General features: G+C 52.4%; 94 protein-coding genes and 1 pseudogene (1 of these 95 cut by a window edge). 75 read left to right on the top strand and 20 right to left on the bottom strand.

Annotation, left to right across the window (positions count from 1 at the left end):
- The 3 genes and pseudogenes from EPD60_RS17320 to EPD60_RS16290 all read left to right on the top strand — a co-directional run.
- Positions 1-903, top strand: a pseudogene (locus EPD60_RS17320) (ATP-binding cassette domain-containing protein); it begins 5 nt to the left of the window's first position.
- A complete protein-coding gene (locus EPD60_RS16285; RefSeq protein ID WP_131450585.1) occupies positions 900-1670 on the top strand; it encodes an ABC transporter permease in 771 nt (256 codons plus the stop codon). Before EPD60_RS17320 ends, EPD60_RS16285 begins: the two are co-directional and overlap by 4 nt.
- A 313-nt stretch (positions 1671-1983) precedes the next feature.
- The gene (locus EPD60_RS16290; protein ID WP_165871590.1) at positions 1984-5214 is read left to right on the top strand and encodes a PAS domain-containing protein; all 3231 of its coding nucleotides are present in this window, start codon (positions 1984-1986) and stop codon (positions 5212-5214) included.
- A gap of 114 nt (positions 5215-5328) precedes the next feature.
- Here EPD60_RS16290 and EPD60_RS16295 read toward each other — a convergent pair whose 3' ends face one another.
- The 7 genes from EPD60_RS16295 to EPD60_RS16325 all read right to left on the bottom strand — a co-directional run bounded on the left by EPD60_RS16295 (position 5329) and on the right by EPD60_RS16325 (position 12605).
- Entirely contained in the window at positions 5329-5721 is a 393-nt protein-coding gene (locus EPD60_RS16295; RefSeq protein ID WP_165871591.1) for a T9SS type A sorting domain-containing protein, read from the bottom strand.
- A gap of 135 nt (positions 5722-5856) precedes the next feature.
- Positions 5857-6306, bottom strand: a complete 450-nt coding sequence (locus tag EPD60_RS16300; RefSeq protein ID WP_131450588.1) for a YybH family protein — start codon at positions 6304-6306, stop codon at positions 5857-5859.
- A gap of 63 nt (positions 6307-6369) precedes the next feature.
- A complete protein-coding gene (locus EPD60_RS16305) occupies positions 6370-7002 on the bottom strand; it encodes a response regulator transcription factor (protein WP_131450589.1) in 633 nt (210 codons plus the stop codon).
- Positions 7003-7061: 59 nt separating this feature from the next.
- Positions 7062-8297 carry a sensor histidine kinase gene (locus tag EPD60_RS16310; protein ID WP_131450590.1) on the bottom strand — a complete coding sequence of 412 codons (1236 nt, stop codon included), beginning with the start codon at positions 8295-8297 and terminating at the stop codon, positions 7062-7064.
- Positions 8298-9500, bottom strand: a complete 1203-nt coding sequence (locus EPD60_RS16315; RefSeq protein WP_131450591.1) for an FIST signal transduction protein — start codon at positions 9498-9500, stop codon at positions 8298-8300.
- A gap of 116 nt (positions 9501-9616) precedes the next feature.
- Complete coding sequence (locus EPD60_RS16320) at positions 9617-11983, bottom strand: GH25 family lysozyme (RefSeq protein ID WP_131450592.1); 2367 nt, start codon at positions 11981-11983, stop codon at positions 9617-9619.
- A gap of 34 nt (positions 11984-12017) precedes the next feature.
- On the bottom strand, positions 12018-12605 hold the full coding sequence (locus EPD60_RS16325; RefSeq protein ID WP_131450593.1) for a hypothetical protein: 588 nt from the start codon (positions 12603-12605) through the stop codon (positions 12018-12020).
- A 460-nt stretch (positions 12606-13065) separates the two neighbouring features.
- Between EPD60_RS16325 and EPD60_RS16330 the strand changes: the two genes are divergently transcribed.
- Positions 13066-13725 (top strand): phosphatase PAP2 family protein, encoded by a 660-nt coding sequence (locus EPD60_RS16330; protein ID WP_165871592.1) that lies wholly within the window; start codon positions 13066-13068, stop codon positions 13723-13725.
- A gap of 72 nt (positions 13726-13797) precedes the next feature.
- Entirely contained in the window at positions 13798-14340 is a 543-nt protein-coding gene (locus tag EPD60_RS16335) for a hypothetical protein (protein ID WP_131450595.1), read from the top strand.
- A gap of 29 nt (positions 14341-14369) precedes the next feature.
- Here the strand turns inward: EPD60_RS16335 and EPD60_RS16340 are convergent, their stop codons facing one another.
- Positions 14370-15575 (bottom strand): T9SS type A sorting domain-containing protein, encoded by a 1206-nt coding sequence (locus tag EPD60_RS16340; RefSeq protein WP_131450596.1) that lies wholly within the window; start codon positions 15573-15575, stop codon positions 14370-14372.
- 365 nt (positions 15576-15940) lie between these two features.
- On the opposite strand from EPD60_RS16340, the gene nosZ reads away from it, so the two are divergent.
- The 11 genes from nosZ (at position 15941) to EPD60_RS16395 (ending at position 26411) form a co-directional block, all read left to right on the top strand.
- Complete coding sequence (gene nosZ / locus EPD60_RS16345; RefSeq protein WP_131450597.1) at positions 15941-17956, top strand: Sec-dependent nitrous-oxide reductase; 2016 nt, start codon at positions 15941-15943, stop codon at positions 17954-17956.
- A gap of 50 nt (positions 17957-18006) precedes the next feature.
- Entirely contained in the window at positions 18007-18570 is a 564-nt protein-coding gene (locus EPD60_RS16350) for a fasciclin domain-containing protein (protein ID WP_131450598.1), read from the top strand.
- 157 nt (positions 18571-18727) lie between these two features.
- Positions 18728-19753 (top strand): hypothetical protein, encoded by a 1026-nt coding sequence (locus EPD60_RS16355; RefSeq protein ID WP_131450599.1) that lies wholly within the window; start codon positions 18728-18730, stop codon positions 19751-19753.
- A gap of 33 nt (positions 19754-19786) precedes the next feature.
- On the top strand, positions 19787-20998 hold the full coding sequence (gene nosD, locus EPD60_RS16360; RefSeq protein ID WP_207896725.1) for a nitrous oxide reductase family maturation protein NosD: 1212 nt from the start codon (positions 19787-19789) through the stop codon (positions 20996-20998).
- On the top strand, positions 20985-21743 hold the full coding sequence (locus tag EPD60_RS16365) for an ABC transporter ATP-binding protein (RefSeq protein WP_131450600.1): 759 nt from the start codon (positions 20985-20987) through the stop codon (positions 21741-21743). The genes nosD and EPD60_RS16365 overlap by 14 nt, the downstream gene beginning before the upstream one ends.
- Before the next feature lie 2 nt (positions 21744-21745).
- Positions 21746-22513, top strand: coding sequence for an ABC transporter permease subunit (locus EPD60_RS16370; RefSeq protein WP_131450601.1), 768 nt, complete (start codon positions 21746-21748; stop codon positions 22511-22513).
- 40 nt (positions 22514-22553) lie between these two features.
- Complete coding sequence (locus EPD60_RS16375) at positions 22554-22925, top strand: c-type cytochrome (protein WP_131450602.1); 372 nt, start codon at positions 22554-22556, stop codon at positions 22923-22925.
- A complete protein-coding gene (locus EPD60_RS16380; protein ID WP_165871593.1) occupies positions 22906-24336 on the top strand; it encodes a cbb3-type cytochrome c oxidase subunit I in 1431 nt (476 codons plus the stop codon). Before EPD60_RS16375 ends, EPD60_RS16380 begins: the two co-directional genes overlap by 20 nt.
- A 163-nt stretch (positions 24337-24499) precedes the next feature.
- Positions 24500-25390, top strand: coding sequence for a transporter family protein (locus EPD60_RS16385; RefSeq protein ID WP_131450604.1), 891 nt, complete (start codon positions 24500-24502; stop codon positions 25388-25390).
- 21 nt (positions 25391-25411) lie between these two features.
- The gene (locus EPD60_RS16390; protein ID WP_131450605.1) at positions 25412-25813 is read left to right on the top strand and encodes a hypothetical protein; all 402 of its coding nucleotides are present in this window, start codon (positions 25412-25414) and stop codon (positions 25811-25813) included.
- A 91-nt stretch (positions 25814-25904) separates the two neighbouring features.
- A complete protein-coding gene (locus tag EPD60_RS16395; RefSeq protein WP_131450606.1) occupies positions 25905-26411 on the top strand; it encodes a c-type cytochrome in 507 nt (168 codons plus the stop codon).
- A gap of 50 nt (positions 26412-26461) precedes the next feature.
- On the opposite strand, the gene EPD60_RS16400 is transcribed toward EPD60_RS16395, so the two are convergent.
- Entirely contained in the window at positions 26462-27679 is a 1218-nt protein-coding gene (locus tag EPD60_RS16400) for a hypothetical protein (protein WP_131450607.1), read from the bottom strand.
- 258 nt (positions 27680-27937) lie between these two features.
- Between EPD60_RS16400 and EPD60_RS16405 the strand changes: the two genes are divergently transcribed.
- Positions 27938-28234: a metal-sulfur cluster assembly factor gene (locus EPD60_RS16405; protein WP_131450608.1), complete on the top strand. Its 297-nt coding sequence runs from the start codon at positions 27938-27940 to the stop codon at positions 28232-28234.
- Here EPD60_RS16405 and EPD60_RS16410 read toward each other — a convergent pair.
- Genes EPD60_RS16410 through ric form a run of 3 tightly spaced genes read right to left on the bottom strand, consistent with a single transcriptional unit; the run spans position 28220 to position 30544 of the window.
- Positions 28220-29269, bottom strand: a complete 1050-nt coding sequence (locus EPD60_RS16410; protein ID WP_131450609.1) for a hypothetical protein — start codon at positions 29267-29269, stop codon at positions 28220-28222. The two genes, EPD60_RS16405 and EPD60_RS16410, sit on opposite strands and share 15 nt — an antisense overlap.
- A complete protein-coding gene (locus tag EPD60_RS16415) occupies positions 29266-29541 on the bottom strand; it encodes an RrF2 family transcriptional regulator (protein ID WP_131450610.1) in 276 nt (91 codons plus the stop codon). Before EPD60_RS16415 ends, EPD60_RS16410 begins: the two co-directional genes overlap by 4 nt.
- Before the next feature lie 22 nt (positions 29542-29563).
- On the bottom strand, positions 29564-30544 hold the full coding sequence (gene ric / locus EPD60_RS16420; RefSeq protein ID WP_131450611.1) for an iron-sulfur cluster repair di-iron protein: 981 nt from the start codon (positions 30542-30544) through the stop codon (positions 29564-29566).
- 201 nt (positions 30545-30745) lie between these two features.
- Between ric and EPD60_RS16425 the strand changes: the two genes are divergently transcribed.
- The 13 genes from EPD60_RS16425 to EPD60_RS16485 all read left to right on the top strand — a co-directional run bounded on the left by EPD60_RS16425 (position 30746) and on the right by EPD60_RS16485 (position 42036).
- Positions 30746-31570, top strand: a complete 825-nt coding sequence (locus EPD60_RS16425; protein WP_131450612.1) for a universal stress protein — start codon at positions 30746-30748, stop codon at positions 31568-31570.
- Positions 31571-32029: 459 nt separating this feature from the next.
- Positions 32030-32506 (top strand): hypothetical protein, encoded by a 477-nt coding sequence (locus EPD60_RS16430; protein WP_165871594.1) that lies wholly within the window; start codon positions 32030-32032, stop codon positions 32504-32506.
- Positions 32507-32511: 5 nt separating this feature from the next.
- On the top strand, positions 32512-32775 hold the full coding sequence (locus EPD60_RS16435) for a hypothetical protein (RefSeq protein WP_131450614.1): 264 nt from the start codon (positions 32512-32514) through the stop codon (positions 32773-32775).
- A gap of 38 nt (positions 32776-32813) precedes the next feature.
- A complete protein-coding gene (locus EPD60_RS16440; RefSeq protein ID WP_207896727.1) occupies positions 32814-33305 on the top strand; it encodes a DUF305 domain-containing protein in 492 nt (163 codons plus the stop codon).
- A 30-nt stretch (positions 33306-33335) separates the two neighbouring features.
- A complete protein-coding gene (locus EPD60_RS16445; RefSeq protein WP_131450615.1) occupies positions 33336-35417 on the top strand; it encodes a heavy metal translocating P-type ATPase in 2082 nt (693 codons plus the stop codon).
- A 77-nt stretch (positions 35418-35494) separates the two neighbouring features.
- On the top strand, positions 35495-36142 hold the full coding sequence (locus tag EPD60_RS16450; protein ID WP_131450616.1) for a Crp/Fnr family transcriptional regulator: 648 nt from the start codon (positions 35495-35497) through the stop codon (positions 36140-36142).
- Between the two features lie 57 nt (positions 36143-36199).
- Complete coding sequence (locus EPD60_RS16455) at positions 36200-36997, top strand: sulfite exporter TauE/SafE family protein (protein ID WP_131450617.1); 798 nt, start codon at positions 36200-36202, stop codon at positions 36995-36997.
- 77 nt (positions 36998-37074) lie between these two features.
- Complete coding sequence (locus EPD60_RS16460; RefSeq protein WP_131450618.1) at positions 37075-38493, top strand: MBL fold metallo-hydrolase; 1419 nt, start codon at positions 37075-37077, stop codon at positions 38491-38493.
- 27 nt (positions 38494-38520) lie between these two features.
- Positions 38521-38787 (top strand): rhodanese-like domain-containing protein, encoded by a 267-nt coding sequence (locus tag EPD60_RS16465; protein WP_131450619.1) that lies wholly within the window; start codon positions 38521-38523, stop codon positions 38785-38787.
- Positions 38788-39212: 425 nt separating this feature from the next.
- On the top strand, positions 39213-39446 hold the full coding sequence (locus tag EPD60_RS16470; RefSeq protein ID WP_131450620.1) for a hypothetical protein: 234 nt from the start codon (positions 39213-39215) through the stop codon (positions 39444-39446).
- 10 nt (positions 39447-39456) lie between these two features.
- Complete coding sequence (locus EPD60_RS16475) at positions 39457-40812, top strand: MBL fold metallo-hydrolase (RefSeq protein WP_131450621.1); 1356 nt, start codon at positions 39457-39459, stop codon at positions 40810-40812.
- A 119-nt stretch (positions 40813-40931) separates the two neighbouring features.
- A complete protein-coding gene (locus EPD60_RS16480) occupies positions 40932-41495 on the top strand; it encodes a YeeE/YedE family protein (protein ID WP_131450622.1) in 564 nt (187 codons plus the stop codon).
- A gap of 19 nt (positions 41496-41514) precedes the next feature.
- Complete coding sequence (locus EPD60_RS16485) at positions 41515-42036, top strand: DUF6691 family protein (RefSeq protein WP_131450623.1); 522 nt, start codon at positions 41515-41517, stop codon at positions 42034-42036.
- Between the two features lie 14 nt (positions 42037-42050).
- On the opposite strand, the gene EPD60_RS16490 is transcribed toward EPD60_RS16485, so the two are convergent.
- Entirely contained in the window at positions 42051-43271 is a 1221-nt protein-coding gene (locus tag EPD60_RS16490) for an MFS transporter (RefSeq protein ID WP_131450624.1), read from the bottom strand.
- A 460-nt stretch (positions 43272-43731) separates the two neighbouring features.
- On the opposite strand from EPD60_RS16490, the gene EPD60_RS16495 reads away from it, so the two are divergent.
- The 15 genes from EPD60_RS16495 (at position 43732) to EPD60_RS16560 (ending at position 56345) form a co-directional block, all read left to right on the top strand.
- Positions 43732-44214: a flavodoxin family protein gene (locus EPD60_RS16495; protein WP_131450625.1), complete on the top strand. Its 483-nt coding sequence runs from the start codon at positions 43732-43734 to the stop codon at positions 44212-44214.
- A 120-nt stretch (positions 44215-44334) separates the two neighbouring features.
- Complete coding sequence (locus EPD60_RS16500; protein ID WP_131450626.1) at positions 44335-44694, top strand: SnoaL-like domain-containing protein; 360 nt, start codon at positions 44335-44337, stop codon at positions 44692-44694.
- Positions 44695-44700: 6 nt separating this feature from the next.
- Positions 44701-45210: a DoxX family protein gene (locus EPD60_RS16505; RefSeq protein ID WP_131450627.1), complete on the top strand. Its 510-nt coding sequence runs from the start codon at positions 44701-44703 to the stop codon at positions 45208-45210.
- Between the two features lie 135 nt (positions 45211-45345).
- Complete coding sequence (locus EPD60_RS16510; RefSeq protein WP_131450628.1) at positions 45346-45933, top strand: Crp/Fnr family transcriptional regulator; 588 nt, start codon at positions 45346-45348, stop codon at positions 45931-45933.
- A 42-nt stretch (positions 45934-45975) separates the two neighbouring features.
- A complete protein-coding gene (locus tag EPD60_RS16515) occupies positions 45976-46536 on the top strand; it encodes a helix-turn-helix domain-containing protein (RefSeq protein WP_131450629.1) in 561 nt (186 codons plus the stop codon).
- Between the two features lie 87 nt (positions 46537-46623).
- Positions 46624-47202, top strand: coding sequence for an AraC family transcriptional regulator (locus EPD60_RS16520; RefSeq protein ID WP_131450630.1), 579 nt, complete (start codon positions 46624-46626; stop codon positions 47200-47202).
- Positions 47203-47277: 75 nt separating this feature from the next.
- Positions 47278-49539 carry a heavy metal translocating P-type ATPase gene (locus EPD60_RS16525; RefSeq protein WP_207896729.1) on the top strand — a complete coding sequence of 754 codons (2262 nt, stop codon included), beginning with the start codon at positions 47278-47280 and terminating at the stop codon, positions 49537-49539.
- Between the two features lie 259 nt (positions 49540-49798).
- Positions 49799-50011, top strand: coding sequence for a heavy-metal-associated domain-containing protein (locus tag EPD60_RS16530; protein WP_131450631.1), 213 nt, complete (start codon positions 49799-49801; stop codon positions 50009-50011).
- Positions 50012-50208: 197 nt separating this feature from the next.
- Entirely contained in the window at positions 50209-50706 is a 498-nt protein-coding gene (locus tag EPD60_RS16535) for a DUF3347 domain-containing protein (RefSeq protein WP_131450632.1), read from the top strand.
- A 34-nt stretch (positions 50707-50740) separates the two neighbouring features.
- Positions 50741-52948 carry a multicopper oxidase domain-containing protein gene (locus EPD60_RS16540; protein WP_243647860.1) on the top strand — a complete coding sequence of 736 codons (2208 nt, stop codon included), beginning with the start codon at positions 50741-50743 and terminating at the stop codon, positions 52946-52948.
- 191 nt (positions 52949-53139) lie between these two features.
- Positions 53140-53574, top strand: coding sequence for a DUF6010 family protein (locus EPD60_RS16545; RefSeq protein ID WP_131450634.1), 435 nt, complete (start codon positions 53140-53142; stop codon positions 53572-53574).
- 240 nt (positions 53575-53814) lie between these two features.
- The gene (locus EPD60_RS16550) at positions 53815-54246 is read left to right on the top strand and encodes a DUF2147 domain-containing protein (RefSeq protein ID WP_243647861.1); all 432 of its coding nucleotides are present in this window, start codon (positions 53815-53817) and stop codon (positions 54244-54246) included.
- Positions 54247-54684: 438 nt separating this feature from the next.
- Positions 54685-55209, top strand: coding sequence for a GlxA family transcriptional regulator (locus EPD60_RS17275; protein WP_262708852.1), 525 nt, complete (start codon positions 54685-54687; stop codon positions 55207-55209).
- Positions 55210-55227: 18 nt separating this feature from the next.
- Positions 55228-55437, top strand: a complete 210-nt coding sequence (locus EPD60_RS17280) for a helix-turn-helix domain-containing protein (protein WP_262708853.1) — start codon at positions 55228-55230, stop codon at positions 55435-55437.
- Between the two features lie 11 nt (positions 55438-55448).
- Positions 55449-56345: an alpha/beta fold hydrolase gene (locus tag EPD60_RS16560; protein WP_243647864.1), complete on the top strand. Its 897-nt coding sequence runs from the start codon at positions 55449-55451 to the stop codon at positions 56343-56345.
- A gap of 879 nt (positions 56346-57224) precedes the next feature.
- Here EPD60_RS16560 and EPD60_RS16565 read toward each other — a convergent pair.
- Complete coding sequence (locus EPD60_RS16565; RefSeq protein WP_131450635.1) at positions 57225-57407, bottom strand: hypothetical protein; 183 nt, start codon at positions 57405-57407, stop codon at positions 57225-57227.
- A 288-nt stretch (positions 57408-57695) separates the two neighbouring features.
- Positions 57696-58562, bottom strand: a complete 867-nt coding sequence (locus EPD60_RS16570) for a sigma-70 family RNA polymerase sigma factor (protein WP_207896731.1) — start codon at positions 58560-58562, stop codon at positions 57696-57698.
- A gap of 445 nt (positions 58563-59007) precedes the next feature.
- Here EPD60_RS16570 and EPD60_RS16575 point away from each other — a divergent pair, with 445 nt between their 5' ends.
- The 6 genes from EPD60_RS16575 to EPD60_RS16605 all read left to right on the top strand — a co-directional run bounded on the left by EPD60_RS16575 (position 59008) and on the right by EPD60_RS16605 (position 64444).
- Positions 59008-59550 (top strand): hypothetical protein, encoded by a 543-nt coding sequence (locus EPD60_RS16575; protein ID WP_131450636.1) that lies wholly within the window; start codon positions 59008-59010, stop codon positions 59548-59550.
- Positions 59551-59698: 148 nt separating this feature from the next.
- The gene (locus tag EPD60_RS16580; RefSeq protein ID WP_131450637.1) at positions 59699-61306 is read left to right on the top strand and encodes a PAS domain-containing sensor histidine kinase; all 1608 of its coding nucleotides are present in this window, start codon (positions 59699-59701) and stop codon (positions 61304-61306) included.
- Positions 61307-61368: 62 nt separating this feature from the next.
- Entirely contained in the window at positions 61369-61671 is a 303-nt protein-coding gene (locus EPD60_RS16585) for a hypothetical protein (protein WP_131450638.1), read from the top strand.
- 184 nt (positions 61672-61855) lie between these two features.
- A complete protein-coding gene (locus EPD60_RS16590; protein WP_131450639.1) occupies positions 61856-62125 on the top strand; it encodes a hypothetical protein in 270 nt (89 codons plus the stop codon).
- A gap of 397 nt (positions 62126-62522) precedes the next feature.
- Positions 62523-62930, top strand: coding sequence for a hypothetical protein (locus EPD60_RS16595; RefSeq protein ID WP_131450640.1), 408 nt, complete (start codon positions 62523-62525; stop codon positions 62928-62930).
- 446 nt (positions 62931-63376) lie between these two features.
- Complete coding sequence (locus EPD60_RS16605) at positions 63377-64444, top strand: sensor histidine kinase (RefSeq protein WP_131450641.1); 1068 nt, start codon at positions 63377-63379, stop codon at positions 64442-64444.
- Positions 64445-64780: 336 nt separating this feature from the next.
- Here the strand turns inward: EPD60_RS16605 and EPD60_RS16610 are convergent, their stop codons facing one another.
- Entirely contained in the window at positions 64781-64993 is a 213-nt protein-coding gene (locus EPD60_RS16610) for a hypothetical protein (RefSeq protein ID WP_131450642.1), read from the bottom strand.
- A gap of 363 nt (positions 64994-65356) precedes the next feature.
- On the opposite strand from EPD60_RS16610, the gene EPD60_RS16615 reads away from it, so the two are divergent.
- The 13 genes from EPD60_RS16615 to EPD60_RS16670 all read left to right on the top strand — a co-directional run bounded on the left by EPD60_RS16615 (position 65357) and on the right by EPD60_RS16670 (position 80655).
- The gene (locus tag EPD60_RS16615; protein WP_131450643.1) at positions 65357-65974 is read left to right on the top strand and encodes a TMEM175 family protein; all 618 of its coding nucleotides are present in this window, start codon (positions 65357-65359) and stop codon (positions 65972-65974) included.
- A 432-nt stretch (positions 65975-66406) separates the two neighbouring features.
- Positions 66407-67318 (top strand): helix-turn-helix domain-containing protein, encoded by a 912-nt coding sequence (locus EPD60_RS16620; RefSeq protein WP_131450644.1) that lies wholly within the window; start codon positions 66407-66409, stop codon positions 67316-67318.
- A complete protein-coding gene (locus EPD60_RS17180; protein ID WP_207896733.1) occupies positions 67315-67503 on the top strand; it encodes a hypothetical protein in 189 nt (62 codons plus the stop codon). The genes EPD60_RS16620 and EPD60_RS17180 overlap by 4 nt, the downstream gene beginning before the upstream one ends.
- 12 nt (positions 67504-67515) lie before the next feature.
- On the top strand, positions 67516-67668 hold the full coding sequence (locus tag EPD60_RS17405) for a helix-turn-helix domain-containing protein (RefSeq protein ID WP_207896735.1): 153 nt from the start codon (positions 67516-67518) through the stop codon (positions 67666-67668).
- 151 nt (positions 67669-67819) lie between these two features.
- A complete protein-coding gene (locus EPD60_RS16630; RefSeq protein ID WP_262708851.1) occupies positions 67820-68749 on the top strand; it encodes an aldo/keto reductase in 930 nt (309 codons plus the stop codon).
- Positions 68750-68887: 138 nt separating this feature from the next.
- Entirely contained in the window at positions 68888-69547 is a 660-nt protein-coding gene (locus tag EPD60_RS16635; protein WP_131450645.1) for an NADPH-dependent F420 reductase, read from the top strand.
- A 397-nt stretch (positions 69548-69944) separates the two neighbouring features.
- Positions 69945-70628, top strand: coding sequence for a response regulator transcription factor (locus EPD60_RS16640; RefSeq protein ID WP_131450646.1), 684 nt, complete (start codon positions 69945-69947; stop codon positions 70626-70628).
- Position 70629: 1 nt separating this feature from the next.
- Positions 70630-72003: a histidine kinase dimerization/phospho-acceptor domain-containing protein gene (locus tag EPD60_RS16645; protein WP_131450647.1), complete on the top strand. Its 1374-nt coding sequence runs from the start codon at positions 70630-70632 to the stop codon at positions 72001-72003.
- Positions 72004-72114: 111 nt separating this feature from the next.
- Positions 72115-72984 (top strand): OmpA/MotB family protein, encoded by an 870-nt coding sequence (locus tag EPD60_RS16650; protein WP_131450648.1) that lies wholly within the window; start codon positions 72115-72117, stop codon positions 72982-72984.
- Between the two features lie 208 nt (positions 72985-73192).
- Positions 73193-74437: a TolC family protein gene (locus tag EPD60_RS16655; RefSeq protein ID WP_131450649.1), complete on the top strand. Its 1245-nt coding sequence runs from the start codon at positions 73193-73195 to the stop codon at positions 74435-74437.
- 7 nt (positions 74438-74444) lie between these two features.
- Positions 74445-75530 (top strand): efflux RND transporter periplasmic adaptor subunit, encoded by a 1086-nt coding sequence (locus EPD60_RS16660; RefSeq protein ID WP_131450650.1) that lies wholly within the window; start codon positions 74445-74447, stop codon positions 75528-75530.
- A 4-nt stretch (positions 75531-75534) separates the two neighbouring features.
- Positions 75535-78681 carry an efflux RND transporter permease subunit gene (locus tag EPD60_RS16665; protein WP_131450651.1) on the top strand — a complete coding sequence of 1049 codons (3147 nt, stop codon included), beginning with the start codon at positions 75535-75537 and terminating at the stop codon, positions 78679-78681.
- A gap of 564 nt (positions 78682-79245) precedes the next feature.
- On the top strand, positions 79246-80655 hold the full coding sequence (locus EPD60_RS16670) for a hypothetical protein (protein ID WP_131450652.1): 1410 nt from the start codon (positions 79246-79248) through the stop codon (positions 80653-80655).
- Between the two features lie 26 nt (positions 80656-80681).
- Here the strand turns inward: EPD60_RS16670 and EPD60_RS16675 are convergent, their stop codons facing one another.
- Both EPD60_RS16675 and EPD60_RS16680 read right to left on the bottom strand, forming a co-directional pair.
- Positions 80682-81542: an IS3 family transposase gene (locus tag EPD60_RS16675; protein WP_243647754.1), complete on the bottom strand. Its 861-nt coding sequence runs from the start codon at positions 81540-81542 to the stop codon at positions 80682-80684.
- Positions 81543-81559: 17 nt separating this feature from the next.
- Complete coding sequence (locus EPD60_RS16680; protein ID WP_131447122.1) at positions 81560-81850, bottom strand: transposase; 291 nt, start codon at positions 81848-81850, stop codon at positions 81560-81562.
- Positions 81851-83029: 1179 nt separating this feature from the next.
- Here EPD60_RS16680 and EPD60_RS16685 point away from each other — a divergent pair.
- The 3 genes from EPD60_RS16685 (at position 83030) to EPD60_RS16695 (ending at position 84807) form a co-directional block, all read left to right on the top strand.
- Positions 83030-83935 (top strand): STAS domain-containing protein, encoded by a 906-nt coding sequence (locus EPD60_RS16685; protein WP_131450653.1) that lies wholly within the window; start codon positions 83030-83032, stop codon positions 83933-83935.
- On the top strand, positions 83916-84260 hold the full coding sequence (locus tag EPD60_RS16690; protein WP_131450654.1) for an STAS-like domain-containing protein: 345 nt from the start codon (positions 83916-83918) through the stop codon (positions 84258-84260). Before EPD60_RS16685 ends, EPD60_RS16690 begins: the two co-directional genes overlap by 20 nt.
- A 106-nt stretch (positions 84261-84366) precedes the next feature.
- Positions 84367-84807, top strand: coding sequence for a hypothetical protein (locus EPD60_RS16695; protein ID WP_131450655.1), 441 nt, complete (start codon positions 84367-84369; stop codon positions 84805-84807).
- A gap of 702 nt (positions 84808-85509) precedes the next feature.
- Here the strand turns inward: EPD60_RS16695 and EPD60_RS17075 are convergent.
- Positions 85510-85671, bottom strand: coding sequence for a hypothetical protein (locus EPD60_RS17075; protein ID WP_165871596.1), 162 nt, complete (start codon positions 85669-85671; stop codon positions 85510-85512).
- 50 nt (positions 85672-85721) lie between these two features.
- Complete coding sequence (locus tag EPD60_RS16700; protein WP_131450656.1) at positions 85722-86294, bottom strand: DUF6934 family protein; 573 nt, start codon at positions 86292-86294, stop codon at positions 85722-85724.
- A 180-nt stretch (positions 86295-86474) separates the two neighbouring features.
- Here EPD60_RS16700 and EPD60_RS16705 point away from each other — a divergent pair, with 180 nt between their 5' ends.
- The 8 genes from EPD60_RS16705 to EPD60_RS16740 all read left to right on the top strand — a co-directional run bounded on the left by EPD60_RS16705 (position 86475) and on the right by EPD60_RS16740 (position 96421).
- The gene (locus EPD60_RS16705) at positions 86475-86939 is read left to right on the top strand and encodes a glycine-rich domain-containing protein (protein ID WP_165871597.1); all 465 of its coding nucleotides are present in this window, start codon (positions 86475-86477) and stop codon (positions 86937-86939) included.
- A 13-nt stretch (positions 86940-86952) separates the two neighbouring features.
- Entirely contained in the window at positions 86953-87906 is a 954-nt protein-coding gene (locus EPD60_RS16710) for an SDH family Clp fold serine proteinase (protein WP_165871598.1), read from the top strand.
- A 168-nt stretch (positions 87907-88074) separates the two neighbouring features.
- Positions 88075-89349 (top strand): OmpA family protein, encoded by a 1275-nt coding sequence (locus tag EPD60_RS16715; RefSeq protein ID WP_131450659.1) that lies wholly within the window; start codon positions 88075-88077, stop codon positions 89347-89349.
- 91 nt (positions 89350-89440) lie between these two features.
- A complete protein-coding gene (locus tag EPD60_RS16720) occupies positions 89441-91570 on the top strand; it encodes a coiled-coil domain-containing protein (RefSeq protein WP_131450660.1) in 2130 nt (709 codons plus the stop codon).
- Between the two features lie 18 nt (positions 91571-91588).
- Positions 91589-92686, top strand: coding sequence for a hypothetical protein (locus EPD60_RS16725; RefSeq protein ID WP_131450661.1), 1098 nt, complete (start codon positions 91589-91591; stop codon positions 92684-92686).
- A 30-nt stretch (positions 92687-92716) separates the two neighbouring features.
- A complete protein-coding gene (locus EPD60_RS16730; RefSeq protein ID WP_131450662.1) occupies positions 92717-95191 on the top strand; it encodes a PA14 domain-containing protein in 2475 nt (824 codons plus the stop codon).
- Positions 95192-95252: 61 nt separating this feature from the next.
- Positions 95253-95543, top strand: a complete 291-nt coding sequence (locus EPD60_RS16735) for a transposase (protein ID WP_131447122.1) — start codon at positions 95253-95255, stop codon at positions 95541-95543.
- A gap of 17 nt (positions 95544-95560) precedes the next feature.
- Positions 95561-96421 carry an IS3 family transposase gene (locus EPD60_RS16740; protein ID WP_243647754.1) on the top strand — a complete coding sequence of 287 codons (861 nt, stop codon included), beginning with the start codon at positions 95561-95563 and terminating at the stop codon, positions 96419-96421.
- The last annotated feature ends 31 nt before the right edge of the window (positions 96422-96452 follow it).

The raw sequence follows: 96452 nt of genomic DNA on the forward strand, positions 1-96452 counted from the left end.
CCAGCAACCGATCATCCGCACATCCGGGCTTAGCTATCATTACTCCCGCGAGGCGCAGACCCTCTTCGACGTCGACCTCCGTGTGGAGCGCGGCAGCATTTATGGCTTTCTCGGTCCCAACGGCTCCGGCAAGACCACCACTCTTTCCCTCTTGCTCGGGCTTTTTAATAAGCAGAAAGGCGACATCGAGATCTTCGGCCAGCAATTGCACGCGAGGCCATTCTCGGCCGGATCGGATCACTTATCGAAACACCCTCGCTGTACGCGCACCTTACGGCACGTGAAAACCTGGAAGTGTACCGCCGCACCTATGGCGCGTCGAAAGAGCGGATCGACGAGGTGCTGGAGATCGTCGGGCTCGGCGACACCGGTAAAAAAGCAGCAAAGAAATTCTCGCTGGGTATGAAGCAGCGTCTTTCCATCGCGCTGGCCCTGCTGCCCAACCCGGAGCTGCTGATCCTCGACGAGCCTTCCAACGGCCTCGACCCCGCCGGCATCCTCGAGCTCCGCACACTTGTGAAAAAGCTGAACAGGGAGCACGGAATGACCATCCTGATTTCGAGCCACCTGCTGGGTGAGATCGAGAAAATGGTGAGCCATGTGGGCATCATCTACAAAGGGAAGATGCTGTTCCAGGGGACGCTTGGCGAGCTTCACGGTTTGCAGAAACGAAGCGCGCGCCTGCTCATTCAAACGTCAGATGACGAGGCAGCCTGCAGGCTTTTAGGTGCGCACGGACCTGAGCTTGGTGCCGGAGGTCTGAGCGTTGCCTATGAAAATGCGGAGCAGGTGGCCGCCATCAGCCGCCTGCTGGCCGACCACCGGCTCGATGTGTACCTGCTGCGCCCCAAAGAAAATGACCTCGAACAATTATTCATTGAACTTACAACCGTCCAATCATGAAACTGCTTACCGCATTCCGCGCCGAACTGCTCAAGACAAGAAGAACCGCTTCGGTCTACCTGGCACTGATTGGTGCCCTAATCATCCCGGCGATTCTCCTGCTCAATTTACTTACAGACGGCAGCGACATCAATGCCATCCGCAAAGACTCACTGAACGCCATTTTCGAGTTGTGCGCCGAGCGCAGCCACATCGTTTTTCTCCCGGTGTTCGTGATCCTGGTGTGCACCCTGCTGCCGCAGATCGAGTATCGTAATAATACCTGGAAACAGGTGTTGGTGGCGCCGCAGTCGAAGCGCAATGTGTTCCTGGCTAAGTTCGGCAACATCAACCTGCTTCTTTTGCTCTTTCTGCTTGCGGGCCTTGTGTTTACCTCGCTCGCTGTGGTGGTGACGCATTTTCGGTACCCCGGCCTCGATCTGTTTCACCAGCCTTTCGACATGAAAAGGTTGCTGCTGCGCACCGCAAACAGCTACGTGTTAATGCTGGCGGTGTGCACACTGCAGTTCTGGCTCGGCCTGCGCTTCCGCAACTTCGTCGTTCCTACCGCAATCGGCTTCGTGCTTTGGGTAACGGGTATGATGATGGCCATTGAATTCCGGTCGGACCTCGTGTATTATTTCCCCTACAGCTTCCAGGTATTCCCGTTCGCGGCGCAGCTTCAGCCCAGGCTTACGCAGGTCGCCTGGACCTCCACGGGCTATGCAGCCCTGTTCCTGCTGCTGGCTTTTCTCGATTTCAGGAAGCGAAGACTGGCCTCTGCCTAAGCTTGTTGCCCGCTTTACCCGTCAAACTGAAGGAATAATGTTCGAGAGCTTTTCGCTTCCGACATTACCGATACCGGCAAAAGAAAGGCAAGCCGAAAGGATTGCCTTTCTTGATTTTCCGAGCGCGCTGCAGTCCTGCTTTCCAATTTTCGGCCTGGGGTACGGAAGTTCTAACTGGTTTCTAATAGAAGATCTGCAGGAGCAACGTGCTCAGTTCCGGTCGGCGCCCGGACGCCACGGCCTCCGCCGTCGCGGGTTGTGTTAAAAAAGGAAGGTCCGTAGCGTATTAGGCTTACCTTCAATGTCAACCCTTATGACCGACAACCCGCCAGGCGCCACTTTCGGTGCTGAGATTTCATATAGCGCCCTTTTTGAAGCGATGCCCGGCAGCAGCGTTTTGCTGAGGAATGATGCGCCGCGCTTTACCATTGTTGCGGCTACCCCGGCTTACATAGCGCAAACGGGCTATCCGGGTGAATACCTAGTTGGCAAGGGACTCTTCGAGGCTTTCCCCGCCAGTTCCAATCCATCAAATACGGGCGAACGCAGGGTGCATGCTTCGCTTCGGGCAGTACTGGATACAAACGAGCCGCAGTACCTGCCCCTGCAGCGTTATGACTTAATGGATGAAGACGGCAGTTTCAGCGAGAAATACTGGGAAACCAGCAACAAACCCGTTTTTGGTGCCGATGGTGAAGTAGCCTTTATCATCCATTCGGCGACGGATATTACCAGCCAGGTCCTTGCCGGTCAACTGAAAGAACGGATAAAAGGTATAGAGCAGGCGCACCATATTTTTTTACAAGCGCCGGTTGTGATCGGCATTTTACGCGGCCCGGAGCATATCATCGAACTGGTAAACGAAGACGCGTTAAAATTCTGGAATAAGACGGATGCGATCATTGGCAAGCCCTTGCTGGTAGCCATTCCTGAACTGAAGGGCCAGCCGGTGTGTGCAGAAATAGACCGCGTTTTTCAAACAGGTGCGCTCTATCATGCAGCCGCGGTGCCGGTGGCTTCTGTCAAGGATGGAGCGCCCGTCATGCGCTATTTTGATCTCTATTACAAACCTTATTATGACGAGGGGAGCAGTATTGTCAACGGTGTGTTTACGATCTCCAATGAAGTAACCGAAACTGTGCTGGCACGGCGAAAAGCGGAGGAAAGTGAAGACCGCTTCCGGGTGCTTGCCGACCAGGCGCCGATGATGGTCTTTATGGCGGACACGGGAGCCGCTGTAACTTTTTGCAACCGCTACTGGCTTCAATATACCGGGCAAAGTGTTGAGGAGGCCTTGGGCAGAGCCTGGAAGGATGTTGTTCATCCGGACGATTTCGAATCCCTGCTCAATACCTACCTGCAGGCTACGGCGTCACATCAGAGCTATTCCGCGGAAGCACGAATGCGGCGACGGGATGGAGTTTACCGGTGTTTCCTTTTTACGGGTGGCCCCAGGTACAGCAGTGATGGAAGCCTGCTCGGCAATATCGGGACCGGTGTGGATATCGAAGATCGGAAGCAGGCGGCGGAGGCGCTCCGGAAGAGCGAACAGAATCTCAGGAATACGATCCTGCAGGCTCCCGTGGCCATGGCCATCTTGCGGGGAAGCAACCACGTTATTGAAATAGCCAACGACCACATGTATGAATTATGGGGGAGAGGCGAAGAAGAACTCGTTGGAAAATCGGTTTTTGAAGGTCTTCCCGAGGTGCGCAACCAGGGGTATGAAGAACTGCTCAACGGGGTGTTTACCACGGGTGAACGGTTTACAGCTTTCGGTATTCCGGTAATACTGCCCAGGAATAACACCACCGAAACAGTATATATCAACCTGCTGTACGAGGCTTACAGGGAGTTTGATGGCACCATCGCAGGTATCATAGCCGTAGCCACCGAGGTGACCGAGCAGATTGCAGCACAAAAAAAGCTGGAGGAAAACGAAATTCTCCTGCAGCAGCGGGTGGCGGAAAGAACGGCGGATCTGGAAGAACAAAAAGGGCTTATTGCCAATATTCTGGAGGCTTCCCTGGACGGTATCTATGCGCTCAGGGCCGTTCGCGAAGGCGATGGAAGTATTACGGATTTTGAGTACCTGTTTGCCAACAGCAACACAGCGCAATTGCTTCAGAAAAACACAGGGGAGATCATCGGCGCCTCCATGCTCACCGTGCTCCCGGAAAACAGGGATAACGGCTTTTTCGACCTGTTTTGTACGTTGCTCCGAACCGGCGAAACCACGCAGGGCGAGACTCATTTCGTAGCGCAAAATATCAATAGCTGGTACCGGTACGCCATTGTTCCCCTCGATAAAGACACGTTGGTGGTCTCCACCGAAGATATCACGGAGAAAAAACAGGCGGCCCTCCACATCGAAGAACAGCGAAACCTGCTGGACAGCATTTTGAAAAACTCCTCCAATGGTATTTCCGTAAGCCGGGTATACCGGGATGACGGGGGCGAGGTGATTGATGCCCGCACTATTATGGCCAATGATGCCGCGGTCAGATTCATCGGCTTGCCGAAAGAAATATACCTGACCAAAACGGCTACCGAGATAGAGCCGCATATCAAAACGTCGCCTTATTTCCGGCAATGCGTACAGACGCTGGAGACGGGCGAAGCCTTCCTGACGCAATACCTGATGGAATCCACCGATAAATGGTTGGAACTAACGGTTTCCAAACTGGACCAGGACCACCTGATTCATGTTTTTTCGGACGTGACGCCGATCAAGCAGGCGCAGCTACGGCTGGAGCGCTCCCTGGAAGATCTGAAACGGACCAATAAGGACCTGGAACAGTTTGCCTATGCCGCTTCACATGACCTGAAGGAACCCGTCCGAAAGATCCATTTCTTTTCACAACGGTTGAAAGACAGTTTGGGCGACCGGATCCTGGACAGCGAAAGGAAATACTTTGAGCGCATGGAGTCGGCGTCGATCCGGATGAAAACCCTCATTGACGACCTGTTGTCTTATTCCCAGGTGGGCCAGCGGGCTCCGGCAGAGGATACCGTCGACATGAATGAGCTGATGCAGCAGGTGCTGACTGACCTGGACCTCGAAATAGAGCAGAGAGGCGCAACCATCATTATCCCGGAGTTATTCACGATAACGGGGCACCATCGCCAGTTGCAACAGGCGTTCCAAAATATTTTCAGCAATGCGCTTAAGTATTCGCTTCCCGGAAAACATCCGGTCATTACCCTTGAATGCAGCAGGATCAAAGGCCAGAATACCGGCTTACAGCTGACGGAGGAAGAAAAAGCGAGGGATTTTCACCTGCTTGCCGTGACCGACAATGGTATCGGCTTTAACCAGGCCGACGCTGAGCGGATCTTCAACGTATTTACCCGTCTTCACGGGGCCTCCGAATACATAGGCACGGGTGTGGGGCTGTCCATCGTGCGTAGAGTTATCGAGAACCATCATGGATTCATCTGGGCGGAGTCGCAACCGGGCCAGGGAGCGACGTTCAAGGTATTGTTACCAACTGAACAGGTGGAGCATAAGCCCGTCGCTTTCTCTGCTCTTTCTGGCAGGTAGTAAAGACCGGCAATTAAGCACGAAAAAGCCGCTTTCCGACGAAAGCGGCTTTTTCGTTTGGTGAATTCTATACGCTCTTTCACCCGGAAGGTATTTAAGCGTACGCAGGCTTGTTTATTGTTTTGTGAACCGTGCTGCGTAAAACGTGCCGCCGTTTTTGATGACGACCTGGTAGATCCCGCTTCTCAGGTTTTCGATATCAACAGATGTGGCCATGCGGGGACCCGCGGAAACAATGGTTTGTTTCTGGAGCACGCGCCCCATCATATCCTGAATTTCAAGTTGGATCGTTCCGGGTTGTGAGCTGGTTTGCACCTGGAGCAGGCTGGCGGCCGGGTTTGGAAAGAGGGTTATGCTTGCATCTGTGTCGTCGCGCACCGCAATGATCTTGCTGTAGGAAAAAGTTCCGGTCTGGCTGATGATCTTCAGGCGGTAAAAGTTGTTGCCGGGTGCCGGACGTTCGTCTGCAAAATGGTAGGCTTTTAACGACGAGTTTGATGTTGCCACGGCCAGGTTCTGGGTTGAATTTATAGGTGTTTGGAACCAGCATTGTCTTCCATGGCCTCAGCCGGAGGTCATGGTGTGCAACCAGGGCCCGGGAACGGCCTGCTGCCGAAGTCGTTGCAGAGGCGGGCCCCGTTCTTATTCAAGTTCCAGGAAGCGAAGCTTCCAGCTTTTGTCGGCCTGGAGTTCCCATACAAACGTGTAGCCGCCCGAAAGGGTATTGGGTTTGCCTTCGGCCGTCTGGATGTCATGGGTATAGGTGCCGGATTGAACGGCGATGTTGCCGCCCGCGCTTTCGTAGAACTTGCGGGTCTTCAGGTTCAGCATGCTCCTGTAATAGTGGCTGACGAACTGTTTGGCGATCTGCGACCTGCCGTTCATCGTTTTCGCGGAGCTGAGCATGACGGCGTCGTTGGTAAGCTGCGACGTAATGGCTGCCGAGTCCCTGTCGTTCCAACTCTTGTTCCAGGCAGCGATGAGCCGGTCGGTAGATACATTTTTTTCCGGGGCGGAATGCTTCGGCTGCGCAACGGCGTCCTTGGGGCAGGAAATGATGACTGCCAGGAGAGAGGCTAATAAGATTCGCATATCGGTTGTTTTGCAGCGAAACTAACCGTGATGGAATCCCCGGAAAATGTGAAAAAAGTAGTATCAGCGTAGTCCGGCCTTACGGAGGGCTTCCGACCGGTTGCTGGCATGGAGCTTCTCGTAGATATTGCGGATATGGGTACGCACCGTTTCAACGGAGATGAAAAGCTGGGCTGCAATTTCCTTGTAGCTAAAGCCTTTTGAAAGCCAGGCCAGTACTTCTTTCTCGCGCCCGGAAAGAACTTCCTGGGGGCTGGTGTAGGTGACGGTTTTCTGAAATGCGGAGACCACCATGCGGGCAATCCGGCCACTCATTGGTGATCCGCCACGATGCAGATCGTGGAGGCCTTCAATGAGCTTCGCCGCGGGAGTATTTTTCAGGATATAGCCCGACGCGCCGGCGGTCAATGCCTTGAACACATTGTCGGCATCGTCGAAAGCACTGAGTACCATGAACTGGATCTCCGGCCGCAGGGGCTTGAGCCAGGCTATGAAATCGATACCACTGCTGCCGGGAAGCTGAATGTCGCTCAGCACCAGTTCAACATCATTACCCAGGTCGTTTTCAAAGTAATGCATCGCCTCTTCGGAGCTGCCGAAGGTAGCGGCCAGGTTGAACTCGCCCGAGCCTGCCAGGAGCGCACTCAGGTAATTCCGGATCTTTTCATCGTCTTCAATAATTACAAGGGATATCATTAGCTCAAAAATACCCGGGGCGCGGGCTTTTACCGATGTGAAAAAAGTAGTAGTACGGTTCAGGGCAGCGGGAGCAGGAAAGCGACCGTGGTGCCTTTTTCAGACGATTCGATAACGCAGCTGCCACCGATATGATCCATTCTCCTGGCGAAGTTGCGCAGTCCGTTGGAGGAACTTCGTCGCTTCGCGGCATCGATGCCGCAGCCATTGTCGGTCACCCTGAAGCAAAGGCGTCGCGATTCCAGCGCGAGGCTAAGTTCGATCCGGCCGGCGCCGGAATGCTTGAGGGCATTATTCAGGGCTTCTTTTAGGACCAGGTAAAGATTGCGCCGCTGCTGGTTGTTGAGGCGGATGTCCGGAAGTTCATCCGGGAAAGAAATGATATAGTTTACATTGAAAGATTCGAAGTAGGGAAATGTCTGTTCCCGCAGGTAGGTCAGCAGGTCTGTAAGCGTGCCAAACTGGCTATTGAGCGCCCAGATAATCTCGCCGATGCTATCGGTCAGCGACCGGGAGGTGCTGGCAATTTTGGAAATCTCGGCCAGCGTTTCCGGGTCCGCCTGCTGCCTGATCTGAAGCAATTCGCTAAGCAGTGCAATGTGCGTCAGTCCGCTTCCGATGTCGTCGTGCATTTCCTGCGCAATCCGGTTCCGTTCCCGCTCTATGGCGTCGTGTTGCTGCAATTGCTGTGTCAGCGATGCGATCATGCCCGCTATCGCCTCGAATACATCTACGTCGCTGGTAGAAAACGGCAGGAACATAGGCCGCACCTGGTGTTTGCGGCCTGCATACAAAACGCCCCAGCAGTTCCCGTTTATAAACAAAGGCGTCAGGATAAAATACGGTTGACCAAACAAAGCCCGGACGTTTCTTACGGGCTCGCTCATAACCGGGTCAAGGCCGGCATAGAGGGTATGCGGCTCCTGGTAAAACCGGGCGGGCAGCGGATGCGAAAGCAGCATCCGTTCGTCGGGTGCGGGAGTTCCTTTGCCCAGGTAAGGGATCATCGTTTGCCGCACCGGATCATACTTTAATAAGACGATACTGTCCACCGACATGTGCGCGATGACCGCTTCCAACACCTGCTCGTGAAAGACCTCCGGTTTTTTCAGGAAGCTGAAGGAGCGGTGCACCTCGGCAAGGATCTGAAACCCTTTTGTATATTCCTTTATCCCGGTTGTCAGTTTGGATATGACATACTGGTTACGCAGGTGATCGCCGGTAAGCTTATCAAGCTGGCGCTTGTAGTAATCGAGCTCTTTGCTGGCGCTATCTGGTTCGCGGTGCGGATCCATTTATTTTTCCGTTAATAAGCAAAGGACGCCCGTCCAGTCGAGCGGCTGCAGCCGGCCGCCCACTTTGGCAATTTCCACTCCTGAGTAAAATCCCATAAGAGGGACATCGGTGCCGATGACCCGCTGCACCGCTTCCACGTCTTCGAGCTCGGTACCCGCATAGGATTTCATCCGGCCGCCACAGTTGATATAAAAATAGAACAGCGGTGTATTGCCGGCGGCTTTTTCCTTCAGGTTTCTGATGCCGTTTTCCACGTAGTCTAAATTGATGCTACGCGCCATGAGCTGTACCTCGTCACCTGCTTTCAGGTCGGGTTCGAACATCACCATTGCCTTTTGTTGTTCGTCTACGGCAAGGCAAACCCTGTTGGCATATTCTTCTTCTTTGAACGTACCGAACTTTTCGCCGCGGTTCACGCCGAAAGTAATATAGAGTGCGTACTCGCTCCAATTGATACTCCTGTCGCCAAGCAACTCGTCAACAACCTCTACCGCGGGACGGTTTTCAATTTCATAGAGCATCGGTCCCTCGGCCCGGGTGATTTTCTTGTAGCTGCTGGCAGGAGAGCAGCCGTGAATGATGGTATCGTGAAAGGCGCATTCTCCACTGATCAAGATGGCAAGCACGTGTTGGGTCACTACTTTTTCGTTGTAAAACTGGAAGCAGTTGGTCAGGGTTAAATTGGCCATCACCCCGCCGCCAACGATAGGGAGAGACGGGTCGAGGCGCTCCGAGATGGCTTTGCATAAAGGCGTCGCGAAATTGAGCAGGGGCGGCTCCGCGCTTTTTGCCGAATCATAAAGCAGGATCAGTCCTTTTTCCTCACCTGTTTGCTCCGCCTTGATGCTGTCTGCCAGTGCGGCGCCCGCGGTGTATTCGTTTTTGTTCAGCCCTCCCTGTGCAAGGACTTTAAATGAGATGGTATCGGAAGAAAGTACCGCTACATTGCCTTCGTAGCCTTCGTAGCTCAATGCGGTATTGGTAAAGACGCCGAATGCGGCGCCGCCCGCTACCTGTGCGCTGCCGGTTTGAGAACGGACGCCGGCTAAAAATTGCTGCGGATCGTGCTTGTCGCTGCAAAAGCAAAGAACCAGGTGCGGCAGTAGCGGTGCGATTTGTGCCATTGCATTTGCCGCCGCTTCCTTGCCCGAAAGAAAGGAGTCGATTTTGGAGCTGAATCCGGTGCCTGTTTTGGTAGCCATTACATCTGAGTTGAGTTAATATATCGGCAAAGAAGCAGAAAACGTTCCGCCAGAGGAGCATTTCTTACCTGCAAAAGGTTGTTTTTGACACCTGAAGCCCGGGAAGCCTATCAGGTCTAATGAATAATAATTTTCTTTATTATCCTTTCGTTCCGGTTCACCAGCTCGAGGAAATAAATTCCGGGCGGTACATGCAGTGAAAGCTGCTTTGTCAGCTGTGGTGCCCGGTTGCTGATGTTTTCTTCATATACGGTTTGCCCGGTTGCACTGAGTACCCGCAGGCGGGCATTGTTGAGGGGCGTCCGGACATCCAGGACAAAGGTGCCGTGGTTCGGATTGGGATAGACCCGGACGAATCGTTCTGCTTCCGGTGCCCGTACCGCGGTGACGAGCCCGGTGAGTTCGGCTGCACTCCCGCGGTAGACATCCAGGTCGACGGCGCCGGAGACGCCGGCAACCGTTCCGGTGGATGAATACTGGTGAAACAGCCAGGGCCAGCTGCTCCAGGTACAGGAGGTCGTATTGGCGGGGGCCCCGGCGGGGTTACCATAATCTGCGATCCAGAGCTTGCAGGGAATGAGGCCGCTGCTGACGTAGGGTGCAATGTAGGCTGCCTGGCAACGGCTCGTATACACGATCGGCATCACACCAGTCTGCGTATACACCACATCGGCGAAATCGCGCACCCATTGTGCGAGCCCGTTTGCGGTGAAATAGTTGGAAAGCGCTTGCGTATTGGTGATGCAGGTGCCCGCCGGGTCTTCTATGTCGAGAACGGGCGGCAGAAAGCCAGGGCCGATATAGGCACGGGCCACGGTCAGGAAGTAGTTGGCCTCGGTGACGGCGTTATTGTCTTCCGGCAGGGCGAAGTGGTACACACCCGCTTTCAGTCCCGCATTCCGGCTGTTGGTGATATTCGAGTTCAAATAGCCGTCGGTATAGCAGGTGCCTTTCGTGGATTTGATGAACGCAAACGTCTTGCCGGCTGCGGCTACCTGGTTCCAGTTGATCGTGCCCTGTATAGCCGAGACATCGATGCCGTATTGCGTAACTGCGCAAGCCCCGGTGGTGAATGCGCCCGAAGTGGTATAGGGCGAGCTCGTGCCGTCGCAGGAGGTGCGGGCGTAAACCCGCGCATAGTACGCTGTATTGCAGTTAAGGCCGGTAGCCGAAACGCTGGTGGCACTGGTGGAACCTTGCGCCACGCCGCTTCCATAAGCCACCGTGGGCGTTGTTCCGATCACCCAATAATACGTCACCGGTGCCGTGCCGGCGGTGCTGCCCGCCGTCCAATCCAGGTTGACCGTGATCTGTCCCGAAGGAGTGGCCGTGAGCGTAGCCGGTGCCGCCGGCGTGGTGCAATTGGCCGAATTTGCGGTGAACGCGGTCGTCCAGCCGTACTGGTCGGTCAGCACGGAGCTGCCGTTCACGTCGGTATACACCGCAGCGTAATAATAGTGCGTGCCGCCACTCGCCGGGGTAATGTTGAAGCTTGCCGTGCGGGTGCCGCCGGCCGTCGTGGGAGCTGTGGCCGATGTGACCGTATGGTCGAAGGGCGCCGCCTGGTCGCGGTCAACCCAAACCCGTACGAAGGTGGTTTGCGTCACCCCGTTGGGATTTTTCACAGACAGGTCGGTGCTGCTTTGCTGCCCGGTTTGCAGGGTCGAGGGGATGAAGCCCGGCGTGTTGCTGAGATAGGGTAGGTTTCTGCCGAAGGTGACGCTGGCATTGGCGCCTGCAACCGTTGCCGTGCCACTGCCCCAGAATTCTTCATTGGGCACCACGGGGCTGTTGGTTGCTGAAGGTGTGCGGTACACTTCATAATTATAGGCGGCGCTGGCGAGACCCGTGAATACCGCGTCTCCGGATGCGTCGGCGGAGGCCGAGGTAAGCTGGGTATTGGATGCATCCCGCAAAACCACCTTCACGCCCGGGGCCGGATTGCCCGCGGCATCGTTCACATGTATGGTGAGCGTATAAGTGCTCGATGCCACCTGGCGATATACGAGCTTGTTGTAGGGGGCGCCGGAATTGGTCTTGCAGGTGCCGCCGTTGTAGGCGGTGGTCAGCAGCCGCACGGTGCCTGTAAAGGTCGCCACCCAGCTGATATAGGGCGCCAGGTTATTGCTGCCGCAGTTGTCCGTTGAGAAACAAATCGGGGTGGTGAGGTTCGTATTGTTGAAAAGCGTCAGCTGCGCATCCCAGCCCGCGGAGGTGCCGCCGTAATTTTCGCAGTACGACCATTCATACCGGGTGCCGGCCACGACACTAAACAAAGTGTAGTTGCCGGCATTCATCAGTGCGGCATTGCCATTGGTGGGGTTCACCAGTACCTGCCAGCTAGCCGGTGGTGTGTAGGGGGCGCCTGAGCTCGGGTATTGGCTTCCGAAATTAGTGCAGCCGCCGCTGAGGCATTGCTGTGCGTTTACGAATGCGGAGTTCAGCAGGGCGAAGGCCCAAAGCAGTCGGTATAAATTCTTCATCGTGCAGTTAAGGTTAAGGATTGGCCAATGCAGCTCAGTTCGAGACGAACCGGAAAGAAGCCAGCAGCTCCTCAAATTGTTTTACAGATCCGGCGCGGTAGGCAGCCGGGTATTGAAAAGTGATGCGCAGGTTTTTGCCGTTTCGCTGGTCCGGGGCATCTAGGATCCGCAGCTCCAGCTGTTCCGGCAATGGTTCGCCTCTTCCGTTTTTGGTAAGCAGGCACACGGTCTCTACCGAAGGTGCGTTGTCTAAGGTGCGCCGGCGGGCTTTTTGCCTGGCGGCCGACGCCAGCGCGTTTTCGTAGATCAGGCGGCCGGATGGCTGCAAGTAATATTCGAGACGAAATATGGCCCCGGTGACGCTGTCCCGGAAGTCAATCCCGATCGTGGACGGCTCATCATCCAGGTTGCGCTGCTCCGTTTCTGCCGGGTCCTTTTTCCAGGAGCCGGGATAAAGAAAGGAGAGGCCGAGACGCTTGTTTTCATAGAGGGGCGGCGCGGCCGGTGCTGCTTTCGGAAAAGCGGTTTGCTGACGCTGCGGGGCAGCAACAGGCGTCTGTGCTTCCGATTGCTGCACACCGACCACTATTGCGGCCATGCAGAAGAATAGGTGCGGGTTCATTCTACTTTTAGGTTTGTACGGTTTCCCTTCCTGTAAATATCGCTGTTTCAGGGCAATCACGAATTTCAATTTGGGGGAACCGCGGCCGGCAAAGTGTTGCGCAAACAAAAGGCCACCTCATCCTTAGTACCTTTTGCTTCTGTGCCCGGGACCGGATTGCCCCCGTCAACCTGGTACGTCGGCGCGGGGGCCTTCGGGCACCGAACTGGCCGGAGGCCGATTTCCCTGTCAAAAAGCAGCTAAAATGACACACGGGTGCACCATTATATTTTTGGAAACGGAAAGGAATCCGGTTCGAAAACCCATGATAGATGCACGAAAAGTAGCATGCGATGGGAGCGTAACGCAACGTGGTCAAAGATTTGCATACATCAGCTTGGTTTACCTTCTATCGACCATGAAACAGCGGCCCGACAAAGCATCATTCCTACGCAGGTACATCCGCAAGCTGTCGCTTCGGATGATCATCTTCCTGTCCCTTTTTTTCCTGGTAGTCTTCGGTTTTACATTCATTGTTCACGAGGTCCTGTCGGAGCGGGAAGATGTGGTCGACTTCCGGATCTTCCGGTTCCTGGCAGCGCATGTAATCACACCCGATCTTACCTCCGTGATGAAGGCCGTGACCTATTTCGCATCGGCCACATTTTTACAGGTTGCTTACGCGCTCTTGTTCCTGACCTACCTGCTCCTAAAAAATACAAAGCGGGCATTCGAAATTATCGTGGTCGGGGTTGGCGGTTTCATCGTCAACTATTTCATGAAGCTGTCCTTTCACCGGCCCCGGCCGGTCAATCCCCTTGTTGACCCGTTAGCTAATTTCAGCTTCCCCAGCGGTCATGCTACCTCGGGATTCATTTTTTACGGGCTTCTGGCTTATCTCATTTGGAAGACAGAACTGGCCAAGCCGATCAAATACGCCATCGGATGCCTACTGGTCGGCTTTTCCCTGCTTATTGGCTTCAGCCGCATGTACCTGCGTGTCCATTATCCGAGCGATGTCGCAGCAGGAGTTTGTATCGGCTTTGCCTGGCTGCTACTTACCATCTATTTCATGGAAAAACTGAAAAAGAAAGCAGATCGCGAGCAAAAGGAGCTCGTGACGCATCCGAATGCGACGTGACACGATAGGGAAACCGGATTCATAAAAAGTATTTGATCGTATTTGACTTTAAAAACAATCAAAAAATCAGCGATGAAGAAGCTTATCTGGAAATTAACCGCGTTCGCTGCGCTGCTGTTCTTAGTCGCCTGCCAGGAGGGCAAAGGCAAAAAGCACCACAAGAAAGAAAAAGAAGAGCAGGAGGCGAATACCGGGGATAACGCGCAAGCATCCACGGCGCCAGCCGCTCCCTGCGACACGGCCATTTGGCGCTATGTTTACAACCCTGCCCGTTTGCAGGTGATTGAGTATTGCAAAACAGTAACAGGCGTCATTGAGGAAACCAATGCCGATGACGATGGCGACCAGCATATGTTGTTGAAACTGGACAATGGCCAGGAGTCGCTGCTCACCAAGAAAAATATGAAGAAAAAGCAGGGCGACCTGGTCATCGAGGCGGTTTGCGCCAACAAAGTCCTGCTGAAGAAGGTCGGTGCAACCTGTGAGGGCTACCTGAATCATATCCAATTGCCCAAGGTTGGCGATCATGTGCGCGTATCAGGCAGTTTGGTAAACGATACACACAACGGCTGGAACGAAATTCATCCCATCACCCGAATCGAGCCGATAAAATAACCGGTCAACCCGCTTCTACACTTTCCCGATCAAAATACGAAGACCTTAGAAGAGCAGCTGCGACCGCCGGCGGTTGCCTGTAAAATGTAGATGCCGGGTGTCAGATTGTCAAATTTCGCACTGCTTCCACTGCGCGGCCGCTGAGCGAGTAAGCGTCCCTGTAAATCGTAGAGCTGAAGCGCCGGAAGGTTGCCGGATGCAAGAATCCAAACGGATCCTTTACCCGGCCGGATTTGAATGCCGGCGTCGGGGCGCAGGTCTGTAACCGCGGTGGTAATGCCGGGCGTTGCCAGCCAGATGGTTGCATTCATCAGCAATCGCTGGTGGTTGCCGCCGGCGTCGGAGAAATAACCATTGAAAAGGGAACAGGCGGGATTGCCTGTGCCATCGTCCGCAGGTGAGGAGTCGCCAAGGGCAGCCACTTTGCCGTTGCCATAACGGGCATAGGCCAGCATCACACCCGTATTGCCGCTGCTGCCGGTCATATAAACCACGCCTTTCACGCTGGAGTTTGCCGTCGTATTAAGGGTCATGGACGTGCCATTGGACCATTTTACCTGGGTAACATTTCCCATGGAACCGTGGATGATGGAATCGGAAGCGGACGCAATAATGTTGGACGAGGTTTGCGAAAAATTGGCAAGGTCAAAAGAAATTCCAAAAGGGTCGCTCACACTGCCGTTGTTGGTTAGGAAATCGTTCCAGATGGCCGGAGAATCCCAGCCATCGTTGTTGCGGTCGCTTTGCGTATGGTCGGATATCATAAACAACCCGCCTCCGGCCTGCACCCACTGCAGGATCGCCGTCTTTTCAGCCGCCGTGAACCGGATGTTCGGCTCGTCGATGATAAACACTTTGTAATTCGACAGATCCTGCAAATTGCTGCTGTTGCCATAGGAGATCGTGCCGTTATAAGGCAATGTTTCAACCGTATAACCCCGCTTAACGCAATCCACGCCCCAGGCGGAGAGTGCACCATCCCAATATGTTTCGGCAGTTGTAGCCGTAATACCGGATTGCGCCGGTGTCGGAAAACGTTGCGCGTTGCTCCCGGTATGCGAAACGCCAACGACGGCATTCGGCGTCCAACCCAGGTCGCGCAGGTCAGCGTCGATCACCCAATCCGCGTTCCCGGCGGTCTGGGCCTTGGTAGCATCAAAAAGGACCTTTACCTGGGCAAACGAAGGCGTCGTGCCCAATAAGGCAGCACAAAGGAGTACGAAACGGAATTGCATAAATAGTTTTGGCGTGATGGAGGGGTGAAATTAGAAGTTATTTCAATGCTGCAGGTCTTATTGGGAGGCAGTTAATTGCAGCTGTTCACTTTTTCTCCTGTTCCGCTTTTCCGGAAAATTAAGCTTGCTTGCCGGCTCCTGTTCTGTCAGCCAGGGCCGCAAATTAGCACCACGTCTAGCCTTTTCTTCAGGACCTTCTGACTTCAATCATCTTTCGGTTTGATGCCCGTCAACGGTTCTGCATTCCGGTGAGAATAGTTTTGGCCTTTGAAACAAGACCAGTCGCAAGAATTGGTCACATAAAAGAAGGAGCCGGTCGGCTCCCCGACTAACTGAATACATTTCGTTCAACACAAACCAATTTTATGTCTTCCACCGCTTTGATAACCCGCATGAGCGTTGCAGCCGTTGCCGCTGTTTCGCTGTTTAGTTGCAAGCCCAAAGGTGCCGAATCGGCCGTTACGGGCGATGCCGCCAGCAAGGTGTATGTCGCACCCGGCAAATACGATGAGTTTTATAATATCGTATCCGGTGGCTTCAACGGCCAGATGTCGGTGTACGGTATCCCTTCGGGCCGCATGTTCCGTATTATTCCTGTCTTCTCCCAGTTCCCCGAAAACGGTTGGGGCTACAGCGAGGAGACCAAGCCGATGCTCAACACCTCGCACGGCTTTGTTCCCTGGGACGACCTCCACCACATTGCACTCTCTACCACGAAGGGCATACACGACGGCCGCTGGGCCTTCGGCAATGCCAACAACACGCCCCGTATCGCCCGTGTGAGCATGTCCACCTTCCGCACCGAAGAGATCATCGAAATCCCCAACAGCGCCGGTAACCACTCATCGCCCTTTATCACGGAGAACACCGAATACGTGATCGCCGGCACGCGCTTTTCCGTACCGCTCGATAACCAGAACGGAGACGTACCGATCAACACCTACAAGGAAAATTTCAAAGGCACCGTTTCTTTTATCAAAGTCGACACCGCCGGTCACATGAACATCGCTTTCCAGCTGCGCCTTCCGGGCATCGATTTCGACCTGGCGCGCGCCGGCAAAGGCAAGTCGAACGGGTGGTTCTTTTTCTCCTGCTACAACTCGGAGAAAGCCAACACGCTGCTGGAAGTGAATGCCTCCGCCAAGGACAAGGACTTCATCATGGCAGTGAACTGGAAGAAGGCCGAAGAGTACGTACGCAATGGCAAGGCGGTAAAGGAAAATGTACGCTATGCGCACAACGTATATAGCGACAAGACACACAGCGCCACTTCCACGATCGAAAACTCCGTGCTGGTACTCGATCCGAAGGATTGCCCCGACATGGTGTATTTCATTCCCTGCCCCAAGTCGCCGCACGGCTGTGATGTAAGCCCCGATGGTGAGAGCATTGTGGGATCCGGAAAGCTCGCGGCGGTAATCCCCGTATTTTCCTTTGATAAGATTCAGAAAGCCATCGCCGACAAGGCTTTTGATGGCAACTACGATGGCATCCCGGTAATCAAGTACGAAGCTGCGCTCCGTGGTGAGGTGCAGAAGCCGGGACTCGGGCCCCTGCACACTGAGTTCGACGACAAGGGCAATGCTTACACTTCCTTCTTCGTGTCGTCGGAGATCGTAAAGTGGAGCGTAAAAGACCTCAAGGTGCTCGACCGTGTACCTACCTACTATTCGATCGGTCACCTGAGCGTTCCGGGCGGGCCCACCGCGAAGCCCTGGGGCAAGTATGTGATCGCGTACAACAAGATCACCAAGGATCGCTACTTGCCCACTGGCCCGGAGCTTACCCAGAGTGCGCAGCTGTACTCGATCGATGGCGACAAGATGAAGCTGTTGCTCGACTTCCCGACCGTTGGTGAGCCGCACTATGCCGAGGCGATCCCTGCCGAGCTGATCACCAGGCGCACCCAGAAGATCTTCAAGATCGAAGAGAACGCCAGTCCCTATGCCGCAAAGGGCGATATCAACGCCAAGGTGGAACGCAAAGGCAACGAAGTGCACGTGTACATGACCTCGATCCGCTCGCACTTCACTCCGGACAATATCGAGGGCGTCAAGATGGGCGATGTGGTGTATTTCCACGTGACCAACCTGGAGCAGGACTGGGACGTGCCGCACGGCTTTGCGGTGAAGGGGGCCAACAACGCCGAGATCCTTGTCATGCCGGGCGAAACCCAGACCCTGAAGTGGACACCGGAACGCGTAGGCATCTTCCCGATCTATTGCACCGACTTCTGTTCGGCGCTGCACCAGGAAATGCAAGGCTACGTGCGCGTTTCGCCGGCGGGATCGAATGTTCCCATCACGTTCAGCACCGGCAAGACCGCGCCTGACCCGGTTGCAGCTGGAGGCAAAGCTCCCGCAAAACAAACCAAACAATAAACCGGAAAGGGTCGCCGCATCCCGGCGGCCCTTTTTCAAAACACACTGTCATGAAAAAAGTATTCTTTTCCTTCTGCACCGGCCTGCTGCTGCTTTCGATGCCGGCTTGTAACAATGCCGTCCAGCAAGCACCCAAGGTGGCCGATGCGGCCGCAACGGCCAACGCGGGTCAATCGGGTGTGCAGGACGATGAATCGCAGAAAGATGTGGTGAAGGTCGCTGCCGGCTCGAAAGACCACAGCACGCTTGTAGCCGCGGTGAAGGCCGGCGCGTTGGTCGACGCACTGTCCAATGCCGGTCCCTTTACCCTATTCGCACCTACTAATGCCGCTTTTGAAAAGCTTCCGGCCGGAACGGTGGACGAGTTGCTGAAGCCGGAGAATAAGACAAAGCTGCAGGACCTCCTGCAATACCACGTGTATGTGGGCAGCCTCAAGACCGACCTCATGCAGGACGGGCAGACGCTCAACCAGGTGAACGGTGGCAATATCAGCATCAGCAAAAAAGATGGCAAGGTTATCATCAACGGTAATGCTACGATCATCGCCTCCATCCCGGCTTCCAATGGCATCATCCATGTCATCGACGCGGTGCTGCTGCCGCCTGCCAAATAACGGAAACCTGCTTTCGCTCAGGCCGGGCATGGGGAAAGATCAGTCTCCGCGGCCGCCCGGCTCATTCCTTTCGCCCCCCTTTTTCAGTCATTTTGCTTATGGTTCCGAAGCGGCCGGCCGTCGTGCGGGCCGCCCCACGGAATCCAAAACTGAAGTTATGCAACCCCAAATGCGTCCCCTTTCCCGGATCCTGATCGCCCTGGCAGCGCTTTCACTCAGCCTGACCTATATCCTGCCGGTGTGGTTCATTTTTCTGCTGGCGCCGCAGTACCCGGAAGGGCTCACCATGAATATCTGGCTCAGCCGGCTCAGCGGGCAGGTGGAGATCATCAACGGCCTCAATCACTACATCGGCATGAAGCATATCAACGAGGCGATGTTTCCCGAGTTTCAATACCTCGGGTACATCGTGGGGGCCTTCATCGTGCTCGGGCTGCTGGTAGCAGCCACGGGCCGCCGCAAGCACCTCTTCGCTTACCTTATACTGCTGGTTGCGGCAGCTGGCGCGGCGATGTATGATTTTTATTCCTGGGGCTACGACTACGGCCATAACCTCGACCCGAAGGCAGCCATCCAGGTGCCCGGGCTTTTTTACCAGCCGCCGCTGCTGGGCCACAAGAAGCTCCTCAACTTCGACGCCTATTCCTATCCCGACCAGGGTGGCTGGGTGGTGATTGGCGCCGGCCTGCTGTGCATAGCGGTTTGGGGCTGGGAGCGCTTCGGCCGCAAAGGCGCACAGCCGGTTAAGACCGTGCACCTGCCACGAAATGCCGCTGCCGCCGCTTCCCTGCTGCTGTCCGCAGGACTTGCTTCCTGCAAAGCCGGCCCCGAGCCGTTTCAACTGGGGCGCGATGCCTGCGATGATTGCAAGATGACCATCGCCGATGCCCGCTTCGGCGCGGAGCTCATTACGAAGAAAGGCCGCATCTACAAGTTCGACGACCTGCATTGCCTCGCGCATTTCCGTAAAGCCAACCCGGGGATTGCAATGGATGCGCAGCTGCTCTTCTCCGACTTCGCGCAGTCGAAACTGATTCCGGCTGCTGCAAGCTGGAGCCTGTCCGATCCTTCATTCAAAAGCCCGATGAACAGCAACGCGGTTTCGTTTGAAAGTGCCGCTGCCGCCAGGGCTGCCGGTAAAGGCGAGCCTGTTGCGGGTATTGCTATTCTTGATAAACTATAAATGATGCGCGCGCTCCTGCTATACCTTTTCTTGTTGGCGACTGGCTCCGCTTTTGGCCGGACCATCGAGGTGGGGGCCACGAAGGCGGTCTGCTCCCTGCGCCGGGGGATCGCCCTCGCACATAGTGGCGACACTGTGCTGCTGCATGCCGGCACCTACCGCGAAGGCAACATCATCATCAGCAAACCGCTGACCCTGATTGGAATTGGCGGACCCGTGCTCGATGGCCAGGGCCGCTTCGAGCAGCTCACCATCAGCGGCGAGCGCATCAGGGTGCGTGGCCTGCGCTTCACCGGCACGGGTTATTCGAGCATGAATGACAATGCTGCCATCAGCATCATCGATGCGCGCTTTGTTACAATAGAAGGCAATTGCATCGAGCGCGCCTACTTCGCCATCCACGTCGCAAACGCCAGCTACTGCACCATCGCCAACAACCGTATTGCCGGCATTCCTAGAACGGAACAGACTTCCGGAAACGGCATTCACCTCTGGAAGTGCGCACGGATGCTAGTGCAGCACAATGATGTGCAGGGCCACCGCGACGGCATTTATTTCGAATTTGTGACCGCTTCGGAGATCCGCCGGAATTACAGTCACGACAACATCCGCTACGGGCTCCATTTTATGTTCTCCAACAACGATGCCTACGAAGCAAATACGTTTGCTTCGAACGGTGCCGGTGTCGCCGTAATGTATTCGAACCATGTGCGGATGGAGCGCAACTTTTTCCGCCGCAACTGGGGCGCCAATGCCTACGGCCTGCTGTTGAAGGAGATTTCCGACGCGCAGATCCGGGAAAATGTTTTCGAGGCCAACACTGCCGGCATCATGATGGAAAGCACGAACCGGGTGGAGGTGCTCGCCAACGCCTTCCGCAGCAACGGCTGGGCGCTGCGTATCTCTGCGTCGTGCAACGAAAACACCGTGTGCCTTAACAACTTCCAGGGAAACACGTTTGACGTTGCCACCAACGGCGACCTCATGCTGAACCGCTTTTTCAATAATTATTGGGATAAGTACGACGGGTACGATCTAAACCGTGATGGCAAAGGCGATGTGCCCTACCACCCGGTGAGCCTGTATTCGATGGTCATCGAGCGCAACCCGCAGTCGGTGATGCTCCTCCGCAGCTTTATGGTGACGCTGCTCGACAAAGCCGAGAAGGCGATGCCGAGCCTCACGCCCGGGCAGATGGTGGATGCTGCCCCACTCATGAAACCCTACCGCTATGATCGACATTAAGCACATCGGCAAGCGCTTTAAAAAGCTCGCAGCCCTCGACGATATCAATGCTTCTTTTAACGCCGGCCAGGTGGTTGCCCTCATCGGTCCCAACGGCTCGGGGAAGACGACCCTGATCAAGACGATCCTCGGACTCGTGCGCCCCGATGGGGGAAGCATCCTTTTCCAGGGGCGGCCCATCACCGAAGGCGTGGCGTACCGCAGCCAGATCGGTTACATGCCGCAGATCGGGCGCTACCCGGATAACATGACAATCGGGCAGCTGTTCCGGATGATCCGCGACCTGCGCAAAGACGAGACCGACCTCGATGAAGAAATCTATTACCAGTATAAACTAGATACGATCCAGGACAAGCCGATGCGCGCGCTTTCGGGCGGCACGCGCCAGAAGGTGAGCGCGGCCCTGGCTTTCCTGTTCAATCCGCCCGTATTAATACTGGATGAGCCCACGGCCGGCCTCGACCCGCTGTCGAGCGAGGTGCTGAAGAAAAAGATCCAGCGTGAAAAGGCAAACGGAAAGCTGGTCCTCATTACCTCGCACGTGCTCACCGACCTGGAGGAAGTGACCACGGACATTCTCTACCTGCAGGACGGCCGCATCCTGTTCAACGAAAAGCTCGAAGAACTGCAGCGACTCACCGGCGAAGAAAAGCTGGGCAAGGCCATTGCCCACGTCATGCAGAACGGGCTGAAGACGGTGCCGGGATCGGCGCACGAATTCCTTTACCTCAAAATCGCGAACTGATCATGCTCAAAATATCCCGGTACGTATTGTACGACATCATCCGCAACAAGGTGGTGCTCGCTTATACCTTGTTTCTCCTGGTGGTTTCGCTGAGTCTTTTCCAGATGGAGGAAGATACCTCCAAAGCCGTCCTGAGCCTCCTCAACATCATCCTCATCGTGGTGCCCCTGGTAAGCATGGTCTTCGCCACCATCCACTGGTACAACTCCTACGAATTTCTTGAGCTGATGCTGACACAGCCGGTGAGCCGCACCAGGGTATTGCTGTCGGAATGGGCAGGAGTCGGCGGCTCGCTGCTCACCGCCTTTATGATCGGCGTAGGCATCCCGGTATTATTGTACAACGGCAATGCAACGGGGCTGGCACTCCTGCTGGTGGGTGGTTTGCTCACGCTGGCTTTTACCTCGCTGGCATTTCTTGCCTCGGTGCGGAGCCGTGATAAAGCACGCGGTATTGGTGCCGCGCTGCTCCTGTGGTTTTATTTTTCGCTGATCTATGACGGCCTGGTCTTGCTGGTACTCTTTGCTTTCAGCGATTACCCGCTGGAAGGGCCCACCATGATCCTGTCCTGCCTCAATCCGGTCGACCTGGGCCGCATCTTCATCATGCTGCACCTCGACGTGAGCGCGTTGATGGGCTATACGGGCGCGCTGTACAAAGACTTTCTCGGCACTGCCACCGGTACCGGTCTTACTCTGGGCATCCTGCTGCTGTGGGTGCTGTTGCCCCTGCTCTGGGCGCTGCGGATCTTCAAACGGAAAGACCTCTGAGAATAGCGAATAACGAATATCGAATATCGAATTACGAAGAATGACGCGTGTTTTTGTAGTCTTGTTCTTGCTGACGGCCTATGCCGGTTACAGTGCGCTGGTGTATACCCGCGGCACAGAGGCGCCCGCCGCAGCAAAGCTGTGGACCGACGAGGCGGCCGCGGGCAAGGCGCTGTTTCAAAAGCACAACTGCACGGCCTGCCACCAGCTTTATGGTTTGGGTGGCTACCTCGGTCCCGACCTGACACAGGCCTGGAGCGACCCGCGGCGCGGGCCGGCCTTTATGCGGGCCTTGCTGCAGTCGGGTGGCAGCCGGATGCCCGATTTTCATTTTACTCCCGGCGAGGTAGAAAGCCTGCTGGCCTACCTGCGTGCCGTTGATGCTTCAAGCCATGAAACTCCCTCCCACTGATTCCCTGCACCGGTCCGGCGACCGGGTGGCACTGGCCTTTCTCGGCCTCGCACTGTCTTACCTGCTGCTCGGATTGTTATTCGGCACCCTTGGAAGTATGCAGTACGTGCTGCCGCAGTTTTTGCGCGAGGCGCTTTCCTTTCAGAAAACGCGGCCCCTGCATGTTTACCTGGTAACGTCATGGATCTATACAGCAGCGCAGGGAGGCCTGTATTTCTACGTGCCGCGCGTAGCGGGACGGCCCTTGCGCTGGCCCGACGGAGGCTGGATCCACTTCGTATCACAACTGACCACTTCGCTGCTGATTGTCGGCTGCTTTTTTGCGGGCCGCTTCGGCGGACGGGAATACCTCGAGTTTCCGCCGGCGCTCGGCGGACTGATTGCACTCAGTTGGGTGCCGCTGGCCATAAATTTTTTCGCTACGCTGCGTCCGCGCTACCGCAATGCACCCGTATATTATTTCAGCTGGACAGCCGGCATCCTCTTTTTCTTTATTACCCTTTCCGAAAGTTACCTGTGGCTTTTTGATCATTTTTTCGGCAACCCGGTGCGCGATGTTACCGTGCAATGGAAAGCGCTCGGATCGATGGTGGGGAGCTGGAACATGCTGATCTATGGCTGCAGTATGTATGTGATGACGCAACTGAAGGGCGATGATGCGGTGGCGCGCTCAAGGACGGCTTTCTTCTTCTTTTTTCTGGGGTTTACCAACCTGCTGTTCAACTGGGGCCATCATACCTACATCGTGCCGGCGGCCTCGTGGGTACGCAACGTATCCTACATCATCAGTATGACCGAGCTGCTGTTGTTTGCGCAGCTCCTCTTCCAGTTCCGCCGTACGCTGAGCCATGCACGGAAGAAGTTTCACCAGCTTACATATCGCCTGCTATGCCTGGCTGACATATGGGTACTACTCAACCTCGGCCTGGCCATCGCCTTGTCGGTGCCGGCAATCAACCGCTACACGCATGGAACCCATATCACCGTCGCGCATGCCATGGGCGCCACCATCGGGATAAACACGATGCTGGAGCTAGCTTCCATTTCGTATATCCTGAAGCGGGTGCGCCCCGCCGCGCTGGCGCGGCATGCGCGCACAATCCGGCGCGGTGTGCTGCTTACGAACGGCGCCCTGCTGCTCTTCTGGATTGCGTTGCTCGGCACCGGCCTTGTAAAGATCGCGGGCGCCTCGGCGGGCCAGTCTTTTGCCACCATCATGCAGCGCTCCGCGCCCCTGTTCCGCCTCTTCGCCGGCAGCGGTGTTTTCATTGTCGCCGGGCTTGTCCTGGTCATTGTGCCGCTTCTGCGGGTGCTTGGCTCCAAACCGCAGCCGGCAGACACTACCGCAACAAAACCGCGCATCGTTGAAGCCGCTTCGGAGAATGCCTTTTTCCATAGAGGTGCCGGCTGATGAGAGTCACCCGGATGGTTGAGTTGGATTATCTGCCAGCATTCAGGTTATCGGGAATTTTGATTTTCTAACGAAGCCACCATCGCAGCCCCGGCGGATAGCGTAAATGGGTTAACGAAAACGGTTACTGGTGTCTTGCGTTCTGTAACAACAAACTGCTTCTATGAAACGAATTCTGACGACAGTCCTGGCCGGCATCCTGCTGGCGGCCACACCCGCGGCGGCCTGTGACATCTGCGGCTGCGGAGTGAGCTATTACAACCCTTATCTGTTCCCGCATCTGTCGAAAAGCTACATCGGACTGAGCTCCATCCACCGCACCTATACAACCCTGTCGCACGAAGGCGATGCAAGCCGCGAGCGGTATCATACTTTATTGCTTACCGCCCAATACTCGCTTAGCCGGAAGATCCAGCTGGTTGGGATGCTTCCCTGGCAATTCAATACCCTGCAAAGCAGCACCGGCGAGCGTCACCTGTCTGGTGCCGGCGATGTTACGCTGCTGGGGCAATACCGTCCTTGGGAACACAATTCGGATAAGGGCATCCGCCAGGCGGTGCTTGTTGGCGCGGGGGTGAAGCTGGCCACGGGACGCTATGTACCGGCGGCGACCAATAAAGCTGACGACCAGAATTTTCAACTCGGCTCCGGCAGTAACGACCTCCTGCTGAACGGCTCCTACCGCGTCAGCCTGCGCAAGCTCACCTTCAGTGTCAGCGCGTCGTATAAATACAACAACGCAAACAGCGATGATTACCGTTTCGGCGATATAGCCAACGTTGGTATCCAGGCTGCCTGGCGCCAGGAGTGGCGCCGCTGGTCGCTGTCACCTTATGTGCAGGTAAGCGGGGATTGGATGCTGAAAGATGCCGATCAGCATGTGCTGCAGACCGTTTCGGGCGGTTCGGTGTGCTATGCGGGCGGCGGGTTCGATGTAAACAACCGCAGGCTTGCCTTTGGCGCCAGTTACCAGTTTGCAGCCGCGCAGGATCTGGCCGGCGGGCAGATCCGGGTACAACCTCGCCTCTCGCTACGCACATCCGTTACATTCTAAAATCACAAGCGGCAAAATATTATGAAACACATTTTGTTTTTTTCCTTTGCACTCATCCTGTTCGCCGCCTGCAGCAAGCATGCCGGCGATACCGATCCGGGTTCCGTTGAGGCTGATAAGGCGCAGCTAAGGGTTGCCCGGCCCACAGCAAATTCGATCTATCGCATCGGCGACACCGTACGGATCAAGGCCGAGGCCATCGCGCCGGCTACCATCCATGGCTATGAGCTTTCCATTCAGCGGCCCGGTGACACTTCCCGGATTTATTACGCGCATATTCATGATCACAACGACACACTGCAGATTGACAGGTACTGGGTCAACGACCGCGCCGAGGCCCAGGGCCTGGAGCTTCGGATCAGCCTGACGCTTGATCATGAGGGCAACCAATATGTGCGTACCATACCCTTCATCGTGCAATAACTGATGTTGCTAATCCGGCTTTAATCTGGCCGGCACTGGCATGAGTCTTTACGCGGGATAGTCCCGAATTATTCACATTAAACCCTTCTTTATGAGAAAGACAATCTGGTCGGCGACGGTTGCATTATGTAGCCTTTTTGCCGTTTCGTGCGGCTCTGGGTCCGACAACAATAGCGGATCCGGAAGCGCGACCACCACGACCACCGGCACCGATGCGGGCAGCTCCACCGGCACAACCGAAGCTACCGCCGGTACGAATCCCAAGGGCGTCGGCCCTATCAGCGAGGTGAAGCTCAATAACCCGCTTGACCAAAAGCTGGCAGCTTCCGGCAAGAGTGTGTACGAAGTGAAATGCGCCTCTTGCCACAAACTCTCGGGCGAAAAGCTGGTAGGTCCGGGCTGGAAGGGCGTAACCACACGTCGCACCCCGGAGTGGATCATGAACTTCGTGATGAACACCGAAGAGATGCTGAACAAAGACGCCGAAGCGCAGAAGATGCTGGAGGTGTGCATGGTGCGCATGCCTAACCAAAGCCTCACCGAAACCGATGCCCGGTCGGTGCTCGAATTCATGTTCAGCAACGACGGAAAGAAATAGCATCCGTTCGGAATTCTTTATCATTAAACCGCCGCGACCCGGCGGTTTTTTTATTGTATACGTCTGCGCCAGGCCGATACCGCCATGAGCACGGCACCTGAAAACAGCAACAGCGCCGCGCCAAGCAGGCCCCAGTTGAACAGGTAGCTGTTGGTTTGCAGCAACACACCCAGCCCCTGGCACATCAGCAGTATCTCGTTGGCAAAGACCCCGCCACCGAACACATAAACAGGTAAAGCCCGCATCCGCCGCGCGCGCGTGAAGTATCCTTCTTCCACAAGTGTCGCCAGCAGGTAAAAGCTCACAAAGCCGAGGAACACAAGGTGCAGGAAACCGATGATTACCGGGCGGTCGCCATATACGGCGTTGCCCAGGGCCGGGATCAGTGTACCGGCCTGTAAAAGCAGCTTCAATGCAAAGGAAAGCAGGGAAAGCCGCAGCAGGCGCCGCCCGAGCTTTGTGCGGAATCGCTGAGCCGGTCCGCCGGGAAGCCAGAGCCGGATAAAATAAAAAAGTGCAGCGAAAAGCAACAGTACGCCGATTGCGCCGATAACATAAAAGAGCGTCTTGTTGTGCCAGAGTAACGACAGGAAAAGGGTTGGCAGCACCGAGGCACACAGGCAGAACGCAAAGCGACGCGCTGCTAACGGCGGCGTGCCCGCATTAAAATAAAGGACACGGAAAAGATGCGCGAAAATGCCCAATGTGAAAAAGCCATTGTATTGAAAATGCAGGAACCAATAGATCGCTGTCCGGTACAGGTTGGCATCCTTTGATTTACCGGCAGCAATGTAGCCGAGCATCATCGGACCGGCTGCTGAAAAAAGCAAGGCCAGAATCGCGCAGAGGCTGAAGAGGTGGATGCTTTTGTCTACGTTGTTTCTTAGCAATGGCAGAAAGCGGGCTGCAAACACAAAGGTGACGATGATGAACAGTGTTGAAAAGAGCAGCGCAACCGGACCATAGCCCTGGAAAGGAAAACTCGCGAGCATGCCATAAGCGCATACGTTAACGGCGATGAGCATCCAGGAGAACCTGCGTTGCAGTTCCGCCCCCGGCAAAAGCCCGTATACTAACAGGACGAGTAGCGTAAAGCTTACCCAGCCCGTAAAGGCAAAATGCGAATGCCCGGTAAGCAGGTTGTGGTAGTCGATAAAAGGAAGTTCAAATAGAATCTTGAGGCGAAGCGAGAGTCCGAGTAGCGCAACGATAGCCAGGTTGAGGAGGGCGAGGCGGAAATAAAAATGCTTGTTGTGCATGGTTTCCATGATAGGTCGTGTTCGGCCGCGGCTGGTAAATTGAAACATCAAGCCACGTTCTGAATCGATAATAGGTTATGAAGCAATTCCTGTTTACTCGTCCGTTTGTTTTTGTAGTAGTTCGAAAGTATACCGACAACAACATGATCAGCCTTTTGCGAAAGCTTTGAAGCGCCAGGCGAAGCTGAGCAAAGTCAGCGTGCCGCGGGCCGCCACTCAGCGTGTCGCATCGGCCACCGGCGGAACTTCGCCGCAAACCGCAACCTCATGAGCATCCCGGAAGTGATCAACCAGCTCAAAACGATTTACGATCCCGAGATCCCGGTAAATATCTATGACCTGGGTCTTATTTATAATATCCGGGTCATCGGCTCGGAAGCCTATATCGTGATGACGCTCACGACCGCCGCCTGCCCGGCCGCGGCTTTCATGCCGGAAGCGGTGCGGGCTGCGGTGACACAGGTACCCGGCATTGAAGCAGTGCACGTGGACGTAACCTTCGAGCCCCGCTGGACCAATGCGCGGATGAGCGCCGAAGCCCGTGCGCAGCTAGGCTTTTCCTGAGCGCAGGCCGCTGGACACCCGCACGGCCACCGTTACAAAGAACAGCAGTATCGGCAAACCGTTACCGAGCAGGGCTCCGCGGCGCCACGAAGCGTCACCGGCAATATCGGCCCCGATCCGTACCAGCAGCGATACCTGCAGCCATCCGAACCAGGCATACAGCAGTGGATGGTAAACCGTCAATCGTTTTTTCAGCACGGCCGGGAGAATAACCGGCGCATGTGCGAAGATCATCGAAAACACAAAGCCCAGGAAGAAACTATGCAGTACGGCATCGTAGCCAAGCGGGATCCGGTGCTGCAATAGTATAAGCACGGATGCCACCGGCAGCCAGCAGTAGCCGGCCAGCAACAGGCGCCCCGAGTACCGGTGCGCGCCGGGAAGCCGTACGGAAATACGCGCCATGTCATAGCGCAGCAACCAGCAACCGGTGCCGCCGAGAGCGGCTGCCAGAAGCCACTTACCAGTGGTCATAGGGAGCAATAATCCGGGCAGAATTAGTGCCAGGCAAGCGAGCAAGGCATTGCGCTGTGCGGGACTACGGGGCAGGAACTTACTCAGCTCAAGGCGTTCGGCAACGATCGTCAGCAGGAGGAAGGCGACCCACCAGCCGGTAGCGGCAGGGTAGGAGCCGCTCTGGAGCAGCACGCTATTGGCGACCACGAGGCTGAGTGCACCGGTAAGAAAAACGAGATAGTATAGTTCGCGGTGCCGGTACAGCAGCCAGCCACAAAGCACGGCAAAGCCTACGCTTCCGGCCAACTGCATGCCCAGGGCAGCCTGAGGTGCGCCGGCAAGTAGCGGCAGCAGCGCCAGCGCATTCAGCAGCGGCAGCAGGCGTACCCACCATTGCCGGAAGGTGACCGCGCGCTCCAGCAAGATCAGCGTAGCGAGGAAACAGTTGACCATCAGGTTGCCATGCTGCCCGGCCGCCTGTGGCAGCGGCAGCTCCCAGCCGCCACGTATCCAACCCGTCCAGATGGCGGCCAGCAGCGACAGCAGGATCAGCGGCAGAGCCGCGGGAATGGGTTTCATCGGGAACGTTTGAGAAAGGCGATGCCACTTTCAAAATCATCGATCAGGTAGATCGTTTTCGCGTCGGCGGGAATAAAGAAGCCGCCGTTCGGTCCCTTTGCCGAAGCAATCACACCTTCGCGTGCGAGTTGCTGCAGGATTTTGGCAGTGCTGTGCCCATTTGCTTCGATACCGGCCGCCACCTCGCGGATGCCTGCGCGGGCACCCTGTGGCGAGCGGGCCGCCAGGTAAACGGCTGCCCGCAGGGCGTATTTACAGGATTGGGAGCGCATAAGCAAAAATGGCCCGAAACTGTCAGTTGCGGAGCTTCCGCTCCAGCTTCAGTGCTTTGGGGAAGAGTACGTTGTTTTCAAGGTGAATATGTGTATGCAGGTCAGCCTCCAGGTTTTTCAGCTTTGAATACAGCAGCGCAAAGCTGTTGCAAGTGCCTTCGGGCAGATTATAATTATTAGTGATGCGGCGGATCGACTCCAGCAGTTCGCCGGCAGCTTCGTGGTCGGCCTCCATCATCTGCACCGGCTCGCGCAGCGAAAACTGCTGTTGCAACACACGCGTGTCGCCGCTGGCTTCTGCCTGCGCTAAAGCTTTGATGAAGGGAAACAGCACTTTTTCTTCCTTGGCGAAGTGTCCGCCCAATTCAGCAAACAACACATCACAGGCCTGTTTCAGTTCTGCCAGCTGGGGATGCGTAGCGCCATGATGCCCGGACACCCGGTTCAACAGGTCGGCGATTATGGGTGCTTCGTCATAGTAGTAGCGGTGGTGCTTGTTATAGATGTAGTCGGCAAGAAAGGCCGGGTCCCAGCCCTCATAATTTTCGGTTGGAGCACCCGACTGGCCTGCCTGGTCGAGCTCGGCTTCGACGGCTGCAAGGTCAAGGCCTTTTTCCGCGCAGGTTTGTTGGAGCGATTTCTTACCGCCGCAGCAGAAATCAATGCCGTACTTGCGAAAAACTTCAGCCTTGCGCAGGTCTTTCGCGGCAATCTCACCGACTGTTTCGCCCGAAGATTCTTCGATCTTCCGTATTTCTACAAGCCACCATTCCGGTCCTTTTTCGAGGTAGGTCCACCCGAATACATTGCCGCGCTCGGCTATGAGCTGGTAATACAATGGCTTCGGGTCGTGATCGTTGCGGATACGGAAAGCCGTGCCCGGTGCGAGTTCATCAAAATGCCGGAAGATCGTGGGGTGTTTGAACCGGGGCTCGATGGTCGTTACCTCCAGGGTGAAAATACCGGCATTTGCCGGTGCGGAAACAATATCGGGAGTTTGCATACTGGTTGATTTGCGGGTAAAAGTATTCTGGTGCTTTTATTCGATCTGCTGACTTTCATCAGCTTTGATCCCCACATTCGTCTTGTTTCCGTTTGCCTGTTTAAAGCACCGCGGTATATGATAAGAATCAGGGCACGGTGACGGTAGCGTCAGCTCCCCGCAGTGCACGACGGCGGTCCTTTGTAATACAAAAAGCAGATTATGAAACGCATACTGGTCCCCACTGATTTCTCTCCGAACGCTGACAAGGCATTTGACTACGCGGTGCAGATCGCCGGTAAGACAGGCGCAGAGCTCCTTGTACTGCATGCGTGCGCCTTCCCGCTACCGGAGTATGCGGAGCAGCCGGAAGACCTGCGGCAATACAACCGCGTCCGCGCCCTCGGGTTGCAGGAGCGTCTCGATGACTACCTGCTCGCTGCACCCGGACAGGTGAAGACCCTGCTGGTTGACGGCAGAACTGTTGACGCCATTTTGGAAAAGTCGCGCCGGTACGAGGTGGACCTGATTGTTATGGGCACCCGTGGCGCCGGCAGCCTGAAGACTCTGTTGTTTGGCACCCGCACCGAGGCGGTGATCGCCGCCAGCCGCATCCCGGTGATTGCCGTACCCGAAAGCTATACCGGCGGCGCGCCGAAAAACATACTCCTGGCTGTTCAGGAAGAAGAATCGGAAACGGTTCTGGCTCCCGCCTTCCATTTACGCGAGTTGTTTGGCGCTTCGTTGAAGACGGTCGTATTCTCCGACACGAACGAGCCGGTGGGTACCTATATCGATCATGAGCATGGTGTAGCCCAGGCTACCGGCCGGTGGAAAGCGTCATTTTCGCTTCCCGAACTAAAGAGCGAGCATCTTGTGGGTTCGGGATTTTGTGAAACGATAGAGAACTATGCAGAAGATCAGGATATGAACCTGCTGGTGATGATCACCCGCGCCAATGCCAGTGTGCCGCACCTGTTCAGTTCCAGCATGACCCGCGAGATGGCCCTTCGGACGGAGATCCCGCTTTTGACGTTGCATGCCTGATGAGCGGCTCGGCTGATCGTCAACGACCTCTGTAAATGCAATAACGTTGGATCAGGGCTTTAAAAATCTACTTAATCATCAAAAGCCTGTCTACAAAAAGTGCACAGAAACGGCAGGTGGTCGTACCATTTGGCTGAGCATCTAAGGCGTGTTGTCGAATACTGGACGGTGAGGTCAGGACCGGATTCGTTAGTCGTTAAGCCTCAATTTCTTAAAGTCACTTGTGTTCTTTTGTGACATAAATCAAATAGGTTAATGGGTAGCGTGACGGTTGAGTTTTATTCGCTTTTTCACTGTCAAACCAAAGATAGAATGACACACGAGCCGCCTGATAAAACGGAACGGAAAAGAATCTGGTTCGAGCACAAGCGGCTTATTCGTAATAATTCGAATTTATCGGTTAGGTAATTTCCCCTGACATTCAGCTGATGCCGACATGGCAAGATGAAGGATATGAGTATGGCTATGAGCCTGCAGCGGATGGACATGAATATGGTGATGTATCCTGAAATAACGGGTGGGGTGGGGGACCAGGAGGGCGCTGGAGCCATTCCAAAGCAGGCGAGCCCCGACGGCGACCACATTCTGGCTGGAATGCAGCACGGAAATATGGATGTGCCTGCCTTAAGAAAGGAACCTGCTTGGCAGATCAGTAATAAAAGCAACCGTAGTACCATAACCGGTGGCGTTCAATACATCACCCCCTTTCTCTTTCTGCCGGCTGCGCGGATCGGCAGAAACGGTAAACTGCGCTTTCAGTTAAGCCGGGAAGACATTCGCATTACTTCCCGGCTCCGTTTGCAATCATGGGAAATTCGGATAAGGAGTATATGGCCGGTTTCCGGTACATTGTATCCAGGTGATTCGCACTTTCGACTCATTGCGACAGCGATATCGGATCAGGGGGCGGAATTGCATTTACCTGTTAATAAATAAGTCATATGAGCGTTCCTGTCCATTACGATCGCAGCCTTTTGCTCAGCGAAAAAATTTTATATGTGCTTTCCGTCCTGAAAAAGGAAAGTATCAGTGAGCTGAGCGCGGAGATTGTTGAATTAGACGGCATTGCGGCGGAAGAAGAAGTTGCTGAAATGACCAGAGATATCGAGCAGGAAATTAAGAAGATGTGCGCCGAAAAGATAGTGGAGAAGTTGAAAGAACACCGGCAAAAGGTTCGGTATGTCATTGTTGAACCGGAAGAGTAGCGGTTATTGATTTCCCAACATTAAAAAATTGTTTGAAGATGGCAATGATGCAAATGAAAAAGATGCAACCAATGAAAGGAATGAGTTACAAAAAGTTTTGGCTTACAATGTTCATTTCCTTCATTATTATGTACACCGTCATGTTCCTGAACATTGATAATGCCAGCCATTATCACACCAGCTTAACACGTATTTACATGGCGCTGCTGATGGTTGCACCAATGGCGGTTGTAATGATGGCAATGATGGGCACTATGTATCCAAACAAAAACACGAACATGGCCATTATTTTCGGCGGAATAGTCGTGTTCTTCCTTTCACTGATCGCTTTGCGTACGCAAACGCCGATTGGCGACATTCAGTATATGAAAGCGATGATCCCGCACCACTCTTCAGCCATTATGGTTAGTAAACACGCAAAAATCACGGATCCTGAGGTGAAAAGACTATCGGAACAGATAATAGCCGCACAGGAGCGCGAGATTGCAGAAATGGATGCAATGATTACTCGCCTGAAAAACAGTCAGTAGGGGGTATGCGTAGATTAAAATATTCCTGCTATGGAACAGACACCTCACCAGCACCACGGTCAAAAGGGTTCTTCACACGTCGCTCATAATACTGCTTCTGATCCCGTTTCTCCCGAAGTTCATGGCGGACACGACAAGCACGCCGGCCATCATACCCAGGATTTCCTGACCCGGTTTTGGGTATGCCTGGTGGTAACTGTGCCGGTGCTTTTGCTGTCTCCTATGATCCAGTCCTGGCTCGGCTACTCGTTGCGCTTTCCGGGCGACATATATGTCCTGTTGGCATTAGGCGCCTTTATCTATTTCTATGGCGGGCTTCCGTTTTTAAAAGGAATGATCAGCGAAATCCGCGATCGTGCGATCGGCATGATGACCCTGGTGGCCCTCGCGATCTCGGTAGCCTTTTTCTACAGCGTGGCCGTGGTCTTTGGGCTTCGCGGCATGGACTTTTTCTGGGAGCTGGCCACGCTTATCGACATCATGCTGCTAGGGCACTGGCTGGAAATGCGGTCCCAAACGGCCGCATCAAATGCCTTGCAGTCGCTGGTGGCGCTTTTGCCTTCCCAGGTGCACCTTGTTGAAACGGATGGCGTTCGGGACATTGAATTAATAGACCTGCACAATAACGATATAGTGCTGGTCAAGCCAGGGGAGAAAATGCCGGCGGATGGCCATGTGGTGGCGGGAGAAAGCTTTGTCGACGAAAGCATGCTGACCGGCGAGAGTGTACCTGTCCGCAAGACCAGGGGTGACCGGGTGATTGCCGGCGCAATCAACGGTGATGGGGCCCTGCGCCTGCATGTTACCGGCGCGGGTGCAGACAGCTACCTGAATAAGGTCATTGCCCTGGTTCAGTCGGCGCAGAATGCCAAATCGGCTACCCAAAACCTGGCCGACCGGGTAGCTAAGTGGCTCACTTTTATTTCCATCATCGTAGGAGTCGGCACTTTCCTTTTCTGGTACCTGCAGGACCGGAACCTGGCCTTCGCGCTGGAACGGCTCGTAACTGTGATGGTCACCTCCTGCCCGCATGCGCTCGGAGTGGCCATACCGCTGGTCGTCGCTATCTCTACCACCCGTGCTGCTATCAGCGGCCTGCTGATCCGCAACCGTACTGCCTTTGAGAATGCACGGAAGCTTACTACCGTCATTTTCGACAAGACCGGTACCCTGACAAAAGGATCGCACGAAGTGCAGCAGGTTTTGCCGGCAAATGAGTCAATCAACGCGGAAAGCCTGTTGCAGCTCGCCGCTTCTGCGCAACAAAATTCAGAGCACTATATCGCCCGCGGAATGCTTCGCGCCCTGAAGCAGCAAAATATAGCACTATTGCCTTCCTCCGGCTTCCGTAATGAGCAAGGTGCGGGCGTGGAAGCTACGGTTGCAGGTAAGAAGATCGCCGTTGGTGGACCGAATTATTTCGGCAGCCGGAATAGCCCCGTTCCGGCGATCCCCTCCTCCGTTGACCAGGCTGCCGAGACAGTGAGCTTCGTCCTGATTGACGGGACACTCGCAGGCTATATTACCCTTGCCGACTCGATCCGCGAAACAGCCCCGGACGCGATCCGGCACCTGAAATCGATGGGCATCCGCTCCTTCCTTCTTACCGGCGATAATGAACAGGTAGCCGCTTCAGTGGCCCAAAAGCTCCATATGGACGGATTTATGGCCAATGTATTGCCGCACCAAAAGCAGGAGCGGCTGCAGTCGCTCCAGCAAAAAGGGGAAATTGTAGCCATGACCGGCGATGGCGTGAATGACGCGCCCGCATTGGCACAGGCGGATGTGGGCATAGCCGTAGGAAGCGGCACCGACGTGGCCGCCGAGACGGCGGACATCATCCTGGTAAACAGCGACCCGCAGGATGTGGTGAATATGATCGCTTTTGGGCGAGCTACCTACCGGAAAATGAAACAGAATCTTTTCTGGGCTGTAGGTTATAACCTGGTTGCTATTCCATTGGCCGCCGGGGTACTCTACCCTAAGTTCATGCTAAGTCCGGCGATGGGTGCTGTGCTGATGAGCCTGAGTACCATCGTAGTAGCATTCAACGCACAATTGTTGCGCCGGCAATTTCATCCGGTCAGGCACCAGGATTTGGAACAGGAGTGAACGGGATAGCTTTTTAGAGCTTGTGACAGGTGTATGCGTCCGAATTGTGATACAGGTCGAATGCTACCTTTGTTTTCATGACCGAAAAAGAGTTGAGCCTGTATTTTCCTACGCTTGAGCCGGAACTGCTTGCCGAAATGATCCGGGTTGCGGACGTTCGGGAGTTGCCGGAAGGGACGGTACTCATGCGCACCGGGCAAAATATCCGTACGGCCCTGCTCGTGCTCGAAGGACTGGTCAAGGTCTACCGCGAAGATGAAGAAGGCAATGAGTTCCTGATGTATTACCTCGACTCCGGGAAAGCCTGCGCCGTTTCGCTGGTGTGCGAGCTGGGAAAAGAGCAAAGCGGCCTCATGGTAAAGGCGGTTACCAACGCTACGGTCCTGGCCATTCCCCTGCAGCAGGTGGACGCCTGGATGGGCAAATACAAAAGCTGGGCGCAGTTTTCCGTTTCTTCCTACCGCGATCGCTTCGATGAGCTGTTACAGACCATCGACCAGATCGCGTTCCGCAGCCTGGATGAACGTCTTGTGTTTTACCTGCGGCGCTACCAGGAAAAGTTCGGAACCAGGCAGGTGCCGGTCCCGTTCACCGAGATCGCCCAGGATCTCAACTCTTCGCGCGAGGTGATCTCCCGCCTCATGAAAAAGCTCTCGGAGCGGGGCGCCGTTCGCCTCTTCAAATCGTATGTTGAGATCGTGGATCTCGGCACTGTACTCCCGTGACCCGGGTCACGTTTCGCTGCGGACACAACGTCCACCTTCGCTTTCCAAACAGAAAGCATGGCGTTATTTGGCTATTTCGCATCCCTGCTGATCGGTGTGTCGCTCGGCCTCATCGGTGGTGGCGGATCCATTCTCACCGTCCCGGTGCTGGTGTACCTCTTCGGGTTGAACCCGCTCCTGGCAACCTCCTATTCACTCTTTGTGGTGGGCTCCACGAGCTTCGTCGGTGCCCTCAACAACTTCCGTAAGCGATTGGTACACCTGAAGGCAGTTGTTCTTTTCGGCTCCTCTTCGCTGGTCACCGTCTTTGCCACCCGGCGCTTCCTCGTGCCGGCAATTCCCCAGAACCTGGCACAGGTGGGAAGTTTCACGCTTACTTCTTCGCTGCTCACGATGGTGCTTTTTGCGGTACTGATGCTGCTGGCTTCAGTGAGCATGATCCGTGGCCGTAAAGAGGAGGCTCATGCATCGGAGTGCGCTGAATACTTCACCGTTAAAAAGCTGCTTGACTATGGCATCGGCATCGGTCTGATTACCGGGCTTTTGGGCGCCGGGGGCGGATTTCTCCTGATTCCTGCGCTCGTGCTGCTTCTTAGGCTCCCCATGAAGATGGCGGTGGGTACTTCTCTACTCATCATTGCACTGAACTCGCTGATCGGCTTTGCCGGTGATCTCGGCCACGTGGCGATCCGGTGGGGCTTCCTGCTGCGGATCACTGCAATCGCAGTAGCCGGAATTTTCCTGGGTGGCGCCATCGGTAAAAAGATCGCAGGCGAGCGCCTCAAAAAAGGTTTTGGCTGGTTTGTGTTGCTGATGGGCACCTACATCCTGGTCCGCGAAACCCTTCTGAAATAAGCCGACCGCGCACTGTGACTCAGGTCACGGATGGCCCGGAAACAACAGGAGAACTTTACAGGTATAAACGAAACAATATGAAAATTGAACAGATCTATACCGGTTGCCTGGCACAAGGCGCCTACTATATCGAAAGCGACGGCGAGGCCGTGGTGATCGACCCCCTGCGCGAGGTGGCCCCTTACCTGGCCAAAGCTGCGGGTGATGGTGCGCGGATCAAGTACATTTTTGAGACGCACTTCCATGCCGACTTTGTTTCAGGTCACGTGGATCTCTCCCGGGAAACGGGTGCCCCGATCGTTTACGGTCCGGGCGCAGATACTGCCTTTGAAGCGCACGTTGCTCAGGATGGTGAAGAGTTTCGCGAAGGTACGGTCACCTTTCAATTGCTCCACACGCCAGGTCACACCCTGGAGAGCGCCTGCTTTCTTTTGAAGGATGAGACCGGTAAGGCCGTGGCCCTGTTCAGCGGTGACACTCTTTTTATCGGCGATGTGGGCCGTCCTGACCTCGCACAAAAAGCCGCGCATATGACGCAGGAAGAGCTGGCAGGAACGCTGTATGACTCGCTCCGTACAAAAGTGATGACGCTGCCCGACGAAGTGGTCGTTTATCCCGCGCACGGTGCCGGCTCTGCCTGCGGTAAGAACATGAGCAAAGACACCTCCGACACGCTTGGCAACCAGAAGCGGACGAATTATGCCCTTCGTGCCGATATGACGCGGGGGGAATTCATTCATGAAGTAACGGATGGGCTTACAACTCCGCCGGCATTCTTCCCCTTGAATGTGATGCTCAATAAGCACGGCTACGACAACATCGGCGAAGTGCTGAAGCGCGGCCAGCAAGCCTTGGACCCGGATGCGTTCGAGGCAGCTGCCAATGAAACCGGTGCGCTCATCCTGGATACGCGGGCGCCGCAAGTCTTCGCGAATGGATTTATTCCGAACGCGATAAACATTGGTATCGATGGCTCTTTTGCCCCTTGGGTAGGTGCGCTGATCCCCGACATCCGGCAGCCCATTCTGCTGGTAACGGAACCCGGCCGCGAGGAAGAGGTGGTGACCCGCCTGGCACGGGTCGGCTACGACGGAACAATCGGTTACCTGGACGGCGGCTTCGATGCCTGGCAGGCTGACGGGAAAGAAGTGGACCATGTCGATTCAATATCTGCGACATCCTTTGCAGCGTTTGCTGCGCTGCCGGATGTAAAGATCCTTGATGTGCGGAAGCCTGGGGAGGTCGTGAGCGAACACGTAGTGGGTTCCCAGAACCTGCCGCTCGATAACATCAATGACCACATCGCTTCACTCGACCCCGAGCAGACCTACTTCGTACACTGCGCCGGCGGCTACCGCTCCATGATCTTTAACTCGATCCTGCGCGCCCGCGGCTTCCACAAGCTGGTAGATGTACAAGGCGGCTTCAAAGCCATCAAAGAGAGCGGCGCGGTACCGGTAACAGCCTATCTGTGCCCGAGTACGCTTGCTAAATAATCACGAATACACGTAAATCACTTTGTTATGATGAATAAGCTGACAGACGCAGTAATTGTAGATGTGCGCACGCCGGACGAATACCGGCAGGAGCACTTCCCGAACGCAGTAAACATTCCCCTCGACCAGGTTGGCGCCCGTGCCGCTGAGATCAGGGCCTGGAACAAGCCGGTAGTGCTCTATTGCCGCAGTGGCAACCGGAGTGGCATGGCTTTGTCGCTGCTCAAGCTGCAAGGGCTTGCCGAGGTGTACAACGGCGGCGGTCTTGATGATATGAAACGCGAAGCCCGATAACCCAAGCCGGTAACCGCCATGCGGGAGCATCGCTTCGTTACGAATCAATGATTCAGACGCATCGGTTGCGGGTTGAAGCAACGGTCGTAGGCAAAGGAACGCCCGGTAAGGCTGTCTGGCCCGATCCCTATGTGTTCAATAAGGTGAATCTGATACAGTATAACTTAATAATGCAGCTGTCTTTCTGACGGCTTGTGAAAAAAAGAAGAGAATGACTAGGAGAAGCTGGTACATTTTCAGGGTCCTGCGGCTGATTGCGGGACTCGCGATTGCCGGGTTTGGAATTTCAAACAGCTCGGCTGGTATGATAGCGGCAGGCGCCTTATTTTCAACCATGGCCTTGTTGAATATTGGAGGATGCGGGGCAGCCGGTTGCACGCGACGGATGGAAAACAACGTTTCACAACAAAAAAGGAAAATCGATTATGAAAAGCTGGATCTACCGCAATAAGGTATACTTCATCGGGGCGATCGCAGGCGCTTCAGCCGGGTACCTGTACTGGCGCAATGTGGGTTGCCTCACCGGCTCCTGTGCCATCACTTCCAACCCGCTAAGGAGTACACTCTATTTTGCCGGAATGGGCGCCTTGCTCTTCGGTTTTTTCAAAAAGGAACAAAAAGATACGAAGCCAGCAGGCAGCACTGAACAGCACGCTTAAACGATACGATATGCAGATCAAACAATGGGAAGACAAAAGCCTCGCGCACTTCAGCTACGCAGTGCTCAGTGATTGTGAAAAGAAGATTGTCCTCATCGACCCGGCACGCGATGCGTCACCTTATCTCGAGTATGCGGCTGCGGAAGGAGCTCAGATCGTGGGCGTGATCGAAACGCATCCGCATGCCGACTTTGTGAGCAGCCACCTGGAAGTACACGAAAAAGCAGGCGCTACGATCTACGTGAGTGAGCTGGCCGGCGCTCAGTACCCACACGAGCCCCTCAAAGAAGGCAGTGAGCTGCGCATCGGCAAGGTGCTCCTGCGGGCGCTGCATACCCCCGGTCATTCGCCCGACAGCCTCTCGATCGTGCTGGAGCATGACGGCAAGCTAAAGGCGGCATTCACTGGTGACACGCTCTTTATCGGCGACTGCGGCCGTCCCGACCTGCGCGAGGGGGCGGGCGCCATGCAGGCTACGCGGGAAGACCTCGCCCGGCAGATGTATCACTCGCTGCGCGATAAATTGATGGCGCTGCCCGACGATGTATTGCTGTACCCGGCGCACGGCGCAGGCACCTTATGTGGTAAGGCGCTCAGTAAGGCTTCGGTAAGTACCATCGGTGCCGAGCGGCAAACGAACTGGTCGCTACAGGAAATGAGTGAGGCCGAATTCGTAGCGGAGCTGCTGTCTGATCAGCCTTTCGTGCCGAAATATTTCCCGTTTGATGTGGAGCTGAACCGCACAGGCGCGCCAGCATTGAAAGCCTCGTTACATGACGTCGTGATCGGCACTCCCGTAAACGAGAAGACTTTCGGGCGCCTGGATCCGCACACCTGGATCATAGACGGTCGGAAAGAAGATGTGTTCAAGTCGGGTCACCTGCCACATTCGGTGAACCTGATGGAGGGCAACAAATTTGAGACCTGGCTAGGCTCGATCATCGCACCTGGCGAACCGTTTTATCTCGCCGCAGAAGATGAGGGGCAGCTATGGCGTTTGCTCAGTCGTGCCGCCGCAATTGGCTATGAAGCGCAGATTCGGGAAGCCTTTGTGCTGCAGGGCGGTTCTGTGCGGGAAGAAACCTTTGATGTAGCTGCTTTCCGGGAAGGTCCAGACAGGTACACTGTTGTGGACGTGCGGAACCCGTCCGAGACGAGTCAAGGCAAGCCTTTTGGCCACAGCATCACCATCCCCTTGGCCGACCTCCGCGAGCGGGCCCACGATATTCCGACCGATAAGCCCATCGTGGTGCATTGCGCCGGTGGCTACCGAAGCGCAGCGGCAGCCTCCCTGCTGGCCTCCCTGACCGATGGCAACACCAAGGTCTATGACATGGGGGAGAATATCCGTAGTTTTCAGGTGTAGTCGGCGGCCTGCGGAACCGTTTCGCATCATTTGTTGCATGAATTTCATAAAACGCCCTGGGTGACTCCGGTCACGTAGGGGCTTTTTTTATCCCCGCACCTTTGCTTAAAACTTTGAATATGCTCGAATTTCTCCGTCACCCTTGGCCCTGGTACATAGCCGGGCCGCTCATTGGCCTGATTGTGCCCACGCTGCTGCTGATCGGCAACAAGCACTTCGGCATCTCGGCAAACCTGCGGCATGCCTGCGCGGCTTGTTTTCCTGCAAGCATCCCGTTTTTTAAATACGAATGGAAGAAAGAGATCTGGAACTTCTTCTTCGTGGGCGGCATTTTCGTGGGCGCATTCCTGGCCGTATGGCTGCTGGCGAATCCGGAACCCATCGCGGTGCACCCGGAACTTACCAGGGAGCTTGCCGGTTATGGTATCCATGATCAAAGCAGGCTCCTGCCCGCCGAGATCTTCAGCTTCAGTAGTCTCTTTACTTTGCGTGGATTAATCCTGCTGGTGGGAGGAGGCTTCCTGGTGGGCTTTGGTGCCCGCTACGCCGGCGGCTGCACTTCCGGTCACGCCATCATGGGCCTGAGCAATCTGCAGGTGCCCTCGCTCATTGCCACATGCTCCTTTATGGCCGGGGGCTTTATCATGGCCAACTGGATCCTTCCCTTCATTCTTTCCCTGTAACTCTTAGAACATTTTCCTAATGGAAAAAACACAAACTACAGCCGGCGCTCCGCAGGCTATCGATACCGATTTCGAAGTACGTAGCCTCGACACGATCTGTATTAACGAATCGCGCCAGGTGCACCCCTGGTGGTACAACTTCAAGTACCTGCTGGTAGGCTTGGTATTTGGCATCGTCTTCGTCAAGGCGGAGATCATCTCGTGGTTCCGCATCCAGGAGATGTTCCGCCTGCAAAGTTTTCATATGTACGGTGTCATCGGCTCCGCGGTCGCAGTCGGCATCATTTCCGTATGGCTCATCAAGCGCTTTGGGGTGAAGACGATCTATGGCGAGCCGATCGAGTTTCATCCCAAGAAGTTCAACAAAGGACAAATCTACGGGGGCTTGCTTTTTGGCCTCGGCTGGGCCATGACCGGAGCCTGTCCGGGTCCGCTGTTCGCGCAGATCGCTTCCGGCTTCGGGGTGGTTGTTGTCGTGCTGCTGAGTGCCATCGCCGGCACCTGGGTGTATGGCTACTTCCGCGAACGGCTTCCGCATTGACCTGGCGCAATAGGTCAGGGGCAGATGACGCTGGTCCAAAGCAGCTTCCGGCTGCAGCACATCCGCACCTGCGCAACGAGCCCGGCGCCTGCGGTAATCGCCGATACCGCCCCAAAAGCTGCACCGATGCCAAAGGCGTCCGCGATCACACCTGCAAGCAGTGCCCCGATCACATAACCGGCATCCCGCCAGAAGCGAAAGATCGCAAGCCCCTCTGCCCGTTGAGCAGGGTGCAGGTTCTCCGCGACGGTGGTAAGGAAGTTAGGGTATACCAGCGCCGTGCCGAGGCCGAGCATGGATACGAGTATCACATCGGCGGTGAAGCTGCTTTGAAAAGCTACCAACGCGAGCGCGATCGCCTGCACCCACATGCCCAGGATGATCAGTTGCTTTTTGCAAAAGCGGTCGCCGAGCCGGCCGGTCAGGAGCTGCCCAATGCCCCACACAGCGGGATATATGCCTGCAAGGATACCGACCTGGCCTGTGGTGTATCCTTTCTGCAACAGCAGAAAGGGAAGCAGGCCCCAGGTGATGCCGTCATTCAGGTTGTTCACGAGTCCATTGAGGGTGACGCTTCCGAGGTTGCTATGTTTGTAAGTCGTTTCTTTCCAGATGTTGCGGAGACGTGGGATCGGGCTCGATAGCCCTTCTGCGTGCACGAGTACGCCGGTGTCCTTTACAAACAGGAGGCTGAGCACAAGGCCTGCGACCGCGAAGAGTGCGCCCGGCGCGAAGGAAAGCACCCGGCTCCCCGCCGCCCCGCCGAGATAGGCCGCAAGGTAGGCAGCCAGGCCCACGGAAAGGTAGCCGGCGAATTCGTTAATGCCCATGGCAAGCCCACGGTTCTTCTCGCCGATAAGGTCGATCTTCATGATGACGGTAGTGGACCAGGCTAATCCCTGGTTGATTCCGAGTAGTACGTTGGCCAAAAGGATCCAGGTCCAGGCAGGGGCGTACATCAGCAGGAAGGGGACGGGCAGAGCGGCCAGCCAGCCCAAGATCAGTACCGCTTTGCGCGAATACCGCTTCATGAGGCATCGGGTGACCAGGTTGAAGAGCGCCTTGGTGGCGCCGAAAGCGATAATAAAGCTGAGGACCGCCGTTTTCCCATTGATGTGAAACTCCGAGGCGGCAAGCCCCGGCAGCACGGAGCGCTCCAGGCCGATCATGGCCCCCACGAAGGCGTTGATGAGCACCAGCAGCCAGAACTGCTTCCAGTTTTCCGTCAGTCGCATCTCGTTGTTTGTTGAGGGTCGAAGTTGCGGCTGCAAAAGCATTCCTGGCGTGACTGCGGTCACGTAGTCCTCAGGTCCTTTTGCTCCCGTGACGTCTGTCGAAACGTACCTTAAAATACGGCATAGGAAAGAAAGTGGTCTTTACCCAAAACCATGTTCTGAAAGCGATCGTTTTCACCATTGCCAAAAAAGGAAGCCCCGATCTTTCGATCGGGGCTTCTGTGCCCAGAACTAGCCTGAGTTCGAACTTTTTAGCCATAGATATTAGGCAAGCAATTGATTTCCAAGTGCGGTTGTTTTGAAAAGAAGTCTTAGAACTGGATGAATATTCAAGTTGTTTAAGAAACTCACTGTTTTGCTGAACTAGTTTCAGCGCAATGTTCACCGGCGTTTTATGAACAATTGGTAACGAATTTTTTTCGCAAATGCGATTGGACACGGCATCCCTCGAAACGCATTTTTGCTGAAGATTCTTACGGAAATGACCACCCCCCAAATTGCCATCATTTATTATAGCCGTGGCGGGCATACGCAACGCATCGCGGAGGCGATCAAAAAGCGACTAACGGCCGGTGCAGCGGATGTGTTGCTGGTGCCTGTTGCCGAAGTGCCGGCAAAGATGGAAGCCATCATGGAGGCCCAGACGCTCATTTTCCGTACACCTACAAACTTCGGGAATGTGGCAGCCCCTTTCAAAGAATTTATGGATAGTACGGGTGCCTTTTGGTATAAGCAGGCCTGGAAGAATAAGCTGGCAGCGGGCTTTACGGTTTCTTCAACTACCAATGGCGACAAGTTGCACACCTTTGTATCGCTTGCTCTCTTCGCTGCGCAGCATAGCATGGTCTGGATTCCACTGGGCGTGTTGCCGCGCTTTATCAACGACCAACAAACCGATGGTCAGAACAGGCTAGCCAGCTATTGGCCTCATGGCTCAATGTGATAACGGGACTACCGCCGGCGAACTACATCCCGGCGACGAACTGACTGCTGAATTATTTGCCGTCCAGATCCTCGACGTTACCCGCCGACATGCGCATACCATTTTATCATAAAAACAAACATGACAAGAACTGAAATCGAGAGCTCGCTCACCGCGCTCAATCAGCTCGTGCTGGAAGGCAAGGTGCTCGAGGCCTTTGAAAAGTATTATCACAGCGATGTGACAATGCAGGAAAATAACTTGCTACCGACTATCTCAAAATCGGCCAACCGCGAAAGGGAGATCGCTTTCCTGGATAACATCGTGGAGTTCCGTAATGCACAGGTAAAAAGCGTTGCTATAGGGGACAACGTGTCGTTTGTACAATGGCACTACGACTATACCCATAAGGAATGGGGAGTCCGCAACTACACGCAGGTTTCTGTTCAGCACTGGAAGGATGGCCAGATCATCAGCGAACAATTCATTTACTCAAACTAATCAAATATGAAACAATCATTTTTCGCTTCGCAGGAAACCATTGCCCCACTCTTTGTCCGCCTTTTATTGGGATTGGTGTTATTCCCGCACGGGGCACAAAAACTGTTCGGATGGTTCGGCGGTTCCGGGTTCGAAGGCACGATGGCTTATTTTACGGGAACTGTTGGCTTGCCTTGGATCATGGGCTTCCTGGTAATCCTCATCGAGGTATTTGGTTCGCTGTTCCTGATAGCGGGCTTCGCTACCCGGCTTTCGGCAATGGCAGTTGGCTGTGTGATGCTTGGAATCGTGGCAACTACGATGAACGACTACTTTTTTATGAACTGGTTCGGTGACCACAAATCGGAGGGAATGGAATACTTCCTTCTTGCGATTGGAATGGCATTATCGCTGGTGTCGGGCGGCGCCGGGAAATGGTCCGCAGACAACCTGGTCGCATCGCGTAAAGAAGCACGCCGGAAGCGTTCCGAAACAGATCTGGTACCTGGTATTTCTGCAAACAGGAAGACTGCCTGATTGCATGTCGCAGCCTGGCGTTGCTCTTCCGCAAATCTTTCCGGGCCCCTGTAGTAACAGGGGCTTTGCCAATGTCGCGCTATCCGGGAGTAGAAAATATTTTGGCTACTTTTAAGCGAAGCTTACTACCACATTATGTACGATTTGCTGATTAAGCACTTTAACCGATACGTTTCACTGACTCCGGAAGAGCAGGACTTGTGTATAGATTTTTTTCAGTACCGCAAGCTGCGAAAGCATCAATATCTTCTGCAGGAAGGTGATGTAAGCCGCCACGAAACCTATATCCTCAAGGGCTGCATCCGTGTTTACGAAGTGGACGAAAAAGGGCAGGAGCATATCCTGCAGTTCGGCGTCGAAGACTGGTGGGTAGGAGACCTGCTGAGCTACTGGACAGGCACGCCTTCTACGCTCAATATCGATTGCGTGGAGGACTGCGAGGTGTTGCAGATCACGCAGGAAAAGAACGAGGAGCTTTGTATGGCGATCCCTAAGCTGGAGCGGCATTTCAGAAAGCTCATACAGGCGGCATACGTGGCCTCACAACGCCGCATTCATTCCTCCATCAGCAAGACGGCCCTTGAACGTTACCAGGAATTTATCGCTAAATATCCCGAGATCGATCAGCGTGTTCCGAACCATTATATTGCTTCGTATCTTGGCATTACCCCCCAGAGCCTGAGCCGCGTGCGCAGCCACAAACCGAATAGTGCGCGCTCATGATCGCCGGCGAATTTTTACGGAAAACAAAACTATTTTTGTTGCATGCACCTGTTTATCAAAAATATGGTATGCGACCGCTGTATCATGGCGGTACAACGTACACTGGATCAGCAGGGCCTGGCATATACGGACGTCAGATTGGGCGAAGTGGAACTTCCCGGTTCCCTATCTCAGGAGCAGCAGGAAGCGTTGAGAACTTCCTTAAGAGAAATAGGATTTGAGTTGCTGGATGATAAAAAGGCACGAATCGTAGAAAAAATAAAGAATGCAATCGTTTCACTGGTACACCGGGGCGATGACGAGTTTAACATGAAGCTATCCGCGTTGCTCGAAGAAAAGCTTCAAATGGATTACCATTATCTCACCTCGCTTTTTACATCAATCGAAGGTGTGACCATTGAAAAGTATACTATACTGCAACGCATTGAAAAAGCTAAGGAGTTATTGGCGTACAACGAATTGAGCCTGAGTGAGATCTCGTACCAGATGGGCTACAGCAGCGTTCAGCATTTATCCCAGCAATTCAAGAAGGTCACCGGGATGACGCCCTCCCAGTTCCGCAATCTGAAAGAAAACAACCGAAAGCCTTTAGACAAGGTTTGATTCCTAAAATTATATAAACCGCTCCCCGTATTTTATAACAGGCCGGGCCTCCTGGCTGGCTAATTTGTGCCTTCAAGTTATAGTCCAATGCAGGTACAAAAAATAGTTATCAAGGGAATGGTTTGTGAACGCTGTATTTCTTCCGTCACTGATGAATTATTAAAGCTCGATGTGCAGGTGATGGAAGTAAGCCTCGGACAGGTGATCCTGCAAGCACCGTTTTTGATAGATGAGGCACTTATCGGGGAACGGCTGCGACCGCTCGGATTTACGCTTCTTTCCGATAAGCGGTCTAAAGTGGTCAAGGATGTGAAGGCGCTCATTTCAGAAATGTATTCCGGTCATTTTGATTTTGCGGATCATTTCAGGTTTTCTGCATTTCTGGCAAGCCGCATGAATATGTCGTATGATAAAATCAGTAACGATTTTTATGCACTGGAAAAAACGTCTCTGGAACAGTTCTCCATTTCTTTTCGCATCGATAAAATAAAAGAGGAGCTGGTTTATACCAATAAAAGCCTGGCCGATATTGCCGTTGCTTTTGGATTCAGCAGCGTAGCACACGTCTCGAAACAATTCAAAACGCATACGGGCCTCAATCCATCCTACTTCAGGAAATTGAAAACATCAAAAGAAGCCACGCAGGCTTCGTTATCGAAGGCCTAAAATCTTATACATCCGGCCTTTCAAAGTATAATAGGGGACTATGCGGGCTTGCTGACCTTTGTGAAAAGAATAATCATGGCCAGCATAGTTAAGATAAAAGATAAGTCGGGAACGGAAGCCGCATTATTGGTCAGGGAGACCTTCCCGGTACTGGAAATGACCTGTGCAGCATGTGCTGTAAGTGTTGAGTCGATGCTCAAATCAGCCCCCGGAATAAAAGACGCCGGCGTGAACTTTGCCAATCAAAGTGCTTGGGTGGAATACGATCCCGCCCTGGCAACTAAAAACGACCTGCAGAACGTTGTTCGTTCAATTGGCTACGACCTGGTGATCGATACCGAGAACAGCGAAGAAATCAAGGAGACCGCCCAACGCAGGCATTTAAGAGAGGTTCAGCAACGAACGATCTGGTCTTCTGCCTTATCGCTTCCTATCGTGATCATTGGGATGTTTTACATGCGTATGCCCTACGGCAACTGGATCATGATGGCGCTGGCAACGCCAGTTGTGTTCTATTTCGGAAAGACCTTTTTTGTCAATGCCTGGAAACAGGCGATGCATAAAAAGGCCAATATGGATACGCTGGTAGCCCTGAGCACAGGTGTTGCCTACATATTCAGTGCGTTTAATACGATCTGGCCGGATTTCTGGCTTCAACGCGGATTACGTCCCTATGTTTATTTTGAGGCAGCCTCGGTGGTCATAGCATTTATTTCGCTGGGAAAATTACTGGAAGAAAAAGCGAAGTCGAATACTTCATCGGCACTGAAAAAGTTAATGGGCTTACAGCCTAAGACCGTCACTTTGATCCATAACGGAGTGCAACGGCTGGAAGTGCACATCACCGCTGTTAAAGCAGGTGATACGCTTCTTGTGAAGCCTGGCGATAAGGTGCCCGTAGATGGCGTTGTCAGCTCAGGCGAATCTTTTGTAGACGAAAGCATGATCACTGGAGAACCCGTGGCCGTTTTAAAGATCGCGAATGAAAAGGTCTTTGCGGGCACCATCAATCAAAAGGGAAGCTTTCAGCTGAAAGCGGAAAAGGTGGGCGCTGAAACGGTGCTTGCGCAGATCGTAAAGATGGTGCAGGAAGCACAGGGAAGCAAAGCGCCGGTTCAAAAGCTGGTTGATAAGATCGCAGGGATTTTTGTGCCGGTAGTTATACTCATTGCGCTTCTGACGTTTGCGGCATGGATGCTATTTGGTGGCGAAAACGCGTTTACGCAGGGTCTGATTAATGCGATAACAGTTTTAGTGATCGCTTGTCCCTGTGCCTTGGGACTGGCAACTCCAACGGCCATTATGGTAGGGGTAGGCAAAGGTGCAGAAGAGAATATGCTCATCAGGGATGCTGAAAGCCTGGAGTTAGCGCATAAAGTAAACGCAGTAGTGCTGGATAAAACCGGCACCATAACGGAGGGAAAGCCGTCCGTGGCGGGTATGGAGTTCGCAACCAACCGCGATGTGCCGCTTCTCAAGAGCATACTGCTTGCTATCGAGGCGCAGTCGGAACATCCGCTTGCCGAGGCTGCCGTCAATCGCCTTCAAGCGGAAGGTGCAATCGCCGCAAAAGTCGATGCGATTGAAAGTATTACCGGTCAGGGCCTGAAGGCGGTCGTCAACGGCGACTTGTACTTGGTCGGGAACCGGCGGCTGATGGCTGCGCATGGAGTGCTTCCGAATGCCCCCCTCGACGAGCGCATTGCTTCCTGGCAAACCGACGCAAAAACGGTGGTTATGTACGCTAAAGACCGTTCGCTTCTGGCTGCGATCGCTATTACAGATAAAGTAAAAGCAGGGTCAGTTGCAGCGGTTCAAAGCTTGGTGCGTCAGGGCATCGAGGTATATATGCTCACTGGAGATAATAAGCATACGGCAGCAGCAGTGGCACAGGAAGCTGGAATAAAGGAATTCAAAGCCGAAGTAATGCCCAACAATAAGGCCGAATTTATCAGGCTGCTGCAGAAGCAGGGGAAAACGGTTGCGATGGTAGGGGATGGTATCAATGATTCGCAAGCGCTGGCCCAGGCCGACGTGAGTATCGCGATGGGGCGTGGCTCTGATATTGCGATGGACGTAGCCAAAATGACCCTGATCACATCCGACCTAAATGCTATCCCCAAAGCGCTGAAGCTTTCGCGGAAAACAGTAAGAACGATCAGGCAGAACTTGTTTTGGGCTTTTATTTATAATATTATCGGGATTCCATTGGCTGCCGGTCTTTTATACCCGCTCAACGGCTTTTTGCTAAACCCGATGATCGCGGGTGCAGCCATGGCGCTCAGTTCTGTAAGTGTAGTTGGCAACAGCCTTCGCCTAAAGTTTACCAGATTATGAGCGAAACTTCGACGAAAGATACCTGGCACATGTGCTCGGCATCTTTTTAAGCAGGATCCACAAGCACCCGCAACATGCTTCTGGCAAAAAAAATGACAATGGGCTCTGGCGCAGGATACCTCCATTTTATGTAGCTAAAGCCCGTTTCATGGCGCCAGCATCATTAGGGAACAGCGCCACAATTTTATACAGGGAACGCCCTATTGTATAAGAGGCGCCCCGCAGGTGCGAAATAGCTTTGCAGAATAAATAATAAATCATGGAAACATTAAAATTTAAAACAACGATCAAATGTTCGGGTTGTGTAGCTGCCGTAAAGCCGGTTTTGAACGATGCCGTAGGAGCCGATAACTGGCGCGTAGATATCGTGTCCCCAGAAAAAATTCTGACCATTGCACCAGCTGAGGAAGTAGATGCTTCCGCCGTTGTGAAAGCGATCGAGGCTGCCGGCTATAAAGCAGAACGTCTGTAATAGACTGGCCTCCGGGCTGGTTGGCCCGGCCTGCTAAAAACAGAGCCGTGTCTTTCTTAAAGAAATCCCTGTTGCAGGGATTTTTTTTATTTAATGCCTCCGGCAAGCCTGCCTCATAATCATGTAATGTTTAGCCCTTATTGTATAACAAGCACGCCATTCATTGCAAATAGCTTTGCTCCCTCAAACGATTAGATATGAAAAAAGCAACTACCGTTTTTTTAGCCTTGACCACGTTCCTGATGGCTCCGTTCCAATCTTTCAGCCGTGAAATTCCGCAACCGGTGCCCACGCTGCTCTCAGCATATTATGATATCAAGAATGCATTGGTTGCCAGCGACGTTGCGGCTGCCGCCAGGGCAGCGGATGCTTTCGTCGCATTGATAAAAGGGATGGATGCGTCTGCTTTGTCCACCGTTGAACAGGTAGCATTCAAAAGTGTTCAGGCCCCGCTGTTGGCAGATGCAAGTGCAGTCGCAAGCGCGAAGGAGATTTCAAAGCAGCGTGTTTTCTTTCAAAGTTTATCTGAAAACATAATAATCACAGTCAGGGCGTCGCAGCTTGTAAAGCCCGCCTATATCGCGTACTGCCCGATGAAAAAAGCATACTGGATCAGCGCTGAATCCGGAATAAGAAATCCCTATTACGGAAGCAGTATGCTCACCTGCGGTAAAGTGACCGAAACGATAAAATAATCGACTGCTCCAATTTATTAATGCCATGATGCATATGAGAAAGTTATTAGTGTGCGTTTTTTTGCTTGCTGCCCTGATGGTGCAGGGCCAACACGGCGTGTTGATGCCCGGTAAAGAGGAACACGGCCGTAAACCTTTTCGGATGAAAATGGGTGGCAGGGTTATTTATCATTTGTACGTAACCGACACCATCGTTAACTATACAGGTAAAAAGACGGAGGCAATTGCCATTAATGGCTCTATTCCTGCGCCGCAGCTTGAATTTACAGAGGGCGATACCGCCGAAATCCATGTTCATAATATAATGCATATGGAAACCTCTATTCATTGGCACGGGTTGATTCTGCCGAATAGTCAGGACGGTGTTCCCTACCTCACAACGGCGCCTATAAAAGGGCACGAAACCTTTATATATAAATTTCCCATCGTGCAAAATGGCACGTATTGGTATCATTCGCATTCCATGCTCCAGGAGCAATCCGGAATGTATGGAGCTTTCATTATTCACAAAAGAGGAAAACAGGCGGAAAAAGAATACACCGTTTTATTGAGTGACTGGACCAATGAAAAGCCAGAGCGCATCGAGCGCGCTTTGCACAATGCTTCGGATTGGTACGCTATAAAAAAAGGCGCCACGCAAGACTATTGGCAGGCCCTGAAGCAAGCGCGGTTAAAAACAAAGCTTGGAAATGAATGGAAGCGGATGATGGCTATGGATGTAAGCGATGTCTATTACGATCTGTTTACTGTAAACGGCAAGCCAACTGACCACGCAGGTGGTTTTAAGGCTGGTGATAAAGTGCGGCTGCGAGTCATAAACGGAAGTTCGTCTACGTACTTCTGGCTGCGCTACGCTGGAGGGCAGATAAGCGTTGTGGCAACAGACGGGAAGGACGTTGTGCCTGTAGCCGTTGACAGGCTTATTGTTGGCGCGTCTGAGACCTACGATGTGGAGGTAACCGTTCCGGATGAAGGAAGCTATGAGTTCATGGCCACATCGGAAGACAGGACCAGGAGCACTTCGCTCTGGATAGGCGATGGCGCCCGGCAAGCCCTCAAGCCATTGCCGATGCTCAAATATTTTGATGGCATGAAGATGATGAATGACATGATGAACATGGACGGCAGCATGAATGATATGGGCATGGATATGGGCCTGCAACAGATGGATATGAACACGGTGATGTACCCGGAAATATCGGACAGCAATGGGGCCATCAGCACTTTGAACTACGCTATGTTAAAGGCGCCCGAACAAACTACTTTGCCGCCTGGAAAGCTCAGGGAAATGAAGTTCGGGCTCACCGGGAACATGAATCGATATGTTTGGACCGTAAACAACAAAACGGTTTCGGAGTCGGACAAGATCCTGATTAAGAAAGGGGAGAACATACGGATCGTCATTCAGAATAATTCCATGATGCGTCACCCCATGCACCTTCACGGCCACTTTTTCAGGGTGCTGAACGGGCGGGGCGACTTTGCGCCCCTGAAGACAGTGCTCGACGTGATGCCCATGGAAACAGATACCATCGAGTTTCACGCTTCCGAAAATAGCGGTGACTGGTATTTTCATTGCCACATTCTCTATCATATGATGGCAGGCATGGGCCGCATATTCAGCTATGAGAATACGGACACGGCCAGTGTGCGAGCTGCTTACCGGCAGGACATGCGGAAAGTATACCGGGACGATAAAAAGTTCTATCCGTCAGCGCAGGTAAGTATTGAAAGCAACGGCAGCGATGGAGAATTTGCACTTTCCAATACGCGTTGGCGACTGCAGACAGAATGGCGGTTGGGAAGCACTAAAGAAAGAGGTTATGAAAGCGAAACCCATATCGGAAGCTACATCGGGGCCAACCAATGGCTGATGCCCTATGTAGGCTTTGACTGGAGGTCCAGGAAGATAGAGCCGCAGGACGCACATGGTACCATCGAACGCGATCTTTTTGGACAGGTTAACACGAGGAATGAAAGAAGCGTCTTATGCGCAGGTGTTCAATACGTATTGCCGATGTTGCTGAAGGCAGATGCCCGGATCGATATGCAAGGAAAGCTTCGCCTGCAGGTAGGAAGGGAAGACATGGCACTCAGCAGCCGTCTGCGCTTTAGCTTCTATTTCAACTCGGATAAGGAATATATGACCGGGTTCAGGTATGTTCTGACCAGATATTTCTTGCTCTCATCGCATTACGACAGCGATATGGGCTGGGGAGCGGGCTTCAGCATAAGCTATTGACGCAGTTCGCATTCGGTTCAAAAAAGCGTTACCTGGTGTTTCTCATTTTAAGTATCAAGCGGTCTTGCAAATCGCCTGTCCGTTTATGACACCTGTCGGTCTTTCACAGGCTCATAAACCGAAACATATTTGTATTCGGGAACAAAAGGAGAATGGCTTAAAGCGGTTGGTTAGCAATAAAATCCTTCATCATGTTAGAGACAATTTTCGGCCTAATAACCGCTGCATTGATCATCGTTCTATGCCAGCTGTTATCAGGATATTTTAAAATGAAGCTGGTAGCAGCCACGATCCTGGTAGCCATTGCCTTTATTTATGTTGGTTTCTCGCTTAAGGGCAACGGGATTCGCTTTATCATCTTAGAAGTGGCCATCGCCCTTGGTTTCTATTTCATGGCGATCATCGGCTATACCCGGAACGTCCTGCTACTGGCTTACGGGATCCTGCTCCACGGCGTCTGGGATATATTTCATCACAACGGCGTGCCTGTTCAGACGGATATACCAGGCTATTGGCCAACCTTTTGTTTCGTAATCGATATTATTGATGGCCTGTACTTTCTCTTTCTTTTCAAGACGCTGAAAAGCGGTTCGTCGTCCCGACAGGAAAGCCTGGTGAAGTCTTAAGGCCGAATAACGATTGCGCAGCCGGCATCCACGCCAGCGCCACCTGTATGGTCCTGTTAATGACGGCACCTTCTGCATGCCGCAGCACGGTATTTTTTAAGGCCTGCTTCCGCAAACATGTTGATACGGACATCTTGTCTGTTTTTGACATCTTCCTGTCCTCCAGGCGCTTTGCAGCCAGTCTAATTTTACCTCGTCAAGCTGCCACCAACTGCACCATCCATCAAAAAAAATATCAACGTGAAACAGCTTTCAAAAACAATCATTCTTACGATTGTTCTATTCGTTTTTGCCGTGAACGCCTTTGCACAAGACGGTCAGGCGGCACCAGATAAAATATTAGGCTTGTACTGGTCTCCCAAAAAGGATGCTAAGATCGAAATGTACAAAAAGGGCGATCGTTACTTCGGAAGAACGGTCTGGGCGCTCCATCCCCGGAAAGACACCGAGAACCCTGATGTGCGACTAAGAAGCAGGGCCTTGGTTGGCCTGGATCTGCTGACCAGCTTTTCTTTCGAGGAGGGTATTTATACCAATGGCCAGGTTTACGACCCTGAAAGCGGGAAGACATACAGCTGCAAAATTTCGTTCAGCGGCTCCAATATTAAGGTACGGGGGTACGTAGGATTTTCTCTGTTCGGCCGAACGGAGTTGTTTGAACGCATCCCCTAGTCCAAACAGGTAAGCCAAGGCATCTCTTGAAGGCTGCAGGACGGTCGCTGATTCGCAACGCAAATACCATAAATCCTAAAAGGAAATATAATGAAAAATCGCAGATATTTTGACGCGTTCATTTTGTTGGCTGTAGTTACCATGTTCTTACTCACAGCTTGTGCGCACTTCGCGAGTTCGGAACAACACCCGCTTATAAAGGGGGCAACAACTTCGCTTACGGGCTTCCGCTTCACGACAACCTGAAAAAAATGTCGTTATAATAGCCAACAACGACGGAACCGAGCTCTTCGATATGTTGGCGCCCTATTATCTTTTTAATGCGACTGGAAAAGCCAATGTGGACATCGTTGCGAAAAGCAAATCTCCAATTGTGGTAAAGAATTTTATACGATTGGAGAGGAGCCTGTTAGCACCTCCGGACTTGCTTTTGGGGAACTGAGGAATTTCAACGATGCACTTCTAAAAGAGGGGGATTACCTATTCGTGCCAGGAATGAGTTTCGACTATGTTGGTAGCATTGCCTTCCGAGCAGAGCAAAATTTTTTTGCTTGGCTCAAGGCGTGCTCCCGAGAAAAGATAACGGTGTGCTCGGTCTGCAACGGGGCCTTTGCGCTTGGAGAAGAAGGCCTGCTTAAGGATACGGAATGCACAACGCATTGGAGAAGAGTAAAAGAGCTACAGTCCAAATTCCCGGAGGCCCGCGTGTTATCCGATATTCTCTTCATCAAAAGCAACAACGTGTACACAAGTGCAGGAATCAGCGCGGGTATTGATCTCGCACTCGCGATCCTGGAGGATTTACAAGGACCGCTATTTACACACAAGGTTGCAAGAGGCCTAGTTGTCTATCACCGGCGAAGTGGAAAACATCGTCAGCAAAGCATCTATCTTGATTATCGAAACCATATTAATCCACAGATCCACGAAGTGCAGGATTATATGATCGAGAACCTCGCATAGGACAATAATGTCGAAGATCTGGCTGCGCCCGTGGGGATGAGTCCAAGAAACCTAAGCCGGGTGTTTAAGGAAAAGACTGGTTCGACCGTTTTGGAATACCTCACGCTGCTTAGGAAAGAATATGCCGGAACCATGCTCAACAATCCGGAGTATACCATTGAATATATCGCAGCTCAATGCGGCTTTAAGAGTGCCCGGCAATTACAACGAATTCTAAAATTCTCGTAACCGATCGAAAAATGAAATTTGGTAGCACTATTTTCAACGGTATTATATCAAACTGCAAAGTCTTGAATGCAAATACAAAAAACAGTTTTAGGCAATCGCTGATAGGCAAGATGGGGGTTGCCGTAGAAGAAAGTGAAATAATGGTAGGCGCGGTTAGGACAGCTTATTTATCGGCTGGAACTGGTCATCCGGTGATCTTATTACATGGAGCCGGTGCAGGTGCCGTCACCTGGTATCCGGCGATAGCGGCGGTGGCCAAACTCTTTCACGTTCTGGCGCCAGATATCGTGGGATATGGAGAATCCGACAAACCCGCTGCGCCTTATGATCGCCGCTATTTCTCAAAGTGGCTAAAAGATTTCCTGGTTAATTTAAATATATCGCGCGCTCATATAGTTGGGCTGTCACAAGGAGGCGCTATAGCATTGCAGTTTGCCATAGATAATCCGGAGATGGTCGATAAACTTGTTTTGGTTGATTCAGCTGGCCTGGAAGCAAAAGTTTCTTTTTGGTCTCTGTTCGGAATGGTATGGTTGAATACTTTTCCATCCATGATTGCAAGTCGTTTTAATGCTCATTTTATTCTCTATAAGCCAGAAAATAGGGATCCAAATCATAGTCTTTACTCTGTTGCTGTTATTAAATCTACTGGAGGGAAAAACGTTTTCAGACTAGGAAGGGGTGCTGCTGTTTCGAAAATCGATGATGTATCCCTGCAGCAAATCAAAAGCAAAACTTTAATTATCTGGGGAAAGCAAGATCGGATGTTTTCTGTTGAAGCGGGTGAAAGGGCTGCCAGGATTATTCCACATGCAAAGATTCATATCATTGGGAATGCGGGGCATTTACCTCTGATTGATCAAACGGAGATCTTCAACAAGCATCTCACCGATTTTCTAAACAGCTAAAGATCAGTGGCTGGAACTTCACTTTGTAGCCGCTTGTCGCCTTTGGCGTTCCCCTTTACATATGGTCGGAATTGTAGCAGTTCGCGATAAGCATATTTAAGTCCGATACAACTCTACGGCTGTCCTACCCGGCGCCTGCCACTGAAAGTAGTTTTGTGTCAAATAAAATTACATAAAATGAAAATTATTATCGTAGGAGCTTCGGCAACGCCGGGCACGCCGACACCGGCCCGGTCGATGTAACCTAAATGACAGCACGCAGGTATTTACGGAATGGTGGAAAGAAGTTGATAAGCACCAGAAATCTCTTTCCTGAATCGATTAAGAAGCAGCGTGATCGAATGTAACGGCGCGAAACATGGAAGTGACTTCGCCAAAGGGCGTAAAAAGGTCCTGGAGATCCTGATTTCCCATAGTAAAATCAAGATTCAATACGTAAAGGATCGTACATGTTTGTTTGAAAGGATCAGATAAATATCTAAGAAAGGCAAGGAGTAGGGGAGAGATAAATGCGGAAGCAGGTTGAATGCGAAGGCAAGGGTGTAGCCGGTACTGAATGCGAGGCTCAAATGATAACTGGTGTGAGCTACGCTTATTATTGCATCTTCGGCTCTATTCTTTTGTGCGCCTCTTATTTGAACAGAACCGCCGTGGTTCCGACAGCAGCGCCGGCGCAGCTGGTGCATCAGGATTTGTTCGGAGAAGAACCTTTCAAACAGCACTTGATGATCAGATCGACTAAATCCTTCAGGTCGTTGTAACAATTTTGACTGACGAAGAGGCTTTGCGCCAATGCAAAAATGATTATGGTGCCGGTATGCGTGAAAAACAAGATTCTGAATGATAGCATCGGACAAAATCGATGCAAGTACTTCTCTATTAAATTTTGTTACCCAGGTTGTCAGGATTTTTAATTCCGAGCTGGTTTTTGACTTCCTGAATTCGGAGCCACAGCGATGCCAGCACTTCCTTATCCGCTTCCATAAAACATTCCGCATAAGCGGTTTCCAATTCGCTTAATTGCACTTCGAGCGGGAAGAAGCCCATTTCGTCTGACAACATTTGCGGTATTTTAAAAATGATTACTCTAGTGTAACGATCGCAGCTGTAGTGTCATCGCGTTGTATAGCTTCGGAATGCGCGTCAGTTACCCAATGTTCCTGCTGCATGCTTAAATCTTCGGCAAGCGCGCTGAAACCCGGAAGAAATAACCTGTTGATTAATGTTGGACCTGATGTCCCGTTACTGTAGCAAATGCAATAATCGCTCCGCGAATCGAAATGTTTCGCCTGGCTCGTCAGCGGCCGGTTGGAGATGCGAAGGCGGGGCTTTCGTATCCGTGTCCGTCCGTCAGAGAAAGGCACGCAGCAATACGGCATTGTTGCGCTGCCGTAGTAGTTGCAATGCCTTGTCTTTAATCTGGCGAATGCGTTCCGTTGTCATGTCGAGCGATAAAGCGATCTCCCGTAGAGTGTGCGGGCGCGCATGCCCGATTCCGAAAAAGGCGCAAAGTATCAGCTGGTCACGCTCCTTAAGGCCTGCGAGGGAACGGCGTAGCTCAATCTGCAGTGATAGCGTATGTGCCAGGGAATGATCTGCAGCCATTCTTTCGTCTTCGCTGGACAGCTCGTCGCAAGGCGTTGCGTCTTCCCTTCCGGGTAAGGGCGCATCAAGACTGTTAACCCGCTCATTGACCGAATGCGCCAACCGCACATCTTCGACAGAGATGCCCATGGCTTCGGCCAATTCTTCAGTGGATGGAAGTCGTTCATGTTCCTGCTCCAGGAGTGCCTGCATGTGCTGTACCCGAATGCCCGCCCCGATGCGGTTGGAAGGTATGCGCGCCAGTCGTCCCTTATCAGAAAGGGCCTGAGCGATGCTCTGGCGAATCCACCATACAGCACAGGAAATAAACTTGAAGCCGCGGCTCTCATCAAACCGGGCTGCTGCTTTGATCAGGCCCAGGTTACCTTCATTGATGAGGTCGGACAGCGCCAGGCCACGGTGCTGGTATTGTTTGGCTACCGTGACAACGAAGCGCAGGTTGGCTTGCACCAGTTGCTGCAGCGCTTCCGGGTCGCCGTTCCGGATGCTCCGTGCAAGAAGGGCCTCATTTTCAGCGCTCACCATGGGCAAGCGATTCACCTCGGACAGGTAACTTTCCAGCCGGTCGACTTTTCGCGGTGTGAACAGGGATTGAACCACAAGGGGGCGCATACGCATTGATTAGGAGGAGTGAACAAAAAGGGAAGGCCGTCAGCTTAGGAATAGGGCGAAAAGCAGAGGCAGTAGCAATGCCAGCGGAAGCGAGAAGGTAGGTTTAATAGCTCATAATGTCTAATATATTCGGTCGAAGCGGCGCCAACAGCACCGTCCGCCTTCCGAAGGCATCCCAACAGTGAAGCCCGTGCATAGTGCGATAAAGTAGCAGGATGCGCCGGTGCAGACAAGTTGACCACTTTACGGCCCGTTGCACGCGCACGCAGTGAGCGGCTTTTCGTGGACTGATTGTTGCTCCTGAAAAGGAGTATCCCTTTATTTCACGCTTTCGATCCTCCCTCCTTTGTGGTGCCCACAGCAGTTGATTTTTTCATACCTGCAAAAGAGGCAATCTTTTCTGCCGATAACCCTCACTATATCCTTGAACATCTAAAAAAATGTTATGAAAAACCTGGTAGCCGCATTCGCAATGGCCATTTTGCTTGCTTTCGCAGCCCAGGCGCAGGAGATCGACACGGTGCGGGTGCAGGCAAAGGTGCGGCGCTTTCAGCCCGACAAGTATTACCTGATCACCTACGAAACAGGCGAAACCGTTGATTCCGCCGGAAAAACTCTGCGGTCGAGCCGCAGTTATTTTTTTGATAAAAAAGAACGTATGCTCCACTCTGTGCGGGAGAGCAGCAACGCCGCTTTTCCGCGACGGGGCACACAGGTGGTCTATGATTTCTGGAAGAACCGACTGACTAAGGTGAACGTTACCCCGCCGGCCTCGGATTGCCGCAACTGCGCCAGTGAATATTTCTTTGAGGCAGATACCCTCTGGAATATCCGGGAGCGTGGCTACCGCAATGCCCTGCCCCGCAGCTATGCGGCCCGCGCCGCCTATTTCCGGTCGCGCGTGCCTGTGCTGTTGGAATGGGGCTACTTCGGGAATGAACACACCGTCAACGGCAGGCAGGAAACCAGCACCAGACGTTCTTACTGACCGGTGCCGTTGGTAGGCATAAAGTTGGCGCGCAGGCCGAAAGACGAACCAACGAGGACTTGCAGCAACCCTTGCCCGGACGCCCTCCGATCCTTCGGAAATTACCTGGTAAACCGTATCTATAAAGCCAACCTTCATAAAAGCCATTATGCCTAATGATTCCATTTTGCCGCAACCCGATTATTTTACGGAGGCCTTGTTTGAGGCGCTGCCTGGAAGTTGCATCTTGCTGCAAAACAATGCGCCCCTGTATACGGTGCTTGCCGCCACTCCCGCATACCTGGCCCAGATGGGTTGCAGGAAAGAAGCGCTCCTCGGCAAAAGTATCTTCGAAATAGCACCGTCCTGCACGGATAGCCATTCCGATACCGGCGTGCACGACCTTACCCATTCGCTCGCCCAGGTGCTCCGCTTCCGGAAGCCGCACGCGCTGCCGGTGCAGCGCTACGACATTGCGGGTGCCGATGAAGGTTTCACCAAACACTATCGGCGCGTCAGCAACAGACCGGTGCTTTCTCCGGATGGCAAAGTAGCCTTCATCATTCATACCGCCGAAGACATTTCTCCCGAGGTCAGCGCCATGGAGCAGGATGAAAAGATCAAAGGCCTAAAGCAGGCCTACGGCCTTTTCATGCAGGCGCCCTTTGCCATCTATATGCTGACTGGCCCGCATTTTAGGATTGACCTGGCGAATCCGCCCGCGCTGGCACACTGGGGCAAATCTTCCGACGTACTGGGACAGCGCTACTTTGACGTGGTTCCTGATCTGCGCGAGCAGGGATTCAGTACGCTCTTGCACGACGTGCTCCAAACCGGCGCCACCAGGCACGCTTACGAGGTGCCTTTGCCGCGCGGGCAGGCGGGCCCGGAAGAGACCGGCTATTTCAACTACGTCTGCCAACCTTTCCGCCAACCGGGCGCAATGCTGCCCGAAAGCGTGCTGGTGATCGCCATCGACGTAACCCGGCAGGCGATCGCATGCCGCAAGATTGAGGAAGTGGTGGCGCACCGAACCCGGGAGCTGTCCGACATCAACCGCGCCCTCCAGGAGGCGAACCAGGAGCTCAAGCGCTCCAATGCGAATCTCGAGGAATTCGCCTATGCGGCTTCGCACGACCTGCAGGAGCCGGTACGCAAGATCCGCTACTTTACCAGCCATCTGAAGAAGCAACTTGAGAACAAGCTTTACGATGGGAAAGCCCATTCCTTCGAACGGATCGAAACAGCTACACAGCGCATGGGCAGCCTCATCGACGACCTGATGCAATATGCGCATGTAAGCCAGCTGCCGCACGAAATGGCACCGGTAGACCTGAACCTTGTGGTGCAGCAGGTGCTCGAAGACCTGGAGTTGCACATCCAGCAGAAAGGGGCCGTCGTGCAGGTGCACCCCCTGCCCGTCGTAAAGGGCTATCGCTGCCAGTTGCAGCAGCTTTTTCAAAACCTGGTGGGCAATGCGCTGAAGTACAGCAAGCCACAGGTGCCACCGCATATTTCCGTTTCGGCGGTGCAACAAGAGTGCGACGGCCGGCACTTCCAGGCCATCAGCGTTCGCGACAATGGGATCGGTTTTCCGCAGGAATACGAAGCGAAGATCTTCCAGATGTTCGCCCGCTTGCACGGGAAGGCCGAGTTCAGCGGATCGGGTGTCGGCCTCGCCATCGTAAAGAAAATGGTGGAAAACCATCACGGGATCATTCAGGTGCGTAGCGTGCCCGGCGCCGGCTCCACCTTCACAGTCTGGTTGCCGGCATAATAATTTGGTTTCTGCCCAATGCTCCTGTACCCACCCGTTCGGAAATCCGTAAACGACAATGTATGAAAGACGACAACGAGCAGATCCTGGCTGAATTCCACGAGCAGGCGCGCGGCGCATTTTTCGAGTTGTTTGCCGATTTCGACCAGGCCGCGCAGGCCCTCCACCGCGAAAAGGAGGAGCAGCAATTTCAAAAGACTCGCCACGCATTTGGCCTGGCACTAAAAGCCCGTCTCGAAGCACTGGCGTCCGGGCTCTTGCAGGCGCACCAACATAACCGGCAGGAGAATGATCTATCGCAAAACCTGCAGCGCCACATCCAGTATTACCTACACCAGTTTGTAGTGAAGACTCGGGAGCGGTAGGTTCCCGAAAAAGCGACGCGCATGGTCTTGCCGCTATCGTGGCATGATATTCCCCGTATTAGCAAGGGCTCCTGCAACGAGCCGCTGTCTTTTTTTACCGCTGGCGGGCCGCCGCGGTGCATGTTTCCTTTCTTGCCTTTTCTTTCCCGCTTCCCGCCTAGTTGACTCTCAAAAATAATGGACCATGAACACCTACCGCATTTATCTCATCGGGCCAGCCGACCGGTTTTATTTATCCAATTATCCGGAGCTGGAGGCGCAACTCAGCAAGGCACTACCGCACTCGACTTCAACGCCCATCGACGCAACCGCATCCATGTTCTTGTCTTTTGCGAAACATCATTGGCTTAACAGCCGGCTGGCGGTGCGGTATCCAGAGCTGGCCGACCGGATCGGCTCGAAGGATATCCCGCTTTCCGTGCTGGAGCAGCTTTTTGAGGCGAGCCGTCCATAGGCGCTCTTCCAGCACGATCTCGAAGCCTATGTGACCCAGGCGATTCGGAACCGCAACAGCGTCGGCCCCGAGGATGCCTGAACAAAAACAAACCCGACGACGCCAAACTTCCAAATGTCGGTAAGGCGCTGCGTTCCGGGCACTTTGTGGAAGAAACTGTTGAGGCGGTTACGTTCGGTCTCTTCGTTGATGGCGATGACTACCGGGTGGTGACCCTACTAGCGGTGGACGAACAGCTAAGGACCTGCCGACCCCTGAGATTGCGCTCCATTTACAGGGAAGCGCTGCCTGGCGGGTGCCTACCGGATGAATGAGGAAACGCCGCATGTCATCAGGCAATTACTTCTCGAAATGGAGGCCCGGTAAAGCCTCTGTTAACCTTGTAAAAAGAACCTTTATGATACCTGTACAGGAATTGCGGATCGGAAACTATGTGAGCGTGGGTAACAAATGGCGCCAGCTGACCGCCATCGGGCGGAACACTGTACAGGCCGATAGCGATGCATTGACAACCCAGATCCAGGGATACAAGCCGGAAGACCTGTCGCCGGTGGCGCTCTCCGAAAGCATTCTGCTGCGATGCGGTTTTGTATTTCGCGACTATTTCCATTTCTGGCAGCTCATTGCCGGCAGCGGCAACGATCGATCCGAACTGGACCTCGACAACGATTTCAACCTGCTCGATTTTATGCGCCGCCCGATTGTGCGCAGGATCGCATCGCTGCACCAGCTCCAGAATCTTTACTTTGCGCTCAAGGGGAAGGAACTTTCCCTATGCGATGGCGAAAAGGAATTGCCGCATTAGTGCTGCGACCTTGTAGGGGAAGAACAGAGTGTCCCGTTTTCCATGATGACGCGGATGGTTTCCATGAGCGCGGGATAGGAATTCGGCTTTATAAAGAAACCCTGAACGGATTTACTATACGCGTCGATGACAATGCTTTGGTCGCTAGCGGTTGTGAAAAACAGGTACGGTATGCATTTGACCCGCAGCTTCGCGTTCATCTTTACCTGGTCGCGTATCCTGGTTGTCTTTGTCATCTTCGATGGTGATCACGGGGCCACCTGAATTCATAAAGAGCTTTGCGCGAAGTCGAACAACATGGACACGCCGGGTTCAGAAACGACTAAAAAGTGAAGGCAGGCTATTTATTGCCCATGCGCCGATCTATTCATGATCGCTTATTTCCTTTTGAGGAAGGACTGCGGGTTTTGCATGGATAGGCTGCACCTAAAGTACCGGAGGAATAAATGAAACAGAAAAAGCAGCTAGTCGGGAACAAGAAAAAAGGGCCCGTTGCGGTAAAGCGGGGCCGGTGGACAAAAAGAGCACACCGGACGCCAGCCAGAATTGAAGCAGTGGGAAGCATGAGTGTGTCGCAAGACCGTTGCGAGGAACAACTGGCCGACCTGCTTGAGCAACTGCGGCATCAGGAGGACGAGAAAGGGCGCCGGGCCGCCGAGTTGCTGCTTGCCAACAAGGAGCTGCTTTTTCAGAGCTACGAGAAGGCGCAGCGTGCCGGTGAGCTGGAGATCGCCAATGCCGAACTAGAGCGCCAGGGGTTGCTGAAAGAGCGACGAGCCGCCGAGTTGGCCGCGGCACTGGACGACTTGAAAGCGTTCGCCTACATCACCAGCCACCACCTGCAGGAGCCACTGCGCAAGATCCGCCTTTTCGCCGACCGACTCCTCGGTACTGAATCGGCTGCTCTGTCCGCCAAAGGCCGGGAAGACCTGTACCGTATCGAGCGCGGCGCCATGCGGATGAGCAACATGATACAGGATATCTACCGGTATGCCCGGGTCAACCTCCACGAGCAACAGCCAGAGGAGGTTGAAGCTGATAAGCTTGTTGATCAGGTGCTCGATGGGTTTGCCGGACGGCTGGACCAGGCTGGCGCAAGGGTTGTGAATGAGCTGGCGATTACCCTTCCGCTCGCTGGCGAACAATTTCACGAAGCATTTCGCCAGGTGATCGATAATGCGCTTACCTTTTCGCGACCCGGCATTCCGCCCCAAATCCACATCAGCGGCACCTGTAATACAGGTGCCGGCTTCGGGATCGCCGCTCTGACGCAAGACCGTGGATACTTTCGCATTTCAATACAGGACAACGGCATCGGCTTCGAGCCCCGCTTCAACGAGCGCATCTTCGATGTTTTTCGTACGTTGCATTCCGTGGGCGCATATCCTGGCACCGGCATCGGGCTCGCCATCGTGCGCCGTATTATGCACCGGCATGGAGGGCTCGCCACCGCGGATGGCTTGCCGAATGAGGGCGCTCGCTTTTCCCTTTATTTCCCGATGTCCTGGCCGTGAAATTTATTCGGTCGAAGCTGATCGCCGTCTCTGCAGGGCCCGTTTGTTGTTGCTGATGCCTGGCCCTTTTTCAAAAAACAAATGGCACATGACCTGATTCTCTACGCAGACGACGGCGACCTGGAGGTGTTCGCTTCGGCTTTATTCGCTCATGCCGGAATGGGGCTTGAGGTTTTTCACGATGGCCAGGTGTAGGTGACGTACCTGTTGGGTTCTAAACCATAACACGATTATTTCCGGAAAGGTCGAACCAAGAATTAGCGCCACTTAGTTGAGATTCGCTTCCAGAAAAAGTTCCGGCAGGTTGCGCAGGAAATAGAAGCACAAGTCAAGCACTTATGAAATATCTGAGCCTTTTTCCTCCTGTTCACTTTTCGGGCGAGTAAGCCGCTTCAGTTTGGGCTCCGGTTTAGCCTTGATGTTCCGGTAATCGTCCAGACGCTTGTGCAAGAGCTCCACTTCCTTCACTGGCTTTTCCTGTTCCGCGTTCTTCTCTCCGCCGTCCTTCTGGTAGTGGTCGCGCAGGATGTGCTGCCAGGAGCGGAGCAATTCTTCATTCCCGCTAATGTTCTGCAGCTTGTCAAAGAAAATTTATCGGCTTCTCTTGCATTGGTATTAGAAGTACTTACCACCGTTTCCTTTCGATGCACCGCCGGTGAGGTTGCGGTCTCAGGCGCTTCACTTCAAGAAGCCCGCAGGAGCAGATCCTCGATCAGGCACCCCGCTATCTGTTCAAAAGCTGTCATAGTGTATTAATCAAGCAATTTTGATCTTCATTTTTCCTGGTAGCTAGATTGGGATGATACATTAGATGAATTAGATTTCGGCGCAGCCAATTTACATTTGAACAAGGGCACGAGAGAATGCAATTGTTGGCCGCAAGCCTTTTGTGAAATTCAAATTTCTATCAACATGTCTTTAGAAACAGAGTTAGATATAAAACGGATACAGTCATTGACAGATGGGGCTTTCTCGATAGCAATGACCATCTTGATTCTAGAGGTCAAGATTCCCACCGGGTTGAATTCTATTGAACTTAATGACTACTTTTTCGAACACACTTTTCAAAAACTACTTATTTACATTTTAGGCTTTGTAACGCTGGGCATTCTTTGGATTGGCTCTCATTTTCATCACCATCACGTAATGAAAACTGACAGGACTAGTAGTTGGTTAAATATCATTTTCTTAATGTTCGTTTGCATCATTCCTTTTTCAATTGGCTTTCTTTCTGATTACAAGCATGATAATTTGAGCATCATTTTTCTGGGGATTAACCTGATTCTTTCAAGTTTGGGAAACTACCTTATGCTCTGGTATGCATGGAAAAAGGAATACATTAAACCGCATTTTACCATAGAACATTTTACGCATGCAAAACACAGGATTTTGTTTACTGTCTACATTTACATGGCTATCATTGTTATTTCATATTTTGTAACCTCTTCCTTTGTTCTATATTTATTCTTAATCCCAGTTATATTACATGTCATCCCTGAAAGAGGGAACAAACCAATTGGTCAACCGTAAGTCAAGAAAGGGATCCTGACCGCTAAAAACGTATGGCCCCAATCGACGCTGACATCGTGCTATTGAGTTGACGGAAGTAATTCAACATTTGGATTTCCAATGAACGGCAGCAATAAATTTTCCCGCCTCTGCAACGCATGAATCCTTATGTATATTTCGCCAATACTTGAAAGCCTAAAGTAAGCTTGTAAGCTCCCCTTTTTTTGTGCCGATGTCAGTTGGGCTATCAAATGTGTAACGGGTTTTTTCAAAACCAGACAACGGTTAATTGGGAAGTCGCGTAAATTCTGCTCAATAGTGGTCTGTCAACCTCAGCGGCGATTTTTCCCGAAGCCTCCATGGTACCTGTCTTAAAGTACGGTTCCGCATAAAATGTTGACGACTCCTTCTGTATTGGTACAAACCTAGAGTGGCAGCTTTTATCTTTATTCCATGGAACATGGACCGTTCACCATACCGGCTTACAAAGAAATCAATGCATTTCTTCAATCGTTTTCATCCGGTTACCAATCCAGCGATCCCAACCTGTTCTGTCTTCGGTTGAAAGAAAATATGCCGGCAATGGAACGATACAAGCCGCCGTTCAAAAAGGATTTTTATTTCCTGGCGCTGGTGAAAAATGCGGGCAAGACAAAGATCATCTACGACACCACCAGCGTCACCGAACTCAACTCTTTCCTTGTGTTTCAGTCACCCGGTCTGTTGTACAGCTTCTTTCGCGATGATTCTGCGTCCGGATACCTGATTTATTTCAAAAAAGAATCATTCTCTTTTTTCAAGCCTGATTTTGAAAGTGAGTTTCCGTTTTTCGACTTACTGCATACCAACTTCTTCAAGCTCAGCCAGCCGCGTTTCAATGAGTTTGCCCCACTGTTTGAAGAAGTGTTTACAGCGTATGAAGCCACGTCCGATAAAGAGCACAAGATTGCAGCCTTGAAACTATTGACTCTTTTATACCAGCTCAAAGAGTTCGCTGCCGCTTTCAACCAGTGGGAGCGGGGCTTTGCTACACCGCAGCAGACACTCCTGAAAAAATTCACGCAACTCGTAAATAACTACTACCTCGAAAAACGAACGATCGAGGAATATGCAGACCTTCTTTTTATCACACCCAACCACCTGTCGCAATCGATTAAAGCCGCCTCCGGCAAAAATGCCCTTGCCTTTGTCAATGAGCGTATAGTTGCCGAGGCCCGCTCGCTCATCCTCTATACGGATTTCGATATAGCTCAGATCGCATGGCAATTGAATTTCTCCGACCCGGCTAACTTTGGAAAGTTTTTCAAGCGGCATACAGGGCAAACGCCGCTGGAATTTCGAAAATCCCATATCAAAAGTCAATGAAGCGTCCCCGGGAAATTACCGAAGCCTATTTAAAAGAGCTGGACAAGCACCTGGAGGAGCTGAAGTCCGGCAAGGCTGCGGACACCTTTGAAATAAAGGATATTGCCGCGCTCCTGCACATTCATCCCACTCACCTGAGCAATACGATTCAGGAAGAACTGAAGCGATCGCCCTGCGATATCTAGGAAGAACGGTTGTTGGGAATAGCCAAAGAACTTATTCTTACGACCGATCTTTCCATAGCCGCCATCGCCCGGCAGCTAACATTTGATCCTTCCAACTTCAGCAAGTTCTTCCGGCATTTTACCGGAATTACTCCCAAAAAGTTCCGCGACGCCCATCGGTCCTGATCTCAGCGCTGCCGCGATTTTCCTGAACTTCTCACCATAATCGAACGGGAGTAGTGTCCGACTTTTGCTTTGAATTCTAAAATCAGGAGAAATGAAACAAGGTTAATTAGGTAAAGCCGGTCCCCTGGTATCGGCACCCGGTCTTGGAACTATGGGAATGAGTGATATGTATGGCAGTAAGGAAAGCCGCAACGACAATGAAAGCATTGAAACGGTTCGGGCGGCCCTGGAGATGGGCATCAATTTCCTGGACACGGGAGACTATTACGGCATGGGGCACAACGAACTGCTGATCCAGGAGGCTCTGAAGGGGCGAAGCGAAAAACCGGTGATCAGCGTAAAGTTTGGGGCCTTGCGCTCCCCGGCCGGTGACTGGCTCGGTTTCGATACGCGTCCTGAGGCTGTGAAGACGTTTGCCGCCTATTCGCTCAACCGGTTGGGCGTTGACGCCATTGATATTTACCAGCCCGGCCGCGTTCACCCGGCCATTCCCATCGAGGATACGGTCGGTGCCATTGCGGACCTTATTCAGCAAGGGAAAGTGAAATACATCGGGCTTTCCGAAGCCAGTCCGGACATTATTCGCCGTGCCCATAAGGTCCATCCAATTACGGCCATAGAGGTTGAATATTCCCTCGCCTCCCGGGTGATTGAAAAAGAGCTGTTGTCCGTTTGCCGCGAGCTGGGAATTGGTATTGTCGCTTACGGTGTATTGAGCAGGGGCTTGCTGTCGGGTGAGCTTACCGGCCAGTTTGCTCCTTCTGACTTCCGGGCGCACGCGCCCCGGTTCAGCGGCGAAAACTTCGAGGAGAACAAACGGAAGGTTTCCCAATTGCAGGAGCTGGCCCGGCAAAAAGGATGTACACCCTCCCAACTCGCCCTGGCTTGGGTGTTGCACCAGGGGAGTGATATCCTGCCTCTTTTCGGTACCACCAAAAAAAGCCGCTTGCAGGAGAATATTCATGCCGCGGATATTGTACTGACAAAAGAGGAGCTGGATTGGCTGGACAAGACCTTTCCGGAGGGGTCCTTTGCCGGAACCCGCTATGCGGCGCCGCAGATGGGAATGGTTGTGAATTAGTAAGGAAAGCGTATCTGTGAAGCGCGCCCTGTTTGCCAGGCAGGGCGCTAATTTACCAGTACATCCAAGATATTGACCATACTGTCCTTGTAAAAAGGGGCAGCTTTGTGCCATCAATTATTCATTAAATAGATACAAATGAAAATAGCTGTTTTAGGAACGGGCATGGTCGGTGATACGATCGGCTCCCGGCTGATCGAACTCGGACATGAAGTAAAAATGGGCAGCCGTACCGCTGACAATGAAAAAGCCAGGGCGTTCGTGGCGAAGCATGAGCGCAATGCAAGTGCCGGTACTTTTGCGGATGCCGCTGCCTTTGGTGAAATTATTTTCAACTGTACGGCTGGTGCCGCTTCTGTTGACGCGTTGAAAATGGCCGGTGAAGCCAATGTGGCTGGCAAGATTGCCGTAGATATCGCCAACCCGCTGGACTTTAGCAACGGGATGCCGCCCAGCCTGATCCCTGCATTGAGCAACACCCATTCCCTGGGCGAAGAAATCCAGAAGACCTTCCCCGCTACCAAAGTGGTAAAAACGCTGAACACGATGTGGTGTGGGCTTATGGTGAATCCTGCAATGGTGGGTGGCGGCGACCACACCAATTTTATTTGTGGTAATGATGCCGAAGCCAAACAGCAGGTGAAAGCCTTACTGAATGAGTTTGGCTGGAAGAACGAAAACATACTTGACCTGGGGGATATTTCTTCGGCCAGGGGAACGGAAGCGGTGCTGCCGGTCTGGTTGCGAATCTGGAACGCTACGCAAAACGGAGCATTCAATTTTAAAGTGGTTAGCTAGGTTGTATACGGTTAGTACCCGCAAAACACATAACCGGGCTGAAGCTTACTCGGCGGGCGGGATCCGGGATCTGGCCTGAGTCCGGAAGCTGAGCGTAGAAAATAATAAAAAGGCTCTGATCTTTTGATCAGAGCCTTTTTAAGTGCACAGAACTAGCCTGAGTTCGAACTTTTTAGGCCATTCAGTTTCACAGCTCATTGATTATCAGCTTTAGCTTGATTTGTCTAAATAATTGGGCTCAGGTTTACAAACCAGGCTTTGGAAACTTTGCAAGGGTAGCGGGTGGGAGGGAAGCCTACGGCCCATTTTAAGCTTTTTTTAAACTGCCTGCAGCGGGAGATATGTTTTCTTTACGCCGGAAATGGCTTTCACCGGGCCGTTGCTAACCCCGAATAATTTGAAGATCCTGTTACTGGAAGATGACCAAAAGCTGGCGGCGGAACTGCGCCTGTACCTGCAAAAGCAGGACTTTGACTGCACGAACGTCTACGATGGCGAGATCTTTTTCAAAGAGATCGTTCGGGAGCGCTTTGACCTGTACGTTTTGGATATCAATGTGCCCTTGATGAACGGGCTGGAGGTTTGCCGCAGGCTCCGGCAAAGTGATACCAGTACACCGATCCTGATGCTGACGGCCTATGGCGCCGTCGGTGACAAGGTGCAGGCCCTCAACTACGGGGCGGATGATTACCTGGTAAAACCCTTTCATCTGGAAGAGCTGCTGGCGCGGGTCAAGGCTCTGTTGCGGAGGAGCAGCCAGCCGCAGCACCCCGCCGGCCAGCTTATCGAAGTGGCAGACCTCCAGATCAACACCACCGAAATGAAGGTGTTCCGCGCCGGGCGCGAAATCGCACTTACGCCGAAGGAATACAAATTGCTGGAGCTGCTCGGCAAGCAAAAGGGCCGCACCGTATCCAAGCAAACCATCGCGGAGCAGGTATGGGACCTGAATTTCGAAACCGGCACCAATACCATTGAGGTCTATATTTCCTTTCTTCGCAACAAGATCGACAAGGGACACGAGCTGCCCCTGATTCATACGCGTCCCGGTTTCGGGTATTACCTCAGAGCAACCAAGTAGCGTGAAGCTTACCCGGCGCATACCTCTTTTCTTCAGCTTTCTTTTCTCGGGGCTGCTGGCCACCGTGCTTTCGGTCGTTTACCTGCTTTTTGCCAACTTCCGGAAAACCGAATTCAAGGACCGCCTGTCGGAAAAGGCACGTACCACGGTCAAGATTTTGCTGGAGGTGGAAGTGATCGACCGGCAGATGCTCCGCACTTTCGACCGCAATTCCATCAACGCGCTGTATAACGAAAAGACAATCGTCTTCGATGAAGGCAAAAAAGTGATCTACAGCAGCATCGACGATGCCGTCATCAATTGGTCAAAGCAGGACCTCGATGCGATCAAGGCACGCAAGGAGCTGTTTCGCCGCAACAAGGGTTATGATGTGCTGGGGATCTATTACGAGTACAAGGGGCGTGATTACTACGTGCTCATCTCGGCCGAAGACACCTACGGCATCCGCAAGCTCGCCTATCTGAAGATGGTGCTGTTCGGTGCATTTGCTGCCAGCACCGTGGCCATCTGGCTTATCTCTTTCCTGCTTAGCAAGCGGACGCTGCGTCCGCTGGACCTGTTGCGGCGCCAGATGCAGGACGTCACCAGCCGCAACCTCACTGCGCGCGTAGCGGAGCCGGCCCGGGAAGACGAGATCAAAGCTCTGTCCCGTTCGTTCAACCAGATGCTGGACCGTATCGACCTGGCCTATAAAAGCCAGCGCGATTTCACGAGCAACGCCTCCCACGAGCTGCGCACCCCGCTTTCGCGAATCGTCATGCAACTGGAAAACCTGCTCGCCGGCGAGTCGCTTCGGGAGACATCTGAAAGGGTGATCAAAAGCGTGGTGCAGGACACAGGACAGTTATCCGACATCGTCACGTCCCTGCTCTTTCTTTCTCGCGCGGAAGAAGAGCAGGACGAGGCTCACCTGCAGTGGAGCCGGCTCGACGAGATCCTGTTCGCTGCCGGCGCGCAGCTTGCCAAAAGCTGTTCCGACTTCCGCCTGCACTTCGAAATTTTACCCTCCGAAGAGGAAACGATGACCATGGAAGTAGGTGGCGACGAGACACTGCTCGGCATTGCGCTGTTGAATCTCCTGAAGAACGCGTACACCTACTCCGACGACCACCTGATCGTCTGTGAAGTGCGCCAGGAAGCCGGCCTGCTGCTCCTTTCCATTACCAACCAGGGCGACACTCCCGACATCGAGGACACCGGCCTGCTCTTCCGGCCGTTTTCGCGCGGAAGCAATAGTCACCACCATCCTGGCAGCGGAATCGGCCTCTCCATCGTGCGGCGGGTGCTGGAACGCTATGGCATCGGGATCCGGTATCATATTCCGGCGCCCCGCACCAACCAGGTCCTGCTCTCTTTTCCCACGCGGCGGGGGTAGGGCCGTAGCGCATTAACGTTCCCTTTGGGCTTTTTAAGCCGTCCTTAAGCCCCCTTTAAGGTTTTTTTAATCGGGCTGGTAAAATTTTGCCGTCACCAAACAATAGTGACCATGATTTTCCATTCCCTCAAAACCCCGGTAGTAGTACTGGGTACGCTTTTACTGGCAAGTTCTTGTGCCTCGTCCAAAAAGCTAAAGCAGAAAGACGCAGAATACAACCGCCTCAACGGGTTCTATGAGCAGGTGCAGGCAGACTTGCGCAAGTGCCGCGACGAGGCGGACGAGATTGCCCGGCGCCGCAACGCGCTGGAGCAGGAAAATCGGCAGCTCCGCGACAAGGCCGAAGGCCTGAAGGAAAGCAGCAACGTGATGGTGAGCCAGCTTCGGGACCTTTCGGTGATCTCCGGCGCCCAGGCTGAAAGCATCCGCAGGTCGCTGGAAAACCTCGGCGCCAAAGACGCCTATATCAATGACCTGCAGCAGGCAATGAGTCGCAAGGACTCGCTCCATGCGCTGCTCGTCAGCAACCTTAAGAGCGCCCTCTCTGACGTCAATGACCAGGACATCGAGATCAAGGTGGATAAAGGAGTTGTTTTTGTTTCCATTTCTGACAAATTGCTTTTCAACAGCGGCAGCTACACGGTCACCGCCCGGGCCATGAGTGTGTTGCAAAAAGTGGCGCAGGTGCTGAACAGCCGTCCCGACATCGAGTTCCTTGTAGAGGGGCATACCGATAACGTAACGATCCGCAACACCTGCATTGCCGACAACTGGGACCTGAGCACCAAGCGCGCCACCTCCGTGGTGCGGCTGCTGCAAACTCGTTTCGGCATTGCCCCGCGGCGCATGACCGCCGGCGGTCGCGGCGAGTACCTGCCTGCTGCCAGCAACGCGTCGGCAGCCGGAAAAGCGGCCAACCGGAGAACCCGGATCGTCATCCTGCCGCAGCTGGACCAGTTCTTCCAGCTCCTGGAAAAATAATTGGGCGGGGCATCCCATCCAACCGATGTGTGTGTGTGCATCTGCGTGCAACGCAGGTTGCTTTTTGGATTTTAGTTGACCGGGCCGGGGCTTTTGCCTTGGCCTTTTCTTTTGCTGTCGTGCACTTTAAGCCGATTTTAAGCGCCGTTTAAGGGGGGCTTAATCGTGCCGTCGAAGCTTTGCAGCCTTAAGGGACACGTACTTTTCCATGACACGATTTTTCTTCCTTCTATTGCTCCTTTCGGGGCTCCGCACCGCGGCACAGGGTCCGCTATCACTCGCTGAGTGCGAGGCACTGTTTCAAAAAAACAACCTGCGCCTGCTTGCCGCTCATTTCAACGTCGAGGCGGCCCGAGCACAGATCATCCAGGCAAAGCTTTTTGAGAATCCCTACGTGACGGCGGACCTCAACCTGTTCAACCCCGAACGCCACCGGTGGCTCGACGTGGGCGCCACGGGGCAAAAGGCTGTGGCCATCCAGCAACTCGTCTACCTCGGCGGAAAAAGAAAGAAGGGGATGGACCTCGCCACAAAGAATGCCGAGGCTGCGGCCCGCGAGCTGGAAGATCTGCTGCGCCACCTGCGCTTCGAGCTGCGTCAGGCTTATTTCCGGCTCTACTACAACGAGCAGGCGCTGGTGGTCGCCGACCGGCAGCTCGCCCAGCTGGACAGCCTGGTGGGTTATTACGAGATACAGGTAGCAAAAGGGACGCTGCCCTTACGCGACCTCGTGCGTCTGCAAACGCTGCAGGTGGGCGTTCGGGCCACCCGCCACGCAATGCGGTCTGAGAACGCGGAACTGCGGGAGCGCCTCGCCCTGCTGACCACGACGGATACGATAAGTGCCGTGCGGCCGGCCCCGGAGGAAGCGGACCGTTATGAGCGCCGGCTGCACGCCACGCTTCCTGAGCTGGAGGCGATGGCCCTGATTAACCGCGCCGACCTGTCGTGGGCCCTGGTGCAGCAGGAGGCTGCGCAAGTGAACCTGCGCTTGCAGCAGGCGTTGTCGGTGCCCGACCTGACGCTCGGCCTTGCCTATGACCAGCGCAGCGGGCCTTTCAATAATCAGGTAAACCTAACGATTGGGGCGCCCCTGCGCCTTTGGAACCGCAACCAGGGAAACATCCGCGCGGCTCAGGCTCAGAGCGGGCGCGCGGCAGCGGTGCGGGCCGATTACGAGCAGACCGTGCGCCGCGAGGTAGCTACGGCCTATGCGCAATATGAAGCGGCCCGCGCCCATTTCGATTCCTTTACCCCGGAGCGGGCTGTCCGGCTCGACGAGGTGTACACCGGCATGCTGCGCAACTTCCAGCGGCGCAACGTGGCCTTGGTGGAATTCACAGACTTCATGGAAAGCTATAACGAGGCGCTCATACACTACAACAACGCACGCAAAACGCTGATGGAAAGCTGCGAACAGATCAATTTAACTACCGGCACGCTGCAATTCTGACGAACATATGAAAACAATATACTGCTTTACGGCACTGGCCCTGCTGCTTGCCGGGTGCGCTGAAAAACAGGCGCCCGCCGCCGGTGGCCTGGCCCAGACCTTTGTGCTGAGCGACACCATGCTCAAAACCACGACCACCGCCACGGCAACGCTGAGGCCACTGCGCAATGAGTTGAAGTTCTTTGGCAAGATCACCGCCGACAACAACAAGTTCGTAGAGGTATTCCCGGTAGTTGGAGGGAGTGTGACAAGGGTGTTTGCCGAGTTGGGCGACTATGTGAAAAAAGGCCAGGTGCTGGCCATCATCCGGAGCACCGAAGTGGCCGCCTTTGAAAAAGAGCTCCAGGACGCCCGGAAAGACGAGCAGCTGGCCCGCAACAACCTGCGCGTGGCCCAGGAACTGTTCGACGGAAAGATCAACACGGAACGCGAAGTACTGGAAGCACGCACCGCACTCGATAAGGCCCGCTCGCAGCTTGCGCGGGTGCAGGAAACCTATCGCATCTACCACCTTCGTTCCGGGTCTACTTACGAAGTGCGGGCGCCGATCAGCGGCTTCATCATTCAAAAGCGCATCAACGAAGACATGCTCCTGCGCAGCGACCGCACCGACAACATCTTCGACATCGCCGAGATCAACGAGGTGTGGGCCCTTGCCAACGTGAACGAAAGCGACATCAACCAGGTGCGTATCGGCCACGACGCCGAAGTGAACACCCTCAGCTACCCCGACCGCGTATTTACCGGCAAGGTCGATAAGATCTTCAACGTGATCGACCCGGAAACAATGGCCATGAAGGTGCGCATCCGCCTGCCCAACCCCGGCTTCCTGCTGAAGCCCGACATGCGTACCTCGATCCGCGTCTCCTACGAGGAGCCGGGCCAAATGATCGCTGTGCCGGCGGAAGCGATCATCTTCGACAAAAACCGCAGCTTCGTGATGGTCTACCGTGACCGGCACAATATCGAAACCCGCCCCGTTGAAGTAGCGCGGCAGGTAGCCGGCACCGCGTTCCTCGCCGCGGGCCTCGCGGAAGGTGAAAAAGTGATCACGCACAACCAACTCCTCATCTACGACGCACTAAACGACTGAGTCCATGAACCGCTTTATTCGCAAGATCATTTCGTTCTCTCTCAAGAACCGGGGCTTCACCTTTTTCTGGGCGGGCCTCCTCGCGGTTGCCGGGTTCGTGGCGTTCCGCTCCATGCCCATTGAGGCCTTCCCGGACGTTACCAATACACAAATCATCATCGTAACGGAGTGGAACGGCCGCAGCGCCGAAGAGATCGAGCGTTTCGTGACGACGCCGATCGAGATCGCGATGAACCCCGTGCAAAAGAAGGCGAGCGTGCGCAGCAGCACCATGTTCGGGCTGTCGGTGGTCAAAATCATCTTTGACGACGGGGTGGAAGACTTCTTTGCGCGCCAACAGGTTACCAACGGGCTGCGCAGCGTTTCCCTGCCCGACGGCGTCGCCCCCGACGTGCAACCGCCCTACGGGCCAACCGGGGAGATCTTCCGCTATGTGCTACACGGTAAGGGCCGCGATACGAGGGACCTTCTCACCTTTCAAAACTGGGTCGTGGATCGGCACCTGCGCTCCGTGCCAGGCGTGGCCGACCTCGTGGCCTTCGGCGGACAGGAAAAGATTTACGAGATCAACGTAGACCCGAACAAGTTGTCAAAATACAACGTCACGCCACTGGACGTGTACGAGGCCGTGAGCCGGAGCAACCTCAACGTAGGTGGTGACGTTATCGAAAAAAACGGCCAGGCCTACGTGGTGCGCGGCCTTGGCCTGCTGCGCTCGGAAGCCGACATCGGGAATATCATCGTCACTGACGCCGGCGGCAACCCCATCCTTGTGAAGCACCTGGCCGATGTGCGCCAGGGCAGCGCTCCTCGCGTAGGGCAGGCCGGCCTCAACGACAATGACGACATCGTGGAAGGCATCGTGGTGATGCGCAAAGGAGAGAATCCCCAGGAAGTGCTGGCCAGAGTAAAAGAAAAGATTCACGAACTCAATACCCGCATCCTGCCCTCCGACGTAAAGCTGGAAACATTTTACGACCGTGACGTGCTGATGAACTATACCACCCGCACTGTGATGCACAACCTCCTGGAAGGCATCCTGCTTGTGACGGTGGTGGTGTTCCTGTTTATGGCCGACTGGCGCGCTACTGTTATCGTCTCAGTCATCATACCCCTGTCGCTGCTTTTTGCCTTCCTGTGCCTGAAGCTGAAAGGTATGAGTGCCAACCTGCTGTCCCTGGGCGCGGTCGACTTCGGGATAATCATCGATGGCGCCGTGGTGATGGTGGAGGGCCTGTTCGTCGCCCTGGACCACCAGGCGCACCGCAACGGCATGCAGCGGTTCAACCTGCTGGCCAAATCGGGGCTGATCCGGAAGACGGGGACACAGATGGGCAAGGCGATATTCTTTTCCAAACTGATCATCATCACGGCCCTGCTACCCATTTTTGCTTTCCAGAAGGTGGAGGGTAAGATGTTCTCGCCGTTGGCCTGGACGCTTGGCTTTGCCCTCCTCGGGGCACTGCTTTTCACGCTCACGCTCGTGCCGGTGCTGTCGCACCTGCTGCTCCATAAAAACGTCCGCGAAAAGCACAACCCGTTTGTGCGCTTCTGGAACCGGGTGGTGGAGCGCGGATTCCGCGTTGCATACCGCCGTAAGCAACTAACGCTGGTGCTGTCTTTCGGGCTGCTGGCGCTCACGCTATTTTCCACCCGCTTCCTGGGAACGGAATTCCTGCCGCAGCTCAACGAAGGCGCCCTTTGGGTGGAAGCGAAGCTGCCGATGAGCAGCAGCCTTCAGGAAACCGTAAAAACGGTAGCGACGCTTCGCCAGGAGCTGCGCTCCTTTCCCGAGGTCAACGGTGTGCTTTCCCAGACAGGTCGTAGCAACGACGGCACCGACCCCAGCGGCTTTTATTACGTGCAGATGCAGGTCAACCTGAAGCCGAAAGAGGAATGGACACGCAAGATCAGTATGGACGACCTCGTGGAGGAAATGGATAGGAAGCTCCGGAACTTCCAGGGCATCGTATACAATTACTCGCAGCCCATTATCGACAATGTGGCGGAATCCGTCGCGGGTATCAATGCCTCCAACGCGGTGAAGATCTACGGTGACGACTTGGACAAGCTGGACGCACTAGCCAACGAAGTGCTCCGCCAGATCGAGGGCGTGAGGGGTATCCGCGACGCGGGTATTCTGCGCAACGTGGGCCAGCCTGAGATGACTGTGACCTTGGACAAAGAGAAAATGGCGGCCCTCGGCGTAACAGTAGCCGATGCGCAGGCGGTGCTGGAAATGGCCTTCGGTGGCAAAACGGCTACCACCAAATACGAAGGGGAGCGCCGGTTCGAGGTGCGGGTGCGGTATGAAAAAGAATACCGGAAAGACGAACAGGACATTGCGGCCCTGATGGTGCCGACTCTGCACGGCGCAAAGATCCCACTCAAAGAAATTTGTACGGTGCACACGCAAACGGGGCCGGCCTTTATTTACCGCGACAACAACCGGCGCTTTATCGGGGTGAAATTTTCGGTGCGTGAGCGCGACCTGGGAAGCACCATTGCCGAGGCCCAAGCCCGTGTGGCGGAAAAAGTGGTGCTGCCGCAAGGCTATGCGATCGGCTGGACCGGCGAGTTCGAGAACCAGGTGCGGGCCAGCGGACGGCTGGGGGAGATGGTGCCCATCAGCCTGCTGGCGATCTTCCTCTTCCTGTTCGTGATGTTCGGAAATGTGAAAGACGCGCTGCTCGTGCTAGCCAACGTTCCCTTCGCACTCATCGGCGGAATCCTGGCCCTGCACCTGACCGGCATCAACTTTGGTATTTCCGCGGGTGTCGGGTTCATTGCACTCTTCGGGATCTGTATTCAAAACGGCGTCATCCTGATCTCCGAGTTTCACAGCAATCTGAAAAAGAAACTGGGCCTCGACGCGGCGATCCTGGAAGCGATCCGGGTGCGCACCCGCCCGGTGGTAATGACCGCCCTGATGGCCTCGATCGGGCTCCTGCCGGCTGCGCTCTCTACGGGCATCGGCTCCGAGTCTCAAAAGCCGCTGGCCATCGTCATTATCGGCGGCCTGATCAGCGCTACGGTGCTGACCCTGTTGGCCTTCCCGATCATTTTCTGGGTCTTTAACCGTAAAGCGAAAGGGGGGCGGCCTGCCGCCACAACGGGTGCACCGGCTCGGGAAGAAGAAGTGGTTCTTTAGCGTAATACCGTAAGATAATAATTGGTGGGTCGCTCTCTGACGGGACAGCCTGCCTTTTACAGGCTGCTAAAGTCGGCCGGGCGCTTCCCGGGCCCTGCAATCCCATTGCGCTGAAACTGCGCGAATTAATGAGAATCCGTGTCAGATCTCGGACGTACTACGGATCAAGTTTTTTAATGTTCGAACAGATAGTTCTGTCCCGCTAATAGTTCATCGTAGCCCTATTCTAAATAAGAAAGGCTTCTGATAATCAAGACATTAAAAATGTCGTCAATCCTCAAAATCCTATCTACGAAAAGTGCCCGGGACTGGATTCTTTAGTCGTTGACAATCAATATCTTGAAAGTCTGTTGTGTCAAATTTGTGCGGGGACTCGTTTAGTTGTGCCGGAAAGTGTGCCGGTTTTCGTCTATTTCCGACCATTTTTGCCTGTCTTGAAAAATATAGGCTGGTATTGAAAATTATGTTAGACACATATTTTGTCTCAAACTGAAAATGACAAATTGGTTTGTAAAGAATTGATATAACCTAATGTTTTTTGGGTAAGTTTAATTCAATACAGTAATGACAGCAGTGCAGTTACTTGGGTTCAGAGAATTTTTCCCGGCAGATGCGCCTGGAACAAAGCAAGCATATGCAAACCAAATCGGCAAGGACGAAATACAAAAACTCTGTTGCCTAATGTTGACCTATTGTAAAATAGGAAATACGCCCCCAAATCACGTCTTAATTGCGCAATGGTTTCAGTACATGGGCAAGAGCTATACTGATAGTGTTGCGTATCATACCATAATTGACGCCTATAGATCATTGATAAGAAGATCAAGACACGAAAACTTCTTCCTGCTTTCTGAAGAAGCGTTATTAAACATGTATGTCTGGGCGACGGAAAATCAGGAGATACCAGAGTCGTTGAATCATCAAGACGGTTCTTTTATGGTTCGCCTTTTCATGTTGCTTTTATTATTCAACGACGATGTTTTAGCGAACTACGAAAAGGCATTGCATTCGGCTCAGAAGTACCAAGATAGAGTTCTTATGAGGCTCTTCCTTGCTCAGAGATTTCCTCAAAACGACATTGTTGAGATAGACTACGGCAAGCTCGTATATACACAGTTGTATAAACTTATGGAGCTTCTGAACTTTTTGGAAGGGACACCAGCTTATCAAGCACTTTTCTCGCATATGTTAGCCGATTTCCAATGCAGTGATAAGCAGGAGTTCTTTAAGGCTTTAGGTGGTGCAGTTATTATTCCTCTTAATCCAAGGAAAACTGGGATAAACTACCTTGTTCTAGACGAACAAAAAGACCCTGAAAAATCCAGTCGGTTTCTGAATAAGTTAGTTTTCGACCCAGGGGACGTTACGCTCGGGCCAAACGATTACAAGACACTCCGCGATCGTCCGCTTCAAAGGGATGGAAATGAGTACAGAGTTGTCTTTGACTACTTTCTTGTTAAAAAGCTTTACAATGGAATCATTTTCAAATTGTCCGACTACGTCAATCGCAACAGCACACTTATGCGAGGGCCCTTTTTCGGAGCGATCCGTAATGACTTTTCAGAGGGAGTTCTTCTTTACAACACAATGGGAGAAATATTAGAACAACAACCTGGCGTTAAGTTTACTGGTAACGAATTTAAAGATAGTGGCTTACAGCGTGAGCCAGACTATTATTATCATTATGATAACCGCGTTTTGTTGATGGAGTCAAAGGATTTTTTCATGCCTGCTGCAGATAAGTTGTCCTATGATTTTGATCAAATTGTGGCTGGTCTCCAGGCAGATGGTAGGCTAGGTAAAGCTGTACTACAATCAGCCACAAACGCCTTACGTGTTTTGAAAGAAGAGCTTATTCTCGATGGGGGATACGCACACCAAGCGCTACTGGTATACCCGATTATTGTTGTGCATGATTCACTATACAACACTCCTACACTAAACTATTGGGTAAATGAATGGTTTCAGGTATAATACTCCCCTTTATTGAGACCAAAAGGTCAGGATGCTAAGTTAATAAGTGGGTTTGTTTCCAGGTTGTGTTCAAGTGATACGAGGGTTGTTTTTTGCTGGTAACGATCGTTAGGTTTCTGCTTTGTGGTGCTGTGGATTTTCTGGTTGTAGTAGTTGATGTAGCCCTCGATGCCTTCAGCTAATTCGCCGCCGTCTTCAGCCGGGTTCAGATACACATGGTTGTACTTGAGTGACTTCCAGAACCGCTCGATCCAGATGTTGTCCGTTGCCCGTCCTTTTCCATCCATGGATATATTGATTCCGTTCTTTTCCAGGTACTGGGTCCAGCCGGCGCAAGTGTACTGCACGCCCTGATCCGAGTTGATGATCTCCGGAGTGCCATGTTCTGCGATCGCTTCCTGCAGCACCTCCAGGCACCAGCGCGCAGCCAGTGAGTTGGAGATGCCCCATCCGACGATCCTGCGGCTATACACATCAATGATGGCCGTGAGGTACATGAAGCCTCGCCGCATCGGGATGTAGGTGATGTCGGTGGACCATACCTGGTTGGGCCGGCTGATATCCAGCCCGCGCAGCAAATACGGTTTTATGAACACCTTCAGTCCCATTTTAGTGAGGTTTCGTCTGCGGTAGATGGTTTGATGGCCCAAGAGCCGGAACAGCCGCCGGACGCGCTTGGGACCAACCGGATAGCCACGGTCGCGCAAAAGGTGCACGACCGAGAGCACACCCTCAGTGGGATGATCGAGCAGGTGACGGTCCATGAGCTGCATCATTTTTAGATTCTCCGGCTTTTCAGGGCGGGGCTTGTAATAGATCCGGCTGCGGTGTACAGCCAGCAAGTCGCACTGCCGGCGTACCGACAGCTTTTTGGAGCGTGGTTGCACCAGCGAAGCGCGTGTGGTCAGATTCCCAGTTTCCTGCAACTTTTTTTTAGAAATTCATTTTCCACCCTGAGCTGTCCGATCTGGGCGTACAGCTCGCGGGTGTCGACGGATTCACCTTCTGATTCAGAAGGCTTCTCAAAAACAGCACTCATGTTTTCCAGGAATTCCGACTTCCAGCGCGAGATCATCACGGCGGAGACTTCGAACTTTGTAGACAGTTCAGCGAGCGTTTGCTGTCCCTTTATAGCCTCAAGGGCCACTTTGGCTTTGAACGCGGAGGAGAATTTGCGGCGGGTTTGCTTCTTCATTTCAGGTAGTTAAAAGTACATCGCTTTTTAACCAACCCTCTGGTCTTAATTTACGGGAGTATTATAGTATTCCAAATACGGTGACTAAATTCTTCATTCCTTACTGCTCTGCCAATAAGTTAACGTCTATGGCAACAGCACCTACTTGGTAGTTTTTGCGCAATTGACCCGTTGAAATTTCGAACTAATTGATTAGCGGCCAATTCGCAAGCCTCGTGATGGCTAAAGCTAGGCCTACCATGGTTTTTGTTCTGATGATGGGCGAGCGTAGCCGATGAGTTTTGCACTCTTTGTACGATTTTGTATCAATGGTGGTTTTATGCGTTCGAACCCTATAATGCATCATGAATAAGTCTGTAAAGTCCGCTACTGGAGCATGTTCTAGCAAAAAAAAAGGCAACCCTTCCGGATTGCCTTTTCTAACTGTGCGCAGATCTGGCCAGAGTTCGAACTTTTTACCAGTTTCACTAATGAATGTAATTGATTTTCAATAGTAGTTAATTGGGGCTGAGAATCTTGCACCACGTTTCAAAGGGTTATTTCTCCATTTTCGCCGGAAATAATGGCATTTAAATCGGTCACTTTTTTTTCTGGGTTTTCGAATTTTCCCGCATAATCCTTCAGGGCACAGCTTAGTGCCATTCTAGGTATACTAGGGCGGTGGCACTTTCACAAGCAAAATGGATGTAAAGACTATCGAACTTGCTTCCTTATGCTGTTCTAGTGCTCAGCAGGATGGGGCAATTTGTGATCAGACAAAACAAAATAACCAGCGTCATCATGTCGATCTCGCATCCATTTGACAATGGGCCATGAACGGTATTCCCTTTTTCGACCTAGAACTCGCTTGGCACCAACCAAAGGCATCTGCGTCGAAAATTCTTTTACCTGTCCACATTTGTGCATAAACTGTTTAATAATAAGGCTATTACTCTGGGGAAATCCCTGCAGAAAGAGTAAATTTGTCATCCACGCTTTCAATCTGCTTTCCAAATCATTTAATTGCCTAAACCAAACGATCTGCTCTGAATGAGTCGTGAATCGAAAAAAGAAATATGGGTGTATCGGAGGCGCCGAGCATGGTCTCTTTGGAAAAAAGCTCGAAATCGGAGAATAAATAAGCTTTCGAAAGGTGACCGCGCGATCCAAAACTTTCTTCACCACCCCAAGAACAAGCCAATGACCATTCGGCTTGCAGCGCCGAAAGAATTCTCAACGGCAGTGGATATTGCTGGCGTTCTTGAGTATATCACCAAATTCAAATCGGTAGAGATTTCGAATAAGGCAATCGTCTATCTAAATTTCCGCCGCGTGAGAGTGCTCGACGCTGGGGCTATGGCAATGGTTCTTTCGGTCGCACACGATTTGGAGAGTCAAGGGGTGAAAGTAATCGGAAGCAAGCCAGTATTTCCCCCGGCGCGAAAAATTTTCAACGATTCAGGCATCCTTGAGCATTTCATTGACGGACGCGGACGGCACCGGGCGTGTACAAATCATCTAATTCAAGGTCGTGGGAAAACCTTACAAATGGACGCTGCTATAGAAACAGTACGCGCTATGGAGACTGTCTTCGGGAAAAGGGCCTACAACCGACCAATCCAAACGGCTCTGATCGAAATGATGGCCAATTCCGTTAATCATGCCTTTCCAGCAGGGGATGACCAAATCAGCACCTATCTGGAGCTATTCCTGGAAGAAAAACCTTGGTATTTATCTGTTTTCCATGATCCAGAGGGAAAAAAGGTATTCTTCAGCTTTGTTGACAATGGTGTTGGCATCATTAACACGATCCGCCGGCGGTTCGGACAGCTTGTAGCTGATCAGGTTGACGATACTCGGATACTCCACAAGGCCTTTTCTGGGGAGTATCGTTCCCGTACCCAACAAGCCGAACGCGGCAAGGGTTTGGTGTCGATCCGGGAGGTTTCGACCAAGCGTAGTGTGCGCCAACTTAAAGTGGTGACAAACAATCACTTGTACGATTTTGAAACTGGGTCTGGTACGAAATTGGCAAATAGTTTTGAAGGAACTGTGTATTTTTGGACCTTAGATGACACGTGTAACCATGGCAATTCTGAAAATTAGCACCGACTTTTCCCCCTTTCCCGGCGCTCGCTACTTAAGCGACGGCGAGGAATCCGGGCAGAAGTTTTATGAAGAGCGGCTCAAGCAGGCGTTCCAGGATGCTATTGCCAACGGCGAAAAGCTGACTGTTGATTTGGATGACACAGCTGGGTACGCGTCCTCTTTCCTCGATGAGTCATTTGGCCGTTTAGCTGAAGACTTTACGGTGGCCACAGTGCTCAAAAACATCGAAATCATTTCGAATGACGAGCCCGATTGGAAGGAAAAGATTCTGACGGATTACATTCCAAACGCCCCTAAGCGAAAGAAGCGTGTTGCGGCTTGATCGTTGGGTAGCAGTTTTCGTTACCCTTCTACTTGTTGGTATTGGATGGATTTGTGGCGTCGTAGCAACGCGCTGGTCCTATTTTGAGATCAATAAAGAGATCTCAATGAGTGACCTGTTCATTTTCCTCGGGTCCTCGATCGTCGGGTTAGTGATCGCATATGTAATCGCCAAAAACCTTTCTTCTCTTCAGTCAATCAAGGCGCTTTATCAGGATGAAATAAAAAACTTCATCGCCAACATGCGTAAGTTGGACGATTGGGTGGAATCTGGCAATATTCCCTTTCTAGAATTACGGAAACATCTTCGGGCAGGCAACATTCGCTTACGCTCTATCGAGAAACTATATCGGACTGTCAAAAAGATTGACTGCTCAACTCTTCCATCTATTATAGCCAAGTACAATGCTTTTAAGGCAGACATAACGAACGTGAATCCAGTAAACAATGGGCAGAGCCTTCAGCTCAATCCTTTTCAAATCAATAAATACACTGATGCAGTCGAGGAAATCAAACGTGAATTGCTGAATGCCGTGATCAATTCTTAAAAAGTACTTATGCAGCCTAACGCATCTAGGGCGTATGGTCTGCCGAACGTGCAATCAACATTATTCGACTTAATGGTATCATCGTCTCCATTATGTTCTTCCAATGAATAAAGCAAATCGCATAGGTCCGCTTTGATTTCCGGAATCTTTGTTATCTCTTTCAGGACAGAAAGGAGGTTCTGTATCGAATGGACTAATTTAGCGATACCAATATCTAACGAAATGGCCGGAATATCACTCTTTTTAGCATTTCCCCTTCTATTCCAACCCCTTTTTTGTTGAACCAATGTTTCAATGTCTCTGAATCAAAAATCTCAAAGCAGACCTTGATAATGGTTTCATCCCATCGTGCAACGCCGGATATTGGGGTTTGAGAATGCGGTGCTAAATACGGCCGGGCATCTGGTTTATGTGGATTGGAACCTCAGTCATTTAAATCAACCGGTGGCCAATCAGCGACCATGTTTATGCTGTGGATCCTGCTATCTAATGGCGGCTATCCTCACAAACGGAGTTTCGATTCAATTGCCGCTTTAAATGGCAGAAAGACCTGCTGGGCAATCCGCCGAATAGGGAGGGGAGCAATTGGGAATTCCTACTTATTGCTAGTATCCTCTTTGAGTCGATTGTTACAAATTGAAGTAGTCGGGAAAGTAAAAAGCCTGCTTTTTCAAACAGGCTTCTCTAAAAAGATAATCGCAATTACGCGGACTTGAGCAATTTCATAAACCGGTCCGCTTGTTCTTTGGTCTTGATAATTTGAGACAAAGAAGAGCGATTACGGCGGGTTGAATGTGTAACCTTACCATTTCCCTGCGCTTGCTTCTGCAGCGCCTCTAATTTCTGTTGAAGTTTCTTTTCCACAGGATAAAGCTATTACTATTTCTAATAATTTTTATTAATAAAATTCACAATTATCGCGCCTGATCTTGGTTCCGTAGGCCAAAGATGAAGTAGTTAAACATGGGGTTGGGACGAGGATCATCTTTCAGAATGCGAACCGGGGCGGGCATAATGTCCTGAAAATCAAAGGGATTTTCATACTGCGTTTTCCCAAACCTTGTAATTCGGACGTAATATTTAATGCCAAAGAATTCAAATAGCGGGTCGAGGTAATCGTAATTGCGCTTCAATAAAAAGTGGTACAAGGCGGCTCGCTCGTTATTTGAGCCATCTACACCGATAAAGTGATCAGGGTTATCGCGCAGATATCCCAACGCTTCAAACATAATGGTAGAAAACACAGCCGAATAGTCTTTGTGGGTCAGCTGAATCCTGTCATCAATGCCTCCCTTGGCATCTATTGGCCCAAATGCCAGGTTGAAAACATTTGGAAGAAGCTCCATTTCCTCATTATGGATTTCAACTTTAAGAGGGACAATAGTGCCGTCTACCAACTCGGTAGGGAAAACCCCAATTCGAAAATCCTTAGAAATTTCGGTAAAGTTGAATTCTCTATCAAAGTCAATCCGAACGTTTCGTGCCATGTAGTGGTTTATGCTAATATAGTAAATGTCGAGAGTGGGAAAAATCGAAAGACTTTCTAAGCTCTTCAACACATTTTTATTATCTTGGTATCTAGCGGTTCATACAGCGCATAAAATGTTTTAACGGTGTTGCTCTTCGCTGAATTTGACAATGTTAAATCAAATCCAAAAATGATAAATATGGAAATAGTAGCATCTCAATCAGAGGTTTTGTTTATGACTGATATTGATCAATTGGACTTTTCCATGATCAAGATGAAATTGAAAGACAAGGAAGAAGGTCAAGGATGGACAAGAAAACAGTGCAATGAAGCTGAAGTTGAATATAAACGCTTCTTGGCTCTCAAACGTACATATCCCACTTTGGAGGTAGTGCCCAATAAGGCGATTGATATGTTCTGGCACCAACACATTCTGGACACTGCAAAATATGCAGATGACTGCGAACAGGTTTTTGGTTATTTCCTTCACCACTACCCCTATTTTGGTATGAATGGTGAACAGGATGCTGAAAATTTAAATAATGCATTTGAGGAAACGAAAGTGCTGTACAAAAAACATTTCGGGATTGATTATGTTGGCCAAGCCCCGAAGTGCAAAGCGCCTAAATGTCGAACGGCGTGTAAGCCAATGAAGTGTCGTTAATTAAACAATGCAAATGAGTCAAACTTCTTCTTTGCCAAGTGAAAATGCCCCAGAAAAAGGGGCTTTCGCTTATAACTTGGCAAAACATGATCATATTGAAGCATTATGTGAGGAGATTGATCAGGAGGGTATGCAAAGGGAGATAGAAAAGCATCTACTCCAATTAATGCAGCGCCTCGTCCCGAATTATAATGTTTTATTTCTGGTTGATGAGTTTACGTTGATCTCATCATGGGAATCCAATACGATTTATCAAGCATTAAATGAACTTCGAGAGGAGAAGAACCTTTTATTAGTGCTGCATAGTATCGGCGGCTCAATAGAGCCAGCATATCTTATTAGCCAGACCTGCAAAAAGAAAACGAAACACAAGTTTTCTGTTACAGTACCCCGGAAAGCTAAATCAGCAGCGACGCTTCTTTCTTTAGGTGCTGATGAAATCCACATGGGTATGCTAAGTGAACTTGGTCCAATTGACCCGCAAATAAAACTTATTGGAGACACACAAAGTTGGCCTGCATTGGGAATAGGCCATTCTTTGGAATACATTGCTAAATTAGTGTGTCAACATCCGGGATCGGCGTCCATGTTTGCTCAATATCTAGCTACCAAGTTAGAGCCGAATCAACTTGGCTACTTTGAGCGAGTCAGCGAATCGGCTGTTCAATATGCCGAACGTTTGTTAGGGGCGAAAGAAGTGGCTTCCGAAGAAACTGTACACTCCGTTGCGGAAAAACTGGTCTACCATTATAAAGACCATGATTTTGTCATCGATATTGATGAGGCGACCAAGTTGCTCGGAAGTTCTATTGTCAAAGAAAATACACCCGAGTATCAATTTGGAAGCGAGATCTACGATTTATTCGATCGAATGACGCTACAAATATTGAAGAAGCACGATCGACATTTTACATTTGTTGGCACCGCTTCAAACGGCTTAAAAATCGTCGGAACGTCTTCAGTATAATGATAATGTATGCGTAATCAGCAACAATAGCAGCGTGACTGCGATGTGTCAAGCCGAAAAAAGCACCATCGTACATTCGTTTCATCTCGATTAATGTAATTTTAATGTACTAATTGGTTTTTATTCGACGGTATTCGGTTCCTTATCAATTACGTGAAACTTAAAGGTTTGAAGCGGTCATTGCCCCTGTTGCATTTTTTGTTTTTTACTATAGTTTGTCCAATTCTTTTTTTTGATAGCTGCCTCTTCGCTCAAAAGCACGAAAATATCCTTTCGGCTGGAATAAGCTTACCCAAGAACTTTGGCAATAGTTATGGCATCAACGCTGCGCCTGGGCTGTCGATTTGGTTTGTCAAAGGCTATACTCAACATATAGATGCCGGTGCAAAAGCGGATTTTCAATTTTACTCAATTGGATCAAACAATAGTGAAAATCTAAAAAAACTAGGATCGGCAGCTTCGATTTTTACGCGGTTCCGCGTTTTTCAATCAGAAAAGAAGATCCAGCCGTATTTCTCTCCGGCCATCGGGATCCAATCTTTTGAGTCTTTAGTAAAACCACAATTTTCTTTTGCTGTTGGTAATCAGGTAAGGGCGGGATCGTTTTATCTGGATGTCCAGGGTGGAGTATCGTTAAAAAACAAGCTTTTGCCTACGTTAGGTTTCATTAGGCTGTCTTTGGGCGGGGTAGTTGGCGCTGGCAAAAAACGAACGAAAAGTGCACAATCATTAAAATTACTAGACACTGATCGTGATGGCGTGCCCGATGGTGACGACTTGTGTCCCTTAGTACCAGGTGCAATTAGTTTCAAAGGCTGCCCGGATACAGACCAAGATGGTGTTCCAGACGATAAAGATCGTTGTCCATTGCAGCCTGGTTCTGTCGATCGGTTTGGCTGTCCAGTGCCGGACACTGACGGCGATGGTTTCAATGATGATGAGGATCGGTGTCCGACGGTTTCCGGTTCCAAGGAGTTTTCCGGGTGTCCGGTACCGGACTCCGACGGTGATGGGTTGAACGACCTACAAGATTCCTGTATCTTAAATGCTGGTCCTGCCGGAAATAATGGTTGCCCAATTGATAGACAAAGAATTAATGCCCAGTTGACTGGGTATGCGAGCAAAATTCAATTTGAAAGCGGCAGTGCTATTTTGGATTCAACTTCCCTGCCTACACTTAACGCTCTCGCAGACTACTTAAGTCAAAATTCCTTCATTTCTATAGTTGTGGAAGGGCATACGGATAACATTGGCTCGAGCGCGGAAAATCTATTGTTAAGCGAGGCACGTGCAAGCGCCGTCGTGGACTATCTCGTGGCTAAAGGGGTATTTCTACAAAGACTCAGTTCAAAAGGATTCGGGGATACTTTGCCGATAGGAGCCAATACAACTCCGGAAGGAAGAGCTAGGAACCGAAGGGTGGATGTTAAGCTGAGCAATTAAAAGTTTTTATTAGCTTTGTATTGACTGTTACCGACTGTATTTGTTAGCCAAAACCACATGCGTTTTGTAAAACGCATTGATAGCCAACCTAATGCGACCAACTGCTGCTTTGATTTTCATAGCGATTGTGCTTATTGCGCGAGATGCCAACGCGCAGGAGGGCGATAGTGCAGTAAAGAGCAGTTTTTTTCCGAATAACTTTTCATTAAGCCAGCCTTCCGGAATAAACGTCATTTCGAAAAAGCGTGTTTTTCGATTTAACGGTGGAGTAGCTGAGTACAATTTTTTACTCCGCTCAACCGTCGACAGTCTGTTCCCTGCGAAAGACCTGAGCCAGCACCAGTTTTCCGTCCGCGCCGGCGTTGTGGTAAAGGATCAACTTCCCCTGCAGGTCGGAGCTTTCGTGCGCCGAAGCAATTCGGAGTTTTTGCAGGATATCACAGACATCCAGATATCGCTCGATGTAACTGAGTTAAAAAGAACGGTGCTGGTTCGATTGCAGGCCAGGCGGGAGGACAAGCTTCGGAAAATGTATGATACAGCTTCGATCGCATCCTATCGTTCGCTGCAGCAAAGCATTGAAAAGAAGAAGACATGGCTTAACGAGCCCGCCAACAAGTTGCAACTTCTTCAATATCGGGAACTTATCAATGTACCGGCCCTGAGCTCCGATCGTAAGTTGAGCGATAGCGCAAACCATGTTCGCTACGATTCGATCCGGAAAGAAGCCGAATCGTTCATCGAAAAGTATGAAAACGTCAAAAAGGAGTTGAAATCGCTTTCGGACGCTTCTGATTCCTTGAAAAATGAACAAGACCTTTTGCTTTCTGCGGCAAGAGACTACGAGAAGTTGCTGCGACTAGCCGACGGAGGCGATCGTACAGCACTTCGAAAATTGCGGCGGACACCTGAAGGTGAAGCGTTATTAGCTGATCGAAAACAGGTGCCGATGGGGTGGATCCGGAATGTCCGCGCCTTTCAGCTTGGAAGAAGCAATGTGTATACTTCCGACCTGACGGCAAAAAATATCACAATCAACGGGATCAATTTTGAATATAATTCCTGGTTCATTTTCGGTGTGACTGCCGGTGTTTTGGAGAATCGTTTCCGGGATTTTTTGATGTCGAACACACCTCGGACGCCGCAACATATGTATCAGGTTCGGTTCGGCATTGGATCCATTGAGGGGAACCACGTTTTGCTGTCCGCCTTCGGAGGAGAAAAGCGCATCTACGGGTTAAACTCGACCGGCGGGACACCAATCAGGACGAAGGGATTGTCGCTTGGCGGCCGCTGGCAGATCGCGCCCACAGTCGCCCTGTATGCGGAGGGCGCTCAGACTTTCGCTCCCGACTACCGGAGTTTTGATACGATTGGCAAATCCGGAAACAAGATTTCGGAATCCGGAGATCGTGCGTATGCCGTTCGCTTGAGCGGGGGAGTTGAGCGCCACCTTCTGAATTTTGAAAGCTACTACCGCTATCAGGGCGCGAACTACCAGGCTTTTAACCGCTTTCAAACGAATTCGGAGCAAACCGAATGGTCGGTTCGGGTAAAAAAAGGCTTTTTTCGCAACCACCTAAGGTTTGACGCCGGGCTTTCTACCAATGACTATGCTAACCCCTATGTTATGCATCGTTACGAGGCCCGTAATGTCATGAAAACGTTCACTGCTGGGTTTAGAAAACGTGGCTGGCCCTCGATTTCTTTAGGCATGCAACCTGTCTCGCAGGTGACTGCATTGGGCGATCAGCTTTTTGAAAACCGGTTTGAAGCTATCACAGGGTCTGCTACCCACACATACAAGCTCGGCGTAGCCACCGCGACATCTACCTTGCTGTTATCCTGCTTTCAAAACCATCTCTCCGACAGCGCTTTTGCATTATCGAATGCGGACAATTACTTTTTCACCAACTCTATTTTTTTCAAATCCTTCGATCTGACGGTTTCTTTTTCCCGGTCTATTGCATGGCCGACACGTTATATGGTTTTCGAAAATTTGATTCGAATACCTTTTAAAGCGGCCGGCAGCCTTTCTTTCGGTTTCAAGATCAATGAGTTGAATGGTGCGGATTTGAAGGTCGGGCAAAATTTCGAACTGGTATTCCCGGTTGGGAAACAGATGGTAACGGCCAGAGTTGAGCGCGGCTTCTGGCCGGGTACCACCAGTAAACTGACAAGGAATAATTCGGGTTCGATTGGGATTCGAAGAACATTTTAATAACATGAATTCGGGCTTATGCGACGTTTTTTATTGCTTTTAGGACTATCCGGTCTCTCGCTGCTTGCGAAAAGCCAGGTTTTCCTCCAGCCGCAATTACCGGCTTCTGGTCTGGTTATGAAGAATCAGCTTTGGAACTTCATTATATCGAATGCCGGCACTCAGGAGCGCGAGGCACAGGTAGAAGTATTAGTTAGTGACGCCCGCGACAACCGGCGCCTGTTTTCCGGTACTTCTTCACGGATCGTCATCAGAAGGGGCGCTCTAAATTTCCGGAGTGGTGACTTGCTTCCGATTACCTACGCAGTCTTTGATCCGAATGCTGGTATCACCACGGATCAAAGTGGATATCTGCCGGCCGGAGCTTACACGGTATGCTATTCCGTTCTCGCCAAGGGAATCAACGGAATGGAAACCTTGAGTGAAAACTGCGAAAACGTCGCTGTTGAAGCACTTAACGGGCCGGTATTGCAACTACCCGAAGATAATGCTGGCCTGGAACAGGAGAATCCGCTGTTTTCCTGGATACCCCCTGGCCCACCAAATATCTTTCCATCATTATCGTTCGACTTCAAATTGGTTCGTGTCGAAGCCACGCAAAGCGGCGCAGATGCAATCAGTCGGAACTTCCCGGTCTTTGAGTTGAGCGATGTGAAGACGTCGCAATTGCAGTATCCGCAATCTGCACCTAAGCTTGACTCGGCGTCGGTATATGCCTGGCAAGTGATTGCAAAAAATGGCGGAAAGTCAATTGTGGCAAGCGAGGTGTGGACCTTTCATTTCTCGCTGAAAGGTACAACGCCGTCGGGAGCTGAACGCGGAGTGTACTCTCGGCGTTTGTCACGGGAAGAGCCTTTGTCGGCTGAGCCAACGGGTAGCCCATTACGCTTTGTTTATCCGAACGAGCAAAATCAACGCGTGATTCATTTGTCTTTCGTAGACGTATCGAAAAGTAGTTCCGGTTCTGTATTCAAAGACGTTTATGTGAAGCCCGGCGACAACTTCCTTTCGGTAGATATTCTGGATTTACTACAGGAGGGACATACCTATCTGCTTTCTATATCCGACGCGGATAACCGCAAATGGTTCCTCAAGTTTACTTATCGTATTAAATAAGCCACCAAGGCAAACCAAACAACTGACTTCATGATTCTGCAGTTTTTAAATGCCAAAGCGAAGGCAATCGCACTGTTTTTCTTTTTCTTGATTTATGCCGAAACCGTTTTGGCCGGTCGTGTCGGAACCCGCGCTCAATTTATTGTTCAGTCAGGCAATAATCGTCGAGGCAAGCAGCCCGTCCGCGTTCTGCCGGGCACTGGATCGGAAATGACTCCTCTGCGAATTGAGGATCTGAAACGTCCGGTAAGTGTTGTTTCAGAAGGATCGGAGCCTAGTGATCAAAAAGAGCACGTACCGGAGGTGGAAGACATTGGCGGTCCTGGACAACCAGAAATGTCCTCGTTTTCATCGGTAAACGCAAAAAATATGGTCGACCTGTTTTCCGGCGATTTTTCCTACAATATTCCCTTGTTGGACGTAGGCGGATACCCGGTTAACCTTGCGTATCGCGGGGGAGTGGGGATGGACCAGGAGGCCAGCTGGGTGGGTTTGGGATGGAATATTAACCCGGGAACAATTTCCCGCAACCTGCGCGGGGTGCCGGATGATTTCAACGGGACAGATTCTATTACGAAAACCACCAGCATTAGGCCCAATCAAACGGTTGGCGTAACTGGTGGAGCTGATTTCGAACTGGCTGCGCTCCCGATCCTGCGTTTGGGGGGCAGTTTAGGCGTATTTAAAAACACCTACAAGGGAATTGGGGTTGAACGATCATTAAATGCGACTTTAAATTCTGGCTCGAAAGCAGCGGGTAGTCTTTCTGGCGGGCTTTCCATTACTAATAATTCACAAGAAGGAATAACGATTTCACCATCTATTAGCGTAAGATTGAGTTCAGCTGATGGTAGCAGCGGATCAACCGGAATTGGAAGTTTTAACATCGGAACATCCTATAATAGCCGCACAGGATTGAAGGGGCTGCAACTAGGCATTGGCTTACAACAATATAAGGCAGCAACAAAAGATCAGGCTGCGAGTACTGAGTCCGCGGGGTCTATTTCTTCTTCTATTTCTTTTGCATCTCCAACTACAAATCCGTCGATAACAATACCGTTTACGAGCGAACAATATTCATTCACCGCCAAGGTCGGACTGGAAATGTTTGTGGCGCACCCGAACCTCTCTCTAACAGGCTATGTGTCAAAGCAGTACATCGCGGAAGCGGACAAAACCACTTCGCTCCCGGCGTTCGGCTACCTGAATGCTCAGGCTGGTGCCCGTAATCGCAGCGCATTGCTGGATTTCAACCGGGAAAAGGAAATACCTTATCGCGAGAAGCCTGCCGTTCCGCATATTGCACTGCCTTTTTATACGTACGACGCATACAGTATTTCCGGTGAAGGCACCGGCGGAATGTTTCGCGCATACCGTGGTGACATCGGATTTGTTTACGACCACCAAATGCGCACGCGCGACCAATCGGCCCGTGGCAGTATAGACGTAGGGGTAGGGAACGTAGTTCATGGTGGGTTCGATATTAACGTGACCCGCGCATTCACGCAAAACGGCCCTTGGCTTTCCCAAAACATAATGGCCAAAAGCGTGGACTTTCGGGATAATAACGGCCTTTTTCAGGCTTCCTATTTCCGAAATCCTGGCGAAAAAGCGATCAACAGCAAAGCTTTTTATGATGCCATCGGTGGCGATGACGTCGTCACGACCAGCCTGTTTCAGCCCTTTGTCAGCGACCCGAATATGGCGGCAACCAGTTTCCTTACGCGTTATCGCAATCAACGTCCGGTTGGGCAAATTGCACTGAGCCGTGAAAATGCGGTAAAGCCAGAGCGGGACAAGCGAACGCAGGTTATTTCCTATCTGAATGCGGATGAAGCTGATAAAGTAGGACTCGCACGCTATATCGAAAATTATATGGTCAACACCTTCCCTTCGGCTATTTGTGCTCCGCCGACCACCGAGGATGGAAACGCGGACGGGACTGGTTTGCTGGCGGAATATTATACCAATATGGATTTGGAGGGTACCCCTTGGGCAACCCAGGTGGACGGTTATTTGGAACATTCGCCACCTTGGGCACTCAACGGGCCCCTGCCCGGTTTTCCGAAAGTTGACCAGTTTTCTATCCGTTGGACGGGCCGGATTAAGCCGCCCGTATCCGGTAAATACCAGTTCTATGTCGCTTCTGACGATGGTGTTCGGATCTGGATAAATGATTCTTTATTAATTGATGATTGGAGTATCCACGGTTCGCAGGAGCGGAGCTGCGAGGTTAATCTGGTGGGAGGAGAATTCTACCGGATGCGCATTGAATATTTCGAATACAATGAGCAGGCGGGTATACATATAAAATGGGCGAAGCCAGGAGACGGGGGATGGTCCCCAATTCCGCCTCAATACCTCTATAAGCCAGCGGCATTAAGCTATACGGTTGGCAACTACCTTACCCGTGAAAAGCGCGTGAATAATTTCCGAAAGCCTCACCATATTTCCGAGATCGACGTTTTGAATGCGGATGGACGCCGTTATGTATATGGTCTATAATACTCCCGTAAATTAAGACCAGAGGGTTGGTTAAAAAGCGATGTACTTTTAACTACCTGAAATGAAGAAGCAAACCCGCCGCAAATTCTCCTCCGCGTTCAAAGCCAAAGTGGCCCTTGAGGCTATAAAGGGACAGCAAACGCTCGCTGAACTGTCTACAAAGTTCGAAGTCTCCGCCGTGATGATCTCGCGCTGGAAGTCGGAATTCCTGGAAAACATGAGTGCTGTTTTTGAGAAGCCTTCTGAATCAGAAGGTGAATCCGTCGACACCCGCGAGCTGTACGCCCAGATCGGACAGCTCAGGGTGGAAAATGAATTTCTAAAAAAAAGTTGCAGGAAACTGGGAATCTGACCACACGCGCTTCGCTGGTGCAACCACGCTCCAAAAAGCTGTCGGTACGCCGGCAGTGCGACTTGCTGGCTGTACACCGCAGCCGGATCTATTACAAGCCCCGCCCTGAAAAGCCGGAGAATCTAAAAATGATGCAGCTCATGGACCGTCACCTGCTCGATCATCCCACTGAGGGTGTGCTCTCGGTCGTGCACCTTTTGCGCGACCGTGGCTATCCGGTTGGTCCCAAGCGCGTCCGGCGGCTGTTCCGGCTCTTGGGCCATCAAACCATCTACCGCAGACGAAACCTCACTAAAATGGGACTGAAGGTGTTCATAAAACCGTATTTGCTGCGCGGGCTGGATATCAGCCGGCCCAACCAGGTATGGTCCACCGACATCACCTACATCCCGATGCGGCGAGGCTTCATGTACCTCACGGCCATCATTGATGTGTATAGCCGCAGGATCGTCGGATGGGGCATCTCCAACTCACTGGCTGCGCGCTGGTGCCTGGAGGTGCTGCAGGAAGCGATCGCAGAACATGGCACTCCGGAGATCATCAACTCGGATCAGGGCGTGCAGTACACTTGCGCCGGCTGGACCCAGTACCTGGAAAAGAACGGAATCAATATATCCATGGATGGAAAAGGACGGGCAACGGACAACATCTGGATCGAGCGGTTCTGGAAGTCACTCAAGTACAACCATGTGTATCTGAACCCGGCTGAAGACGGCGGCGAATTAGCTGAAGGCATCGAGGGCTACATCAACTACTACAACCAGAAAATCCACAGCACCACAAAGCAGAAACCTAACGATCGTTACCAGCAAAAAACAACCCTCGTATCACTTGAACACAACCTGGAAACAAACCCACTTATTAACTTAGCATCCTGACCTTTTGGTCTCAATAAAGGGGAGTATTATA

This window comes from Flaviaestuariibacter flavus (assembly GCF_004337505.1).
In the GTDB taxonomy this organism is placed as follows: Bacteria; Bacteroidota; Bacteroidia; order Chitinophagales; family Chitinophagaceae; genus Flavisolibacter; species Flavisolibacter flavus.

Coding starts and splice junctions, on each gene's coding strand:
- EPD60_RS16285 (WP_131450585.1), top strand. CDS start 900: ATGAAACTGCTTACCGCATTCCGCGCCGAACTGCTCAAGACAAGAAGA.
- EPD60_RS16290 (WP_165871590.1), top strand. CDS start 1,984: ATGACCGACAACCCGCCAGGCGCCACTTTCGGTGCTGAGATTTCATAT.
- EPD60_RS16300 (WP_131450588.1), bottom strand. CDS start 6,306: ATGCGAATCTTATTAGCCTCTCTCCTGGCAGTCATCATTTCCTGCCCC.
- EPD60_RS16305 (WP_131450589.1), bottom strand. CDS start 7,002: ATGATATCCCTTGTAATTATTGAAGACGATGAAAAGATCCGGAATTAC.
- EPD60_RS16310 (WP_131450590.1), bottom strand. CDS start 8,297: ATGGATCCGCACCGCGAACCAGATAGCGCCAGCAAAGAGCTCGATTAC.
- EPD60_RS16315 (WP_131450591.1), bottom strand. CDS start 9,500: ATGGCTACCAAAACAGGCACCGGATTCAGCTCCAAAATCGACTCCTTT.
- EPD60_RS16320 (WP_131450592.1), bottom strand. CDS start 11,983: ATGAAGAATTTATACCGACTGCTTTGGGCCTTCGCCCTGCTGAACTCC.
- EPD60_RS16325 (WP_131450593.1), bottom strand. CDS start 12,605: ATGAACCCGCACCTATTCTTCTGCATGGCCGCAATAGTGGTCGGTGTG.
- EPD60_RS16330 (WP_165871592.1), top strand. CDS start 13,066: ATGATCATCTTCCTGTCCCTTTTTTTCCTGGTAGTCTTCGGTTTTACA.
- EPD60_RS16335 (WP_131450595.1), top strand. CDS start 13,798: ATGAAGAAGCTTATCTGGAAATTAACCGCGTTCGCTGCGCTGCTGTTC.
- EPD60_RS16340 (WP_131450596.1), bottom strand. CDS start 15,575: ATGCAATTCCGTTTCGTACTCCTTTGTGCTGCCTTATTGGGCACGACG.
- nosZ (WP_131450597.1), top strand. CDS start 15,941: ATGTCTTCCACCGCTTTGATAACCCGCATGAGCGTTGCAGCCGTTGCC.
- EPD60_RS16350 (WP_131450598.1), top strand. CDS start 18,007: ATGAAAAAAGTATTCTTTTCCTTCTGCACCGGCCTGCTGCTGCTTTCG.
- EPD60_RS16355 (WP_131450599.1), top strand. CDS start 18,728: ATGCAACCCCAAATGCGTCCCCTTTCCCGGATCCTGATCGCCCTGGCA.
- EPD60_RS16365 (WP_131450600.1), top strand. CDS start 20,985: ATGATCGACATTAAGCACATCGGCAAGCGCTTTAAAAAGCTCGCAGCC.
- EPD60_RS16370 (WP_131450601.1), top strand. CDS start 21,746: ATGCTCAAAATATCCCGGTACGTATTGTACGACATCATCCGCAACAAG.
- EPD60_RS16375 (WP_131450602.1), top strand. CDS start 22,554: ATGACGCGTGTTTTTGTAGTCTTGTTCTTGCTGACGGCCTATGCCGGT.
- EPD60_RS16380 (WP_165871593.1), top strand. CDS start 22,906: ATGAAACTCCCTCCCACTGATTCCCTGCACCGGTCCGGCGACCGGGTG.
- EPD60_RS16385 (WP_131450604.1), top strand. CDS start 24,500: ATGAAACGAATTCTGACGACAGTCCTGGCCGGCATCCTGCTGGCGGCC.
- EPD60_RS16390 (WP_131450605.1), top strand. CDS start 25,412: ATGAAACACATTTTGTTTTTTTCCTTTGCACTCATCCTGTTCGCCGCC.
- EPD60_RS16395 (WP_131450606.1), top strand. CDS start 25,905: ATGAGAAAGACAATCTGGTCGGCGACGGTTGCATTATGTAGCCTTTTT.
- EPD60_RS16400 (WP_131450607.1), bottom strand. CDS start 27,679: ATGGAAACCATGCACAACAAGCATTTTTATTTCCGCCTCGCCCTCCTC.
- EPD60_RS16405 (WP_131450608.1), top strand. CDS start 27,938: ATGAGCATCCCGGAAGTGATCAACCAGCTCAAAACGATTTACGATCCC.
- EPD60_RS16410 (WP_131450609.1), bottom strand. CDS start 29,269: ATGAAACCCATTCCCGCGGCTCTGCCGCTGATCCTGCTGTCGCTGCTG.
- EPD60_RS16415 (WP_131450610.1), bottom strand. CDS start 29,541: ATGCGCTCCCAATCCTGTAAATACGCCCTGCGGGCAGCCGTTTACCTG.
- ric (WP_131450611.1), bottom strand. CDS start 30,544: ATGCAAACTCCCGATATTGTTTCCGCACCGGCAAATGCCGGTATTTTC.
- EPD60_RS16425 (WP_131450612.1), top strand. CDS start 30,746: ATGAAACGCATACTGGTCCCCACTGATTTCTCTCCGAACGCTGACAAG.
- EPD60_RS16430 (WP_165871594.1), top strand. CDS start 32,030: ATGGCTATGAGCCTGCAGCGGATGGACATGAATATGGTGATGTATCCT.
- EPD60_RS16435 (WP_131450614.1), top strand. CDS start 32,512: ATGAGCGTTCCTGTCCATTACGATCGCAGCCTTTTGCTCAGCGAAAAA.
- EPD60_RS16440 (WP_207896727.1), top strand. CDS start 32,814: ATGGCAATGATGCAAATGAAAAAGATGCAACCAATGAAAGGAATGAGT.
- EPD60_RS16445 (WP_131450615.1), top strand. CDS start 33,336: ATGGAACAGACACCTCACCAGCACCACGGTCAAAAGGGTTCTTCACAC.
- EPD60_RS16450 (WP_131450616.1), top strand. CDS start 35,495: ATGACCGAAAAAGAGTTGAGCCTGTATTTTCCTACGCTTGAGCCGGAA.
- EPD60_RS16455 (WP_131450617.1), top strand. CDS start 36,200: ATGGCGTTATTTGGCTATTTCGCATCCCTGCTGATCGGTGTGTCGCTC.
- EPD60_RS16460 (WP_131450618.1), top strand. CDS start 37,075: ATGAAAATTGAACAGATCTATACCGGTTGCCTGGCACAAGGCGCCTAC.
- EPD60_RS16465 (WP_131450619.1), top strand. CDS start 38,521: ATGATGAATAAGCTGACAGACGCAGTAATTGTAGATGTGCGCACGCCG.
- EPD60_RS16470 (WP_131450620.1), top strand. CDS start 39,213: ATGAAAAGCTGGATCTACCGCAATAAGGTATACTTCATCGGGGCGATC.
- EPD60_RS16475 (WP_131450621.1), top strand. CDS start 39,457: ATGCAGATCAAACAATGGGAAGACAAAAGCCTCGCGCACTTCAGCTAC.
- EPD60_RS16480 (WP_131450622.1), top strand. CDS start 40,932: ATGCTCGAATTTCTCCGTCACCCTTGGCCCTGGTACATAGCCGGGCCG.
- EPD60_RS16485 (WP_131450623.1), top strand. CDS start 41,515: ATGGAAAAAACACAAACTACAGCCGGCGCTCCGCAGGCTATCGATACC.
- EPD60_RS16490 (WP_131450624.1), bottom strand. CDS start 43,271: ATGCGACTGACGGAAAACTGGAAGCAGTTCTGGCTGCTGGTGCTCATC.
- EPD60_RS16500 (WP_131450626.1), top strand. CDS start 44,335: ATGACAAGAACTGAAATCGAGAGCTCGCTCACCGCGCTCAATCAGCTC.
- EPD60_RS16505 (WP_131450627.1), top strand. CDS start 44,701: ATGAAACAATCATTTTTCGCTTCGCAGGAAACCATTGCCCCACTCTTT.
- EPD60_RS16510 (WP_131450628.1), top strand. CDS start 45,346: ATGTACGATTTGCTGATTAAGCACTTTAACCGATACGTTTCACTGACT.
- EPD60_RS16515 (WP_131450629.1), top strand. CDS start 45,976: ATGCACCTGTTTATCAAAAATATGGTATGCGACCGCTGTATCATGGCG.
- EPD60_RS16520 (WP_131450630.1), top strand. CDS start 46,624: ATGCAGGTACAAAAAATAGTTATCAAGGGAATGGTTTGTGAACGCTGT.
- EPD60_RS16525 (WP_207896729.1), top strand. CDS start 47,278: ATGGCCAGCATAGTTAAGATAAAAGATAAGTCGGGAACGGAAGCCGCA.
- EPD60_RS16530 (WP_131450631.1), top strand. CDS start 49,799: ATGGAAACATTAAAATTTAAAACAACGATCAAATGTTCGGGTTGTGTA.
- EPD60_RS16535 (WP_131450632.1), top strand. CDS start 50,209: ATGAAAAAAGCAACTACCGTTTTTTTAGCCTTGACCACGTTCCTGATG.
- EPD60_RS16540 (WP_243647860.1), top strand. CDS start 50,741: ATGAGAAAGTTATTAGTGTGCGTTTTTTTGCTTGCTGCCCTGATGGTG.
- EPD60_RS16545 (WP_131450634.1), top strand. CDS start 53,140: ATGTTAGAGACAATTTTCGGCCTAATAACCGCTGCATTGATCATCGTT.
- EPD60_RS16560 (WP_243647864.1), top strand. CDS start 55,449: ATGAAATTTGGTAGCACTATTTTCAACGGTATTATATCAAACTGCAAA.
- EPD60_RS16565 (WP_131450635.1), bottom strand. CDS start 57,407: ATGTTGTCAGACGAAATGGGCTTCTTCCCGCTCGAAGTGCAATTAAGC.
- EPD60_RS16570 (WP_207896731.1), bottom strand. CDS start 58,562: ATGCGCCCCCTTGTGGTTCAATCCCTGTTCACACCGCGAAAAGTCGAC.
- EPD60_RS16575 (WP_131450636.1), top strand. CDS start 59,008: ATGAAAAACCTGGTAGCCGCATTCGCAATGGCCATTTTGCTTGCTTTC.
- EPD60_RS16580 (WP_131450637.1), top strand. CDS start 59,699: ATGCCTAATGATTCCATTTTGCCGCAACCCGATTATTTTACGGAGGCC.
- EPD60_RS16585 (WP_131450638.1), top strand. CDS start 61,369: ATGAAAGACGACAACGAGCAGATCCTGGCTGAATTCCACGAGCAGGCG.
- EPD60_RS16590 (WP_131450639.1), top strand. CDS start 61,856: ATGAACACCTACCGCATTTATCTCATCGGGCCAGCCGACCGGTTTTAT.
- EPD60_RS16595 (WP_131450640.1), top strand. CDS start 62,523: ATGATACCTGTACAGGAATTGCGGATCGGAAACTATGTGAGCGTGGGT.
- EPD60_RS16605 (WP_131450641.1), top strand. CDS start 63,377: ATGAAACAGAAAAAGCAGCTAGTCGGGAACAAGAAAAAAGGGCCCGTT.
- EPD60_RS16615 (WP_131450643.1), top strand. CDS start 65,357: ATGTCTTTAGAAACAGAGTTAGATATAAAACGGATACAGTCATTGACA.
- EPD60_RS16620 (WP_131450644.1), top strand. CDS start 66,407: ATGGAACATGGACCGTTCACCATACCGGCTTACAAAGAAATCAATGCA.
- EPD60_RS17180 (WP_207896733.1), top strand. CDS start 67,315: ATGAAGCGTCCCCGGGAAATTACCGAAGCCTATTTAAAAGAGCTGGAC.
- EPD60_RS16630 (WP_262708851.1), top strand. CDS start 67,820: ATGGGAATGAGTGATATGTATGGCAGTAAGGAAAGCCGCAACGACAAT.
- EPD60_RS16635 (WP_131450645.1), top strand. CDS start 68,888: ATGAAAATAGCTGTTTTAGGAACGGGCATGGTCGGTGATACGATCGGC.
- EPD60_RS16650 (WP_131450648.1), top strand. CDS start 72,115: ATGATTTTCCATTCCCTCAAAACCCCGGTAGTAGTACTGGGTACGCTT.
- EPD60_RS16655 (WP_131450649.1), top strand. CDS start 73,193: ATGACACGATTTTTCTTCCTTCTATTGCTCCTTTCGGGGCTCCGCACC.
- EPD60_RS16660 (WP_131450650.1), top strand. CDS start 74,445: ATGAAAACAATATACTGCTTTACGGCACTGGCCCTGCTGCTTGCCGGG.
- EPD60_RS16665 (WP_131450651.1), top strand. CDS start 75,535: ATGAACCGCTTTATTCGCAAGATCATTTCGTTCTCTCTCAAGAACCGG.
- EPD60_RS16670 (WP_131450652.1), top strand. CDS start 79,246: ATGACAGCAGTGCAGTTACTTGGGTTCAGAGAATTTTTCCCGGCAGAT.
- EPD60_RS16680 (WP_131447122.1), bottom strand. CDS start 81,850: ATGAAGAAGCAAACCCGCCGCAAATTCTCCTCCGCGTTCAAAGCCAAA.
- EPD60_RS16685 (WP_131450653.1), top strand. CDS start 83,030: ATGACCATTCGGCTTGCAGCGCCGAAAGAATTCTCAACGGCAGTGGAT.
- EPD60_RS16690 (WP_131450654.1), top strand. CDS start 83,916: ATGGCAATTCTGAAAATTAGCACCGACTTTTCCCCCTTTCCCGGCGCT.
- EPD60_RS16695 (WP_131450655.1), top strand. CDS start 84,367: ATGAGTGACCTGTTCATTTTCCTCGGGTCCTCGATCGTCGGGTTAGTG.
- EPD60_RS16700 (WP_131450656.1), bottom strand. CDS start 86,294: ATGGCACGAAACGTTCGGATTGACTTTGATAGAGAATTCAACTTTACC.
- EPD60_RS16705 (WP_165871597.1), top strand. CDS start 86,475: ATGGAAATAGTAGCATCTCAATCAGAGGTTTTGTTTATGACTGATATT.
- EPD60_RS16710 (WP_165871598.1), top strand. CDS start 86,953: ATGAGTCAAACTTCTTCTTTGCCAAGTGAAAATGCCCCAGAAAAAGGG.
- EPD60_RS16720 (WP_131450660.1), top strand. CDS start 89,441: ATGCGACCAACTGCTGCTTTGATTTTCATAGCGATTGTGCTTATTGCG.
- EPD60_RS16725 (WP_131450661.1), top strand. CDS start 91,589: ATGCGACGTTTTTTATTGCTTTTAGGACTATCCGGTCTCTCGCTGCTT.
- EPD60_RS16730 (WP_131450662.1), top strand. CDS start 92,717: ATGATTCTGCAGTTTTTAAATGCCAAAGCGAAGGCAATCGCACTGTTT.
- EPD60_RS16735 (WP_131447122.1), top strand. CDS start 95,253: ATGAAGAAGCAAACCCGCCGCAAATTCTCCTCCGCGTTCAAAGCCAAA.